General features: G+C 60.2%; 92 protein-coding genes and 5 tRNA genes (1 of these 97 running past the window's edge). 28 read left to right on the forward strand and 69 right to left on the reverse strand.

Annotation, left to right across the window (positions count from 1 at the left end):
• Positions 1–144 precede the first annotated feature (144 nt).
• Entirely contained in the window at positions 145–2,640 is a 2,496-nt protein-coding gene (locus tag ACTHUY_RS02465) for an MMPL family transporter (protein WP_441675738.1), read from the forward strand.
• Between the two features lie 181 nt (positions 2,641–2,821).
• Here the strand turns inward: ACTHUY_RS02465 and ACTHUY_RS02470 are convergent, their stop codons facing one another.
• From ACTHUY_RS02470 to aspS, 9 genes are all read right to left on the reverse strand, one after another.
• On the reverse strand, positions 2,822–4,288 hold the full coding sequence (locus tag ACTHUY_RS02470; RefSeq protein WP_441677534.1) for a multicopper oxidase domain-containing protein: 1,467 nt from the start codon (positions 4,286–4,288) through the stop codon (positions 2,822–2,824).
• The gene (locus ACTHUY_RS02475; protein ID WP_441675740.1) at positions 4,281–5,741 is read right to left on the reverse strand and encodes a hypothetical protein; all 1,461 of its coding nucleotides are present in this window, start codon (positions 5,739–5,741) and stop codon (positions 4,281–4,283) included. The genes ACTHUY_RS02470 and ACTHUY_RS02475 overlap by 8 nt, the downstream gene beginning before the upstream one ends.
• Positions 5,738–6,943 (reverse strand): hypothetical protein, encoded by a 1,206-nt coding sequence (locus ACTHUY_RS02480; protein WP_441675741.1) that lies wholly within the window; start codon positions 6,941–6,943, stop codon positions 5,738–5,740. Before ACTHUY_RS02480 ends, ACTHUY_RS02475 begins: the two co-directional genes overlap by 4 nt.
• A 210-nt stretch (positions 6,944–7,153) precedes the next feature.
• Positions 7,154–7,447 (reverse strand): DUF2249 domain-containing protein, encoded by a 294-nt coding sequence (locus tag ACTHUY_RS02485; RefSeq protein WP_126703288.1) that lies wholly within the window; start codon positions 7,445–7,447, stop codon positions 7,154–7,156.
• 359 nt (positions 7,448–7,806) lie between these two features.
• Complete coding sequence (locus ACTHUY_RS02490) at positions 7,807–8,268, reverse strand: hypothetical protein (RefSeq protein WP_441654848.1); 462 nt, start codon at positions 8,266–8,268, stop codon at positions 7,807–7,809.
• Positions 8,265–8,693 (reverse strand): DUF7718 family protein, encoded by a 429-nt coding sequence (locus tag ACTHUY_RS02495; RefSeq protein WP_441654847.1) that lies wholly within the window; start codon positions 8,691–8,693, stop codon positions 8,265–8,267. The genes ACTHUY_RS02490 and ACTHUY_RS02495 overlap by 4 nt, the downstream gene beginning before the upstream one ends.
• 430 nt (positions 8,694–9,123) lie before the next feature.
• A complete protein-coding gene (locus ACTHUY_RS02500; RefSeq protein WP_441654846.1) occupies positions 9,124–9,498 on the reverse strand; it encodes a thiol-disulfide oxidoreductase DCC family protein in 375 nt (124 codons plus the stop codon).
• Positions 9,499–9,648: 150 nt separating this feature from the next.
• The gene (locus ACTHUY_RS02505; RefSeq protein WP_441677537.1) at positions 9,649–10,488 is read right to left on the reverse strand and encodes a GNAT family N-acetyltransferase; all 840 of its coding nucleotides are present in this window, start codon (positions 10,486–10,488) and stop codon (positions 9,649–9,651) included.
• A 2-nt stretch (positions 10,489–10,490) separates the two neighbouring features.
• Positions 10,491–12,311: an aspartate--tRNA ligase gene (gene aspS, locus ACTHUY_RS02510; RefSeq protein ID WP_441654844.1), complete on the reverse strand. Its 1,821-nt coding sequence runs from the start codon at positions 12,309–12,311 to the stop codon at positions 10,491–10,493.
• A 144-nt stretch (positions 12,312–12,455) separates the two neighbouring features.
• Here aspS and ACTHUY_RS02515 point away from each other — a divergent pair, with 144 nt between their 5' ends.
• Positions 12,456–13,865 carry an MFS transporter gene (locus ACTHUY_RS02515; RefSeq protein WP_441675742.1) on the forward strand — a complete coding sequence of 470 codons (1,410 nt, stop codon included), beginning with the start codon at positions 12,456–12,458 and terminating at the stop codon, positions 13,863–13,865.
• 129 nt (positions 13,866–13,994) lie between these two features.
• On the forward strand, positions 13,995–15,866 hold the full coding sequence (locus ACTHUY_RS02520) for a DEAD/DEAH box helicase (RefSeq protein WP_441677539.1): 1,872 nt from the start codon (positions 13,995–13,997) through the stop codon (positions 15,864–15,866).
• A 390-nt stretch (positions 15,867–16,256) separates the two neighbouring features.
• Here ACTHUY_RS02520 and ACTHUY_RS02525 read toward each other — a convergent pair whose 3' ends face one another.
• The 5 genes from ACTHUY_RS02525 to ACTHUY_RS02545 all read right to left on the reverse strand — a co-directional run bounded on the left by ACTHUY_RS02525 (position 16,257) and on the right by ACTHUY_RS02545 (position 22,349).
• Positions 16,257–16,475: a hypothetical protein gene (locus tag ACTHUY_RS02525; RefSeq protein WP_441675745.1), complete on the reverse strand. Its 219-nt coding sequence runs from the start codon at positions 16,473–16,475 to the stop codon at positions 16,257–16,259.
• 400 nt (positions 16,476–16,875) lie between these two features.
• Positions 16,876–18,453, reverse strand: a complete 1,578-nt coding sequence (locus ACTHUY_RS02530) for a GTPase (protein ID WP_441677541.1) — start codon at positions 18,451–18,453, stop codon at positions 16,876–16,878.
• The gene (locus tag ACTHUY_RS02535) at positions 18,450–20,183 is read right to left on the reverse strand and encodes a dynamin family protein (RefSeq protein ID WP_441675747.1); all 1,734 of its coding nucleotides are present in this window, start codon (positions 20,181–20,183) and stop codon (positions 18,450–18,452) included. Before ACTHUY_RS02535 ends, ACTHUY_RS02530 begins: the two co-directional genes overlap by 4 nt.
• Positions 20,180–21,499 (reverse strand): histidine--tRNA ligase, encoded by a 1,320-nt coding sequence (hisS, locus tag ACTHUY_RS02540; RefSeq protein ID WP_441677542.1) that lies wholly within the window; start codon positions 21,497–21,499, stop codon positions 20,180–20,182. Before hisS ends, ACTHUY_RS02535 begins: the two co-directional genes overlap by 4 nt.
• 64 nt (positions 21,500–21,563) lie before the next feature.
• Positions 21,564–22,349 carry an MBL fold metallo-hydrolase gene (locus ACTHUY_RS02545; protein ID WP_441677544.1) on the reverse strand — a complete coding sequence of 262 codons (786 nt, stop codon included), beginning with the start codon at positions 22,347–22,349 and terminating at the stop codon, positions 21,564–21,566.
• Positions 22,350–22,498: 149 nt separating this feature from the next.
• Between ACTHUY_RS02545 and ACTHUY_RS02550 the strand changes: the two genes are divergently transcribed.
• The gene (locus ACTHUY_RS02550; RefSeq protein ID WP_441677546.1) at positions 22,499–24,346 is read left to right on the forward strand and encodes a DUF349 domain-containing protein; all 1,848 of its coding nucleotides are present in this window, start codon (positions 22,499–22,501) and stop codon (positions 24,344–24,346) included.
• Between the two features lie 352 nt (positions 24,347–24,698).
• Positions 24,699–25,139 carry a hypothetical protein gene (locus ACTHUY_RS02555; protein WP_441677548.1) on the forward strand — a complete coding sequence of 147 codons (441 nt, stop codon included), beginning with the start codon at positions 24,699–24,701 and terminating at the stop codon, positions 25,137–25,139.
• On the opposite strand, the gene ACTHUY_RS02560 is transcribed toward ACTHUY_RS02555, so the two are convergent.
• The 17 genes from ACTHUY_RS02560 to thrS all read right to left on the reverse strand — a co-directional run bounded on the left by ACTHUY_RS02560 (position 25,081) and on the right by thrS (position 43,531).
• Positions 25,081–27,390 (reverse strand): RelA/SpoT family protein, encoded by a 2,310-nt coding sequence (locus tag ACTHUY_RS02560; protein WP_441677550.1) that lies wholly within the window; start codon positions 27,388–27,390, stop codon positions 25,081–25,083. The two genes, ACTHUY_RS02555 and ACTHUY_RS02560, sit on opposite strands and share 59 nt — an antisense overlap.
• Before the next feature lie 831 nt (positions 27,391–28,221).
• Complete coding sequence (locus ACTHUY_RS02565; protein WP_126703276.1) at positions 28,222–28,764, reverse strand: adenine phosphoribosyltransferase; 543 nt, start codon at positions 28,762–28,764, stop codon at positions 28,222–28,224.
• Complete coding sequence (gene secF, locus ACTHUY_RS02570) at positions 28,761–29,768, reverse strand: protein translocase subunit SecF (RefSeq protein WP_441654833.1); 1,008 nt, start codon at positions 29,766–29,768, stop codon at positions 28,761–28,763. The genes ACTHUY_RS02565 and secF overlap by 4 nt, the downstream gene beginning before the upstream one ends.
• Positions 29,768–31,804 carry a protein translocase subunit SecD gene (secD, locus tag ACTHUY_RS02575; protein WP_441677552.1) on the reverse strand — a complete coding sequence of 679 codons (2,037 nt, stop codon included), beginning with the start codon at positions 31,802–31,804 and terminating at the stop codon, positions 29,768–29,770. The genes secF and secD overlap by 1 nt, the downstream gene beginning before the upstream one ends.
• Positions 31,805–32,164, reverse strand: a complete 360-nt coding sequence (yajC, locus tag ACTHUY_RS02580) for a preprotein translocase subunit YajC (RefSeq protein ID WP_441654831.1) — start codon at positions 32,162–32,164, stop codon at positions 31,805–31,807.
• Between the two features lie 49 nt (positions 32,165–32,213).
• Positions 32,214–33,236 (reverse strand): Holliday junction branch migration DNA helicase RuvB, encoded by a 1,023-nt coding sequence (ruvB, locus tag ACTHUY_RS02585; RefSeq protein WP_441654830.1) that lies wholly within the window; start codon positions 33,234–33,236, stop codon positions 32,214–32,216.
• Positions 33,233–33,820 carry a Holliday junction branch migration protein RuvA gene (ruvA, locus tag ACTHUY_RS02590; RefSeq protein WP_126703271.1) on the reverse strand — a complete coding sequence of 196 codons (588 nt, stop codon included), beginning with the start codon at positions 33,818–33,820 and terminating at the stop codon, positions 33,233–33,235. The genes ruvB and ruvA overlap by 4 nt, the downstream gene beginning before the upstream one ends.
• A gap of 37 nt (positions 33,821–33,857) precedes the next feature.
• Positions 33,858–34,511: a crossover junction endodeoxyribonuclease RuvC gene (gene ruvC, locus ACTHUY_RS02595; RefSeq protein ID WP_441654829.1), complete on the reverse strand. Its 654-nt coding sequence runs from the start codon at positions 34,509–34,511 to the stop codon at positions 33,858–33,860.
• Positions 34,512–34,524: 13 nt separating this feature from the next.
• Complete coding sequence (locus tag ACTHUY_RS02600; RefSeq protein ID WP_126703269.1) at positions 34,525–35,286, reverse strand: sulfite exporter TauE/SafE family protein; 762 nt, start codon at positions 35,284–35,286, stop codon at positions 34,525–34,527.
• Positions 35,286–36,044, reverse strand: a complete 759-nt coding sequence (locus tag ACTHUY_RS02605; RefSeq protein WP_441677554.1) for a YebC/PmpR family DNA-binding transcriptional regulator — start codon at positions 36,042–36,044, stop codon at positions 35,286–35,288. Before ACTHUY_RS02605 ends, ACTHUY_RS02600 begins: the two co-directional genes overlap by 1 nt.
• A gap of 57 nt (positions 36,045–36,101) precedes the next feature.
• Positions 36,102–36,647 carry an NUDIX hydrolase gene (locus tag ACTHUY_RS02610; RefSeq protein WP_441654827.1) on the reverse strand — a complete coding sequence of 182 codons (546 nt, stop codon included), beginning with the start codon at positions 36,645–36,647 and terminating at the stop codon, positions 36,102–36,104.
• A 22-nt stretch (positions 36,648–36,669) separates the two neighbouring features.
• A complete protein-coding gene (locus ACTHUY_RS02615) occupies positions 36,670–37,953 on the reverse strand; it encodes a PrsW family glutamic-type intramembrane protease (protein ID WP_441654826.1) in 1,284 nt (427 codons plus the stop codon).
• A gap of 248 nt (positions 37,954–38,201) precedes the next feature.
• Positions 38,202–38,780, reverse strand: a complete 579-nt coding sequence (locus tag ACTHUY_RS02620; protein WP_441654825.1) for a hypothetical protein — start codon at positions 38,778–38,780, stop codon at positions 38,202–38,204.
• Positions 38,777–39,913: a glycosyltransferase family 4 protein gene (locus ACTHUY_RS02625; RefSeq protein WP_441654824.1), complete on the reverse strand. Its 1,137-nt coding sequence runs from the start codon at positions 39,911–39,913 to the stop codon at positions 38,777–38,779. The genes ACTHUY_RS02620 and ACTHUY_RS02625 overlap by 4 nt, the downstream gene beginning before the upstream one ends.
• Positions 39,910–40,869: a phosphatidylinositol mannoside acyltransferase gene (locus tag ACTHUY_RS02630; protein WP_441654823.1), complete on the reverse strand. Its 960-nt coding sequence runs from the start codon at positions 40,867–40,869 to the stop codon at positions 39,910–39,912. Before ACTHUY_RS02630 ends, ACTHUY_RS02625 begins: the two co-directional genes overlap by 4 nt.
• Positions 40,869–41,513, reverse strand: a complete 645-nt coding sequence (pgsA, locus tag ACTHUY_RS02635; protein WP_441654822.1) for a phosphatidylinositol phosphate synthase — start codon at positions 41,511–41,513, stop codon at positions 40,869–40,871. The genes ACTHUY_RS02630 and pgsA overlap by 1 nt, the downstream gene beginning before the upstream one ends.
• An 8-nt stretch (positions 41,514–41,521) precedes the next feature.
• Positions 41,522–43,531, reverse strand: coding sequence for a threonine--tRNA ligase (thrS, locus tag ACTHUY_RS02640; RefSeq protein ID WP_441654821.1), 2,010 nt, complete (start codon positions 43,529–43,531; stop codon positions 41,522–41,524).
• A 473-nt stretch (positions 43,532–44,004) separates the two neighbouring features.
• Between thrS and acs the strand changes: the two genes are divergently transcribed.
• Positions 44,005–45,897 carry an acetate--CoA ligase gene (gene acs / locus ACTHUY_RS02645; RefSeq protein WP_441677557.1) on the forward strand — a complete coding sequence of 631 codons (1,893 nt, stop codon included), beginning with the start codon at positions 44,005–44,007 and terminating at the stop codon, positions 45,895–45,897.
• 210 nt (positions 45,898–46,107) lie between these two features.
• Here acs and ACTHUY_RS02650 read toward each other — a convergent pair.
• From ACTHUY_RS02650 to ACTHUY_RS02660, 3 genes are all read right to left on the reverse strand, one after another.
• Positions 46,108–46,182, reverse strand: a tRNA-Val gene (locus ACTHUY_RS02650).
• A 9-nt stretch (positions 46,183–46,191) separates the two neighbouring features.
• Positions 46,192–46,262: transfer RNA gene (locus ACTHUY_RS02655), tRNA-Cys, on the reverse strand.
• Positions 46,263–46,288: 26 nt separating this feature from the next.
• Positions 46,289–46,361: transfer RNA gene (locus ACTHUY_RS02660), tRNA-Gly, on the reverse strand.
• Positions 46,362–46,537: 176 nt separating this feature from the next.
• Here ACTHUY_RS02660 and ACTHUY_RS02665 point away from each other — a divergent pair.
• From ACTHUY_RS02665 to ACTHUY_RS02695, 7 genes are all read left to right on the forward strand, one after another.
• A tRNA-Val gene (locus ACTHUY_RS02665) sits at positions 46,538–46,609 on the forward strand.
• A 185-nt stretch (positions 46,610–46,794) separates the two neighbouring features.
• The gene (locus ACTHUY_RS02670) at positions 46,795–47,904 is read left to right on the forward strand and encodes a Swt1 family HEPN domain-containing protein (protein ID WP_441655780.1); all 1,110 of its coding nucleotides are present in this window, start codon (positions 46,795–46,797) and stop codon (positions 47,902–47,904) included.
• A 356-nt stretch (positions 47,905–48,260) separates the two neighbouring features.
• A complete protein-coding gene (locus ACTHUY_RS02675; protein ID WP_441655781.1) occupies positions 48,261–48,617 on the forward strand; it encodes a SemiSWEET family sugar transporter in 357 nt (118 codons plus the stop codon).
• A 437-nt stretch (positions 48,618–49,054) separates the two neighbouring features.
• Positions 49,055–51,436 carry a glycogen debranching protein GlgX gene (gene glgX / locus ACTHUY_RS02680; RefSeq protein ID WP_441677559.1) on the forward strand — a complete coding sequence of 794 codons (2,382 nt, stop codon included), beginning with the start codon at positions 49,055–49,057 and terminating at the stop codon, positions 51,434–51,436.
• On the forward strand, positions 51,436–53,973 hold the full coding sequence (treY, locus tag ACTHUY_RS02685; RefSeq protein WP_441677560.1) for a malto-oligosyltrehalose synthase: 2,538 nt from the start codon (positions 51,436–51,438) through the stop codon (positions 53,971–53,973). The genes glgX and treY overlap by 1 nt, the downstream gene beginning before the upstream one ends.
• 2 nt (positions 53,974–53,975) lie before the next feature.
• Positions 53,976–55,694, forward strand: a complete 1,719-nt coding sequence (gene treZ / locus ACTHUY_RS02690; protein ID WP_441677562.1) for a malto-oligosyltrehalose trehalohydrolase — start codon at positions 53,976–53,978, stop codon at positions 55,692–55,694.
• 186 nt (positions 55,695–55,880) lie between these two features.
• Entirely contained in the window at positions 55,881–56,285 is a 405-nt protein-coding gene (locus tag ACTHUY_RS02695) for a DUF4870 domain-containing protein (RefSeq protein ID WP_206501772.1), read from the forward strand.
• A gap of 209 nt (positions 56,286–56,494) precedes the next feature.
• On the opposite strand, the gene ACTHUY_RS02700 is transcribed toward ACTHUY_RS02695, so the two are convergent.
• Together ACTHUY_RS02700 and ACTHUY_RS02705 are read right to left on the reverse strand one after the other, a co-directional pair.
• On the reverse strand, positions 56,495–57,772 hold the full coding sequence (locus ACTHUY_RS02700; protein WP_441677564.1) for an MFS transporter: 1,278 nt from the start codon (positions 57,770–57,772) through the stop codon (positions 56,495–56,497).
• Between the two features lie 200 nt (positions 57,773–57,972).
• Positions 57,973–59,028, reverse strand: coding sequence for a lipid II:glycine glycyltransferase FemX (locus ACTHUY_RS02705; RefSeq protein ID WP_441677566.1), 1,056 nt, complete (start codon positions 59,026–59,028; stop codon positions 57,973–57,975).
• A gap of 87 nt (positions 59,029–59,115) precedes the next feature.
• Between ACTHUY_RS02705 and ACTHUY_RS02710 the strand changes: the two genes are divergently transcribed.
• Together ACTHUY_RS02710 and ACTHUY_RS02715 are read left to right on the forward strand one after the other, a co-directional pair.
• Positions 59,116–59,685 carry a DUF3000 domain-containing protein gene (locus ACTHUY_RS02710; protein ID WP_126703252.1) on the forward strand — a complete coding sequence of 190 codons (570 nt, stop codon included), beginning with the start codon at positions 59,116–59,118 and terminating at the stop codon, positions 59,683–59,685.
• Positions 59,682–60,863: an HRDC domain-containing protein gene (locus ACTHUY_RS02715; RefSeq protein WP_441677567.1), complete on the forward strand. Its 1,182-nt coding sequence runs from the start codon at positions 59,682–59,684 to the stop codon at positions 60,861–60,863. Before ACTHUY_RS02710 ends, ACTHUY_RS02715 begins: the two co-directional genes overlap by 4 nt.
• A 166-nt stretch (positions 60,864–61,029) precedes the next feature.
• Here the strand turns inward: ACTHUY_RS02715 and dxs are convergent, their stop codons facing one another.
• From dxs to ACTHUY_RS02760, 9 genes are all read right to left on the reverse strand, one after another.
• Entirely contained in the window at positions 61,030–62,904 is a 1,875-nt protein-coding gene (gene dxs, locus ACTHUY_RS02720) for a 1-deoxy-D-xylulose-5-phosphate synthase (RefSeq protein ID WP_441677569.1), read from the reverse strand.
• A gap of 219 nt (positions 62,905–63,123) precedes the next feature.
• Complete coding sequence (locus ACTHUY_RS02725; RefSeq protein ID WP_407644338.1) at positions 63,124–63,507, reverse strand: metal-sulfur cluster assembly factor; 384 nt, start codon at positions 63,505–63,507, stop codon at positions 63,124–63,126.
• Positions 63,432–63,893 carry a Fe-S cluster assembly sulfur transfer protein SufU gene (gene sufU, locus ACTHUY_RS02730; protein ID WP_126703250.1) on the reverse strand — a complete coding sequence of 154 codons (462 nt, stop codon included), beginning with the start codon at positions 63,891–63,893 and terminating at the stop codon, positions 63,432–63,434. The genes ACTHUY_RS02725 and sufU overlap by 76 nt, the downstream gene beginning before the upstream one ends.
• Positions 63,890–65,164, reverse strand: coding sequence for a SufS family cysteine desulfurase (locus ACTHUY_RS02735; RefSeq protein WP_441677571.1), 1,275 nt, complete (start codon positions 65,162–65,164; stop codon positions 63,890–63,892). The genes sufU and ACTHUY_RS02735 overlap by 4 nt, the downstream gene beginning before the upstream one ends.
• An 11-nt stretch (positions 65,165–65,175) precedes the next feature.
• Complete coding sequence (sufC, locus tag ACTHUY_RS02740; RefSeq protein ID WP_441677573.1) at positions 65,176–65,922, reverse strand: Fe-S cluster assembly ATPase SufC; 747 nt, start codon at positions 65,920–65,922, stop codon at positions 65,176–65,178.
• 37 nt (positions 65,923–65,959) lie between these two features.
• A complete protein-coding gene (locus ACTHUY_RS02745) occupies positions 65,960–66,283 on the reverse strand; it encodes a non-heme iron oxygenase ferredoxin subunit (protein WP_441677575.1) in 324 nt (107 codons plus the stop codon).
• On the reverse strand, positions 66,280–67,464 hold the full coding sequence (gene sufD / locus ACTHUY_RS02750) for a Fe-S cluster assembly protein SufD (protein ID WP_441677577.1): 1,185 nt from the start codon (positions 67,462–67,464) through the stop codon (positions 66,280–66,282). The genes ACTHUY_RS02745 and sufD overlap by 4 nt, the downstream gene beginning before the upstream one ends.
• A 1-nt stretch (position 67,465) precedes the next feature.
• Positions 67,466–68,911, reverse strand: a complete 1,446-nt coding sequence (gene sufB, locus ACTHUY_RS02755; protein WP_441677578.1) for a Fe-S cluster assembly protein SufB — start codon at positions 68,909–68,911, stop codon at positions 67,466–67,468.
• The gene (locus ACTHUY_RS02760) at positions 68,908–69,624 is read right to left on the reverse strand and encodes a helix-turn-helix transcriptional regulator (RefSeq protein ID WP_126703245.1); all 717 of its coding nucleotides are present in this window, start codon (positions 69,622–69,624) and stop codon (positions 68,908–68,910) included. Before ACTHUY_RS02760 ends, sufB begins: the two co-directional genes overlap by 4 nt.
• A 181-nt stretch (positions 69,625–69,805) precedes the next feature.
• Between ACTHUY_RS02760 and ACTHUY_RS02765 the strand changes: the two genes are divergently transcribed.
• The 4 genes from ACTHUY_RS02765 to ACTHUY_RS02780 all read left to right on the forward strand — a co-directional run bounded on the left by ACTHUY_RS02765 (position 69,806) and on the right by ACTHUY_RS02780 (position 73,487).
• Positions 69,806–70,714: an ATP-binding cassette domain-containing protein gene (locus ACTHUY_RS02765; protein WP_441677580.1), complete on the forward strand. Its 909-nt coding sequence runs from the start codon at positions 69,806–69,808 to the stop codon at positions 70,712–70,714.
• Positions 70,711–71,430 carry an ABC transporter permease gene (locus ACTHUY_RS02770; RefSeq protein ID WP_441677582.1) on the forward strand — a complete coding sequence of 240 codons (720 nt, stop codon included), beginning with the start codon at positions 70,711–70,713 and terminating at the stop codon, positions 71,428–71,430. Before ACTHUY_RS02765 ends, ACTHUY_RS02770 begins: the two co-directional genes overlap by 4 nt.
• 6 nt (positions 71,431–71,436) lie before the next feature.
• Entirely contained in the window at positions 71,437–72,366 is a 930-nt protein-coding gene (locus ACTHUY_RS02775; RefSeq protein WP_441677584.1) for a COX15/CtaA family protein, read from the forward strand.
• Positions 72,367–73,058: 692 nt separating this feature from the next.
• Positions 73,059–73,487, forward strand: coding sequence for a hypothetical protein (locus ACTHUY_RS02780; RefSeq protein ID WP_441677586.1), 429 nt, complete (start codon positions 73,059–73,061; stop codon positions 73,485–73,487).
• 51 nt (positions 73,488–73,538) lie between these two features.
• On the opposite strand, the gene ACTHUY_RS02785 is transcribed toward ACTHUY_RS02780, so the two are convergent.
• The 6 genes from ACTHUY_RS02785 to ACTHUY_RS02810 form a co-directional block, all read right to left on the reverse strand.
• On the reverse strand, positions 73,539–74,405 hold the full coding sequence (locus ACTHUY_RS02785) for an FKBP-type peptidyl-prolyl cis-trans isomerase (RefSeq protein ID WP_441677588.1): 867 nt from the start codon (positions 74,403–74,405) through the stop codon (positions 73,539–73,541).
• A complete protein-coding gene (pafA, locus tag ACTHUY_RS02790) occupies positions 74,402–75,784 on the reverse strand; it encodes a Pup--protein ligase (protein ID WP_441677590.1) in 1,383 nt (460 codons plus the stop codon). The genes ACTHUY_RS02785 and pafA overlap by 4 nt, the downstream gene beginning before the upstream one ends.
• Positions 75,781–75,954, reverse strand: coding sequence for a ubiquitin-like protein Pup (locus ACTHUY_RS02795; RefSeq protein ID WP_126703241.1), 174 nt, complete (start codon positions 75,952–75,954; stop codon positions 75,781–75,783). Before ACTHUY_RS02795 ends, pafA begins: the two co-directional genes overlap by 4 nt.
• Before the next feature lie 2 nt (positions 75,955–75,956).
• Positions 75,957–77,516 carry a depupylase/deamidase Dop gene (dop, locus tag ACTHUY_RS02800; protein WP_441677592.1) on the reverse strand — a complete coding sequence of 520 codons (1,560 nt, stop codon included), beginning with the start codon at positions 77,514–77,516 and terminating at the stop codon, positions 75,957–75,959.
• On the reverse strand, positions 77,513–79,165 hold the full coding sequence (gene arc / locus ACTHUY_RS02805; RefSeq protein ID WP_441677594.1) for a proteasome ATPase: 1,653 nt from the start codon (positions 79,163–79,165) through the stop codon (positions 77,513–77,515). Before arc ends, dop begins: the two co-directional genes overlap by 4 nt.
• Positions 79,166–79,436: 271 nt before the next feature.
• Complete coding sequence (locus ACTHUY_RS02810; RefSeq protein ID WP_441677596.1) at positions 79,437–80,558, reverse strand: tRNA (adenine-N1)-methyltransferase; 1,122 nt, start codon at positions 80,556–80,558, stop codon at positions 79,437–79,439.
• A 52-nt stretch (positions 80,559–80,610) separates the two neighbouring features.
• On the opposite strand from ACTHUY_RS02810, the gene ACTHUY_RS02815 reads away from it, so the two are divergent.
• Positions 80,611–81,435, forward strand: coding sequence for a RecB family exonuclease (locus ACTHUY_RS02815; protein WP_126703237.1), 825 nt, complete (start codon positions 80,611–80,613; stop codon positions 81,433–81,435).
• Between the two features lie 148 nt (positions 81,436–81,583).
• On the opposite strand, the gene ACTHUY_RS02820 is transcribed toward ACTHUY_RS02815, so the two are convergent.
• Genes ACTHUY_RS02820 through ACTHUY_RS02830 form a run of 3 tightly spaced genes read right to left on the reverse strand, consistent with a single transcriptional unit; the run spans position 81,584 to position 84,143 of the window.
• Positions 81,584–82,060, reverse strand: coding sequence for a MauE/DoxX family redox-associated membrane protein (locus tag ACTHUY_RS02820; protein ID WP_441654238.1), 477 nt, complete (start codon positions 82,058–82,060; stop codon positions 81,584–81,586).
• A complete protein-coding gene (locus ACTHUY_RS02825) occupies positions 82,060–83,283 on the reverse strand; it encodes a hypothetical protein (protein ID WP_441677598.1) in 1,224 nt (407 codons plus the stop codon). Before ACTHUY_RS02825 ends, ACTHUY_RS02820 begins: the two co-directional genes overlap by 1 nt.
• A gap of 17 nt (positions 83,284–83,300) precedes the next feature.
• The gene (locus tag ACTHUY_RS02830) at positions 83,301–84,143 is read right to left on the reverse strand and encodes an undecaprenyl-diphosphate phosphatase (protein ID WP_126703234.1); all 843 of its coding nucleotides are present in this window, start codon (positions 84,141–84,143) and stop codon (positions 83,301–83,303) included.
• Between the two features lie 47 nt (positions 84,144–84,190).
• On the opposite strand from ACTHUY_RS02830, the gene ACTHUY_RS02835 reads away from it, so the two are divergent.
• Positions 84,191–85,144: an aldo/keto reductase gene (locus tag ACTHUY_RS02835; protein WP_441654236.1), complete on the forward strand. Its 954-nt coding sequence runs from the start codon at positions 84,191–84,193 to the stop codon at positions 85,142–85,144.
• 496 nt (positions 85,145–85,640) lie between these two features.
• Positions 85,641–87,194, forward strand: coding sequence for an SLC13 family permease (locus ACTHUY_RS02840; protein WP_441654235.1), 1,554 nt, complete (start codon positions 85,641–85,643; stop codon positions 87,192–87,194).
• A 235-nt stretch (positions 87,195–87,429) separates the two neighbouring features.
• Here the strand turns inward: ACTHUY_RS02840 and ACTHUY_RS02845 are convergent, their stop codons facing one another.
• The 7 genes from ACTHUY_RS02845 to ACTHUY_RS02875 form a co-directional block, all read right to left on the reverse strand.
• Entirely contained in the window at positions 87,430–87,726 is a 297-nt protein-coding gene (locus ACTHUY_RS02845) for a DNA primase (RefSeq protein ID WP_126703231.1), read from the reverse strand.
• 364 nt (positions 87,727–88,090) lie between these two features.
• Positions 88,091–88,840, reverse strand: coding sequence for an SDR family NAD(P)-dependent oxidoreductase (locus ACTHUY_RS02850; RefSeq protein WP_441677600.1), 750 nt, complete (start codon positions 88,838–88,840; stop codon positions 88,091–88,093).
• Between the two features lie 4 nt (positions 88,841–88,844).
• Complete coding sequence (locus tag ACTHUY_RS02855) at positions 88,845–89,855, reverse strand: 2-hydroxyacid dehydrogenase (protein WP_441677601.1); 1,011 nt, start codon at positions 89,853–89,855, stop codon at positions 88,845–88,847.
• Positions 89,856–91,388 (reverse strand): FGGY-family carbohydrate kinase, encoded by a 1,533-nt coding sequence (locus tag ACTHUY_RS02860; RefSeq protein ID WP_441677603.1) that lies wholly within the window; start codon positions 91,386–91,388, stop codon positions 89,856–89,858.
• Between the two features lie 26 nt (positions 91,389–91,414).
• Positions 91,415–91,978: a glycerol-3-phosphate responsive antiterminator gene (locus ACTHUY_RS02865; protein ID WP_126703228.1), complete on the reverse strand. Its 564-nt coding sequence runs from the start codon at positions 91,976–91,978 to the stop codon at positions 91,415–91,417.
• Complete coding sequence (locus tag ACTHUY_RS02870) at positions 91,971–92,768, reverse strand: class I fructose-bisphosphate aldolase (protein ID WP_441654232.1); 798 nt, start codon at positions 92,766–92,768, stop codon at positions 91,971–91,973. Before ACTHUY_RS02870 ends, ACTHUY_RS02865 begins: the two co-directional genes overlap by 8 nt.
• A 285-nt stretch (positions 92,769–93,053) precedes the next feature.
• Positions 93,054–94,376, reverse strand: coding sequence for a M20/M25/M40 family metallo-hydrolase (locus ACTHUY_RS02875; RefSeq protein ID WP_441654231.1), 1,323 nt, complete (start codon positions 94,374–94,376; stop codon positions 93,054–93,056).
• A gap of 752 nt (positions 94,377–95,128) precedes the next feature.
• Here ACTHUY_RS02875 and ACTHUY_RS02880 point away from each other — a divergent pair.
• The 3 genes from ACTHUY_RS02880 to ACTHUY_RS02890 all read left to right on the forward strand — a co-directional run bounded on the left by ACTHUY_RS02880 (position 95,129) and on the right by ACTHUY_RS02890 (position 101,149).
• Positions 95,129–98,668: a S8 family serine peptidase gene (locus ACTHUY_RS02880; RefSeq protein ID WP_441677605.1), complete on the forward strand. Its 3,540-nt coding sequence runs from the start codon at positions 95,129–95,131 to the stop codon at positions 98,666–98,668.
• Positions 98,669–99,144: 476 nt separating this feature from the next.
• Entirely contained in the window at positions 99,145–100,527 is a 1,383-nt protein-coding gene (locus ACTHUY_RS02885; RefSeq protein WP_441677607.1) for a gamma-glutamylcyclotransferase, read from the forward strand.
• Positions 100,528–100,531: 4 nt separating this feature from the next.
• Positions 100,532–101,149 (forward strand): hypothetical protein, encoded by a 618-nt coding sequence (locus ACTHUY_RS02890; RefSeq protein WP_441677609.1) that lies wholly within the window; start codon positions 100,532–100,534, stop codon positions 101,147–101,149.
• Between the two features lie 123 nt (positions 101,150–101,272).
• On the opposite strand, the gene ACTHUY_RS02895 is transcribed toward ACTHUY_RS02890, so the two are convergent.
• Positions 101,273–102,310 carry a GNAT family N-acetyltransferase gene (locus tag ACTHUY_RS02895; protein WP_441677611.1) on the reverse strand — a complete coding sequence of 346 codons (1,038 nt, stop codon included), beginning with the start codon at positions 102,308–102,310 and terminating at the stop codon, positions 101,273–101,275.
• A 198-nt stretch (positions 102,311–102,508) separates the two neighbouring features.
• Between ACTHUY_RS02895 and ACTHUY_RS02900 the strand changes: the two genes are divergently transcribed.
• Positions 102,509–102,593 (forward strand) — tRNA-Leu (locus tag ACTHUY_RS02900).
• Positions 102,594–102,794: 201 nt separating this feature from the next.
• Here ACTHUY_RS02900 and ACTHUY_RS02905 read toward each other — a convergent pair.
• The 6 genes from ACTHUY_RS02905 to ACTHUY_RS02930 form a co-directional block, all read right to left on the reverse strand.
• On the reverse strand, positions 102,795–104,087 hold the full coding sequence (locus ACTHUY_RS02905) for a UTP--glucose-1-phosphate uridylyltransferase (RefSeq protein ID WP_441654256.1): 1,293 nt from the start codon (positions 104,085–104,087) through the stop codon (positions 102,795–102,797).
• Positions 104,088–104,116: 29 nt separating this feature from the next.
• Complete coding sequence (locus tag ACTHUY_RS02910) at positions 104,117–105,058, reverse strand: hypothetical protein (protein ID WP_441654226.1); 942 nt, start codon at positions 105,056–105,058, stop codon at positions 104,117–104,119.
• Positions 105,055–105,510 (reverse strand): hypothetical protein, encoded by a 456-nt coding sequence (locus ACTHUY_RS02915; protein WP_126703218.1) that lies wholly within the window; start codon positions 105,508–105,510, stop codon positions 105,055–105,057. The genes ACTHUY_RS02910 and ACTHUY_RS02915 overlap by 4 nt, the downstream gene beginning before the upstream one ends.
• An 81-nt stretch (positions 105,511–105,591) precedes the next feature.
• On the reverse strand, positions 105,592–108,864 hold the full coding sequence (locus tag ACTHUY_RS02920) for an error-prone DNA polymerase (protein ID WP_441677613.1): 3,273 nt from the start codon (positions 108,862–108,864) through the stop codon (positions 105,592–105,594).
• Positions 108,864–110,480 carry a DNA polymerase Y family protein gene (locus tag ACTHUY_RS02925; RefSeq protein ID WP_441654224.1) on the reverse strand — a complete coding sequence of 539 codons (1,617 nt, stop codon included), beginning with the start codon at positions 110,478–110,480 and terminating at the stop codon, positions 108,864–108,866. Before ACTHUY_RS02925 ends, ACTHUY_RS02920 begins: the two co-directional genes overlap by 1 nt.
• Positions 110,477–111,106, reverse strand: a complete 630-nt coding sequence (locus ACTHUY_RS02930) for a hypothetical protein (protein ID WP_441677615.1) — start codon at positions 111,104–111,106, stop codon at positions 110,477–110,479. The genes ACTHUY_RS02925 and ACTHUY_RS02930 overlap by 4 nt, the downstream gene beginning before the upstream one ends.
• A 134-nt stretch (positions 111,107–111,240) precedes the next feature.
• On the opposite strand from ACTHUY_RS02930, the gene ACTHUY_RS02935 reads away from it, so the two are divergent.
• Complete coding sequence (locus ACTHUY_RS02935; protein ID WP_126703215.1) at positions 111,241–111,771, forward strand: YbhB/YbcL family Raf kinase inhibitor-like protein; 531 nt, start codon at positions 111,241–111,243, stop codon at positions 111,769–111,771.
• Positions 111,772–111,784: 13 nt separating this feature from the next.
• The gene (locus tag ACTHUY_RS02940) at positions 111,785–112,252 is read left to right on the forward strand and encodes a tRNA (cytidine(34)-2'-O)-methyltransferase (RefSeq protein ID WP_126703214.1); all 468 of its coding nucleotides are present in this window, start codon (positions 111,785–111,787) and stop codon (positions 112,250–112,252) included.
• A 61-nt stretch (positions 112,253–112,313) separates the two neighbouring features.
• Here the strand turns inward: ACTHUY_RS02940 and ACTHUY_RS02945 are convergent, their stop codons facing one another.
• Positions 112,314–115,343 carry the 3' portion of a hypothetical protein gene (locus ACTHUY_RS02945; protein ID WP_441677617.1) on the reverse strand. Its footprint extends 1,227 nt past the window's final position, so the window shows 3,030 of its 4,257 coding nt (coding positions 1,228–4,257); its start codon lies off the right edge, out of view — the gene reads right to left on this strand; the stop codon is at positions 112,314–112,316.

Here is a 115,343-nt window from a genome sequence, read left to right on the forward strand (position 1 = left end):
CTCCTCAACAGCGGCAGATTCCAAAACAAACTACACCCCCAATTATGAAGAGCCCCTTAATCGACCCGAGATCGTTGCTCCGCTTCGGTCGTGATCTTGATAATAGGATCCCACCCATCTGGGGTACTGCGAGACAATGAAGGCGTGTTCTCGAAGCTCGGTCGTTTGATATCTCATCACCCTCTTGCCACCGTTGTGAGCTGGGTGTTGCTCATGGCGCTCGCGGTTGCTGCGACGTTCACCGGTTTCGGTGGAAAGGCCCTTTTCGACAATCTGGGTTCGGGGAATCCGGTCCTTCCGAACACGGGATCGGCTGCGGTCTACGAGGAAACCGAGGACGATGGAGCAAGCCTGCTCTACATCCTTGACGGGGTTCCCGAAGAACAGCTGGCACAGGACACCGCGGTTTCTCAGGCCCTCACGGACCTGAGCAGGGCGCTGGAAGATCAACCGGGAGTGGCGAGCGTCCTCTCCTATCAGGGCGTGGCTTCCGAGATTGCCTCAACGGTTGAGGAGGAACGAAGCGCTGCACTCGCCGAGGTCGAGGCAGGCTTTGAAGAACCTCAGGCCGAGATCGACATGCTCGCCCAGCTCGACCCCGAGGCAGCTGCCGCCGCACAGGCCGAGCTCGACGCTCAGAAGCAAGCCGCGCTCGACGAGGTCAACGAAAAAGTCGATAGCCAGCTCCAATCCGTTCTTGCCGGAACAGCCGAAACCGAGGGCGATGAGGCGATCGACATAACCTCCTTCCTGTCGACCGAAGGCGATGGACAGATCATTGTCGTTCAACTCGCGGAGGGCCTAACCGAAGAACAGGCAAACACGGCCCACGAGGAGGTCATGGCCGAGTTCGATGCGACGACGGAGCAACTCCAGGCCATCGATTCGGGTATCGAGGGCTACAAGCAGTCGATGACGCTGGCGATGGATGCCGTAATCGGTCAGGTCCAGCAAGATCTCATCACGGGTGAATCAATCGGCCTGCCCATTGCTCTGTTCATCATGATCATTGTCTTCGGCGGTCTCTTGGCTGCTGGCCTCCCCCTCATTGGTGCACTCTCGACGATCGCGCTCGGCATGGGAGGCATTTGGGTTCTCTCTCAGTTCACCGCGGTCGACTCCTTCGTCATCAACATCATCTCGATCATTGGCCTGGGCCTGTCTATTGACTACGGCCTCCTCATCGTGTCGAGATATCGAGAAGAAATCCAGATCCTCCTGCCCACCATTGGCTACGAGGCCGACGGCAGCAACATTCCTCACGGGCTCTCTGCCGAAGAGCAAAAGAAGCTCTCCGATATGCGCCACGAGGCAATCGAGACCACGATCGGCACAGCCGGGCGTACGGTCTTCTTCTCCGCGCTCACGATTGCGATTTCCATTGGCGCTCTACTCGTCATGGATGCTCAAATCCTCCACATGATCGCCCTCGGCGGCGTCATCACGGTTCTGTTCGCAGTGGCCGCCGCCATCTCACTCGTCCCAGCAATCATCGTTCTGCTCGGCAACAAGCTGCTGCGTCCCTCCGTTCTCGTCAGGCTTCCCGGCGTTCGCCGAATCACCAAGACGGTAGGCGATTCAGCCTCTGATCACGGCTTCTTCTCAAAGCTCGCACGTTTCGTTCACGACCGCCCCTGGCCCATCCTGATCCTGCTGGGCGCCCTGCTCGTTGCCATGACGATTCCCGTATGGTCGATGCACCTACGTTCCTCCTACGACGAGTACGTGCCTGCCCACACGGAAACGGGCCAGGCTATCGAGATTCTCGGCAACGAGTACCCTGCCTTCCGCACCTCCGAGATTCAGATCCTCACCGGCACCTCGGAGGAAGAAGCTGCTGGTTCCGCCTTCGTGGCAGAGCTTCGGGAACAGTACCCGGATGCTCGTATCAGCTACACGGACACGGGTGACAACAATAGAGCTCTCATCAATCTGGATCTCGAGACCGACGATCCCCTGAGCGTCGAGGTGGAACAGATCGTTCTCGACATTAGGGACATGGATGCTGGCTTCGAGTTCTGGGTGGGCGGATCGGCGGCCCTTCAGCTCGACTTTAATGACTCGTTGGCTGATGGTCTCCCGCTCGCCCTCGTTATCATCGTTGTCGCGGTCTTCGTGCTCCTGTTCCTCATGACCGGGTCCCTCATGGTCCCCCTCAAGGCCATCCTCCTCAACGGACTATCCCTCCTTGCCTCCCTTGGCCTCACCATCTGGATTTTCCAGAACGGCTTCTTCGGGCTGGAAGTGGCCAAGGGGCTCGAAGCCTACGTCGTTGCCATCGCCCTAGCCTTCGGCTTCGGTCTCGCCATGGACTATGAAGTCTTCCTCCTGGCCAGGATTAAGGAATATTGGGACGCTGGCTACTCGAACGACGAGTCCGTCGAACGTGGCCTCCAGCGGTCCGGGCGTATCATTACGTCCGCAGCGGCAATCATCATCGCTGTCTTCATCGGCTTCGTGTTTGGCGAGCTCATAATGGTCAAACAGGTCGGCGTTGCCCTTGCCATCATTGTTGGCCTAGACGCCACCCTTGTTCGCCTCCTGCTGGTCCCGGCAACCATGACCTTGCTGGGCAAATGGAACTGGTGGGCACCCAAGCCCCTGGTCAAGATTTACAACAAGTTCGGGATCCACCACTAGGACGTCCGAACCAGCCACGCCACGGGCGGCGAGATGAGGAACTTCCGACCTTTCCGTCAATGATCGTCAATTTGACCCCGCCTGCTACCACGCCGAGAGCGTCGGCCCCGGACTAATCCGGGGCCGACACATTCGATGATTTTGCCTGACCACACTCTTGCATGGGGGCAGGGACCATTCTCTAGTCGGTAACGTGCACGTAACCGTGGGCGCCGCGTTCGGCTTCACTCATGATGTGGTTGACGACCGAGTAGTTGCCGGCCTCCGGGAACTCGAGTTCAACGAATCCGCCCTCTGCCGGGAGGAGCGAGAGCACCTGGGAGCCACCGTCGGTTGCGCCGGACGAGGACACTCCTTGGCGAAGGTGGTAGGCACCTTCAATCCAATAGGTATCGAACTGTCCGCCAACAATGTGGAAGGCGAACGGCACGTTCGGCCCGGCGTCCAGCACCCAGAATCTGACTCGTTCACCGGTCTTTACTTCGAAGCGTTCCTGATCGTACTGATTCGCGATGCCATTGAAAACAACGCGGTCCGGGGTGCCGTTCACGATCTTGTCCGCGTTGACCTCTTCGGCCTCTTCCGGGCTGTGGGCTTCGTTTGCGAGGTAGACCTCGGACTGAACGATGACGAACTCATGGTCGACGGGATCAATGTCGGCAGGCTCGATAATGACAGCGCCGTGCATGCCAGCCGCAATGTGCGTGGACATGGGAGCGGTCGAGCAGTGGTACATCCAGATCCCGGCACGTTCAGCCGTGTACTCATATACGAGACTTTCACCCGGGGCAATCGTTCTCATTGGCACATCCGGGGCGAGCGCACCGGCATGGAAGTCGATCGAGTGGCCAATCGTTCCATCGTTCACAAGGGTGATGATGAACTTGTCACCAACCTTGCCGTGCAGAGTTGGCCCCATGGAACTGCCATTGAATGTCCACCTGGTCTGCCACAGGCCGGGAGCAACCTCTAACGGAACCTCGGTCACCGTGAAGGTTAGCTCGTGCGTGACGGGCTCGTCGGTGTCTGCCAGGGGCTCGAGCTTAGCCGGGTAGACCTCCGAGATCTCCGCATCGACAACATCGGGAATTGCGGCAGGCGCCGCATGCCCGGCATGGCCTCCTGCATCAACTGCCGATGACGAACCTCCGGTAACAACGACGTCGAGAGTCATCCCCATCTGCTTGTGGCCCGCCACGGAGCAGTAACCCTCCTGGGAGTAGCTTTGCACGCCGAAGTTCACAGTCTCCGATTTGCCGGGCTGGATACGAGAAGACTCGACGTCGCCAATGACAAGGTCGTGACCGTTCTTGTCGTCCTCGTTGATCAGGGTGACGACCAGTTCATCGCCGGCCGGGACCTCAATGACACTCGGTTCATAGGTCATGTCCGCCGTCATCGTCACCTCAACCTCGGTGGTTTCCCCCGTCGGTTCAACTGCGGCGCCCGCTTGAGCAGTACCGCCGCTCGCAAAGTTCGGGTTGGCTGGAAGGGACGTGCCGGACGGATTGGCGGCAACCCCAAAAGTCACGGCCAGGAGGATCGCAACAACGGAAGCAACGATTCCCGCTGCAGACCAGACCGAGGACACGCCGGAGTTTGACTGGCTCCCCCTCATGCCCGCACTCTTCTTCGTTGTCTCAGACATCATTCTCCTTGTCGGACGTGCCGTTAGTTGTCCTGGTAGAGCCAGCACGATTCATGTCGCTTCCTGACTCAGAGTTCTTATCGCTAACTGGCTGTTGGTGACGTTCGTTCAGTTGGGCCTTTTCGTCTTCCTGCTTGGCAACCGCCTCGGCGGCCTTCTCAGCAGCCTTTACCTCTCGCTCGGCTTCTAGGGCCTTCTTGTGCTTGAGGCCCAGGAAGACGGCACGGAACATGATCGGGATAAACGACATGATGGTTCCGATACCGAGAATGGCAACGATCAGACGGATTGAGGACGGCACGGGAAGTAGCCAGATCACAAGACAAACGTTAGGAACGGCAATGCGGAAGGTTGCTCCGACGTTGAGAGCATCCTGGTACACCGCGAGGTTAGCTGGGCTCTTGCCCATCAAAACGGGTAGCAGGTAGGAAAGGGTACCGAGGAGGATCTGCAGGGCAAAGCCGAAGGCGAGGAGCGGCGCCATCGACACCAGGCGGTCCGTGACCTCGGGCCAGCTATCCGAAAGAGCAAGCAGTACGCCGATCCAGACCAGGCCGACAACCGCCCAGGTGCCCGCGGCACCAACCGAAGCCGGTGCGAACTCGCGGATGCCCTTGAGAGAAACGGGCTTCCACAAGGTTCTGCCCCACCAGACGATGCTCAGCGCATAGACGGCTACGCCAATGATGGAGATGAGCTTAATGCCCGCAACTGCTCCCCCGGCGACGATGACGATACCTGCCAGCAGCGGCCAGAGGACCTGGCGGGTCATCCGTTCGGACCTCTCGTCCATGCGGGCCCGCACCATCGTGGGCCAGAAAGTCACCAGGGTGCCGATCACCGTGAGACCGATCCAGCCGAGCAGGTTGAACGTCATGTGGGCAATCATGAGCCGGCCCCGCCACTCATCACCGAACCCAAAGGCAAGGAGAACACCGAAAGCGGCTCCGACGGGGAGCATGCAGGCAGCGGTGATGTAGTAGCGGATAACGATCCGGAACCTGCCGGGCAGGGCCCTCTTCATCTTCCGGGCCAGGTATACCGCGTGCCACAGCACGGAGACCGTGACAAAAGTGGCGCCAATGAGAACGAGGACCCAGACATCCATGGGGAACCCAACGAACACAAACAGGGCGCCCAGCGCCATGAGCAAGCTGCGGCGGTCCTGGATCTTCCCTTCGTTCGCAGTTGGGCGAGTCTTCAAGAGCGTGTTCGCAAAGTACTCGGACCATACAAGAGCCGAGTGCGAAAGGGCACCAAGGAAGGTGACGTGAATGGCGAGCCAGTCCGAGGACAAGATTTGCTCGTGGAACATTACGACGAAGATAAGGACGATTAGCCAGATCACCGCAACCATGTCGCGGATTGGGCTCACGCCCCTGCCCTTCTTCGCGGGAGTTATGGGCTTCGGAGCGGCCTGCCTATTGCCTGAACCGGGGGAACCGATCTTCATACGCCCTCCCCACCCGAAACAGTTGCAGGAGCAGGCTTAGTTCTGCGCTTTGTTTTCTTCTTCGGTTCTCCCACAATCACCGTTCCAATAACGGTGATGAGGAAGAGCAAAACGGCAATGACGTTGATTTGACCGCCAAGTACCCAGAGCGATCCCTGTCCAACGATCAGCTCAGCACCCACTCGAAGTGCGAGCCCCACATTCAGCAGGGTGAGAGGGATGTACATGATCCTGCGGTACGGAACCGGGATACCCATGACAGCCGGGAAAATTACCGGTGCGTGCGCCATGATCATCGTGAAAGCGAATCCGATAAAGATCGTGTGAATGACGATGTCGTAGTAGGGAGTGCCCACTGCACCCGCCGTCGCGATCCAGACAATTCCGCCAACAATCAACCAAAAGTAGCCGGCAAGCAGTGCGTAGGCCGAGTACCTCGGCAAGCCCTTCGACTTGATCAGCCTGCGCGGGGCATCATCCTTGATCAGCCACAGCGCAATAACGATCTGCACAACGCCAAAGGCACGAGAAGCCGGATCCGGCCAAATAAGAGATGCGGTGACTGCAAGAATCAGCAGGAGAGACAGCGTCAGCAATGTCGGCACCGCACGCGGTCCCATCGAAAGCTGGGCAAGCTCAGCGCGCTCGGAGGCAATAGTAATAATCAGGAAAGAGCCAAGCAGCGGGATCAGCGCAGAGACGTCAAAGCGCAGTACCAGGATTGTTGCGACAAGGAGAGGTACCGCCGACAGGATCTGCGTTGCTAGTAGCGGGAGTGGGGCTCTGCGCCACAGCCACAGGTAAACGAGCGTGAAAGCGAGGGCCCCCTGGATCATGAGGAGGTGACCGACCAGGCCCCAGAAGGATGCTGTGCCGCCGATAGCCAGCAGAATGCCACCGGCACCGAGGAGCGTTGGCGCAAGAAATGCCCAGCTGTTCTTCGGCTCATTGTGAGCGAGTGCCTGACCACGTTCGAGAGAAATCAGAGTGCCGAGGAAGCCCGCTGTCATGACGAACCCATGAACCGAATCATCCTGCGCTTCGGCAGGTGCCCAGGACCCAAGATTGAGAAGCCCGGCATTCATTCCCATCAGAAGCGACAGCCCACCAAGGACAAGAAAAATGACGCGCCACGAGATTCGGCGTCGCTTACCGCCACTGCCCGTTGGTCCGGGGGCCTGAAGCGAACTGGTAACTGTCATGTCTCCTCAAGATTTAGTGGCGAAACAGCTTATTCATCGAAGGTAACTATCCGAAACAGATATGTACCAATAGTTTTGGGGCCAGTGTTTGCTTTCCCCAGCCTACCGAGCAGACAGCGCTGGCTCGAACACGGAGGGCCGGATACTCGCGGCTGTCACCGCGGACCCGACCCTCCGTGAGACTAAGTTCTTTGTGGCCTCGTCAAGAGGCTACTTGCGCTTCAGCGCGATGGTCCACGGTTCCTCGGAAACATAGGAGATCTCGATGGCGTCCGCACCGTTGAGATCGACGAGCTGCTGCAGAAGCGGCTTCGGGTTGTGCGGAGCAATGATGTGCATGGTCATGCCCGGGCGTAGCTGAGAGAAGGCACCAATGACGGAGCCATGACGAATTGCGTGCGGAATGATCCGAACGTCAAGGACCGGAACGTCCTCATCGTGCCCGCCGCAGCCGCAGCCGCCGCCACCGTGAGCAGAAACATCTTTGATCGAAAGCTCAGACATTATGTCCTCCATTGAGTATGAACGCTTACCTAATTATTACACGTTAAACCGGTTTAATTAAATGGCGGGCGAGGATCACACTGAGTAGAGGACTTGCTGCACAGATCACCAAGTCCTCTACGACAGGACGGTCGCTTCCATAACAAAACCTAGCCCACCTTCGCTGAGCGAGCGTCGCTCTTCGGTGCAAAGTTTCAGAAATTAATTATCGGCTCGTAAGCTTCCTTAAGCTGATCTCAACGACGCGATCTCACTTCAACCAAGGAGCGCACGGGGACCATAATTTTGAGGTGGGCGCCCAAATCGCGTTTTGGGCGCCCACCTCATTCAATAGATCTCAGCGATATTCTCGTACGTGATTAACTCACCATAGAATAAACACGTGGCTCTTCAAACGGCAGTTCGAGCGAATCGTTCCTTGAAATTGTTGGCTGGGTAAAGCGAACCTCAAAATTTCTTCGAATCGAATCGCACAGCATGCCAACCGTCGACAACTCCCCATTCCTATCGCGACCAACTACGACCGAGTCATCTTCGCTGGTATCGCCTGACAGATCCAACTCTAGATCGCCAAATTCCAAGAACTCGAATCGTTCGTCCTCGGCGCGTTTCGGGTAGTACACTGCTACGACTGCTGCTCCATTCACCCTTAGGTTACGGAACAGAATATCGAGACTCTCGCTTTCCAGCATCGGAACAATTCGACGAGACGAGTCGTAACCATTATGGCGAAGGGTCGCACGACCGGTCGGAGAGCCTAGGAACCGTCCTAGGGCGCGGTTCGTATCCCGAAGCAACCTCATCGTTTCCTTCTCACTCACGCTTTCCACCTCTCCATTATCATCTCAATATTGTCTAGAAGATAGTCATAAATATCGTGGTACTGATGATTAACATAATTCCAGCCTGTCTTCAAAGGAATTGTCGAAAGCACTTCTTTCTTTTCAGCACCGGAGTTGCGGTTGTACTGATGCCAATGGACAGTTCCATGACTGGTGTCGACCCGACATATTCGATACCACGGACCATCAAGTTCTTCCCTCCAATGTAGTTCAATGCTGAAATCGACGATCATTTTCCTATAGATGGCCTGACGCACTCGAAGCTCTAGGTGAGGGTAGTCCTCATACCAGCGGAGGTCAAGGCGAAATACAGAATCTGGATCTCGGGCACTTTGGGGCGGCGGTTTATAGCTTTGAACCGTAGCCCCGCTCATATCGGCGAGCTTGGAATTCTTCCTCACCATCAAACATCCGCTCCGTCAGTTACGGACAACTACTTTGGCTGTCATGCCAATCCTTACGGAACCAATTATATCTGGCACAACAGGCAGCATTCCCTGAGAAAAGTTACTGTGAATAACCAATACCCTTTACAGGTTTCGCACTTTTGGAGCTTCAATCTTGCCCTCCATCAAAACTATGGAATAAGTAATCCGAACCAAACCGGAAGATGCAATTGGGCCACATACAACAGTCCAAGTTCATAAATCGACGCATATATCCTATAGATTCGGATCTTCAATCATCAGTGGATATTGCACTCGTGAGAGCCGGTTGTGGTGCGGGTGGGAACTGGTGGCCGTTTAGGCCGAATAATTCGTGTGCCGATTCAGGTAATGCTAGGTCGTGACACAACCGTCATTTCAACTAGGAATCCTTGCTCCTAGTCCCAAACTACTTCTTGATAGAGCAGGCTCCATTACCCAGTGCCGAGCACGACCTGTTCCTCGCCACCCATGCGTACGCTCTTCGGGCTATTGGATCAATAGGTCTGAGGTCGATGATTCTCCCGACCCATGTCCAGGGTCTGCCCATTGTTGCGAGCACTGCAGCCACTGCACGGTGTCCGCGCTCAACGGTCTCTCCTGCGTAGACAACATGCTGGGAGTATTCGGCAGGGTTCACTCCCCTGCTTGTGAGGTCGGCGAATCCCGTGAACTCAACGTGGGTTCGCTTGCTCGCAAACTTTGCCATGCGCGCGCACATCTTGCATCCGCGGTCGTAGACACAGATTGGCACCGAGGGGCCAGTATTTCCCAAGTGATTCATGCCGTCTCCTCCGTTCCTCTTCCGCGCGTTCATCGGTTTTCGGTCAAGACTCGGTTTTCACAAGGCTTCGGCTTGAACGTTCACGCGTCGCTTCTACGCCGGTATTTTGCCCAGGGTACGCAGAATTACCAGCCAGGTGAAAGGGGTCGCCTACTGTTCAGGCAGGGGCTCTCGCGAATGGGTGACGTAAGAATAGCCTTCGGTAATGCCGAGACGGCGGTAGAGCTTGCGGGCACGGTCGTTCCAGGACCACATACCGAAGGAAACGATCTCAACCTCGTTGAGCTCTCGATTGATTGTGCCAGCCATAACGGCACCGCCTATGCCGTTGCCCTGGAGTTCGGGATCGGTTCCCAGTCCGGCGAAGTGGGACCCATTGGTGCCATCGGCGTTGGGGAGCCGTTCAACTCCCATGGCTCCGCCAAGCAGGTTGCCATCGATGTACCCGTACCAGGTGAGGTCATCGAGATCGCGTAGTGCCGACGTAGTTGGATTCGAAGCCGAGATGACGCGTTCAATCTCTGCCCGCCACGTGGGTAGGTCTAGGCGGGCGACAAATTCATCGCCCTTCGGTGTGGGTAGAGGCGAGTCACTGTAGAAGAAGTCCCACCGGTTGCCGATATGGGGGCCGAGCCAGTCGCGGTGACGGTCAGCTAAACCGTCATGAGTGTTGGACTGGAGCATGGCCCGCGAGGGTGCGGGCAGGGTACCCCGGCCCGGGAGGGCGGCGAGGTTACCCTCCGCCGCCTGCTCCCGTACCCGGTCGAGTGAGGTGTTCACCGCATCGGGTTCGCCGATTGCGAGCATTCGTACGAACTCGTGTTCCTTCTCGCGGACGAGAAGGTCGTCGAAGTCCTTAAGTGGCCTGGCTGCGGTCAGCACAACGGCATGCTCGGGGCCTACGTCGCTGAAGAGGTTGTGTCCCTCTTCAGCCATGGTCTGCCATCGCAAAGCCCCTGTCCTCCAGAACACCTCGGTTGACTGGTCCATGGTCAGTTAGTTGAATCCTCTGCCTCGGACTTCTCGGCGTCGGACTCTTCATCCTTGGCCTTGAGCTTGGCATCCACGCCAGCTTCCTTACGCTGTTCGGGCGTGATGGGTGCCGGGGCGTCGGTCAGCGGATCGTATCCGCCACCCGACTTCGGGAAGGCGATAACGTCGCGGATCGACGGAGCATCGATGAGGAGTGCGACGATGCGGTCCCAGCCGAAGGCGATGCCGCCGTGGGGCGGTGCACCGTACTTGAAGGCGTCAAGGAGGAAGCCGAACTTCTCCTGCGCCTCTTCCTGCGACAGTCCCATGGTCTTGAAGACGCGCTCCTGAACATCAGAGCGGTGGATACGGATCGATCCGCCACCGATCTCGTTGCCGTTACAGACAATGTCGTAGGCATTGGACAGTGCGCTACCGGGGTCGGTGTCGAACGTGTCAAGATGCTCGGGCTTCGGTGCGGTGAACGCGTGGTGCACTGCGGTCCAGGCTCCCCCACCGACAGCAACGTCGCCCTCTGCCTTGGCCTCGGAGGCCGGCTTGAACATGGGGGCGTCGACAACCCAGACGAACGACCATTCCTTGTTGTCGATGAGGCCACAACGCTCACCGATCTCGAGGCGGGCCGCCCCGAGCAGTGCGCGAGACGACGTGATGTCGCCGGCAGCAAAGAAGATGCAGTCGCCGGGCTGAGCACCGGTGGCGGCGGCAAGGCCGTCGCGCTCGGCTTCCGAAATGTTCTTGGCAACCGGGCCGCCGAGCGTGCCATCTTCCGCGAGGGTGACGTAGGCAAGGCCCTTGGCACCGCGGGCCTTCGCCCACTCCTGCCACTTGTCGAAGGTACGGCGCGGCTGAGAGCCACCGCCTGGCATGACAACAGCGCCAACATATTCGTTCTGGAATACGCGGAAGGGCGTGTCCTTGAAGTAGTCGGTGAGGTCGACAAGTTCCTGTCCGAAGCGCAGGTCCGGCTTGTCGGTACCGTATTTGGCCATCGCATCAGCGAAGGTCATGCGCGGGATCGGGGTCTTGAGCTCGTAGCCGATGAGCTTCCAGATCTCGGCAAGAACGTTCTCCGCAATCGCAATGACGTCATCCTGCTCGACGAACGACATCTCGACGTCCAGCTGGGTGAACTCGGGCTGACGGTCTGCGCGGAAGTCTTCATCGCGGTAGCAGCGTGCGATCTGGTAGTAGCGTTCCATGCCGGCCACCATGAGGAGCTGCTTGAACAGCTGCGGTGACTGCGGGAGTGCATACCAGGAACCGGGGGCAAGACGGGCCGGGACGAGGAAGTCGCGGGCACCCTCCGGGGTGGAACGAGTCAGCGTCGGGGTTTCAATCTCTACGAAGTCAGCATCATCAAGGACGGTGCGGGCGGCACGGTTAACCTTCGCGCGGAGACGAATAGCGTTCTGCTCGTACTTGCGACGCAGGTCAAGGTAGCGGTACTTGAGACGGGTTTCCTCACCAACCTTCCCGGAGTCTTCGGCATGCTCGGAGACCTGGAACGGAAGTGGTGCGGCGGAGTTGAGAACTTCGACGTCGTCGGCAACAACTTCAATATCGCCGGTGGGGATGCCGGCGTTGGCGTTGCCCTCGGGGCGTTCGCGAACGGTCCCGGTCACCTGAATGACGTACTCGGAGCGGAGCTCGTGGGCAACCTCTTCGCGAATAACAACCTGGGCGATACCGGAGGCGTCACGAAGATCGATGAAGGCAATGCCGCCGTGGTCGCGGCGACGGTCAACCCAGCCGACGAGTGTAACGGTTTCTCCAATGTGGGAGGCCCGCAGGCTTCCAGTGTGGTGCGTACGAAGCACGATTCCTCAATTCTGTTTTGGTTCTAGCCCGCGAGACGAGCGGACCCGGGCGGAGGCGAGACGAGCCGGCGCCAGGAACCAGTCTAGGATACGCATCACCCATGTCCAGTTCTTGGCTTCGAAGACATGGGTGAGACAATGCCCATGATGGCTAAGATTTCCCGCAAACAACGCACCGCATCCGAATCGGCTCAGCGGTGGCTTCTGTGGACGGCTACCGCCATCATCACCTGCATCGCGTTCGAAACTCTCGCAGTGACGACGGCTATGCCAACGGTGACGACGCAACTGCAGGGCGAGCACCTGTTTGCACTCGCCAATGGAATCGCGCTCGCCGCTCAGCTCATCACGACAGCTATCGCGGGCCAGTGGATCGACGCGAAGGGCGTGAAGCCAGCTCTATTTATCGGGCTGTCGATGTTCGCCCTAGGCCTTTTCATCTGCACTGCATCACCGACAATCGAAATCTTCACGATCGGGCGCCTGGTGCAGGGGCTCGGTGGCGGACTCTGCATTGTCCCCCTCTACGTGCTGGTCGGGCGCCTCGTACCGTCCGACACGCAACCGAAGTTCTTCGCGTTCTTCTCTGCGGCCTGGGTCGTCCCTTCGCTCGTGGGCCCCGCCATCTCCGGTTTCCTTGTCGAGCAGGCGCACTGGCGCTGGGTGTTCGCCATCGTTCCCATCGCGCTGGTAGTCATCATGCCGGTCATCGGCAAGGTGCTGAACATGCTTCCGCCGATGGAGTTCACCGGCAGCCTGAAGCGCATAAACAAGACGATCGGTGTCGCACTTGGTACCGGCGGTGCAGCCATCATTCTTCAAGTTCTTTCCGGCACGGAGTCCGCGGACTTCACGCCCCTGACATTCATCATCATTGCGGTCGCGATGATCGCGGCGCTCGCGTTCGTCCGCCCCCTTATTCCCCCTCGGACGATCACGCTTGGTCGCGGACTGCCGGCAACGATCGCTTTCCGAACCTTCCTGAACGGCACTTTCGTGGGGATTGAGATCTACCTGCCGCTCATGCTGCAATGGATCCACGGCTGGGATCCGTTCGAAGCCGGCCTAACCCTCACGGTTGGCTCCGCCACCTGGGCCGTCGGTTCGTTCATCCAGGCCCGCATCGTCGACCCCAAGAACAGAAAGTACATCGCCAACTGGGGTGCGTTCTTCATGTTGCTGGGCTGCCTCGGCACGATCCCCGTGGCCTTCGTATCCGTCTCACCGGGCTTCCTCGTTGCTGCCTGGGCTGTCGCGGGTCTCGGCATCGGTTTGGCACACCCGGCCATGTCCACGCATGCTCTCGGTCTCACCCCCGTCGAGAAGCAGGGCGGCACATCATCGTCGTTGCAGATGGCTGACAATCTTGGCTCTGCGCTCGCCATCGCCATCGCAGGCATCGCCTTCGCCCTCATCGCAGGCCAGGGCACAGCAGCTTTCGTTCTCCTCCTGTCCGTCATGAGTGGCCTCGCCCTGTGCACCCTGCTCATCTCATTCCGGGTTGAGCCGAAGGTCACCACTTCGCCACTGCCCAACGAGGCCGATCCCCGGTAAGGTAGACAAGGCGCTAAAGAGCGCTGTAGAGGCGTCATAAGGCGCCGGGAATGCGCCCACGAGGCGCTGGAACAGGCTGACGCTGCCACTCTTGTGTGATTCGGGCAGGTTGGCAGATTGAGGAACACAATGGCGGATACGCCCGCATCAGACACCCCCGAAACACCTGAAGTAGAAGAAAACACCACCACTTTTGCCGATCTTGGACTGCCGTCCGACCTGCTTGAAGCGGTAGAAACTCTCGGCTTTACGACGCCCACCGCAATCCAGGAACAGACGATCCCGACCCTGCTCGGCGGCCGCGACGTTGTTGGCGTCGCACAGACCGGAACCGGCAAGACCGCCGCCTTCGGTCTTCCCCTTCTCGCACAGATCGACCCCGATAAGCGACGCGTCCAGGCGCTTGTCCTGGCACCCACCCGCGAGCTGGCGATGCAGGTTGCGGACGCTATCTCTGACTTCGCTCAGGTCAACCACGACATCAAGGTCCTTTCCGTTTACGGCGGCTCCTCATACGTACCCCAGATCCGCGGGCTTGAGCGAGGCGCCCAGGTCGTTGTCGGAACCCCCGGCCGCGTCATGGACCTCATCGACAAGGGCGCTCTCAAGCTCAACAACGTTTCGTACTTCGTCCTCGACGAGGCCGACGAAATGCTCCGCATGGGATTTGCCGAAGACGTTGAAACGATCGCCGGATCGCTCCCCAGCGAAGGTAGGATCACGGCCCTCTTCTCGGCCACAATGCCTCCCCAGATCCGCAGGGTCGCCGACCAGCACATGAACGACCCGGAGCACATCTCCGTATCGAACCCCCGCTCCACCGTTTCCACGGTCAAGCAGACCTACGCGGTCGTGCCTTCCCGCCACAAGATCGGCGGACTCGCCCGCGTGCTGGCAACAACGGATGCTGACGCAGCAATTGTCTTCGTTCGCACCCGCGCCTCCGCGGAGGAGCTCGCCCTCGAACTCAATGCACGCGGAGTGCAGGCCGCCGCCATTTCCGGCGACGTTGCCCAGCGTGACCGCGAGAAGCTCATCGAGCGTCTCCGCTCCGGCTTCCTCGATGTTCTCGTCGCCACCGACGTGGCGGCCCGTGGCCTTGACGTCGAGCGCATCGGACTCGTCATCAACTTCGACATCCCGAAGGAAATCGACACCTACGTGCACCGCATCGGCCGTACCGGCCGTGCCGGACGCGAAGGCGTTGCCCTTTCCTTCGTTACCCCGCGCGAGCGGGCCCGCCTCCGCAAGATCGAGCAGGCCACGAAGGCCAATATGGAAGAGGTCGACCTGCCGACCCCGGCAGAGGTCTCGAAGCTTCGCGCGAACCGCCTCATCAAGGAAGCCACCGAACGTTACTCCGTTGGCCGCCTCTCCGTATACCGCGAGGCCCTCGACTCGTTTAAGGCAGCCCAGGAGGCCGAGGAAACCGACATGTCAGTCGACGACCTGGTCTACGCGCTCCTCGCCATTGGCGTTCGCGATCCCGGCCCCCAGGCGAACGACGAACCGGACCGTCTTAACGTTCGCGACCGCGATCGTGACCGTGATCGCGATGATCGTGGCCCGCGTAAGGGACGCGACCGTGCACCGCTCCACGGATCACGCCGCTACCGCGTCGAGGTCGGCCACCGCGACGGCGTTAAGCCGGGTGCAATCGTCGGTGCTATCACCGGCGAAGGCGGCCTCCGCGGATCCGACCTGGGCAAGATCGACATTTATCCGTCGTTTTCCCTCGTCGAGATCGCCGGTGAGCTTTCGAGCGACGCCACCAACCGCATCTACGACGCCGAGGTATCCGGCAGGGCGCTCAAGATCCGTCCCGATGAAGGACCTCGTGGCGGTGGCGGACGCAAGTACGACCGCGGAGACCGTAAGTTTGATCGCGGTGAACGCGGCGGAGACCGCTTCAAGCGCGGCGGAGACAGATTTGATAAGCGTGGAGGTGACCGTTTCGACAAGCGTCGCAGCGGTGGCCCCAAGCGTCGCCGAGACTACTAGAGACAGCGGAGCGACACGTCACTTTTGAGTGACACCAGTGAGGCCCCTCTTCGGAGGGGCCTCACGCATGCATCTTTGCCGCCACCATGCTTGCCCGAAAACAGTAAAAGAAGACCGGCCCTGGACTTCCACAATGTGGAGAGCAGAACCGGTCGTGTTGCTAACTATAATATCAACGGCGCTGAGACATTCTCTATGATTCGTACTAACAGTTCACCAAAGCAGCCCTGAGAAATCACATGCCCCGCGCAACTGGGCCCCACGGCTCACCCTGAGGATTCGGTTGCTAGCGAGATCCCTCAATCGGCTGGAAACTCCCAGGAGAACCTATGGGATGTCGATGCTTTCTCGATATTCAATCTGAGCACAATCAACCAAGTTCAGGAGATTTCACGGGGCGAGTGCACCGTCTTTCTTGACGAGATCACCGGCGGCAAGTGCAATGGCAATGGTGTTGGCGGCACGCCGGACAACGCGAACTCGTTCCCGTAAAACTCCGTCTATTACCGGGTCCGTATCCCACCAGTGGATGGATGCGTCATCGAGCTTAGTGTCACCAGGGGTCTGGATGATACCGAGCTCACGGTCTCCCAGCTCGGTATCATCCAATCCCTAAACCATCAACACCATCGCTCGCACGCTCAGATAGATTTCGCCCCCAGCATTCACTGGACCTCGATCATCGTTGCTGTCATTGTGGCCATCGCAGTCTCCATCGCGTGGAAGTCCACCCCCAACACAATCGATACGCCAGCCCAAGACCGCTGAACAACAGCACGTGAACTAACACATTGAATTAGCACTGAGGTCCGCCCTTCAATTGGGTCGGACCTCAGCTCTGTTATTCATGTTGTAATCTGCGGAGTTGGCTTGCTCCAGAAAAATAACGTCCGGATGTTGGTCTTGAATACAGCTTCATCGTTGCGGAACTATGTCGACTCCTGGCCCGCTCTAGCGAGCTCCAGATATAGTCAGAACCCCAAATGAGGATGTGTAGTCTCGCCCCCTACTACTTCCGCCCGACCCTTGTTAGGCGGTTCGAGATCTCTCCGAGTTCGCGAGAGTCTTCCAGTACCTTGTCGATACCGGAGAGCATGTGCTCCTCGGTTACGGGGGCAATCTCCTTGATGAGCTTCTTCTTCACCCTACGGCCAACGGCCTTTGATCCGCTGTTCAGGAATAGCCTGCCCAGCAGGGAGAGAATTAATCCGACAGCCAGTCCCCCGATAAAGAGTAGCGGCGGTAGTGGAGTCTCCCCAATCATCGGAGGATCGGGTAGCGGAAGAACCATCGCGTTAGCTAGCCAGATTGCTCCGAGCCAGAGAAGACCAACGACGGCGACAACAAAGAAGAGCCACTGGAGGAAGTTCATGATCGACCACCACGCAGGCTTCTTTGCGTAACCTAAATCTGCCTTGGCGATGATGCGGTCAGCCTGATCGAGAACATTACCCGTCCGGTACTCGGCGGCCTCGGCGGCATCCCGCTGCCAGGCTGCGGGCAAACCTTCGGCAGCGTTCGTGACGACGGTGCGCACGAGTCCGCGGACCTGCGACTCTTTCGCGGGCGTTGCACGAACGCCCGTCAGGGTTGGAATCTCGCCCTTCTCCGGCACGAGATGAAGTCCCTTGAGCGGATCGACGCGAACACCGCGGAGCCAGCGCAGCGCCGGCCATCCCACACTCTTCTTGCCGCGGTACATGTACGAACCGGACGCTGCCTTTGCGACCTGGTCCACGCCCGCTGCGTTTGCAACGGCACTGGCAATTTCCTGCCGGTCCTTCTTCGTGATTCCGGCGGGGGCGCTACCGACCTGCTTACCGAGCTCACGACCGACCGATCGCACATCCGCGCTCATGCGGTCGTAAGCGGCTTGCTGGGAGCCCGCAACCCGCTCAATGGTGGTACGGAGCGTTTCAACACCTTCACCGGTCCGTGCGGAGGTCGCAATGATCTCGGCTTCCAGTCCGTCTTCTCGAATGATCTTCTGCGCATCAGAGATCATCCCGGGGCGTTCATCAGCATCGACCGTATCAATTTGGTTGAGAACGACAAGCGTGACATCCGAATGCTCGGACATGACGCGCAGATAGTCTTCGTGGACGACAGCATCCGCGTACTTCTGGGGGTCGAGAACCCAAACAAGAACGTCAACAACACCGGCGAGCCGCGAGGCGATCTCCCGGTTAGCTTCCTCCGTCGAATCAATATCGGGCATGTCCAACAGGACGATCCGATCCCCGTGGGAGGAGAACATCCCGGGCTTCACGTGACGGTCTCTGACATCGAGCCAGTCAAGCACCTCGGCGGCGGGCTGTTCCGACACGGACATCGGCGCATTCGTCGTTGGCCTGCGTGCGGCCACCCTTGCAAAATCTGAGCCCGTCAACGCATTGAAGAGCGAGGACTTCCCCGAACCGGTCGCACCAAAAAGGGCGACAACGGTCGTCTCGAGACCGGCGGCCTGCCTTTCGACAACCGCTTCTTTGAGTTCGAAAGCTCGCGAAAGCAGGTCCGGATCAACTCTTCCCTCCGCGATTTCAAGCGCCCTCGACAGGTCATGCAAGCCTTCGTTCAGAGTGGTCACTGGCCGTTCTCCTCTCGTCGGGCTGCGGACAGGAGTGCGAGAACCTCGGCAAGATCATCTCCCGCAGAAGCATCAACGCCAAGTGTTGCCAGTTCGGAGCGGAACGGCTCAGCGTCGGTAACCATGAAAGCTCCTGCCCTCTCGTGGAGGTCCTTCAGTGCCGACTGCGCCATGCGACGCACCGCCTCATCTCCGAAGATGGCTTCGAGGAGCTTCTGCGCCACGACGGCAGTGCCGCCCGCGACAACCACCTCACCACCGGACAGTCCGGCGGTGGAGGCAAAGATAACGATCATGAGGGCGATGGCAACAGTGTTGAGGCCCAGGGACAGGACTCGCGCGGAAGCGCGCTTGTCCTTCCCCTCTTCCTGAATGAGGGCGGAAAGGGTTGCTTGCCACTGGCGAACAAGTTCGGTGGCCGCCTCGCGGCGGTCTTCAGGGGTGCGCAGGCGTGCTGCGGCGTTGGCAACGAGTCGTTCTCCGCCCAGGCCGCGGGCCCAGGCCCGTTCCACGGTGGCAATAGCGGACTCGGTTTCGCCAACCAGCATGTGGGCGATTCCGTCTTCAATGGCGACCTCGACCTGCTCGGCCTGTGCCTTACCATCGCCCCCAAACCAGGAACTGATCTTGTCCCTGATCTTGCCGACCCCTGCCTCCACCTGGCGGAGGATCTCTCCCGTGCCAACAAAATCCTGCCAGCGGGCGAGCACCTCACCGCGAAGAACGGAGCCGTCGTCGACGGCTGACACAACCTTGCTGTGTGCCGAAGCAAAAGCATCATCGACCTGGGAGGCGAGAGTCACGAGCGCGGAACGCTGCTCATCAAGTGCCGGAAGGAGCCCGCGGCCGCGGATGGCGACAGCGTCGACCGCTCCCCCAAGCGTCTGTCGTGCGACAGCGGTTCTCGCAGCGGAATCGTGGGCAAGGCCTTCGAGCCAGGCCCGCACGTGCGAAACATCGGCCTCGGGGATAAAGCCATCTTCACCAAGATCCGTCTCGCCGATAACGAACAGAGGTGCGTGGGAAAGACCCCGCTCCTCGAGCCGGCGGGAAAGATCGGCACGAACCTCCACCCCAACACCGGAAGGCACGCGGTTCAGAACAATCGCGATCACAATATTGCGGGAAGCGGCCTCGTCCAGCAGGGCCCACGGAATAGCGTCCGCGTACCTCGCTGCCGTTGTCACAAACAGCCAGAGATCCGCGGCGGACAGAAGCTGGGCCGCGAGGCGCCTGTTCTCCTCGACAATGGAGTCGATGTCGGGAGAATCAAGCAGGGCAAGTCCCTCGGGAAGGGTGTCGACCGATGCGAGTTCGAGCTCGGTATGCGTACCACCGGCAGATCCGCGCACGCGGGCCAGCTCGGGAAGAATCCGGTCGCCCTCGAACCACGCCCTATCGGCCGTGTTGTGAACGAGAAGGGGGGTACGCGTCGTCGGCCTGATGGCACTCGAATGAGCAACGTTCCGTTGGGTGAGGGCGTTGACGAGTGCGGACTTGCCGGACCCGGTGGAACCGCCGACAACGGTGAGGAGCGGAGCATCGAGGGACGCGTAGCGGGGCAGAATGTAGTCATCGAGCTGATGACGCAGGTCCACCGTCTCTTCGCGGGCGTCCTCGGACTGCGGCAGGTCGAGCGGGAAGCCCAACCTGTCGAGTGTCTGTCGTAGATCCTCCAGCAGGCTGGCTACCTCGGCGGCCGACCTGCCGATGCCGGCGGGCGCTCTCACGAAAGCATCCGGACGGTCGGGTGCAGATCCTCTACGGGCGGGGCCCACTGGGCCGCGTCAGCGTCCACCTGTTCACCGGAGCGAATATCCTTGACCGAATCGGGATCGCCGGGGAACCAAACGAAGGGGATTCCGCGCCGATCGGCGTAGCGGATCTGCTTACCGAACTTCGCGGCCGACGGGGAGACCTCGGTCGGGATCCCGCGGTCGCGAAGCTGAACGGCAATGCGCTCAGAAGCACGCCGGTGTTCCTCATCCATAACGGCAACCACAACGGCCGTGGGAACCGACCGGGAGGCTTCAATCAGCGGAGTGCCCAGCACGCGTGCAAGAACGCGAGAAACGCCGATAGAAAGTCCGACACCCGGGTACGTCTTCTTGCCGTCCGTGGCGAGCGAATCGTAGCGTCCACCCGAGCAGACTGAACCAAGATCCTCGTGACCGACCATGGTGGACTCGTACACGGTACCCGTGTAGTAGTCGAGACCGCGGGCGATCTTCAGGTCGGCAACGATCGAGCCAGGCATGAGCTCATTAGCGCCCTCAACAAGATCGACGAGCTCGTTCAGGCCCGTATCGAGTAGCTCGGAGCGCGCGCCGAGCGCGAGTACCTGATCGGCGATCGAGCCGTCCGAACCGGTGATTGCCGCAAGTGCGAGTGCCTGAGATGCCTGCTCTTCAGTGGCTCCGTCTGCCATAAGCATTTCGGCCACAGCCTTCTCTCCGATCTTGTCAAGCTTGTCGATGGCGCGAAGAGCGCCCTCAATATCTGCCAGGCCGATGGCCTCGTAGAAGCCCTGGGCGACTTTGCGGTTCGAGGCGCGGACAACAACCTTGGGAATGGGGAGTTTGGAGAGCGCATCGACCATGACGAGCGGCAGCTCCATGTCGTGGTGCTGGGACAGAGTGTCCTGCCCGACAACGTCGACGTCGGCCTGGACGAACTCGCGGAAGCGGCCGTCTTGGGGGCGCTCGCCGCGCCAGACCTTTTGGATCTGGTAGCGCTTGAACGGGAACATAAGGCGTCCCGCGTTCTCCACAACGTAGCGGGCCAGCGGCACCGTCAGGTCAAAATGGAGTCCCAGCTCGGCATCGTCAGTGGCCTGGTCCGCCTGAAGGCGGGAAAGCAGGTAGATTTCCTTGGACGTCTCGCCCTTGGAGAGAAGCTGAGAAACGGGCTCCACTGCCCGGGTTTCGATTCCCGAGAACCCGTGCAGCTCAAACGTCCTCTGCAATGTGCTGAGGACATGCTGCTCGACGAGCCTCTGCTCGGGAAGCCATTCCGGGAAGCCGGAGAGTGAGAAATGACGTGCCATGGTCGCTATTCTCTCACGCCGACAAATTCAACGGCGTGAAGTAACCGGCAGTGTGGGGAAGTAATCAAGCATCGGCCATGGCAGCCCCGCGAAGGAACTGATTGGCCTGAAGCTGGTAACCCAGAGTTGAGAGCTGGCCGTGGCCCGTTGCAATCACCGTATCGGGATTGATAGCGACGGAAAGCATGCGCAACGTCGCCTTCATCTCACGCTCGTCGCCACCTGGAAGATCCGTGCGGCCAATCGAGTCACCGAGGATGACATCACCGAGGAACATGAATGCCACGGGCTCCGGTTCTCCATTTCCACCTGCGCCGCAGTCGCAACCGTCGCACCCGCCACCGCCGCAACCATCCTGCGATACGGTGATCGCTCCTTCACCTTCTTCAAGGATTCCTGCGCTGAGGTATCCAACCGAGCCCTCGGTGTGCCCGGGGACCATCACGGCGCGTACCGGGAAACCAGGCATAATCTGCGCACCAGATCCCTGAAGGCACAGCTCTGGAATGACCTCAATGTTCGTGGGCTTGACCCATTCGGATCCCATAGCTTCAGCGGCACCAACAAGGCCCGGGACCTGGTCCAGGGGGTTGTCGAGCCGGTACAGGTCCGGCCTAGAGATAAAGACGGGCTTGTCCCCCGCTACCGCGGCAGCATCCCACACGTGGTCGGGATGTCCATGAGTGAGAAGAACACCGGCGAGTTTAAGGCCCTCCTTGGTGAGTCTGTCAGCTACCCAGCCGGCACTACCCGCACCCGGGTCCACGACCATAGCCTGCTTAGTTTCGGTGTTTTCCCAGACATAGCAATTCGCATTGAGTGCTGTCTGGGTGTAGATGAACAAACGCATGACACTACGTTATCCCGGTTCACGAATCTCACCAACACCGTGCAATTTTGTTTCATTGCCACGATGTGAGGCAGAACATCGTACACTGGATGACGTCCCGAATACGAGAACGGTCACGCTGACGCCGACCCCGTCCCCAAGGAGCAGAAATGACGCAGCCAACACCGGGTCAAGAACCCACCACCAACGATTCCACCGAGCAGGCGGAATCCCCCATCGAGCAGGCGAATGCCAATAAGGACACTGCGTCGCAGGCACCTGCCGAAACCGAGCAGAACACTGCCGCCGAGGCACCCGCCCCGGAAGCACCCGTAGAAGCCCCAGCAGAAGCGCCCGCACCTGACTCCGAGACGCCGGTCGAAGAGGCACCGGCAGAACCCGTCGCCCCGGGGCAGGCCGCTTCCAGCGGAGGAACTGCCGCCGAAGCGCCGTCAGAGCAGGTCTCCACCAGCGAAGAACCTGCTGCCGAAGCACCGGCAGGGCCCACTGCGACCGAGGCGAAGCCAGCGGCACCGGTCGCCGAGAAGGCCGACGAGGCAGCCGAAAGCCCTGCGGAGAAGCCAGCGGAGCCTGCCGCCCATGCGGGACCCCCTGCAGTTCCGCATGGCGTGGCTGGCAAGCCCCGTCCGACTCCCTCGCCCGCGCCGGGACGTCCGACGCCGAAGCCCCCGAAGAGCGGTCCGAAGCCTCCCCCGGTTCCGCACAAGCCGGCCAGCAAGCCCGCAGTTGTACCACCGACACCTCCGATTGATCCCAAGGCCGCTTCCGAGGCCGCCGCGTGGGGCCGCGTTGATGACGAGGGGAACGTGTACCTCCGAGCATCCGGCGACGGTGGCGAGAGGCTCGTTGGACAGTACGCGATTGGCGACTCGAAGGACGATGCCCTGTCGGTCTACGTTCGCCGGTACCTGGACCTTGTTGCTCAGGCTTCGCTCCTGGAGTCCCGTCTCGAGATCGTCAACCCACAAGAGATTATCCCGGGTCTCAAGACGCTCGATGAGGCGCTTGTTGAGCCCGCGGTTGTCGGCGATGTCGATGCTCTTCGTGCCCGCGTCGAGGCAATCCGCGAACGACTGAAGGTTCGTCAGGCGGAGTTCGATGAGGAACGCAAGGTCGCGAAGCTGCAGGCTCTCGCCGATCGCACCTCGATCATTGAACGTGCCGAAGCAATCGCCGCACAGGATCCCGATAAGACTCACTGGCGCGACTCCCGCAATGAGCTGTCCTCCCTGCTTGAGCAGTGGAAGCGTGCTCAGAAGGCCGGTCCGAGGATCGACCGAACCGCTGAAGAGGGACTGTGGAAGCGGTTCTCTCGTGCACGCACGGAGTTCGACCGTCACCGTCGTCAGCACTTCTCGAAGGTTGAAGCCAACCGCAACGAGGTAACGGCCCGCAAGGAAGCACTCATCAAGCGCGCCGAGGAGATGTCGTCGTCGACCGACTGGGGTGCAACCTCCGCCGCCTACCGCGACCTGCTCGAAGAGTGGAAGGCCGCAGGCCGGATCACCCGCAAGGAAGATGACAAGCTGTGGGCCCGTTTCCGCGCCGCACAGCAGGTCTTCTTCGATGCTCGCCAGGCCGACCGCGACTCGATCAACTCCGAGCAGAACGAGAATCTTGCCGCAAAGCTGGAACTCATCAAGGAAGCCGAAGCGATCCTCCCGATCAAGGACATCCAGGTAGCAAAGAACAAGCTCCACGATATCCAGGATCGCTGGGAACAGATCGGATTCGTCCCCCGCAAGGACATTTCCCGCACCGAGGGCAGGCTCCGCGACGTTGAGTCCGCTGTCCGCGCGGCAGAGGACGAGCAGTGGCGCAAGTCCGATCCGTCAAAGATCGAGCGCGCCACCGGCTTTGCCGCGCAGCTTGAGGACGCCATTGCCAAGCACGAGCAGGAGCTCGCCGACGCACAGGCAAAGGGTGACGAGAAGGCCGCGCAACGCGCCCAGGAAGCACTTGACGCACGCCGCGCCTGGCTCCAGCAGCTGAAGTAGCGCTCGCCCGGTAATACACCGAAACAGAAGGGGGATCGGAACTATATCCGGTCCCCCTCTTGGCATCCATTCGCCCACTTCGACGTTGTTGTGCCAAGGTGCACACTCCGAGCTCGTTGTGTCCATTTGCCACATCCGGGCAATCTGATTCTTTCCGCAGTCGGGCATCAGATCATCCACACGACTATTTATTCACAGCTTTCCAAAGTTGCGATCATGGGGATCTTCTATGTGGTGTGGTGGATGGGTGACCAGTCTTATGCCTACATATCGTGTCGGGGATCCGTTCTATGGAGATCCGAGATCACCTGACCTGTGCATGGTGGGAACGGATCTAGTTGTTCCTGCCGATATGTGTTCCACACCTGCGCTTCGGGCAAGCGCCGTTGCCTCCAGCCTGTCCGGTGACGCAGTCCAGGTTGATGAGACCGCAGTCTTTGTCTATACGGGCGTGTGGGCGATCAATCCTCGGGTGCTCCGAATGATTCCGACCGCTCCCCTGCCCGGCAAGTCCACCCGGTGGACGAGCGACAGGAGGCTTCTCAAGGAGCACCACATCGAGAAGATTGGGCACGGCTACGTGACAACACGAGAGCGGACGGCCGCGGATCTACTTCACTTACCGTACGAACGGGGTGTAACAGCTCTGATACCGCTTGTGCGGGATGAGCTTGATTTAGATCTCGTCCAAGAGATCCTGGGTGACCGCTTCCGCGGTGTGTCGAGCAGGCGCGCTAGTCAGATGATGGAGCAGATTGCACATGCTCTGGCATCGTGTCCCGAGTCCCCGTGACACGATACGCGTCGTAGACGCCCTCGATGTCCCGGAGTGCGCGGAGCACCTGCTGGAGGTGCCTCGCGTCCGCCATCTCAAACGTAAAGCGCGACTTCGCGACCCTCTCGCGGTTGGTATTCATGTTGCCGGAGATCATATTGACCCCGTGCTCGGAAAGAACGCGCGCAATGTCCGCGAGGAGTCCAGCCCTGTCGAGTGCCTCGATGGCGACCTGAACAAGGTAGACGGACGACGTACCCTCGTCCGACCAAGATACGGGCAGGAAACGCTCGGGCTCCCTCTCCAGGTTCTTCACATTCGGGCAGTCAGCCCGGTGCACCGACAGGCCGTTACCGCGTGTCACGAACCCAACGATCTTGTCCGGCGGTAGCGGGGTGCAGCACTTGGCGAGCTTGACGAGAACGTCCGAGTCGTCCAGATTCTCCACCGCGACGCCCGAAGACGTCCCAGATCGTGTCGCCCGGATCCTTGTCGGCGTAACCGCCTCGGCGAGGGTCTCCTCAACACCGGCCTGACCACCCTGGGAGGCGATGAGCCGGCGCACTGCCGTCTCCGCCGAGACGTGACCTTCTCCGATCGCCGCGTAAAGATCGGACACGTCGGTGCGGTTCAGATCGTCAGCGACGCCCTTGAGCGTGTCGTGAGACATGAGGCGCTGGACAGGTTGGTTCTTCCTGCGGATTGCCTTTGCGAGCCGTTCCTTACCGACCTCGATGGCCTCGTCGCGGCGGTTCCTCGTGAACCACGACTTGATCTTGGCGCGGGCGCGGGGAGAGGCAACGAATTCGAGCCAGCCCTGGCTCGGCCCAGCATCCGTCCCCTTTGCGGTAATGATCTCGACCGTGTCGCCCGACTCCAGCTTGTGATCGAGGGTAACGAGGCGGTCGTTAACCTTCGCGCCAACGGTGCGCTGGCCAACCTCGGTATGGACTGCGTAGGCGAAGTCGACGGGAGTCGAGCCTGCGGGGAGATCCATGACTTCCCCCATCGGGGTAAAGACATAGACCCGGTTCCCGGACATCTCGTAACGGAGCGAGTCGAGGAACTCGGCGGGATCGGCTGTTTCGCGTTGCCAGTCAACGAGCTGACGGAGCCAGTTAAGCTGGGTTTCCTGCTCGTTTGGAGCATCCTTGCCGGACTTCGTAGCGTTCGGATTCTCCTTGTACCGCCAGTGCGCAGCCACGCCATACTCGGCCCGCTTGTGCATGTCGTACGTACGGATCTGCACTTCCATCGTGTTCTGGTCGGGACCAATAACTGTCGTGTGGATCGACTGGTACAGGTTGAACTTCGGGGTCGTGATGTAATCCTTAATACGACCCTGGATTGGGGTGAAAAGCGTATTGACCACGCCGAGGGCCGCATAGCAGTCGCGGACCGACTCGACGAGCACGCGCACCCCAATGAGGTCGTAGATGTCCTCGAAGTCGCGGCCGCGGAGAATCATCTTCTGGTAAATCGAGAAGTAGTGTTTCGGGCGGCCCGTGATCGTGCAACGGATTCTCGCGGCCTTAAGCTCCTTGCTCAGCTGCTCCTTGACGGACTCCAGGTAGGCCTCGCGTCCCGAGCTACGCTCGGAGACCAGACGCTCGATCTCCCGGTACACATCAGGGTAGAGCGTCTTAAAAGACAGGTCTTCGAGCTCCCACTTGATCGAATTCATGCCCAGGCGGTGCGCGAGCGGGGCATAGATCTCGAGTGTCTCGCGCGCCTTGGACTGAGCCGAAGCAGACGGGACATACTTCCACGTACGCGCGTTGTGGAGACGGTCGCCAAGCTTGATGAGAAGAACGCGAATGTCCTTCGACATCGCAATCACCATCTTGCGGACGGTCTCCGCCTGTGCGGCCTCGCCGTACTCGACCTTGTCGAGCTTCGTCACACCGTCGACAAGGACGGCAACGTCGTTCCCGAATTCGGTACGTACTTCGTCAAGGGAATAGCCGGTGTCTTCAACGGTGTCGTGGAGCAGGGCGGCCGCCAGCGTATCCGTGTCCATGCCGAGCTCGGCTAGTATCGTTGCGACCGCAATTGGGTGCGTGATGTAAGGCTCGCCGGACTTGCGCATCTGCCCCTGGTGGCAACGCTCGGCCACCTGGTAGGCGCGGATGACCTTCTGGCGGTCAACATTGCGGCCTTCGATCGCCGCCATGAGCGGCTCCAGGGCCGTCGGGACATGCTGATTTCGCCCGCTCAGCCAAGCAAGTCTCGACCGGATGCGGGGAACATCACTTTCCGGTTCCGCCATGTCCATCATTGTACGGCTGTTTGCAACTGAGATGAAAAACACCGCCGATCCTTGAGATGCAGCCACACTCCCACCATCAGAACTAGCAGGCACTATGAGACATGCGAGAACTATCGATGTAGCAACAAGCGATTTCTCCTTTATCGTCAATGCTTCTTAAGAGGCGACGTCGATCATGGTGGAGAATTCCGAGGACAGGCGGATCATGGCTTGACCATTTCCACCGGAGCGCAACGATATTGCACCGGAGCAGCTTCGCGACGGTCGAAGCACCCTCTCCTGACAGCAGTGCGACCCGAGACCACGCCCGAATGCTCGATGACCATGTCACGTGTCAGATCTCATTGGCGCTTGGGGATAATCTCCCCCAAAGGTACCGGCCCGTGAGAGTTCTTCAGTTTAGATCCGCTCGGGTCATATGTCGCGTCGCCGCCCTCGTCTCCATTAAATCCGTTCCCGGCACTCAGAGTGCACAGACCTCGCCCGTTGAACCAACTGCGAGTGCCGGCATGTTTTCTCCTCAGATCTACTGGAACATGTGCGTGCAGTGCTGGAACGCGGACACATTGATCTTCTCCACCTCAGTTCCGGTACATCCGATGCTCTCACCGGGGACCAGGACAAAGACACGTCCGACCCGCTTCCCGCTACCCGCCCGCGATGGCAGGGCACACTGGGATTCACCCCTGTCCTTCTGGCATGGGAATTCCCTGAACGAGGGCAAGCCATGCGAGCGCTCCAATACCCGTATCACCTTGTTCAAGAAACGCTTGATCCCCGTTCGCAGTGAACAGGGATCAAGCTGAGGAAAGTTCTTGAATAGCTGCGCTATTAGTACGTCAGGACAGCATCCACGGTGCGGCCAGCAAGCCTCTCGCGACCGCCAAGGGCACCGATCTCCATGAGAACGCAAAGGGTATCAGCGTGGCCGCCGGCGGCCTCGATAAGCTCGAAGGCAGCATTGGCGGTGCCGCCCGTTGCAAGGACGTCATCAATGACAAGCACGCGGTCACCATCATTGACCGTGAACGGCTGGAGCTCCATGCGGGCCGAGCCGTACTCGAGGTCGTAGTCGATTCCGACAACCGGTCCGGGCAGGCGACCCGCCTTGCGCACGGTCAGCATGCCAACACCGAGCGCCACGGCCAGCGGAGCGCCGAGGATGAATCCGCGAGACTCGAGGCCGGCTACCGCATCGACCTTGCCGCGGTAGCGGTCGGCGAGGATGTCGATAAGGGCCTTGAAGGCAACCGGATCTGCGATCAGCGGCGTGACATCCTGGAAAAGGACGCCCGGCGCCGGGAAGTCGTTGACCTCGCGGATATGGGACTGGACGAGCTCCACGATGTCCTGGGGGAACGGGTTATCTGTCATGCCTTCTTCTCTTTTACTTCGTTCACTACGGCGGCCTTCTCGCGAGCCGCCAGAACACTCTCGGTGTGCTCCTTGATGTCCGCCTGGCGCTCTCCGAGCGTCACCGCAAGCGGTGACGCAATGAAGATTGACGAAATTGCCGAAACTAGCATACCGACAAATAGCGCGAGTGACAGGTCCCGGAGCGTTCCTGCTCCCTGGAATAGGACGCCAATGACAAGAATCGAGCCCACGGGCAAGAGTCCGGTCACGGATGTGTTGATGGAACGGATCAGGGTCTGGTTAACGGCCAGGTTCGCTGCTTCCGCATACGTGTAGTCGGTCTGCTCCGCAAAGCCCTTCGTGTTCTCGCGAACCTTGTCGAACACGACAACGGTGTCATAGAGGGAATAGCCAAGAATCGTGAGCAGGCCAATAACGGTAGCTGGAGTGACCTCGAAACCAGAAGCCACATAGACGCCCACGGTGATCGCAAGGTCGTGGAGCAGTGCTCCGATCGCGCCAATCGCGATTGTCCACGTTCGGAAGTAGATCCACAGGACCAGGCTCACGAGAACAATGAAGACAACGAGCGACTGAAGCGCCTGCTGGGAAACGTCGGCGCCCCAGGTGGGGCCAATAAAGGTTGACGCAACATCCTCAGGCGGGACTCCGTAAGCCTCAGCCAGACCGTCACGAACATCCTGGGTTTCCTCGCTCGACAGTTCGGCTGTCTGCACGCGGATAGAGTTGGAACCCACCTCGGAAACTCGAACGTTGACGTCTCCGGTGTACTCGGCGACCACGTCGATCGCATCCTGCTGGGAGGAATTCGCGGTCCCCGAGATCGTGAACTGCGAGCCACCCCGGAAGTCGATGCCGAAGTTAATCGGCTTGACGATCAAAAGCAGGGCGGTGAGAGCAATGAAAACAAGGGCGATCGAGTACCAGATCTTCCTTTTCCCGATGATGTTGAAGCTCTTCGCACCGGAGTAGAGATTGTTGCCAAGGGAGTACATGGACATTAGTTATCCTCCCGTTTCGCGGCGCGTCGTTCAGCCGCTCTCCGCTGGGCGAGTGTCATCGGCTTACCGGAGCCAGAATCCCCTGCCGCCGTTGCCGAACCAGCATCGCTGGCCCCGTTGGATACTGCCGCATCCGGTGATCCTGCCGAATCAGTGGTCACGTCCGAGGCCGATGCCGTACCTTGAGCGGCCGACTGCCTCGAAGCCTCGGTTGCGGTCTTCCGCGATGCCTTTGTGGAGGATTTGCCCGCTCGCTTGTTCACAGACTTCTCGGGCCGGTCGAGAACGGACACGACAGTCTCGTCCTCGGTTGATCCCTTTGATGCTACTTTGGCCTTGCGTGCCGCGCGGGCTTCCTTCTTGGAAACACCGGAGTCACGGACGCGCCCGCGTCCTGCGTACACCGGGTCGGCCTCGAGCGACGCGGCTGACATGCCGGACCAGCGGTGGCCGTTGCCGAAGAAGTTCGTACGGACCAGGAGCTGCATCATCGGGTAGGTGAACAGCATGACGACGATAACATCGATAACCGTCGTGAGGCCGAGCGTGAACGCGAACCCGCGGACACCGCCAACGGCCAGGAAGTACAGGACGACAGCCGCAATGACGTTGACCGCGTCCGACACGAGGATCGTTTGCCGGGCCCTCGACCAGCCGTACTCCACCGCGCCCTTGAGGGTGCGGCCCTCGCGGATCTCGTCTCGCATTCTCTCGAAATAGACGATAAACGAGTCGGCGGAAATACCGATGGAAATGATGAGTCCGACGACGCCAGCGAGCGACAGCCTGTACCCCATCGTCCACGACAAAAGCGAGATGAGGAGATAGGACGTGCCGGTCACCATGATGATCGACGTGACCGCCAAAACGCCCAGCCCGTGGTACTGCCAGAGCAGGTAAAGGACGATAAGGACCGCACCGATCGCACCCGCGATCAGCGAATTAACGAGCTGCTCGGAGCCGAGGGTTGCGGAGATCTGCTCCTCGGAGAGCACCTCGAACGTCAGCGGCAGCGAGCCGAACGACAGCTGGTTGGCCAGCGACTCTGCCTGGTCGGCGTTGAATGTTCCGGAGATCGAGGCCGATCCACCGAGGATCGGTTTCTGGAGCGAAGCCACGGAAATAATCGAGCCGTCGAGAACGATGGCGAAGCGGTTCTTCGCAGTCCCGTACTGGTAGCCAGCAAGACGCGTGGTGACATCACCGAACTTGTCACCGCCCTCGCTCGTGAACTCGAGGTTGACCTGGAAGCCGCCGACGGCGACACCCTGTTCGTTAACGCGGGGACCGGAGTTAGCATCCGAGAGATCCTGACCGTCCAGCTCGGTGGGACCCAGAATGTAGGAAGAACCTGTCTCGGGATCGCATGCCACCACCGGCATATCGGCCTCGGAGTAGGTGTTCTGCAGGCGCGAGTCCACTGCCTGACAGTTGATTGTCAGTCCCTGGTAGAGGATGTCTTCCGTAATCCACGCATCGGAAGACGGGGATTCCGGCTCCGAGGCCGGCTCGGTTGAGATCTCGCCGTCGGCATTGAGGTCGGCGATAGCTTTCGCCCTGGCGATCTGGTCGTCGGTTAGCGGGGAACCGTCGGTCGAGTAAACGGGAGTCAGTCCCTGGTTTGCCATGACCTGGCCCGTGTAGTCAATAACGGGACGCAGGCGCAGAACGGCCGAGGTACGGACCAGGTCAAGGGTCTCTTCACTCGGGTTACCGGGGAGGCCAACAACGATGTTGGAACCGCCCTGCGAGGTGATCTCGGCTTCGGCAACGCCGGAGGCATCGACGCGCTGACGAATGATCTCAATTGCCTGCGCGATGTCCTCGGAGGTTATCTCGTAGCCGGGTTCCACGACCGGGGACAGAATGATCTGGGTGCCGCCCTCAAGGTCGAGGGCGAGGTCCGGAGACCAGCGGGACTCCTTTGTCGTCACCGTTCCGGCAACAAGCGATGCCACGAGGGTGAGAACAAGGAGGAAGAAAACGACTAAACGCGTTCGAGGCGACCGTTCGGTCGCCTCTTCAGTGGAACTCATCTACCGATCAGAGGGCCGGTCGAGATCCGAGTCGCGCGGGCTCAGCCCGTCAAAGCCGGAGTCGGCCTCCTCATCATCGGAGTCGTCCTCAGCGTACGTGTGCTCGTACGGGGGCTCGATGACGGAGTTGATGGCGTTCGAGAGCCACTGGGTTTCGTCGCCCGATGCAGACTCGAGGGTGACAACGCCACCGTCGATATCGACGATCTGACCGATCATGCCCGTCTGGGTAACGACGGTGTTGCCGACAACGAGTGCGGACTCGCGCTGCTCAGCTGCCTTGGCCTGCATCTTCTTGCTCGAACGGCTCATGAGGATCATGAAGCCGCCGAATACGACCAGGAGAATAATAAATTCCACGGGGACTCTCTTTCACGTGACGATCAGACCAGAGTATACGGCAGAAAGCTTAGGGATCGAAGAGAGTGCTTTCCGGTGGCTGCAGTCCCAGGTGCTTGAAAGCGGCGGGGGTCGCGGCCCTCCCCCGAGGTGTACGAACCAGCAGTCCCTCGCGGACTAGGAAGGGCTCGGCAACCGACTCAACGGTCTCCGGTTCCTCTCCCACAGAGATCGCCAGGGTGGTCAATCCCACAGGTCCGCCGCCGAATCTCGTGCACACCAGCTCCAGAACGGCTCGGTCGAGGCGGTCCAAACCGAGATCATCGACCTCGAAAACCTCGAGTGCCGCCTTCGCGGCCGATAGGTCGAGAACACCGGTGCCTTTAATCTGAGCCCAGTCCTGGACGCGGCGGAGCAGACGGTTAGCAATACGTGGCGTGCCGCGCGAACGGCTCGCCAACTCGTGCGCCGCATCCTGCGTTAGATCGGCTTCGAGCAGTAGCGCCGATCGAGTAACAACCTGGGCCAGCTCATCCGCCGAGTAGAACTCGAGGTGCCCTGTAAAACCAAAGCGATCCCGCAGCGGAGCCGGGAGGAGGCCCGCTCGGGTGGTCGCACCGACGACCGTGAACGGCGGCAGGGGAAGCGGAATCGACGTCGCACCCGGACCTTTACCGACCATGACGTCAACGCGAAAGTCTTCCATGGCCAGGTAGAGCATCTCCTCCGCGGGCCGGGCCAGACGGTGGATCTCGTCGATGAAGAGAACATCGCCCTCCTGGAGGGAGGACAGCACGGCCGCCAGATCGCCAGCGTGCTGAATCGCGGGGCCCGAGGTCAGCCGGAGAGCTCCACCAACCTCGGCGGCAATGATCATTGCGAGTGTTGTCTTACCAAGGCCGGGCGGACCCGACAGCAAAACGTGGTCGGGAGTTGCCCCGCGGGCAATGGCGGCTTGAAGGACGAGCGACAGCTGGGTGCGGACAACTTCCTGGCCAACAAACTCGTCAAGAACTTTGGGGCGCAGAGCCACCTCTGCGGCACGTTCGGTGGCAGGTGCTTCGGCGTCGGTGATCGAGTAGTCCTCGCTCATCGCTTACCGCCCAGCTTCTGCAACGCAACGCGAAGCGTCTGCGACACCGGCATCGCGCCATGCTCAGCTTCCACATCCGAAACCGTGCGCGCGGCCACATCCTCGTTCCAGCCCAGACCAACGAGAGCTGCGACCACGTCGGCGGAAGCCGACGCCGGGGCTACGGCCTCCACCTGGGAGGTGGCGGGCCCAAGCTTGTTACCCAGTTCAAGAAGAATGCGCTGAGCACCCTTCTGACCAATGCCGGGAACCTGGGTCAACCCGGGGATATCTTTCCGCTCGACGATTGAACGAAGTATGTCGGGAGTGTGGACCGAAAGCACGGCCAAACCAATCTTCGGGCCAATGCCGGAGACCGTGGTGAGAATCTCGAAGGTGTTCCGCTCGTCCTCATCCGCAAAGCCGTAGAGAGTCATCGATTCTTCGCGGACGACGAAGGACGTATAGATGGTGCCCTCTTGCCCCACCCTCAGCTCCGACAGTGTTGTTGGGGTCGCAATGACCGAGAAGCCAATGCCCCCGACATCGATGATCGCGGTACTTGCCGTGGTCTTCAGGACCGTACCCCTGACGAGCGAGATCATGTAACCTCCCTGGAATCGAACAATTGTTCCAATACTATCAGCGGCCGCGCTTTTCGCGTGCACGCCCCGCCATCTGTTGTGCAACGATGCCGGACATGCGTCGTGAACGCTCACCTTCGGCCCAGGCACGCTGGGCGGCCGTCATGCCCTCACCGGGGACCCCCGGCATCATCGCTCCACCGTGCTGAGCGCCCTCGGCCGTTTCACTCCGCGATATCGCTCCCCCACGCCATGCGTGGGTGATGGCAAGGGCAAGGGCGTCCGCAGCATCGGCGGGCTTCGGTGGTGCGTTAAGCCGGAGGATGCGCTGCACCATGAGCTGAACGGCCTTCTTCTCAGCCCTGCCATCTCCCGTCACGGCGGCCTTGACCTCGGAAGGCGAGTGAAGGGCGAGGGGAAGCTTCGCGCGAGAGGCGGCAAGCATGGCGACGCCGGCGACCTGGGCGGTGCCGATGATCGAACGAACGTTGTCCTCGGCGAACATGCGCTCAACAGCAACAACGTCGGGGCCGTGCTTTTTCATCATCTCGTCGATGCCGTCGGCGATGATTTCGAGCCTGCGGTGCGGCGCTGTGTCGGCGGTTGACCGAACAACGGCGACGTCAACGTAGCTGACCTGCCGGGCTCCCGATGCATCGATGACTCCGATACCGCAGCGGGTGAGGCCGGGGTCTACTCCCAAGATTCTCATGGTTCCTCCGGAACTAACCTAGCGCACCGATGAGCCCGCGGATGAGGGCCGACACGGCTCCGGCACCGGCGACGAGGATGGCAGCGGCACGGGCCTTCTGTGGACTCACACGCTTCGAGAGTTGCCCTCCGATCGCGATTGCGACCAGGACTCCCGCAAGAATCACGAGAAGAATCCAGGGGTCCGGTAGGACGCTGAGCGGGGTGGCTCCGATGAGGACTTTGACGGCGACAGACAGCGCACCGAACAGCAGGAAGACGGGTTGGAGCGTGGCCTGGAAAGAACGCTGGTCCCAGCGCGACAGGAGCGCGTAGATGACCAGGGCCGGTGCGGCGACTCCGGAGACCGTGTTTAAAAATGCGCCAAGGGCCGCAAAGGGAACAAGCCAGGCAGGATTGGTGAGGTGCGGAAGGCCCCTGAGTTTGCCCGCACCGACGGTGACGAGCAGGGCAAGGAGAAGAAGTGCACCGACCATAACTGATAGCCAGTTGCCGTCGAGTTCGCGAACGAGCTGCCCTCCGGGGATTGCTCCCAGGAGGGCAGAGGGCGCGATGATGCCGAACCGTTTCCAGTCGATTCCGGCCCTGAGCACAAATCCTATGAGTAGGGCGCTCATGACGGTCGTCATGTTTGTCACCGTGACGCCGGTGGCTGGGCCAAGCAGGAGGGCGAGCACCGGGGATAGGACGAGTCCCATTCCCATGCCCGATACCCGCTGCAGGGTCCCGCCGAGAATCACCGCGGCGACGAGCACGCAGAGTGCTCCTGCGGACATCAGTCCTCGTTCATCTGAGCCAGAACATCATCTGGGATATCAACGTTCGAGTAAACGTTCTGAACGTCGTCAAGGTCTTCCACGGCGTCGATGACCTTCATGACCTTCTCGGCGTCTTCCTTGTTGACCTCAACCTTCATCGAGGGCACAAACTGGACTTCCGCGGAATCGTAGTCGTATCCGGCCTCCTGAAGGGCAGTGCGGACGGCAACCACGTCATTCGGTTCGGACACAATCTCGTAGGTTTCGCCCTCGTCGTTGACCTCGTCAGCGCCTGCATCCAGCACCGCCATAAGAATGTCGTCCTCGGTGACGTCATCGGTCTTCGAGACCTCGACGACTCCCTTGCGAGCAAACAGGTAGGCAACGGAGCCCGGGTCGGCGAGCGTGCCGCCGTTGCGGGTGAGGGCAACGCGGAGCTCGGAGGCTGCGCGGTTGCGGTTGTCGGTCAGGCACTCGATGAGGATGGCAACGCCACCGGAGGCGTAGCCCTCGTACATGATCGACTCGTACTGGACGCCGTCTTCGCCCTCACCGGAGGCGCGCTTAAGTGCGCGGTCAATGTTGTCGGCCGGAACGGAGTTCTTCTTGGCCTTCTGGATTGCGTCGTAGAGCGTCGGGTTACCGGCGGGATCGGGGCCACCGGTCCTCCCGGCCACCTCGATGTTCTTGATGAGGCGCGCAAAGAGCTTGCCACGCTTAGCGTCGAGCGCGGCCTTCTTGTGCTTGGTGGTTGCCCACTTTGAATGTCCCGACACGGTTGATAACTCCTAACAGATTGGATTACCGACCCAGTGTATCCCTTTACCTGACTCTCAGGCGTCCTCGATGACCGTAAGCGAGCCGTCCCAGCCCTCGAACCATCCCTTGGCAAGCTGAGCAATGCCTTCCGGATAGATGGCAACACCGTTTTGCCGGGCGTTCTCGATCTCGTCGACTCGCCACCAGGCAACCTCGTCGAGAACTTCCTTCTCAAGCTCGGTTAAGTAGTCCTGGTTCCATAGCGAGATGCTCTCAGCCTCGCTGTTGCTCACATGGAGAAGATAGAATCTCTCGTATTGCCTGCGCAGGTGGAACGTGAAACGAAAGACGGCGCTCCTTTGAAGAACCGGGCCGACAAGGCGGTCGGGATCGACCGCCAATCCGGTCTCCTCATACAGCTCGCGGGCCGCGCCGTCGACAGGATCCTCCCCGGGATCAATCCCACCGCCAACCGTGAACCACCACGAATGATTGGGATCTTCGGTGTCGTGCCCGCGAATGAGGAAGATGCGGCCCTCTTCATCGATCAGGACAACCCGGGCCGCGTTCCGCTCAAGGATCCCATCAGGGCCGGGCGTCCACTCGTCTTCCCCGCTCATCGAATCCCCATCCTTGTCTGCCTCAACGTACTCCCGCCATGAACATCTCGCGTGCTCTTCCGATCGAGTTGAGAGTGCGGGCTTCCTCCCGCTGCGCTCTGGGCACGGTCATGGTTTGCAGGGCGGCGCGCTGCCGGTTGAGCGCCAGGTGCGCGGTTTCTTCCTGGAACCGCTTCATCCCGTTGACCGCGAGTGGGCCTCGGGACTTGGCCCAGGCACGGGCCTTCCGCCTGCCCTCGAGGCTTCCCATCATGTCCACCTCGTGCACTGCCAGCCAGCCCGCCCGCTGGTACTCCCCCAGGCGTTCTCGGATAATCATTTCTTCTTCCTTCCGGAACCAGAGAACCAATATCAGGGCAGCTATGTAGGACGGTATTTGCACGGCGAAGTAGTTGAAGCCCATGGAGCCCTCGCCGGTCAGGACCACGTTGACGTCGGTGATGGTCGCCCACCCGTTGTGCATGAAGTGGATGGAGGCGCCGATAAGGAAACCGGGAACGAGTAGCGGCAACGCCATCCATCTCGACTTCGCGTAGACCGCGAAGCCAAGGAACATTCCGATGCAGGCGGTGCACAGCGGGTGCAGGAGTGGGGAGGAGAAGCGCAACAGAGCGATCTCGCCCAGGTCGTCGTAGAACCGAGTGAAGTAGAGAATGTTCTCGGTGAAGGCAAAACCCAGTCCCGACATGGCGCCGTAGCAAATGCCATCAATGGGGCCGTTGAAGTTCTTCTTAAAGAACACGAAGAGCAGGACGACGCCGAGCCCCTTGGCGGCTTCCTCAACGATCGGAGCAGAGACGATCGCCGACCAGATCTCGCCCTTGATCGGGCTACCTGACGACCGCCACATGGCCTCACCCCATGCAGTGTTGAGCCATGCGGAAATTGCGACTGCCACGCCGCCACCCCAGAGGAACATTGCCACCATGAGCCATTTCGGCTCCGGCTCCCAGGAGTCGATCCACCACACCAGCGCGCTGACGACAACGACCGGAATGAGAGCGACAATCCCCGCGGATATCGCACCGGCGTTTCCAGCGCTCTCCGTGAGCATGGGCAGAACCATGATGAATCCCAGGACGCCGAGGAAGGCAAGTGCGGCCACCATGACGTAGAAAACGGGCGAATGCCGGGGCGGCAGCTTCCACGGCATATAGGTGGGAACCTGTTGCGGGTTCTGGGACGGGACCCAGGGCCGCTCGTGCGATCGAGAGTAGGGCTGACCCTGTGGCGGATAGTACCGCTGCTGATTGGGAGCCTGCTGATATCGCTGGTTAGGCGGATACTGCTGGTAGGGCTGCGACATGCCTCAAGAGTAACCAAAACGGACGCCTCCGTACGCAACCGACAGGGGAAGTCTTCCCCTGGGCAACACTCACCAGATCACTCCGACACGACCAACGTGGGAATCGCTGCAGCATGCAGCCCCAGGACCGGGAATAAGCCTGACCGCCCGCCTAACGTTAACGAGCACCACGTCAGCTTCTGCACCCCTTAAGCTGGTTCGCTGAACGTCAACGAGCCAACGGTGAGGGATGGGGGGAAACCGGGATCCTAAACGTCGTCCATGTCGACCGGCATGGGCATGGGTGCCCCGCCAGCGCTACGAGTGACGCGGACGGAAGCGTTGGAGCGCAGGCGGCGCGCCTGGTCAACGAAGGCGTTGTGGAATCTTCTGGCAAGGCGGACATTCTCGCGGGCCTCGGTGAGCTCATCGAGGAGTCTCTTCTGTTCCTCGGTCAGTTCGCCCTCTTCCAGGCCGTCGAGGACAAGCCGGAGCGTGCGGGAAAGATTCGATTCTGTCGTGAGACGATCCTCATCTGCTTGCCGGGTGGGACGGCGGTGTCCGGGACCGTCTTCCAAACCATCGTCCGAGAGCGGCACGTGGGCCTGGGAGATCGACTGCTGCGAGGCGTCCGCCAGCAGGATCGCTCCCGCAACGTCGAGCGCACCCGACGATGAGAAGTCGGAGGCTGCCGCGGCGCGGTGCGTGAGTGCCTCGTTGAGGGTGAGACGGGACTGGATGACGGTGCGGTGCAGGCGGTCGAGTCGGCGGGCGTTAATGATCCAGATAAGGCCGAGAATCACGAGGATCACGGCGACGAGGACGATGAAGAAAACGGGCCAGTTCACTTGCCCCACCCCGCTACTCTCTTGCCGGCGGTGTTCACCGCGATGGAATAGACGGAAAGAATCTGAGAGGCAACGGTCGACCAGTCGTATCGCCACGCGGCTTGCTTGGCAGACTCGATCGTGGCTGCTCGCCTTTCGGGCTCGCCCAGGGCCTTGATGATGACGCGGGCCAGGTCCTCGGGATGTTCGCTACGGAAATGGTCTCCATAGGTGCCGTGGTCGAGGACCGCCTGGAAGGCAGGGATATCGGAGGAGACAACGAAGGAACCGGAACTCATTGCCTCGATGAGAACGATTCCGAACGATTCACCGCCGGTCTGGGGTGCCACATAGATGTCGACAGACGATAGCAGGGCCGCCTTGTCTTCCTCGGAGACAGACCCAAGGAAGGTGACCGCTGCAGCGTTGTCACCCAGGATTTCGAGCGCCTTCGAATTGTCGCCGCGTCCGGCCACGAAGAACCGGGCCTTCGGATAGGCCGCGAGAACCTCGGCAACGGCGCCTGAAAGGATTGGCAGTCCCTTGCGTGGCTCGTCGATCCTGCCCAGGAAACCAATCGTCGGGCTGTCCGGGGTTCCCGTGAAGCGGGGATCCTTACCGGACACCGTGAAGTTTTTGACGCTGACGCCGTTCGGAATCACGTACGCATCGCCACCCAGGTGCTCGACGGCCGTCCTGCGTGCCTCTTCCGAGACGGCGATCCGGGCCCGAGTCTTCTCCAGTACCGGAACGAGGAGCGGGGAAGCGATCGACAGGAACTTCGAGCGGTCCATCGCCGTATGGGATGTAGAAACAACGGGACATTCCGCGCTCATAAGAGCCAACATCGCCAGCGAGGGAACAAAGGGCTCGTGTACGTGCAGCACATCAAACTGATTGGTCTGCAGCCACTTGCGAACCTGCCAGCTGACGCGGGGGCCGAAGGCGAGGCGTGCAACGGAGCCGTTGTACGGGATCGGGATCGCGGCGCCCGTGGGCACAACAAAGTCGGGGAGTTCCGTGCCCTCCGTGGCGGGCGCAATGACGGACACGGTATGTCCGCGGCTAATCAGTTCTTCCGCAAGGTCACGGATATGAAACTGGACGCCGCCAGGAACATCCCACGAATATGGGCATGCGATGCCAATCTTCACTCTGTCTCCGCTCGTCGTGCTCTCAATCGTGCCATGTCCAGGTCATCCACGTAGACCTTCTGGAGCATGTGCCAATGCACGTAGTGTTCTTTCATCCAGTCCGAAATGGAGTCCATCCATTCCTGGCACATCCGTGCCACATCTGCTTCCCGCTCTTCGCGGGACGCATCGGGGCCGGCAGTGGGAGCAATCGGAGGGAAAACATCAATGTGGGTAACCCACTTCGTTCCGCCCGGGCGCTTCGCGGCCTTCCGATCTTTGGTGTGCCTCATCATGAGAGGCACGAACGGACGCCCTGTTTTGACCGCCAGGAGGGCGGGCCCGGGAGCCAGCATGAGGTTGTGGCCAAGCAACGTGGTCTCCATGCCGGATGCCGTGAGGTCCCTGTCAGCAAGTAGTGGCAGGAGAACCGGCTCGGATGCTTCCTCCACGAGGCTTTCGAAAACGTTTGTGCCGGGCACGGCAAGATAGATCGTCATGCCTAGCCCCGTGCGGTAGTCGATGAAGCCCTGCGCCATGCGGGGATCCCCGAGGTTCTCCGCGACCGTGACAACGTGAGCGAGGTGCTTTTCCGCCCACGCACCGGCCAGATCCCAGTTGCCCGTGTGCATGAGAGCCGCGGGAACCGAGTTGCCGCCCGCGAACTCAGCCCGAAGGTAGCCATCCGGCTCAAGAACGACCCGGTGGTTTAGTTCTTCCCCGGACATTTGGGTGGCGCGGAACATCTCGTAGTAGTAGCGCATATAGTTCCGCATACCTGCGATAGCCGCACCTGTGAGCTTCAGGCCGGACAGGCCCGGGTCGATTCGCCGATAGTTCTTCTTCAGCTGCTTGACGCCCTTGATGTTTGCGAGCGCTGCGGCTACCCCGACAGCATCGAAAAGTCCCCTACCGACCGGCTCGGGTGCCTTTGCGACGAACGCCTCGGCCCTCTTAAAAAGCGCGTACACGTCCATTAGGCGATCTCCGCCTGCGACTCGCCCGGCTCGGCCTTCGCCTGCTTGTACACCGTTACCATGCGCTGGATAACGGTGAAGAAGGAGGCGGCGACAAGTAGCCAGGTCGCTACCGTGAGCCACCAGTCGCCCCATTCGAGCCCAACGAAGAACACACCGACGAGGATCACGGTCAGTCGGTCAGCACGCTCGGCGAGGCCAATATTGGCGGTGAAGCCAAGGGACTCGGCTCGCGCCTTCGCGTAGGGAACGACAGCTCCCATGAGAAGGGCAACAACGGCACCAAGCGCCGTCCAGTTGGCTAGCGACTCGTCGGCGTGGAGGATCGACCAGATGGCGACAGCGAGGAAGATCGCACCATCGGCAAACCTGTCCATTGTCGAGTCGAGGAACGCACCCCACTTCGAGGAGGTTCCCGTGAGCCTCGCGATTTGACCGTCAAGATTGTCAAAAACGACAACCGCAAAGATCGTCCACGCCGCCACCGTCAGGTGGTCGGTAGGGATGAGCCAGAGGGCCACCGTGCAAGAGGCGATCGTGCCCGCAATCGTCACGGCATCGGCGCTGATCCCCAGGCGCACGAACAGCCGTGCGACCGGGCCGAACAGCATCTGGAAGAGCGGGCGTCCCGACCTGCTGAGCATCGCTTCTCCTACTGGTTGACGCGTTCGTTGACCTGGCGGACAATCTCCGCCACGGCCTCGTCGATCGGCACCCCGTTGTTCTGGGAACCGTCACGGTAGCGGAACGAAACGGCCCCGCTTTCCGCGTCCTCGCCACCTGCGATGACGACGAAGGGCACCTTCTCCTTCGCGGCATTGCGGATCTTCTTACCGAACCGATCGTCGCTCCGGTCAATCTCGACGCGGATACCTTCGGCGCGCAGCTTGTCGGCAACGCCTTCAAGGTAGCCTTCGAAGGCCTCAGCAACCGGGATACAGGTGACCTGGACGGGTGCCAGCCAGGCCGGGAAAGCTCCGGCATAGTGCTCAACGAGAACGCCGAAGAAGCGTTCGATTGAGCCGAACAGAGCGCGGTGGATCATGACGGGGCGCTGGCGAGAGCCGTCGGGGGCCGTGTATTCAAGCTCGAACAGGTCCGGCTCGAAGAAGTCCAGCTGGATCGTCGACAGCTGCCAGGTGCGCCCGAGAGCGTCCTTTGCCTGGACTGAGATCTTCGGGCCGTAGAAGGCCGCACCGCCCGGATCGTCAACGAGCTGGAGGCCGGTGTCGTGGGCAACCTCCGCGAGGGTGCGGGTTGCTTCCTCCCAGGTCTGCTCATCACCCACCGACTTCTCGGGATCGCGGGTGGACAGCTCCAGGTAGAAGTCGTCCATGCCGTAATCCTTCAGCAGGTCAAGAACGAAGGTGAGCAGGCGGGCCAGCTCCTCCTTCATCTGCTCACGAGTCGTGTAGATATGAGCATCGTCCTGGGTAAATCCGCGAGCGCGGGTCAGGCCGTGGACGACGCCGGACTTTTCGTAGCGGTAGACGGTTCCGAACTCGAAGAGGCGGAGCGGGAGTTCGCGGTAGGAGCGTCCGCGGGAGCGGAAGATCAGGTTGTGCATGGGGCAGTTCATGGGCTTGAGGTAGTAGTCCTGGCCCTGCTTGGTGATGTTGCCGTCCGCGTCTACTTCTTCGTCCATGTGCATCGGGGGGTACATGCCGTCGGCATACCATTCTAGGTGCTTGGAGGTTTCGAAGAGGTTCTTCTTGGTGATGTGCGGGGTGTGGACGAAGGAGTATCCGGCTTCGAGGTGGCGTTTGCGGGAGTAGTCTTCCATGACCATGCGGACCATTTCGCCCTTGGGGTGGAAGACAGGCAGGCCGGAGCCGATTTCGTCGGGGAAGGAGAACAGGTCGAGTTCGGCGCCAAGTTTGCGGTGGTCGCGTTTCTGGGCTTCTTCGATACGCGTCTGGTAGGCAACGAGTTCGTCCTTGGTCGGCCATGCGGTGCCGTAGATGCGCTGGAGGCCGTCGTTGTTTTGGTCGCCGCGCCAGTAGGCTGCTGAGGACCTGGTGAGGGCGAAGGCGTTGCCGAGGATCTTGGTGGTGGGCACGTGGGGGCCGCGGCAGAGGTCTTTCCAGGCGATGTCGCCGTTGCGGCGGACGTTGTCGTAGATGGTGAGTTCGTCGCCGCCGACCTCGACGGAGGCGCCTTCTGCGGTGTCTTCCGCGTCGGTGCCGCCCTTGATGCCGAGCAGTTCGAGTTTGTAGGGCTGGTCTGCGAGTTCTTCGCGGGCTTCGTCTTCGGTGACGACGCGGCGTTTGAAGGACTGGCCTTCCTTGACGATCTGCTTCATGATCTTTTCGATCGCCTTCAGATCTTCGGGGGTGACGGGTTCGATGTTGCCGAAGTCGTAGTAGAAGCCGTCGGTAATGAAGGGGCCAATGCCGAGGTTGACGTCCGGGTTGATCTGCTGGACGGCTTGGGCGAGCACGTGGGTGGCGGAGTGGCGGAGGATGTTGAGCCCGTCCTCTTCAGAGATATCAACGCCTTCGACCGTGGCTCCTTCGGGGAGCGTAGTCAGGTCCGTGTCGAGATCCTTAAGATCTCCGTTGACACGCAGGGCGATGATGTTCCTCTGCTTGCTGAAGTGGGTGAGGCCGGTCGTCGGTTCTGAGATGTCGATCTGCGAGCCGTCGATCACGAGGTTGGGCACGGTTCTACTCCATTCGGTTCTGTGCGCACATACGACGGTGCGCACGCAGACATCATACCCATCTGCCCAGGTTTCGCTCAGCCGGGGGCGCCGATAGCTCGGTTGTGCACGTGTTCCAGGTAGCGGTGGTCATGGTATCGGTGGTCCTGTCCCCACTCGCTGTTCGAACCGACGTCGATGCCTAACCGCGGCCTAGCCGGGCATGATGTCGCAGGCAGTACTTCGATGACTGGTTGTTGCTATTGAGCGGTCAATATGGGGCGCCCGTTACGCGGGAGCTTGTTGCTGTCTGTAAGCACAGTCTTGTCCCTACCTAGCCCCCTCAATCTTCCGCTCAATGCTGGCTTTTTTTGTCGCGGGCTATGGGCTTGTGGCGGATGGACGTTCACCCACTCATCAGACAAGTTTGGGATTCGTTGAGACATGGCTCACGGTTTCTGGCATCCTGGTGCACAACTAGGGAAGGGAAATATATGTCGACTTCATCCGAGCGCTCTATCTTTGAGCCGTCACCCGAGGCTTCTGCTGGTTCGTGGGCAGAGGACTGGCAAGAGATAGAGAACCGGGCTGCCGCGGATCCTCTGGCCTATTGGGAAGAGCAGGCTTCCGAACTGGAGTGGTCGCAGCCGTGGGAGACGGTTCTCGACGATTCGAATGCGCCGTTCTACAAGTGGTTTGTTGGCGGCAAGACCAACATTGTGACGAACGCTGTCGACCGTCATATCACCGGGCCGCATAAGAACAAGCTTGCTCTAATCTGGGAGTCTGAGGACGGTAAGGAAGTTCGCACCTTCTCGTACTTCTCTCTCAACCGCGATGTTGAGAAGATGGCGAATATTTTGAAGGCCATGGGTGTACGTAAGGACGATCGGGTGACGATCTACCTGCCCCGAATTCCCGAAGTGTTCTTCGCGATGTTGGCCTGTGCAAAGCTCGGTGCCGTGCACTCGGTCGTGTTCGCCGGTTTCTCCTCGGATGCTCTGTCCTCCCGCATTGATGACTCCGAATCTAAGCTCGTCATTACGGCCGACGGTTCGTGGATTAACGGGAACGTGTTCCCCCTCAAGGACATTGTCGACGAGGCCGTTAAGTTCTCCCCCACGGTCGAGAACGTCATTGTCGTGAAGCGCACGGGCACCGAGGTGCACATGGATCCGACGAGGGATCACTGGTATCACGATCTGGAGAACCTACCGATCGCGCGCGGGCGATGCGAGACCGTGCAGGTGGATGCTGAAGATCCGCTCTACATTCTCTACACGTCTGGCTCCACCGGTAAGCCCAAGGCTATCCTGCACACGCATGGCGGGTACATGGTCGGCACCTACACGACACTGAAGAACACATTCGATATCCAAGAGGACGACAGGTTCTGGTGCACGGCCGATGCTGGGTGGGTAACCGGGCACTCCTACCTCGTGTACGGCCCATTATTGAATGGCGCCACGACCTTCATGTACGAGGGCGGCCCCACCTTCCCGCACCCGGACCGCTGGTGGAAACTTATCGAGCACTACGGCATCACGACCTTCTATACGGCACCCACCGCCATCCGTTCCCTCATGCGCTTCGGTGACGCTTGGGCAACCCGCCACGACCTGTCATCGCTTCGTCTCATTGGTTCCGTTGGCGAACCCATCAACCCGGCAGCCTGGCACTGGTTCCACAGCGTAGTTGGCGGCGGCAAAGCACCCCTCATGGATACCTGGTGGCAGACAGAAACCGGGATGTTCCAGATCACCGGCGTCCCCTCCATGCCGCAAAAGCCCGGTTCCGCAGGCCGGGCAGTCTTCGGACAGGTTGCTGAGATCCTTGACGAACACGGCAACCCCGTAGCGGACGGGCAGGAAGGCTTCCTTACCCTCAAGAATCCCTGGCCCGCCATGGCACGGACCCTGTACAACGACGATCAGCGCTTCGTCGACACCTACTGGTCCACCTACCCGGGCCGGTACATGACAGGGGACGCTGCCAAACGTGACGAGGACGGATACTTCTGGGTCATTGGCCGCACCGACGACGTCATTAAAGTCTCAGGACACCGTCTCGGCACCGCAGAGGTCGAAGCCGCCATCAACTCCCACTCCGCAGTCTCCGAATCAGCCGCCATCGGCCTCCCCCACGAAGTCAAAGGCAACGCCATCCATTCCTTCGTTGTCCTCAATCAGGGGTATGCGGGAAGCAGGGAACTCACCGAGGAGCTACGAGCACACGTCTCCAGCCACCTCTCCCCCATCGCTAAACCCGATGAAATCGAGTTCGTCGACAAGCTCCCCAAGACCCGTTCCGGCAAGATCATGCGGCGTGTCCTTCGAGCACGCGCACTCGGCCAAGACGAAGGCGACCTCTCAACCCTCGAAGAGTAGGACCCCAGTGCTTCTCTTAGTCGCCAGTCACCTGCCCTAAGAGAAAACAACGGTGCGGTGGAACAGCCTTACGTCACCTGTTCCGCCGCACCGTATGTCACTGTTGTCTAACAATCGGATGTCGGCTGTCCCCTTGTTAAGAACTAACCCTGAACGCCCACAAAGCTTCCGGAAACACTTCAGGGCCCGAGATTACTCTCGGGCCCTATCTGGTGGGCGATACTGGGTTCGAACCAGTGACCTCTTCCGTGTCAGGGAAGCGCGCTACCGCTGCGCCAATCGCCCTCGCTTGCGAGGTGGGTACGGGATTCGAACCCGTGTACACGGCTTTGCAGGCCGTTGCCTCGCCTCTCGGCCAACCCACCGTGTGAAACCTTTTCAGGCTTCCCGGAGCGGACGACGGGATTCGAACCCGCGACCCTCACCTTGGCAAGGTGATGCTCTACCAACTGAGCTACGTCCGCGTTACCTTTCCGGCTTCCCGGCGGTGCTCAATAAATATAGCCAGGATCCTGTCCGAATGTCCAACTGGCAAAGTGTAGGAAGCATCACGAAGTTTTCAGCCACTTTACCGAGTGTTTACTTGGCGCGGACAAACTAAGTTCGATAAGGTTCAAATCGCGAACCCGAAGAGGTTCACGGGCGATTAGCTCAGTGGTAGAGCGCCTCGTTCACACCGAGGAGGTCACTGGTTCGAACCCTGTATCGCCCACTAAAGCCCCGACGACGTCGGGGCTTTAGTTTTTGCTATGACGGCAGCGCCAGGACCTGAAACAGGACTTTTGGCGAGTTTTAGCCAGCGTTCATAACTAGAATAAAAGCCATACAAAGAAGCGCTAGGGATCGATAATGCTCGACTCTCAGCAGAACCAATATAGAAGCCATGGTTATTCAACGATGAATTTCAAGCCCTCACTGTCCGTCAAAGAAACACTCGATCACCTTTCCGTACGCCTGGACCCGATCATTGCCGCCAAGCTAAAGCCATATCTCGGGGGCCTTCCGTGGACAAAGATCCTTGAGATCCTCGATGGGAAAAAGGGGAGCGAACGGTCGCACCGATATCGGACAAACGATCTACAAGCGCAGCTAAGAGTTTTGTCGCAACGACTTGGCGACTTGGGGTATCCCTTTGATAATGGCGCACGGTTCGTTAGCTCGACCGCCAATAAGCTAAAGATCTATCGCAACGCTAGCGCACACAATGAGGTTCTTACCGTCCGGGATGCCTACCGTGCCGCCGATGCGTCGGTTGAACTGCTCCTGTACTTCAATGATGACGAGGGCCTAACCGAGTTACGCCGGATTCGGCGCGAAGCTCTTGTCGCGCTCGCCGAGCAAGAGGGTGTTTCCGAGGATTCAGCTGAGAAGGCCGCGGTACTGGAACCAACAACTGACTACGATGACGATCCTTCCGACGGAAACGAAAAGGGCAAGATTGAGCCCGACCCTGAGGTACTCGAGCAAGCACCGGAGGATCCCGATGATCAGATACTCGGGCTCAAGCGACTCCCGTACGAGCCCTGGGAAGTTGTTCCAGTAGGAGAAAAGGACGTTCTTTACGATCTTCGCTCAACTGGTTCAAAGGAAAGCGTGCGTTCGGTCGTGAACGAGATCGCCTCGTTCGAAGGTCCGGTGCATGTCGAGCGGCTTGCGCGGCTAACGGCCCGTTCATTCGACCTCAAGAAGCTAAGTAAGAGCCGTGCAAAAGCACTTGTTCGGCAGTTCCGTAGCGCAGGTCTGTACATCGACGAAGACAACTTTGTATGGCCGCGCGACCTGGACCCCAACACGTGGTCGGAATTCCGTCCCAACGACAACACGGTTAGGCGCTTTTTCCTTTACATCAGTCCCATTGAGATTCTTAATGCCGCAAAATTCATTAAAGCCAAACATCCGGAAATGAGCGATCGCGAACTTGAGGCTGCGGTTCTGCGCACGTTTGGTAAGAAGCGTCGAACGAAGGCTGTCCGAGAGCACCTCGTCAAAGTTAAAGAACTGATGTAGACCCGCCGGGGTTCCCCCGCAATGCCCAGCTAAAGCCCAGAGTTTCTAGGCGCTATAGCTGGGCTGTTTATTCGTCACTTCAAACAGCTGGATTCTCCCCCACGCATCACCGGAAACCACTTCCTCGCCGCAAAGCCCACTCCGGCCAGTTCGTGCTGGACATCGTGGAAATTGCCGACCTATCACGAAGACGACTTAGCCTGTTGCTGACGCTTTCTCCCGCAACTTTGCGCCAGAAACTTGTTGTTCACGTGCCGCTCATCTCACCAACAAAGCAGCTACTTCCCATTTGTGAATACATGGCTCATACAGGTGCTTGATTCTCCCCCTATTCCCTACATTTCTTAGAAGGATCTGTGTCTACTTTCCTTACGGTCGCAACCACCGTCTGGGGTCTCGTCATGGCTCTTGCACCGGTCCTCCAGATCAGGTTGATCCTCCGGACTCGAGATTCCTCGCAAGTGTCGCTCAGCTGGATGTTTATTCTCCTCATTGGCTACATCCTGTGGTTCGCGTACGGGATTGTGTTCGATACAACTCCGCTCATCATTGCGAACTCAGTGTCCGCAATCGTGGGCCTCACCCTCGTTGTTCTGGTGTTCAAGTACCGCACGCCTGAGCTCGCGAAGGTTGCTCAAGAAGACGATGGAATGTCGGCCAGCACCTCGGCCCCGCTTCCACGGCCCCAGGCATCCTCGCCTGATTCACTGTAAGCGGGCACGTCTCCTTTTCATGGTGAGCTCGCTGACGGGGCGGCATGCGCTCAGCGCGGTCCGCCCCTACACACATCCGCTGGGTAAGGAAGCATGACCACGAGCAACCCAGACCGTATCAATCCTGTCAGTAGCCCGGCTCGGTGCTGCATTCTCGTCCCTCCGGTCACGACCAGGAGCCCGCTGATGGGGACACCTGACCGGCTACTTTCGGTGCCGCGTGTTCCACAAGACTCACCGACAAGATCTCCCTTATTGCAACAGGCTCCACACTCCTCGCTACGGTGCGCCGTAGTCCTTGTTGTCATAGTGCGCCACATGTCCGGTCATGGTCCGGCGGTGCGCGGGGCGCCGTGCGTGGCTCACACATGAGTCAAGTTCTACGCCGACAACACAACCTGTCTGCACTGGAGCCAAGTTCATGACATTCTAGGAACATGGAACTTTGGCCTGGTAAACCGTACCCGCTTGGTGCTACTTTTGATGGCGCGGGAACGAACTTCGCTATCTACTCATCTATTGCTGAGCGGGTAGAACTCTGCTTACTTGACGACGACAAGAATGAAGAGCGCTACGAGCTCACCGAGGTGGATGCCTTCGTCTGGCACTGCTACATTCCCGGTGTACGACCCGGACAGCTCTATGGATATCGCGTGCACGGACCCTACGATCCCGACAACGGTCACCGCTGCGATCCCACGAAGCTTCTTCTCGACCCCTACGCGAAGGCGATCGACGGGCACGTCGAAAACACCTCCGCCATCTTCTCCTACGATTTCAACAACCCAAAGAAGCGGAACAAGGAAGATTCCCTCGGCCACACGATGGTCTCCGTTGTCATCAACCCGTTCTTTGACTGGGGTCACGACAGGCCGCCCGGACACGAGTACCACAACTCGATTATCTACGAGGCGCACGTCAAGGGAATGACAATGCAGCACCCAGACATCCCGGATGAGATGAGAGGAACCTACCAGGGGCTGGCGCATCCCGCGATCATCGAGCACCTGACAGAACTGGGCGTGACCGCGATTGAGCTGATGCCGGTGCACCAGTTCGTGAACGACACCCACCTCCAAGAGCGCGGACTGTCGAACTACTGGGGCTACAACACGATTGGTTACTTCGCGCCCGAGAACACCTACTCGTCAGCCGGCACTCGCGGCGAACAGGTAGACGAGTTCCGTGCCATGGTAAAGGCTTTCCACGAAGCAGACATCGAGGTCATCCTCGACGTGGTCTACAATCACACGGCAGAGGGCAACCACATGGGCCCCACCCTGTCCTTCCGCGGCCTCGATAACGCCTCCTACTACCGGCTCGTTCCCGGCGATGAAGAGCACTACTTCGACACGACCGGGACCGGCAACTCCCTCAACATGTCCTCCCCGCACTCCCTGCAACTCATCATGGATTCGCTCCGCTACTGGGTGACGGAAATGCACGTGGACGGGTTCCGCTTCGACCTGGCCTCCACGCTCGCGCGTGAACTGCATGCGGTCGATAGGCTTTCAGCCTTTTTCGACATTATTCAGCAGGACCCGGTGATCTCACAGGTCAAGCTGATCGCCGAGCCCTGGGACATTGGGGAAGGCGGATACAACGTCGGCGGGTTCCCACCCCTATGGACCGAATGGAACGGACAGTACCGTGACACGGTTCGCGACTTCTGGCGGGGTGAACCCTCGGTTCTTTCGGAGCTGGCTTCCCGCCTGACGGGCTCATCCGATCTTTACGAGCACTCGGGCCGCCGCCCCATGGCCTCCATTAACTTCGTGACCGCACATGACGGGTTCACGATGAGGGACCTGGTCTCCTACAACGAGAAACACAACGAGGCCAACGGCGAGGGCGGTAACGACGGCGAATCCCACAACCGTTCCTGGAACTGTGGCACCGAGGGACCCACCGATGATCCCAAGATTCAGCAGCTTCGGCTCCGCCAGGTCCGCAACTTCATCACGACCCTCCTGATCTCCCAGGGCGTCCCCATGATCTCGCACGGAGACGAACTGGGACGCACCCAGAAGGGCAACAACAACACGTACTGTCAAGATAACGAACTGGCCTGGGTTAACTGGGATCTCAGCGAAAACCAGGAAGACCTGCTCGAGTTCACGAAAAAGATGATCGAGTTTCGCGCCGACCATCCGGTGCTTCGTCGTCGCAGGTTCTTCTCGGGCGGTTCCGAGCATGGCGGCGAGTCCCATCTGGGCGAGATCGAGTGGCTCGTGCCAAGCGGTGACCGCATGCAGGACGAAGACTGGAACACCTGGTTCGCGAAGTCCGTCATGATCTACCTCAACGGTGCCGCGATCCCCGAACCCAACTACCGCGGTCAAAAGATCGAAGATGACGACCTGCTCCTCCTGATCTCGGCCGATGCGAGCGAAATCGATTTCACGCTGCCCGGCGCCAACTACGGCATGACCTGGCACGAAGCTATCAACACCGCAGACCCCGGTGCCGATCCTCACGTGTTCGAAGCCGGTGAGACCGTCACCGTTGAGGGCCGCTCGATCATCATTCTGGTACGCACCCAGGAGGAGCGCGAGGAAGAGATCTCCGCACGCACCGCGGCCTCCGCAGAGGAGATCGCTGAGACAGAATCCGACTCGGCAAATGGAACCGAGAATAAGGCCAAGAGCGCCGCTGATTCAGAGCAGGCTGATACTGACAAAGACGATGACGACACTGTTACCGCCGAGGATCGCGGTGCAGGCAGCGGGGCGGAGCCCCTTGCTGACGGCAACCTCGAGGATGCACCGGTAACCAATACCCGGCCCGCCAAGGCAAAAGCTACGACGGAGGACAAGTAATGAGCGAGAAGCCCAGCCAAACATACGCTCCAAGCCATACTCATACGCCCGGTGAGGGACGCCGGGCACCGGTATCAACCTACCGCCTTCAACTCGGCCCCGATCTGACGTTCTCTCAGGCACGTGAGCTCCTCCCGTATCTGTCTGATCTGGGGATCACGGACGTTTACTGTTCGCCGATCCTTCAGGCGGCGCCGGGCTCCACGCACGGCTATGACGTCACGGACCATTCGACGATCTCGCAACCGATGGGTGGAGAAGCCGCATTCCGGAAGTTCACGGACAAAGCGCACGAGCTCGGCATGGGAATCATCGTCGACGTGGTCCCGAACCACATGGCGGTGCCAACCCCTCTGTATCTGAACAAGGCGCTCTGGTCCGTACTTAAGTACGGGCCGAACTCTGAATACCACGACTGGTTCGACATCGAACTCGAAGAGGACGGCGAGGGCCTGCTCATGCCGATGCTGGGCTCCCGCATCGGTGCTGTTCTCGCCAACGGCGAGCTCAATCTCGAAACCATGGTTGTTCCGGGCCTCGAGGACGAGGGCGAACAGCACGTCCTCACCTACTACGATTATGTTTTCCCGGTTCGGGATCAGACCGAATCGCTTCCCCTAGCTGAGCTTGTCGACCGACAGTTCTACCGGCTGGCCTACTGGAAGGTCGCAAACGAGGAACTGAACTACCGGCGGTTCTTCGACGTCGACACGCTCGCCGCTGTCCGCGTTGAGGACAAGTCGGTCTTCGACGCCACCCACGAACTGCTCCTTCAGCTTTTTGACGAAGGGCACATTGATGGCTTCCGAATCGACCACCCGGACGGCCTAGCCGATCCGCGCGGCTACTTCCGTCAACTTTCCGAAGCCACCGGCGGAGCCTGGGTCGCTGCCGAGAAGATCCTTGACGGCGACGAGGAGCTTCCCGATGACTGGCCGATTGCAGGCACGACGGGCTACGACACAGCCTGGCGCATCCAGGCCCTCCAAACCGATCCCGCCGGTCTCGTCACTCTCGGTTCGGTTCTCACCGACATCGCCGGTGACTCCCCCGGCGACCTGCCGGACATCATCATGGAGGGTAAGGAGGAGATCATTCGTGACTCGCTCTTCACCGAGGTCGACCGTCTCGCACACATCCTGTCCGAGCTCTGCCAGGAAGACGTCAGGCTCCGCGACCACACGTTCCGGGCCCTGCGCGATTCCGTCGTCGCTCTTCTGTTGGAGATGGACAGGTACCGAGCTTACGTCGTTCCCGGTGAACGGCCCTCGCAGGTCGCAGAGAAAGCGCTGCGGGACGCTGCCGAGCGTGCCAAGAAACGCCTAGCCGAGGATCGGCACGAAACCCTCGAGATCGTTGTTGAGCTCCTCCTCGGAGCCGAGATCGGTTCCGCCGGCCGCACCCATGAGGCGCAGCGCGCCGAGCTCATCATCCGGTTCCAGCAGACGTGTGGCCCGGTCATGGCAAAGGGCATGGAGGACACCGCCTGGTACCGGTGGACCCTCCTCACCTCGAGCTGCGAGGTCGGCTCCTACGCTGTCATGCCGACCTACTCGGCCGACCAGTTCCATGCCTGGGTTCAGAAGATCCTGCCGTCGTGGCCGATGACGATGACGGCGGGAACAACGCACGACACGAAGCGCGGCGAGGATGTGCGTGCACGGATCTCGGTTCTCTCCCAGTATTCGACAGAATGGTCGCACCTCCTCGAGGATCTGCGTGGGCACGCGAAGAAACAGCGTCCTGCGAACCTTGACGGTCGTACTGAGAATCTCCTCTGGCAGACCATCTTTGGCACCTGGACTGCGGACGGACCGATCGAGCACGAGCGGCTCGTCCAGTACCTGGAGAAGGCCTCCCGCGAGCAGAAGACCTGGACAACGTGGACAGAGCCCGACGAGGATGCCGAGAAGGCACTATTCCTCTATGCCCGCTACCTCATCACCGATCCGTACACCACGGAGAAGCTCACAGAGTTCGTGGAACTCACTGCCCCCGCAGTCCGGTCCGCTCTGCTTGCCGCCAAGACGATCCAGCTGACCGTCCTGGGCGTTGCTGACAACTATCAGGGCGAAGAGGTACTCCAGAACTCGCTCGTTGACCCTGACAACCGCAGGCCCGTCGACTACAGGTACATCGTTCCCCTCCTGGCCAAGCTCGACGAGCAAGGCAGGCCGAGCCACTCCACGCTCGACAAGGAAAAGCTCTGGGTCGTATCCCGGATCCTTCGCCTGCGGAAGGAGACCCCGGGTGCTTTTATCGGCGCAGGCTCCGGCTATGCGCCCCTTCCCGTCACGACGGGACATGCCTTCGCCTACATTCGTACCGAACTGGACGAACCAAAGGTCGCCGTCATTACCGAACGGCACTATTCAGGCGCTGCTGCGACCGGCGGCTACGGCGAGCACACGGTCGTGATCCCCGAGGGGACGTGGACCGATGTGCTGACCGGCACGGTCTACGAAGGCGGAGCTGTTCTTCTCCTCGACATGCTGTCCTCCTTCCCCGTTGCCGTTCTTCGAAAGGAAAACGACTAACCATGTGGGCACCCAAGGCGACAACACTCGACCTGCTCCTCGGCACCAAGGACTGGAAGCCGGGCGACGACCTGGAGAGAATCCCGCTCACCGGCTCCGACGGTATCTGGGAGCTACCCGAGATCGAGCACGGCACGGCCTATGGTTTCTCAATCGACGGTGGGCCGCTACGTCCCGATCCGCGTAGCGCAGAGCAACCGTGGGGCGTTCACGGCCCTTCCCGTGCCTTCGACACCGAAACTCTGAACTGGACCGATGACCTCTATGAGGGAGTCGACGTCCGCGGTGCCGTGGTTTACGAGATGCACGTGGGGACATTCACCGAGGACGGCACCTTCGCCTCCGCAATCCCGGCACTTGATCATCTTGTCGAACTCGGTGTTGACATGGTGGAACTCATGCCCGTTGCGCCCTTCCCGGGGTCTCGGGGCTGGGGCTATGACGGGGTCTCGTGGACTGCCGTGCACGAAGCTTACGGAGGTCCCAAAGGTCTCGCGGAGTTCGTCAATGCCTGCCACACCAGGGGACTCGGCGTCTGCCTTGACGTTGTGTACAACCACCTGGGCCCCGATGGTAACTACCTGGCAGAGTTCGGCCCCTACTTCACCGGCAAGCACGAAACACCGTGGGGAACTGCCCTCAACTTTGACGATGAAGGTAACGAAGGAGTACGCGAGCACCTGCTGTACTCCGCACTTCGCTGGTTCTCCGACTTCCACATCGATGCTCTTCGTCTCGATGCGATCCACGCGATGATCGACGACTCTCACGTCCACATACTCGCCGAGCTAGCCGACGCAACAAAGTCGCTCTCCGGCGAGGTCGGACGGCCGCTCCGCCTTATCGCCGAGTCCGACCTGAACGATCCCCTGGTCGTCACCCCGACAGACCTGGGTGGCTGGGGTATGGACATGCAGTGGGCGGACGACGTTCACCACGCCATCCACGCCTTCTTCACCGGTGAGGGACACGGCTACTATGTTGACTTTGACGATCCGGAGGCACTCGCCAAGGTTTTCAGCGGAGTCTTCTACCACGACGGCATTACCTCCACCTTCCGTGGGAAGGAATGGGGAGCCCCCGTTCCGGACGACATCAACGGTCACACCTTCGTCGTTTACGACCAGGACCACGACCAGGTGGGCAACAGAGCCATCGGCGACAGGCCCTCGGAGCATCTGAGCGAAACCGAGGCCCTCGCATCCACCTGCCTGGTTCTGCTCTCCCCCTTCACCCCCATGCTCTTCCAGGGCCAAGAGTGGAACACAAAGAACCGTTTCGCGTTCTTCACGGACCACAACGATGAACTTGGCCCGCTCGTTTCGGAAGGCAGGGTCAAAGAGTTCTCCTCCCACGGCTGGGAAGCAATCTACGGTGAAACGATCGAGGTCCCCGATCCGCAGGATCCTCAGACCTTCACGTCTTCGAAGCTTGACTGGTCCGAAGTCGAAGAGAACCGCGAGTTCCTTGACTTCATTAAGCAGGCCATCTCGATTCGAAAGTCCGTCCCCGACTTCGCATCCCCCGAGAGGTCGACAACTCGTCTTGAGAAGATTTCCGATCGTCAGCTCATCCTCCACCGAAACGCCGCACGCCTGGTCATCAACCTCGCGGACGAGTCGCTACCCGTTCCGTCCGGTAACGTGCTGGCCACCTGGGGCACGGTCCACGAGGGTAACGAGATCACCCTCGAACCCGATTCCATTGCGATCCTCGATTAATCCCCAAGACATGATTAAGAAACAAAGCAGCTAGGAGTGGTGCCCCGTTCATTTGCGAGCGGGGCACTGCCGTACGTACCACCCGGGCCTCCTCCCGCCACTCGGTGGCGGAGACTTAACGTTCAGTATGTGCGTTAATAACCAAGATTCTCCCCACCGTGCAGGCTAATAGCGCATAATCGAAACATGGAAAACAGCCAGTACAACTCGTACGACAACAACGATCGCTCAATGGGCTCCGATGACACGCGGACGTGGGCGATTCTTGCTCACCTGTCAGCGCCCGCCTCCATGATCTTCTCCGCCGGCTGGCTCGGGTTCCTCGGACCGTTTATCATCTGGCTTGTCTTCAAGGATCGAAGCACGCTCGTCCGAGCAGCATCAGCCCGTTCGTTCAACTACTCGGTGGCCCTGCTTGTCCTGTCGATTGTGGCATGGATTTGCTTCTTCACGCTCATTCTTATCCCCGTTGCGATCGTCCTCTGGGTCGTCGCCTTTATCCTCGTCCTCTGGCACCCGATTAAGGCCGCGTTCGCAGCCAGCCGCGGAGAGATCTACAAGTACCCGTTCCAGATCGGCATCCTCCGCTGATCCGCAGGCCCACCTTGGCCAATGAAGCTATCTGATCGTCCCTCACAGCATCACTGTGGGGGACGATCCTTCGTTTCACAAAAAGATTTCCCTCGTCAGGGCGTTAGCAAGGGTACGACTGGCCCTCAGAGATGCGAGACTTCAACAACTGATCTCGTTCCGGTTATCCATACGGTCACCGGCCTGATCTGCTGAGCTTCGCACCGCAGTCAGTCCGGGGTTACCTCCACCCGGTAGCGGGTAAACGCAGGGACGAGTAGCGCACAGAGAAGCATGAGAAGCACAACAAGGATTCCGCCACCACCCGTGGCAACCGCCGTCCCGACATAGACGGCCGCGGCACCGTGGGCAATATCGGCGATTCGAGGACCGCCGGAAACAACAACAAAGAAGACACCCTGGAGGCGTGCCCTCACGTTGTCGCTGGCCGCGGTCAGCAGCATGGTTTGGCGGAAAGCAGCCGACGCCATGTCAGCTGCTCCACCCAAGACGAGGAAGAAGGCGCCGATCCACAACCAGTGGTCGGGAGCTCCCGTCGCAAAGTAGACGGCTATGCCAAAGCCTGTCATCGACAGGCCCCACGCAACGATCGCGAGGATCACGGCGCGGCCTTGACGCTGTATGCGGGAGACCCAACCGGAGAACACGCCGCCCAGGGCCGCTCCAAAAGGTATGGCGGCGTAAAGAATGCCGAAGGCCAGCCCACCATCCATTTCTGACCCGAAGGACTCGTGGGCGATCTGTGGGAAAAGTGCCCGCGGGAGCCCAAAGATCATGGCGACCAGATCCACGAGGAAGCTGGCGAGCAGAATCTTGTGGCCAGCCAGGTAAACAAGTCCTTCCACAACCGAGCGCCACCCGACGACCTTGCCCTTCTCGACGCCTTCCGGCTCCAGCGACGGTAGGCCAATGAACGCTAGCAGGGTTGGGAGAAGGAAGAAAACATCAGCGAAGTACAGCCACTGGAAGCCGAGCACGGGGATCAGCGCGCCGCCGACGAGCGGACCTGCGATGCCGCCGGCGGATACCACTGTCATATTCAAAGCGTTGGCGGCCGGCAGCTGATTGTTTGGCAGGAGTTCGGGCAGGATCGCTATGCGTGCCGGCTGATTGGCTGCGAAGAAGGCCTGCTGCGCAGAGAAAGTTATGAGAACGATCCAGACATTCGTGTTGCCCATGGCCGTCCATACAAAGAACAGGCCCGAGGTCACGATAATGCCGATCACGGTGCCAATGAGGAGCTTTCGTCGGTCAAACGCATCGGCAAGGGCACCGCCCCACAGTCCAAAGATCAGGAGCGGCACAAGGCCGAACACGCCTGACAGTCCAACGTACGCGGAACTTCCCGTCATGGAATACAGCTGGGCGGGGACCGCCACCAGTGTCATCTGGGCACCGATAACGGTGATGATGTTCGCTGACCACAGTCTGCGGAAGTGCGGGTTACGCAGTGGGCGAGTATCCGCAAGGAGGCTCCGTAAAGCCATTGTCCTGCCGCAGCCTCCGTTTCATCTCAGGAACCGGTAGCCCGGTCATGTGACGTTATACCACGCGGCTCGTCAGACCGGCGTTCTGTCCCAACGTGTGCGACAGCACCTATTCGGGGCAAGATAAATGACCGAGGTGTGTCGGCGCGTGCTCCGGCGTACCGAGAATGCACGTGACTCAGAGCGTGCTACGAGTCTTCTTAGGCCTTCTCGGAGTCCGCGTGGTCCTTTGGCTGACGAAGCTCCTTCAGCTTCTGCACGGCCATGCGCTTGCCCTTGAGAGCGGCGGTGAGCGAGGCGTACCAGAGCCGGTTGAGCGGCAGGTCCCAGGCACCGGGCACTTCGGTGATCTCCTCGGAGAACTTTGTTTTAAAGCCGCGGACACCAGCAAGTTGGGGTGCACGCTCGGAGTCAATACCCATGAGGTCGAAAGTTCTGACTCCGGATTCGCGAAGAGTTTCGGTCATGAACCAGACGAGGAGGTCGGGTGCTCCCTCCTTGCGCCCGGCCGCATTCGACGCCGCATAGTAGTAGGTGGCAAGGGGGCCGTTGACAGTCACGATCCCCCAGCACAGCACACTGTTCTCTTGGCGGACCGTGAAGAGCCGGGCATGCTCTGGGCCAAGCGAAGACAGCATGGTCGTGTACGACGACTTGGGGGCAATGCCGAAGCCGTCTCGATCGCCTGTTTCTTTCAGAAGCTCATAGAGTTCGTCGAAGATCTCGAGGGCGCGTCCGGTCTCTTCCTGCGGAACAAGGGATTCGTTCCTGAGGGACTTACGCACATCGCGACGCCCGCGCTTCTTCATGCTTGCCATGAGAGCATCGGAATCCATTGTCAGGTCAAGAATGACGGTTCTGTCAAACGGAATCGACTGAAGCACCTCATGGAGGCGGGAAGACGTGTGGTGGGCATGAAGCCGCACAAAGGCGAAAGACTTGTTGGGCTTGAGGATCTTTTTGAGATCCTTGTGGAAATACTCTTCCTCACGAGCGCTCGGTGCCCCAGTCCATACCGGACCTTCCTTGGCCCACAGATATTTAAATCCGCGGCCCGTCAGGGCGGTCAGAGACAGGAAGGCCCGGTCCTCGCCGTCGACCTGCCACACATAGCGACCGAAGGGGCTCCTACCGTCGACCGCTTCGTCATAGCGATCCCACGCTTGTGACTGCTCGAGTGGCAGATCAACGCGTGCCGCGGCCGCACGGGCCGTAAACTCTGTCGGATGAAGCGGGATGATACGGGAGAAGGGCATATTTCCTCGAAACGTGTGGATCTCGTCAGGGACAGTCTACCGGCGCGCCTGGCATGCCGGTAACGGTGGAATAGCTAGTGTAATTGTGTGCCAGACGTACCGCCGCTATTCCTCGCGAGCCTGGACTCCCTGCGCGATCATACGTTCCGTCGCGAGTTCCGCCTCCAGGAGATTCCCGCGCCCAAGAAGATCGCTCCCTGGGCCGCGGCCCTCGCCGCGGAAGTCAACACGAGTGGCGATGCCCTCGATCCCGATGGATACCGCGCTGAAGCCCGGTTTGTCCTCCTCCACGATCCTGCCGGCCAGCCCGCGTGGGATTCCACATTCCGAATCGTGTGCCACGTGTCAGCACCCGTCGAAGCTGAGCTTGGCGATGACCCGCTACTCGGTGAGGTTGCCTGGTCCTGGCTCACCGAGGCCCTCGAAGCACACGGTGCTCCGTACCATTCGCTTAACGGCACAGTGACACGACAAATCGATGAATCGTTCCGTGGTCTACACTTGGACGGTACCCGCGTCACGGTCGAGGTCAGGGCCTCCTGGTCCCCCGCGTCCGAGAACGTCGCGGATCATCTCGATGCCTGGGCCGAATTCGCCTGCACCGCAGGCGGCCTCGACCCTGATACTCCGTCAATTACCCCACTGGATCGCTTGTGAAGCTTGATGAACCGCGCGGTGGAATCCCACCGCTCATTTCCACGCCCGAGGGCATGGCCACAGCCATTGCCGCCCTGAAGAAGGGCACCGGCCCGTTCGCGGTCGACACCGAAAGGGCTCAGGGGATCCGATATTCGGGCCGCGCCTACCTTATTCAGATTAAGCGCGAAGGCTCCGGGATCTTCCTCATTGACCCGCCGCCACTGTCGGACATGATGCCACAGCTCGCTGAAGTCCTTGCCGAAGACGAGTGGATTCTGCACGCCGCCGATCAGGACCTGCCGTCACTAACCGGCGAGGGACTGCAGGCACCATCCCTGTGGGACACGGAGGTGGCCGCGCTCCTCCTTGGCGATGAGAGGGTTTCCCTTCAGGCCGTGATCTCTAACGACCAGGACATTCAGTTAGCCAAGGAGCACTCCAACTCCGACTGGTCGGCCCGTCCCCTGGCCCCGGCTCTCCTGTCCTACGCGGCACTGGACGTCGAGCTCCTCATCGAGGAACGCAAGATTCAGATGGAGCGACTGGAGAAGATCGGCCGCATGGAGTGGATGGTTCAAGAGTGCAATCATCTGCTGACCGCTCCCCCAAAGAAGGTCAATCCTGAGCCCTGGCGCAAGATCGCCTCATCTCAGCGGATCAGGGACCCGCGCGGCCTCTCCATCCTGCGTGAACTCTGGTGGGAACGCGACGAGATTGCAAAGGCACGCGACGTGGGCCCGGAGAAGGTCCTACCGGCACGAGCCCTTGGCGCACTTGCGGCATCCATGCCCAAGAGCGTCGAGGAAGTGCGTTCGTCTTCGGCGGTCCGTTCCAGGTCCCGCCAGGTTCTCATTGAGCGCTGGTGGGAGGCTATTGAGCGGGGCTGGGAAAGCGAGGATCTTCCCGGCCGCCACGCGGCCACGAAGGACGGCCTGCCGAACGTGCGTAACTGGAAGAACCAGAACCCCGAGGCTGCGCGCCGCTGGGACATTGTTCGCCCCACCGTTCTCGCACGCGCTGAGGAAATCGGTATCCGCCAGGAAGTCCTGCTCAAGCCCGCTATCCAGCGTGACCTGGCGTGGACAGGATGGAACACCGTGGATCAGATGGTCGAGGTCCTCTACCGATCGGGAGCTCGACCCTGGCAGATAGAAGAGGTCGCAATCAGGCTTCCTCGAAGTGGTGAAGACGAATAGTTCACTAACACTGAGCTCAACGAACACTGCTGAATTAACTCTCGTCAGCAAGTAGCTGGCGGGTAGCGGGTTGAGGCTGTCATGACAGGGTTGGGCATACGCCCGGCCCTGTCGCTTCTTCCATTACCGGAGAGATCCAGGATGCTGGGCGTGGGGATGCAGATGCTTAGGCGTCCTGAGCGAGGCTAAGAGCGGGTCCCTGGCCAGCGGCTGCACGCACGGCCGTCACAACATCGTCGCCAGTCATGTTCTCCCGAATGAGAATGTCTCCACGTGCGGCATGAGCAATAAAGTGGCGAGAGATCCCCAGAACGGTGACGGGACAATCTATGTGATCGGCTAGTTGCTGTCCGACGCCACCGTCGCGCAAACCATCCTCAATGGTGACGACGGCATCGAACTCTTCCGCCATCTCCACCAGCTCGCGGGAGATCGGGAGAACCCAGCGCGGATCCACCACTGTCACATCCGCCGTATCGACGGTTGTTGCCGCCATGGCCGCCGGGGCCATAGCTCCAACGGAGACAACAAGGATCTTTGCTCCGGTGCCGTTGGACCGACCGATGATATCGATCGTGTCCCGGCGCTCGAGCGCGGGGATTTCGGCGGGGATGGAGCCCTTCGGGTAGCGGAGTAGTGTCGGCCCGTCGTCGGCTGCGAGGGCCTCCCCCAGTTGATCACGCAGGGTTGCTTCATCGCGCGGGGCCGCAACTCTGAGGCCGGGGACCATGGCGGCGAGGGACAGGTCCCACATACCGTTGTGAGAGGCCCCGTCGTTGCCCGTGACACCCGCGCGGTCGAGAACGACGGTGCAGGGAGCCTTGTGAAGCGCCACGTCCATGAGCAACTGGTCGAAGGCCCGGTTGAGGAACGTGGCGTAGAGGGCAACCACCGGGTGATACCCGGCATACCCCAACCCCGCTGCCGTTGTCAGGGCATGCTGTTCAGCGATACCGGTGTCAATAACCCGGTCCGGGAATTTGTCTCTCATGGGACCAAGGCCGACGGGACGAAGCATGGCAGCAGTCAGGGCAATGACCTTGTCGTTCTTCTCCGCAAGCTTGACGATCTCGTCCGCAAACACCGCGGTCCAACCGAAGCCACCCGGAACGATGGGCAGACCAGTTTCCGGGTGAATCTGGCCAACTGCATGGAACCTGTCTGCTACGTCATCAAGTGCCGGTTGGTATCCGCGCCCCTTTTCGGTGATGGCGTGGACGACAACCGGACCGCCGTACTCCTTCGCGATAGTCAGTGCCGCATCCAGGTCCTCAATGTCGTGACCGTCTATCGGGCCAAGGTATTTCAGGCCCAGCGAATCGAAGATACCCGCATCAACGAAGATGTCTTTAACACCTTTTTTGAAGCCGTGCATCGCGTCGTAGGCGAGACGTCCGGGAGGGCCCGAGGCTCGCAGGGTCTTCTTGCCCCAGTTGAGCAGGTTCTCGTAGTTGCGTGAGACGCGCACCTGGTCGAAACGGCGTGCCATGCCGCCAATGGTTGGCTCGTACGAGCGGCCATTGTCATTGAGGACGATAACGATCGGAAGGGAATCATCCTCGGCAATATTGTTGAGTGCCTCCCAGGCCATTCCGCCGGTCAATGCACCATCTCCAATGACCGCAACGACGGTGCGGTCCTCCCCCGACATGTGATATCCCCGAGCCACTCCGAGTGCCCAGGACAGTGCCGTTGAAGCATGGGAATTCTCAATGACATCATGGGGAGATTCTTCGCGGGATGGATAACCCGACAGGCCGCCCTCGGAGCGTAGCTTGGAGAAGTCCTTACGGCCCGTAAGGACTTTGTGCACGTATGACTGGTGGCCAGTATCGAACAGGAGGGTATCGCGCGGGGAGTCGAAGACGCGGTGGAGGGAGAGTGTCAGCTCGACAACGCCCAGATTGGGTCCCAGGTGTCCACCGGTTGCGGATACTGACTCGACCAGGAACGTACGGATCTCGCCACTGAGCTGTGCAAGTTTCTTACTGTTCAACCGGCCAACGTCGGCCGGTGAATGGATCGTCGAGAGTATGCTCACCTGTTCTCCTCCTAGCTATGGCTAATGAGCCTACCACCGACGCATCCGCACTTTGCGTACAATCGTCCCGGAATATCCCCTATTCACGTCCAGAGCACGGCTGGTGACAGAGCAAACGGCTGGTGACAGAGCAAAAGGGCGGAATAGTCTCCTATCCCGCCCTTTGCCGTCACGGCAGTATGAATGCCAGAAGATATCGTCCGGCCCGTGCCAGTTACTTTAAACGTTGAAGCCCAGTGCCCGGAGCTGCTCACGGCCCGATGCCGTGATCTTGTCCGGACCCCACGGCGGCAGCCACACCCAGTTGAGTCGGACTTCGGAAACAAGTCCCTCAAGAGCCTGGATAGCCTGGTCCTCGATGACATCGGTCAGCGGGCACGCTGCCGAGGTCAGGGTCATGTCGATGATGGCGGAGTTGCCATCAAGGGTCACTCCGTACAGGAGTCCAAGGTCAACAACATTGATCCCGAGCTCGGGGTCGATGACGTCGCGCAGGGCCTCTTCGACTTCGGCCACGGTGAGATCACTCATTGGCCTTCTCCTTTCATTGAGCTGGCCTTGATTGTTGCATCGCGCATAGCCATCCAGCCAAGCAGTGCGCATTTAATTCGTGCCGGGAACTGGGCGACGCCCACGAATGCCGACGCATCCTCCAGTCGGTCCAGCTTTTCGTCCTCAATGCCCTTGCCCCGGGAGTTCATCAGTTCGGTAAACAGATCGAGAAGTTCATTCGCTTCCGCGACACTCTTACCTTCAACGAGTCCGGTCATAACCGAGATCGACGCCTGGGAAATCGAGCATCCCTTGCCGTCCCAAACGAGTTCCCTAATCGTGTCGCCATCCATATTGAGCTGCACGGTGACCTGGTCGCCGCAGGTCGGGTTGACCTGGAAGGACTCGCCGTCCGGGTTCTCGAGGAGTCCGTGACCGTGGCGAAGTTTCGCGTGGTCGAGGATAATTTCCCGGTACATTTGGTCTAGTTCGCTCATGACACTCCAAAGTAGGCTCGGACGCCGGAAAGCGCGTCAAGGAACGCGTCAACGTCTGCCTCTGTATTGTACGGCCCGATCGAGGCGCGCGACGAAGCGAAGGTATCGAACACCTGGTGGATCGGCTGGGCGCAGTGGTGCCCGACGCGGACCTCCACGCCCTTCGAGTCGAGGACCTGTCCGACGTCGTGAGGGTGAACGTCCTCGACAACGAATGCGACGGCACCCACTCGGTCGTGGGAAGATGTCGGCCCGACGACGCGGACACCATCAATCTTGGCGATCCCGGCCAGCATACGTTCTGTCAGCGCAACCTCGTGAGCGTGGATGTTCTCCATACCAACGTGGTTCAGATAGTCAACCGCTGCTCCGAGGCCAACCGCCTGGGACACCATCTGCGTGCCGGCCTCGAACTTCGCCGGGGCCTTGAGGTACGTTGTCGACTCCATGGTGACAACCTCGACCATGGAACCACCGGTCATGAACACCGGAAGAGCGTCGAGTAGTTCGGCCTTTGCCCAGAGGGCGCCGATGCCGGTGGGTCCAAGCATCTTGTGGCCGGAGAAAACTGCCACATCGACCCCAAGCGACGGGAAGTCGACGGGGAAATGGGGAACGGACTGGCAGGCGTCAAGAACGACAAGGGCCCCAACCGCCTTGGCAGCGGCAACGATCTCCGCGACGGGAGCGACTGCTCCGGTCACGTTGGAGACGTGTGCGAAGGCGACAACCTTCGTCCGTTCGGTCATGACGTCAAGGGTCGCCATGTCGAGGCGTCCCTGGTCGGGTGTTCCCATGGGGAGGACGTCAAGCCACTTGAGGGTGGCTCCCGTTCGTGCACACAGCTCCTGCCAGGGCACGAGGTTCGCGTGATGCTCGGCGCGGGTCACGACGATTTCATCGCCGGGTCCGATGGCGAGCCGCGAGGCGGCCTCGCCGCCCCTCCCTGCCGATGCGTTCGACAGGGAGTAGGCGACAAGGTTCAGTGCCTCTGTGGAGTTCTTCGTCCAGACCACCTCGTCCGTCTGACCGCCGACAAAGGCCGCAACCTTTTCGCGGGCGGCCTCGTAGGCCTCGGTGGCTTCCTCCGCCAGGAGGTGGCTTCCGCGCTTCACCGCGCCGTTCCTGGTCGTGAGGAATTCGCGTTCCGCTTCGATGACCTGGATAGGGCGCTGCGCGGTCGCTGCCGAGTCGAGGTAGACGAGCCGGTTCCCTCCCCGAGCTGGGCGAGCCAGGATCGGGAAGTCAGTAACCGGAGCAGGGGTGGTCATGGAGTCTACTTTCACAGGAAGCGGTCGTATCCTTCGTTCTCGAGCTGAGTGGCGAGCTCTGCACCGCCCGACTCAGCAACCTTGCCATCAACGAACACGTGGACGTGATCCGGCTTGATGTACTGGAGGATACGGGTGTAGTGGGTGATGAGAGCAATGCCGACGTTGGTCTCGCCGTGGACCGAGTTAACTCCCTCGGAAACAACGCGGAGCGCGTCGACGTCCAGGCCGGAGTCGGTTTCGTCGAGAACAGCGAACTTCGGCTTGAGGAGCTTCATCTGAAGGATCTCGTTACGCTTCTTCTCGCCACCGGAGAAACCGGTGTTGAGATCACGCTGCGCGAAGTCGTCATCCATGCGGAGCGCCTTCATCGAGTCCTTGAGGTCGCTGACCCAGGTGCGGAGCGCGGGAGCTTCGCCGTCGATCGCGGTCTTCGCGGTGCGGAGGAAGTTCGAGACGGTGACACCGGGAACCTCGACCGGGTACTGCATAGCAAGGAACAGTCCTGCGCGTGCACGCTCATCGGCCGGCATCTCGACGATATTCTCGCCCTCGAGGAGAACCTCGCCTTCGGTGATGGTGTACTTCGGGTGACCTGCGAGTGCGTATGCGAGGGTCGACTTGCCGGAGCCGTTCGGGCCCATGATGGCGTGGATCTCGCCGGGGTTGATGGTGAGGTCGACGCCGTGAAGGATCGGCTTGTCGCCTTCGTTCGTCTCGACCGAGACGTGGAGGTTCTTAATTACCAGGTTGGACACGTGGGTCCCTTTCTAAATTTCTAAGGTGTGAAAAGTACTAGTTGAGTGGACTGTCGACATCGACCCAGACGGAGCCGTCTTCCAGCTTCAGGGCGTATACCGACACAGATTGGATGGCGGGCAGCTGACGGGGTTTGCCCGTCCGCAGGTCGAAGACGGAGCCGTGCTTCCAGCATTCAATGCCGCCGTCTTCCACGTCACCGTCCGAGAGCGACACGTTGCCGTGCGTGCACAGATCGGAGATGGCGTGCCAGGAGCCGTCAGAGTCTCGAGCGATCGCCAGGTCAACCCCATCAAGGGTCACCTGCATAACGTCCGCAGGATCTACATCTGCTTCCTGGCACGCAACCTGAAATGTCATGCCTCGACGCCAGCCATTGTCTGGTCGAGCTCGACCTCGATCGCGGCCATGAGCTTCTCCTGAATCGACGGAACGCCGATCTGGTTGATGAGCGAGGAGAAGAAGCCACGAACGACGAGGCGGCGCGCCACGTCCTCCGGGATTCCGCGGGCCTGGAGGTAGAACAGCTGCTCGTCATCGAAACGACCGGTCGCGGATGCGTGTCCTGCACCCTCGATCTCGCCCGTCTTGATCTCGAGGTTCGGGACCGAGTCGGCCTTCGCACCTTCGGTCAGAACAAGGTTGCGGTTCAGCTCGTACGTGTCGGTTCCGGTGGCCTCGACCTCGATGAGGACGTCGCCAATCCACACTGCGTGTGCGTCGTCGCCCTGAAGGGCACCCTTGTAGGTGGCGTTCGAACGGCAGTCCGGCACTCCGTGCTTGACGAAGAGACGGTGCTCCTGGTGCTGGCCAGCGTCCGTGTAGTAGGCGCCAAGCAGCTCCATGTCGCCGCCCGTGCCAGCGTATTCGCCGTCGGTGGTGACGCGAACGATCTTGCCGCCGAGCGTAACCACGATGTGGCGGATCGAAGCGTCCTTACCGAGACGGATGCGGTTGTTGGAAAGGTGGATCGAATCCTCTTCCCATTCCTGGACCGTCACGAAGGTCAGGTGCGCGCCGTCCTTGACGTCAATCTCGATGGCCTCGGACAGCATTGCGTCACCGTCGTGGGCAACCACGATCGTGGAGTTCGAGTTTGTCTCGGCCACGAAGTGGAAGTGGAGGGAGGACGGGTCGCCACCCTGGCCCTTCACCTTCACGATGCCCTCGGTCTCGGCGCCTTCGGCAACCGTGACAACATAGGCCTTTTCGAAGGAGTTCCAGGCTACAACCGCGGAACGGTCGCCCGGTGCCTGAATGGTGCCGATGCGCTCATCGTCGCGATCAACAACCTCGAGCTCAACGCCCTCGGCCGTTACTTCGGGGAGGGTTCCCTCGAGCTTGTCAGCGAAGAAGGGAGCAAGCTCCTTGATCGGGGTGAAGCGCCAATCCTCTTCGGTTCCGTTCGGAACGGGGAAGTCGGCGAGATCGAACGAGGACTCGCGATCTCCGCGGGATGTGCCAACGACCTGCTGGTTGAGCGCGGGGTCGTCGGTGGCCAGCTTGGCCTGCGAATGATCGGTAGACAGATTCGTCGTCATATCAGCCGACGGCTCCTTCCATTTGAAGCTCAATGAGGCGGTTAAGTTCGAGGGCGTATTCCATGGGCAGCTCGCGGGCGATCGGCTCAACGAAGCCACGAACGATCATGGCCATGGCCTCAGCCTCGGGCATGCCGCGCGACATGAGGTAGAACAGCTGGTCCTCGGAAACCTTCGAGACGGTGGCCTCGTGGCCCATCTCGACGTCGTCAACGCGAACGTCAACGTAGGGGTACGTGTCGGAACGGGACTCCGTATCGACAAGGAGCGCGTCACACAGAACTGTGGACTTCGAGTGCTCGGCCTCGGGCATCACCTGGACGAGACCTCGGTAGGAGGCGCGTCCACCACCCCTGGCAACCGACTTCGAGACGATCGACGAGGAGGTGTAGGGAGCCATGTGGACCATCTTCGAGCCCGTGTCCTGGTGCTGATCGGCACCGGCGAACGCGATCGACAGGGTCTCACCGCGGGCGTGCTCGCCCATGAGGTAGACGGCCGGGTACTTCATGGTGACCTTGGAGCCGATGTTGCCATCGATCCACTCCATGGTGCCGCCCTCTTCAACCGTCGTGCGCTTGGTGACGAGGTTGTAGACGTTGTTCGACCAGTTCTGGATCGTCGTGTAACGGACGCGAGCGTCCTTCTTCACGATGATCTCAACAACTGCCGAGTGCAGGGAGTCCGACTTGTAGATCGGGGCCGTGCAACCCTCGACGTAGTGAACGTAGGAGCCCTCATCGGCGATAATGAGCGTGCGCTCGAACTGACCCATGTTTTCCGTGTTGATACGGAAGTAGGCCTGGAGCGGGATGTCGACGTGAACGCCCGGGGGAACGTAGACGAACGAGCCACCCGACCACACAGCCGTGTTCAGCGAAGCGAACTTGTTGTCGCCCGCGGGGATAACGGTGCCGAAGTACTCTTCGAACAGCTCGGGGTGCTCCTTCAGAGCGGTGTCGGTGTCAAGGAAGATGACACCCTGCTGCTCAAGGTCCTCACGGATCTGGTGGTAGACAACCTCTGACTCGTACTGAGCTGCGACACCCGCAACGAGACGCTGCTTCTCAGCCTCGGGAATACCGAGACGATCGTAGGTCTCCTTGATGTCCTCGGGAAGGTCTTCCCAGGAGGTAGCCTGCTTCTCCGTCGAGCGGACGAAGTACTTGATCTGATCGAAATCAATATCGGTCAGGTCAGCACCCCACATGGGGAGCGGCTTCTTGTCGAACAGCTTGAGTGCCTTGAGACGGCGCTCAAGCATCCACTCGGGCTCGTCCTTCATCTCGGAGATGCTCCGAACGACATCCTCGTTCAGACCGCGGCGTGCATTAGCACCCGCTTCATCAGAGTCATGCCAGCCGAACTTGTAGTTACCAATCGAAGCGATGGTCTCTTCCTGTGTCATCGACTCGCCGACACCGGCTTCTGGCCGTGTCTGTGTCATTGATTTCCTTCCGTTGCGCTTTCACGCGATGGTGTTCCCGCGGAGCGGGATGGGATCAGCAGTGGTATATGGGTGGTACAAACGTGGTCCCCGCCCGCTAGGGTAGCGAGTCTTTGGACGTGAACGCCAAGCAGTCTCGAGAAAGCCTGCGTCTCAGCCTCGCAGAGCTCCGGGAATTGACCGGCAACTTCCTGCACCGGGCAGTGACCCTGGCATAGCTGAAGCGCATATCCCCTCGGTCCCACCGCCCTCAGTGAAGCCGCGTAGCCATCATCTGACAGCTTCTTGACGAGCGCCTTCGCACGCGTCGCGGGGTCATCCCCCGCCTTCTCTAGTTCGGCGGCGTAGCGTTCCTCAAGGTCGTCCGTACGCCGGCTAGCAAAAGCCTCGATCTTCTCCTCGCCCATCTCCTGGCGAATGAAATCCAGGGCTTCGGACGCTAGATCGGAATAGGCGTTATCGAGCTTCGAGTGACCGTCGGATGTTGCCACATAGTGGCGCGCCGGCCGTCCTCGCCGCGCTTTCGTCGAGGCCGCAATCTCGTGGACCTCAATAAGGTGATCTTCTTCCAGGACGCCAATGTGGCGTCGCACCGCAGCCGGTGTAAGATAAAGGATCTTCGCCAGGCTCGCGGCCGTTATCGGGCCCCGCTCGACAATGAGCTGAAGGATGGTTTCCCGCGTTCCGGATTCTGGTTCCTGCGCTTCCGCCATGGCCTCCTCCTTTCCGCTCGATATCTTTACACAACAGTTTCCTTGCTTATTTGGCTAAATGCAAGCATTTCGGACGTGGCCCAAGTCTCGAACGCACGTTCTAGCACGTAGTTTCGCGGATTTACGCAACCGACGTGGGCGCGTCGCCGAAGGCCAGGGTCTCTCGGCCTACAATGGGGCAATGATCGAGTCCGCGCTCGAGGTCCAGAACCTCACGATGTCCTATGGAGACAAGACCGTCGTCGATGATGTTTCGTTCTCCGTTGCCCGCGGGACGATAGCGGCAATACTCGGACCGAACGGAGCCGGCAAGACCACCACGATCGAGAGTTGCGAGGGTTTGCGCACCCCCGTCTCGGGCACCATCTCTCTGCTTGGGCTGGATCGCGTCGCAGGCGGTGCTGAGATCCGGAGGCGCGTCGGGGTCATGCTTCAGGACGGCGGCCTACCCCAGGCTCCCACCGCCGCTGCCGTGCTTTCCCACATCTCCAAACTTCATCGAAACCCCAGGGACGTCCGCGAGCTCTTAGACCTGCTTGAACTCACCGAGCATTCCAAAACAAAGGTCCGGCACCTGTCCGGCGGGCAGCGCCAACGCCTGTCGCTCGCATGTGCCCTGGTGGGAAATCCGGATTTGGTATTCCTCGATGAGCCCTCTGCCGGCATGGACCCGGCCTCCCGCCGCACCCTCCACGGCATGATCAGAAACCTCGCCGCATCGGGTACCACGGTGGTTCTCACCACCCACCTCATGGACGAGGCGGAGACCCTTGCCGATCAGGTGATCGTCATGAGGGACGGAACGATCATTGCCGATGGTCCCGCAAGCGAACTCCTCGGTGGTCGTTCCATGTGGATCGAGGGAGCTCATGCGGAAACGCTGCGGCAGATCCTCTCCCCCGATCTGCCGGGCTACGAGTTCCTCGGCAGGGGCGACCAGCTGGAGATCTTCGGTAAGAACCCCGCAACCCCTGGCGATCTTGCGAAGGTTGCGGCCGCTCTCGATCGTCATGCCATCAACACGGTGAGTGTTTCCCTGCGTCCCCGGTCGCTCGAGGACCTGTACTTCGATCTCGTGGAGGTCCAGTGACCGTCCTAGCCCAGACCCGCTTTGAAACGGCGACGATACTCCGGAACGGCGAGCAGGCACTGCTCAACATCATCATTCCCGTCGCGGCACTCATCGTTCTCACGAACGTGTCGTTCAGCCCGTCGGGAGCCATGGATGTTGACATGGCGTTCGCATCCTCGCTGGCCCTCGCCTGGGCATCAACCGGTTTCACCTCGCAAGCCATTGCCGTCGCCTTCGACCGCAGGTGGGGCGTGCTCCGCATGCTGGCAACCACGCCACTCGGCCCGATAGGTCTCTTCGCAGGCAAGCTCGGTGCCATCGCCATCGTTGCTCTCATCCAGGCCGCCGTGCTCGCGATTGTCGGAGCATTCCTGGGCCTTGGCTTCACTGTCGGCGTACTTCTGCCCGGACTCGCATTCATGGTGCTGGGCCTCGCCGCATTCCTCGGGCTCGGCCTCCTCATCGGGGGCACCCTCAAGCCCGAAGCCGTTCTCGCCCTTGCGAACACCCTGTGGATCGTCATGGCGGGTCTTGGCGCAATCATCATCCCAGCATCCGAGTACCCGTCCTGGTGGGGTGCGATCGTTGAGTTCACTCCGCCCGGCGCCCTTGGTGAGGGACTTCGCAACCTCGGTTCGGGCGAACCCATTATTAAACACATACTTGTTCTGGGAGGATGGGCAGTGGGCGGGGGCCTACTTGCTGCCTCCCGCTTCCGCTGGGACACGAAGTAGGAAAGCATGCACGTCGACAGAACCACCCGCAACCTTGCGATCGCGAACCTCATCGCACAGATCGGCATCATAGTCACCGGCGGGCTTGTCCGCCTGACAGGATCGGGGCTGGGCTGCTCCCAATGGCCGCTGTGCGAGCCCGGCCAGTTCACACCCCAGTTCCAGGAAGAGTCCTCGATTCACCCCTACATCGAGTTCGGCAACCGGACCCTGACAGGCGTTCTTACCGTCATTGCCGTTCTGCTGTTGATCGCTGTCTACAAGCGCCAGCCCACGGCCTCGCGTCCCCCGATCAAGAAGCTCGCCTGGCTCCCTCTTATCGGCATAGCCATCCAGGCAGTCGTCGGTGGCATCACCGTCTTGGTTGACCTACATCCCGCTGTCGTTGGTAGCCACATGCTGATCTCGCTGGGACTCGTCGCCATATCCGCCTACCTCGTGTGGCGAATCGATCACCCCGACACCGCACCCAGCCTCCCGTTCCCGGGGGCAAAAATCCTCACGGCAGCTATCGGACTTACCTCTGCTGTCCTCGTTATCCTCGGCGTTATCGTCACCGGCGCTGGCCCGCACTCGGGCGATGATGAAGCACCCTACCGGTGGGCCATGGACACGGTAGCGATCACCCGCCTCCATTCCCTATCCGCCTGGCTCTTCACCCTCGTCGCCATCATTGGGCTCGTTCTCGTCATCCGTCACGCAAAGACCAGCCCCAGCCCCGAGTCGGCAACCGCGGTGAAAGCCTGGGGGCTCATCATGGCGATCACTATCGCAGAGGGCGTTGTCGGTTACGTCCAGCACCTTACAAACCTGCCCGAGGCGCTCGTCCTCACCCACATGTTCCTCGCCTCCCTGCTGGTCATGGCAGTGGCTTGGGGAGCAAGCGCCCTTCACCCGCGAGTCGAAGCTGAGGTCAAGGAGACTGTCACCGCGTAGTTCAAGGCGTTACTTCAACCCACTAAATTTTAGATCCACGGAGAAGGTCGGGAGCGCACATTCACGCTCCCGACCTTCTTGGATCATCCTAGAAATCGCGACATCCTGCCAAACGTATTAAAGGTCGATATAAACAAAATAGTTTCCAGGGATAACCACTAAGCCTAAGAGTTGCCTCACTACCACCGACAATAGTCCTCTCAATCTGTCCGATTCTGAAGATACCCTCAATTACACAGAGGGACACTTTGGAGGAATGAATCTCGAAACGATTATTTGCGGCCCTGTCGGTTATCACCCTTGCGCTCACGGGATGTGCGGCAGATGACGAGGACGCAGCATCCGGCACTGTCGACCTTCAGACAGAATCTGAAACTGCCACAGAGCAGGTCGACACAGGAGGTGAAACTGTCGAGGTCATAGACGGTGCGGCTTCGGATACGATTAAGACCGGGCTCCAGGGCGCGGGACAGCAAAACGGAAACGAAGAAATAGCGAGCGACGAGCCAGCTATCACCGCTGACGAAGCTACACCTACCACCGCCGAGGAATCTGCGCAGCAACCTAGCGAAGGCGAGATCGATACCGGGACCACCCAAGCCACCGAGTCTCCCGACGAGGGAGACTCAAACGGTGGGGACGATCTTGACGACAAGTTTGGCGAGAAGATTATTAGCGATCGCGGAAATCTCGTGAAGACGATTGGGCAACCCGCTGGTCTCGCTGACGAGTATGGAGAAAATGAAACAATCGTCGAGCTCAAAGTGACGGAGATCGAACCGCAGTTCGAGTGCACGAGTTCTTTCGCTGAGCCACCCGCCAACGGAAACTATATCGCCATCACATTTGATATCCAGACGCATCCGGCCCTCGCGGACGCCAGCTGGCCAGAGTGGTACATGAGCGCCTATGACATGCACATCATTTCTCCCGATGGCGTTCGAGAAAATGACTCGATCGGAAATAGCTACTCCTGTCTCTCCGCTGCGGGCTCACTCCCGAGCACACTCGGTCCAAACGAACGCGCAACGGGAAAGATTGTGCTGGATAGCGCGCACGAGTCGGGTATTCTCATTGTCGCCCTCGGTGGGGCAGTTAATGGATGGGAATGGGAGTTCTAAAGCGGACTCCATAGATGTTCATCAGTTCGCAGGCACGAACATCGGGGGCCGCTAACGGTCCGCAGACGACAGCTCTGTCGGCTCCGATGTGCTCGTCGGTTCACTCTCCATGTCGTCGTCGACGTCTTCGTCCTCGTGGACAGCAAGGATGTCGACGATAGCGATGAGGTCGTCGGTTCCCTGGGCTTGGTGAGCCGGAATCTGAATGAGCAGGCGTGAGCCAACCGGGGCTTCAGCGATACCGGTTTGCAAGCCTTCCATAGTCCCCTCAAGCTCCAGCAGGATTGGGCTGGCGGGCCAGGTCGTGTCGATGAGTTCGCCTGTCTCCGCCTCGTATAGCGAGTACTGGAGATAGATGTGGTCATCAGCGGCAACCTGGGCACCGGCGCCGCGAATGGCTATCGAAGTCGAAAGCTGTTCGACCGGTTCAGATGAACCAAGGGTTGGGACACCGTCGTCACCGACGGTCATGGAAGCTGTTCCCGCTATCTCGCGTTCCTCGCCCTGCGCTGTTGTGTGGTGGATGTCGATGACGACGATCTCTGCGCCGGTCTCTTGGGGATTAATCTGCAGGACTCTGGAGCCCTCCGTTATTCCCACAACGTCGATTGGAGCGTCTTCGGCTTTGCCCAGGACGGGGCCGGTGGGTTCAACGAGAACCTGTCCCCGGTCCGTGAAGGAGGCGGCGGTGTAGAGGATGGTTGCATCGGGTGCTACTTCCCGACCTTCGCCCTCAACATCTATGCTCTCCTCCCGATTATCAGGGATATCTCCTTCGAAGGAACGAAAGTGGGGGTTGCCAAGCTCTCCAAAGAAGCTCACCGAGTACGGAGTCTCCTCCCCCGTGTCAGCTTCCTCCGGAGCCTGCGAGCAGGCCCCGAGGGTGATCAGGAGAAAGACAGCGAGGGTTTTCCTCACACCTGCTCCAGGAGCTCATCCACTCGTTCATCGACGGGCGAGAACGGATCCTTAAGAATCACGGTGCGGGCACCATCAGCTTCAAGAAGTCGCAGATTCATCCAGTCGACCATGAAGTCTCGGCGCGCCTCGGAAGCCGCCTTGACGAAGCGTCCGCGTAGAGCAGCTCGCGTGGTTGCCGGCGGATTATCGATCGCGTGGTGTACCGCTTCCTCGGTGACAACGCTTTCAAGTAGCCCCTGCTTTTCCATCGACGTTGCCAGGCCCGCTGCGGGTGACAGGTCGTGGTAGGCAAACTCGAGGCGGGTGAGCCGAGGATCGTCCCACGACAGGCCGCCCTTGGTCCGGTAGCGCTCGAGAATGTTGTGCTTCGCGATCCAGTCGAGCTTGGTCGACAGGCTGTCAAGATCGCCCTCTTCCAGGCGGTCAAGTGCTTCGATCCAGAGCGTCACCATCGCTGAGCGAGTGTCATCCAGGTCCGCGAAGTAGCCCTGCCTGTCGTAGTGGTTGTGCGCTGCTTCCGCGAATTCCCGCTGAATCTGCAGTGCCGTCCGCATGCGACCGTTCTCCAGCTCGACCGTGGTTTTGAGGCTCACATCGTGGGAGATTTCCCTGATTGAGCGCATCGGGTCTTGGAGTTTGAGGTCCGGCATGATGACCCCGTCTTCGATCATGACGAGCAGCATCTCGGTGGTTGCAAACTTCAGCGCCGTTGAGGTTTGGGACATGTTGGAGTCGCCCACAATGACGTGCATGCGCCGGTACTTCTCGATGTCACCGTGCGGCTCGTCGCGCGTGTTCACGATCGGGCGGGACCTCGTCGATGCTGACGATATGGCGTCCCACATTTGGTCCGCACGCTGGGAGATCTCATAGACCGCTCCCCCGGGTTGCTTGCGAATGTGACCGGCTCCGGTGAGGGCCTGACGGGTGATGAAGAACGGGACAAGGGAATCAACGCGGGCACGGAAGTCCCTGCGCCGGCGAATCAGATAGTTCTCGTGGCATCCGAACGAGTTACCGGCCGAGTCCACGTTGTTCTTGATGAGGTGGATTCGCTCGGGCATGTCCTCCGCCTCGAGCCTCCGGTTAGCTTCGTCCACCATTGACTGGAAGATCAGGTCGCCTGCCCGGTCCATTGCCACCAGGTCCGCAATCGAATCGCATTCGGCCGATGCGAACTCGGGGTGTGCTCCAACGTCAAGATAGAGGCGCGAACCGTTCGTCAGGAAGGTGTTTGTCGACCTGCCCCACTCCACGATCCTCTTGAAGAGCCGCTGGGCAGCATCCTCGGGCGTGAGCGAGGACGGAGCCCCGGTCGTCGTGGCGGTCGTGAGACCGTACTCGGTCTCCACTCCCATGACGCGCTTCGGGATCACTGTCCGCCCTTTTGGACGAAGCCTTGAACAAAGGCCTCGGCATTGGTTTCAAGAACGGTGTCGATCTCATCGAGAAGGGAGTCGATACCCTGGTGCTGGAGCTGCTTCGCCTCAACCTCCTGCGGTGCATTTACCTGCTTCTGGCTCTGCTTGCTGATGCGTTCCTGCATAGCTATCCTCTCAATCTTTCAAGAAAATCATTGATGGTTGGGGCCGCAACGGCTTCTCCAACCAGTTCTTTGGTCCCTGCCAGCGGGTTGAGCGTCGGGATCCGCAGGAGCGACTCTTCGCCGTTGTCGACGGTCACCGAGTCCCATGCGGCGGCATGGACCTTGCCGGGGAAGTTCGCAATCAACGTGCCGCGCACAAAGGCCCGCGTATTTTCCGGTGGGACGGTGGCAGCCCGTTCCACCTGATCGGGGGTGAACAGCCTATCGATCCGCCCTGCCTGGTCAAGCCGGTCAACAATGGATCGTCCAGCCCTCAGGTCGTGCCACTGGAGATCGAAGGCAACAAGTTTCGGATCGTCCCAGGCCAAATCTCCGCGAGACTTCAGTGCCTGCAGCATCTGATACTTCGCAACCCACTCAACCTTGCTTGCGGCGGAGAAAATATCGTTGCGCAGGAGCTCAATGACCTCGTCCCAGGTGTCGAGGAGAAGAAGTGTTTCCTCGTCGACTACACCGGCTTTTTCCATCGCGGTGCGGCACATCCGTGCGTAGTGAGCCTGGATGTCGAGGGCCGTGGCGGAACTACCGTCCCGGAGGGCAATCTGGTGTGTCAGCGACAGGTCCCAGGAAACCTCCGTTGTTTCAAAGACGGGATCGGCGATCGCAAGCGAATCCATTTCAAGATCTGCTCCCCCGTTCTCAATCAGCCAGAGGACGGCGGATGTCGTTCCAAACTTGAGGAAGTTCGAATAGTCGAACAGGTTCGCATCCCCGCCGATCACGTGCAGGCGCCGCCACTGCGACGCAGCATGCGGCTCATCGCGGGTGTTGATGATCGGGCGGTTAAAGGTTGTTTCCAGGCCAATGTCGTTTTCGACATAGTCGGCGCGCTGGGAAATCTGGTAGCCCGGTTCCTCGGAGCGCTGACCGAGGCCGACCCTGCCGGCACCGCACAGGACCGGGCGGGTCACGAAGAATGGAATAAGGGCGCCAACAAGGTCATCGAAGTCAACTGAACGATCGACAAGATAGTTCTCGTGGGCGCCGTAGGTGGCACCCTTCCCATCGACGTTGTTCTTGTAGACGATGTAGTCGTTGCCGTCCTGGCTGGCCAACTGCATCGCATCCCTCGCGATATGCTCGCCGGCCCTGTCGTACAGAACAGCATCGAGTGGACCGAGGGTTTCCGGCCCCGAGTATTCCGGGTGAGCATGGTCCACGTAGAACCTGGCACCGTTCGTGAGAACCGTGTTCGACGCCCGCGGCATGGCGAGCTCAACGTCGCTGGGGCGTCTCACCGACACCGGACCAGACGGTGCCAGTGAATCGGGATTGTCGGTGAGCTGAGAGGGATCGGCAGCGGCCCGGTCGATCCTAAAACCGCGAGCATCGTTCAGCGGGTCCTCGCCGCGGTAGTCCCAGCGAATAGGACCGGACGGGCTAGCCGCGCCAGCTGCCGCATAAGCGTCAACGAGCTGTGCTGAGAACCGGATCGGATTGAACGGTGTTGACGACAGGATCCCGAACTCGGTCTCCGTGCCAATAACGCGCTTAACTGTCACAGTTTCCCTCCCAGGTCGAAGCCCTCATAGGTGTTGCCACCGTCGGCGATGTCGGGGTTTGTTGAGGCTGCAGCGGGTGCCGGAGTGGAGTTCGTCTTCCCAGCCTGTTTGCGAGAATCAGCCTGGCCCGCGAGCGAACGAACGTAGGTGATGCGGCGGTTGGTGGCGCGTCCGTTGATACGAGCCCAATCGTCTGGGTTCGTCACTCCCGCAATATCCTCGTTCATCCGGATCTCCTGGTCGAGAGCCTCAAGCAGGTGATCGGTGGTGATGCCGCGCTCGCCCGTATTGAGCAGGTCCTTAATGGCGAATGTCTTAGCACGGTCAACGAGGCCGGCAATCATGGCGCCGGAGGCGAAGTCGGACAGGTACAGGGTCTCCATCGCGCCATCGGCGTACGTGATCTCCACGTATTCGGTGCGAGCGTCACGGCTAAAGAGGGCATCGATAGCGGCCTTCGTCATGGCCTTGACGGCTGACTCCTTCGAGCCGTGGGCATCGATCTCATCCGCGTGGATCGGCAGTTCCGGCGTCAGGTACTTCGCCATGATGTCCACGGCGCCGTTCCGGTCGGGGCGCTCGATTCTGATCTTTACGTCGAGTCGGCCCGGGCGGAGGATCGCGGGATCGATCATGTCCTCGCGGTTGGAAGCGCCGATAACGATAACGTTATCGAGGGTTTCCACGCCGTCGATTTCAGCCAGAAGCTGGGGAACGATCGTGGTTTCAGCATCCGAAGAAACGCCCGACCCACGCGTGCGGAACAACGCCTCCATCTCGTCAAAGAACACAATGACCGGATATCCGCCGGAGGCACGTTCGCGGGCGCGCTCGAAGATCTCGCGGATCTGCCGTTCGGTTTCCCCCACGTATTTGTCGAGAAGCTCGGGGCCCTTGACGTTCAGGAAGTAGGCGCGATCATCCCCCGAGGTCTCGGCAAGCGAGGTGGCCACGGCCTTGGCGATCAGTGTCTTTCCACATCCGGGAGGCCCGTAGAGCAACACGCCCTTGGGCGGTTTCAGGCCGTGATCGCGATAAAGTTCGGGGTGCTCAAAGGGCAGCTCAACCGTGTCGCGGATCTGTTCGATCTGGGAGCCCAGGCCACCAATGTCGGAGTAGGAAACGTCCGGGATTTCTTCGAGCAGAAGCTCCTCAACGTCGGGACGCTCGAGAAGCTCGTAGGCAAATCCATAGGTCAGGTCGGCGCGCAGGGAGTCGCCGGGACGCACACCGGCAGAAACCAGCGGATCGGCGATTCTGACAACGTGCTCAACCTGATTGGAGGTGATGAGGACCCGGTTGCCATCGATAACGAGCTTCGCGGTGACAACGTCACCGGTTTCGGGAAAGCCCAGTCCCTCGAGGACGACAAGCTGCTCCGACATGCGAAGGATCTGGCCCGGACGCAGTGCGCCCGCTCCCCTGTCCACCGTCACGTTCATGGGGCGGCCGCCGATCAGAACATCGGCGGTGCCATTCGTGCCAGCCTGGAGGAAGATGGCGTAGGGGCTCGGAGGGGATGCTAGCTGCTCGAGCCTCTCATCCATTTTCCCCAGTTCCTCACGCGCACGCGTGAGCGCGGCAGAGAGCTTCTCGTTCTGCTTGGCCAGCAGTGCCACCTGCTCGGTCAGGCTGCTTGCAGAGCTCATCAACTTCCTCTCGTGATTTCTTCCCAGTATCTCGCAGGCAGGGCGGGCTGTCGAAGTGCGGTCGCACACGCCTGCCGGGAAATGCGTAACAACGACCATACTCCGATCCGACTATCGGCTACTTTCCGACCGCAGAGCGGAACAGCAAGGACGTCATTTGCACGTGCGGCCGGAATTCGAACGTGCAACCCCAAATCACGTGCGGATAGCTCGCCCGCGGGGGATATTGAGAGGCCCCGCGGGATTACAGCACACCGAATAGGCCACTGGTTCAGTTCTCATTTTGTTTGTCCTGTGACTTCTCGTCCTCGGACCGCTTGTCCTCGCGCGACTGACCTTCTGGTGTTTCCTCAACATCAGGGACACCTCCACCCGGATCGGTCGGAGCTATCCCGTGGGAGGAGCCCGTCTTTTCCACGAGGGCACGGTGGCGAACATCGCGTAGCACCCTGCGAAGCTTCTTCGGTGCCATCTCATGCTCCACGATGGGAGCAAGGGTTGGATCCTCCCAGGGCATGGTGTCCGAGTAGGCGAGTTTCGCGGGTCGGCGCTTTTCCAGGAGCGGTTCGGTGTCGGGAGCGAGCCGGCGGGCGACAACGAGGAAACCGGTGTGGGCAACCATGCGGTGATCGGGACGCACGGCGAGGCCCTCGAGATGCCAGGTACGGACGAGGGTTTCGGTGGCTTCAACCTCGGTGAAGGAGAAGGTTTGCCGTACTTCTTCCACGAACCGGGATAGCTGGGTGGTTGTTGCCACGTAGGCAAGGATGACACCGCCCGGCCGCAGGATTCGCATGGCGCCGTCGAGGTTTTCCCACGGGGCAAGCATGTCGAGAAGAACGTGGTCGACACTGTCTGCTTCCAAGCCGTCCATGACCTCTGCGAGATCACCGATTTCTACCTTCCAGGGAAGCTCTGTGTCCCCGTACCAGCTCTCAACATTCGCGACAGCAATTTCTGCGAAGTCTTCCCTGCGCTCAACCGAATGTAGGTAGCCCTCCGGCCCGATTGCGGCCAGCAGCGAAAGTGAGAGAGCGCCCGAACCGACCCCCGCCTCGATGACTCGTGCACCGGGGAAGATATCGGCAATGGAGACGATCTGGGCCGCGTCCTTGGGATAAATGGGGGTGGCGCCCCTCGGCATCGAGAGGACGTAGTCGCCGATTAGAGGACGCAGCGCAAGGAGACGGTAGCCGTCATGAGTGTCGAGAACGGAGCCTTCCGGCTTGCCGATAATCTCGCTGTGGCGGATCCTGCCACGTGTCGACTGGAAATAGCCATCGACGGTCAGCATAGTCGTGTACTTACGGCCCTTAACGTCGGTGAGCTGAACGCGTTCGCCTGCGCGGAACGGTCCCCGTCGCCGATTGGCACCTGTGGGATGAATGGTCACAGTCGAAGAGTCTACCGGCCGCTGAGCCCTCTCCCTTCGATAGGCTTGCGTCATGCGTTACCTCCCAGCCCTGTCCGTGTCCCGGCTCAACGACTTCAAGCAGTGTCCTCTGAAGTTCCGATACCGGGTGATCGACAGGGTGCCAGAGCCCCCGTCATCGGCCGCCACCAAGGGCACCCTGGTCCACTCGGTCCTCGAACACCTCTACGACCTGCCCGCACAGGAGCGAACGATCGGTCGCGCAACGGATCTTCTGGAACCCCGGTGGGCAGCGATGGTCGAGAGGGATCCTGAGGTTCAGAAGCTCTTCGAAGAAGAATCATTCGACACGTGGCTCGACTCGGCTCGCTCTCTCGTCCGCACGTACTTCAATCGCGAGAACCCGGTCATGCTGAGCCCCGCCAGGTCCAACCGGGAAAGAATGCTGACCGTTGAGCTTTCCTCGGGTATCCGCTTCCGCGGAGTCATCGACCGCATCGACGTAGCCCCGTCGGGAGATCTTCGTGTCGTCGACTACAAGACGGGGAAGATGCCAAACCCGAACTACCAGAGCGAGGCACTTTTTCAGATCAGGGCCTACGGACTGCTCCTCAAGGAAGCGGATGGCAAGGAGCCTCTCCAGTCCCAGATCATCTACCTGGGTTCGGATTCCACGCTGACCTACTGGACGGACGATAAGGACAATGCGCTCGTGGAAGACACCATCGTGTCGGTGTGGAACCAGATCCTCGACTGCCTCGACACCGGCGTATTCCCGCCCCGCAAATCCAAGCTGTGCAACTGGTGCTCGTTCCAGTCCATCTGTCCCGAGTTCGGCGGCGAGGTACTCCCTATCAACGAGGCCGGGGTAGAGAAGCTACGCAAGGTCCAGGTCTAAGAACCGGGACCCTGATCACTATCCTCACGGTGAAGCAGCCCCGCGACTCGGCAGCAGTGACCGAAGCTTAGCGTTAAATCTTGCCGGTGTTCGAGCGTGAGCTGTGCGTTCAGACTTCGATCAAGCCCAATCCGGATACGGTCTGAGCTCACGCTCTACGAACGCTACGGGAAGCGGCTTCGCAGGCAATGACTCCAGCGAGGGGGATGAGTGCGGGCCACTGGCTCCAAGACACTCCGGTCATACCGTCCGCTCCGATGGAAAGGATGGCCAGAGCCAGCACGAATACGTTGCGCAGAACCGTGATGTTCGTGATCGGTTGCGGCTTGGTCGATAGGCACCTGCATTCACTTCCCCGTGCCCGCGCAACGAGGACAAGGTAGGTGAAGGCAAGAAGCACTCCGATCGCTCCCGAGAACCAGCTGACGGGTCGGCTGGCGAAGATCAGGAGGCCGATCAGGATGATCTGAAGAACCAGATGAGCCCACGCGGCGGCTGGCCGCATGAGACCGCTTGGGAGAAACAGGTCCCGCATGGCGCGGAGCATCGACGCCGGCATGCCCCTCAGGGAGGCGAGGACCGATTGTAGGAGGACCGCCGCCCACAGCAGGGCCGCGAGGCTCACTAGAAGTGCACTCCCAGGAGCGCCTGGCACATGTCCTTAAACAGGGTAGCGCCCTCGCGGTCGTCCGAGTATTCGTTTTCTTCCGCCCAGGCATCGATCACGTCGAGAGCGCCGGGGGTATCGAGATTATCGGCAAGGCGTACGCGTACATCTTCGAGGAGCTGACGGGCACCGGCACCGCCCGTGTGGTGAGCTCTGCGCCAGCGAGTCAGCCTGCGCTCGGCACGACCCAGGTCCTCATCGGTGTACTCCCAATCGGAGTGCCAGGCGTGGCCGAGGAGAGCCAGGCGAATAACCATGGGTTCGAAGCCGCGCTGGAGAAGCTTGGAGACGAGAACAAGGTTGCCAAGAGACTTGCTCATCTTGTGCCCCTCATACGCCACCATGCCGGTGTTCATCTGACCGCGGACCTGCACCTGGGGATGGAAGTCGTCCATGTGCATGAGGGACATTTCCTGATGCGGGAATACCAGGTCGGCGCCGCCGCCCTGGATATCAATGGTGTCACCCAGGTAGTCGCGGCCAATGAGTGCACATTCAATGTGCCAGCCCGGCCGCCATGCGCCCGCCTTCGCGCCTTCCGCACGGAAGTCATCGCCAACGGCGCCCTTCCACACGATCGGGTCGAGAGGATGCTTCTTGCCTGGACGGTCCGGGTCTCCGCCGTTTTCCCGGAATACGTTGATGAGGTCGAAGCGCGACAGGTGCTCGGAGGCGTAGTCGGCGTCGGTGGTCTCAAGGTAGTAGTCGGTACGTCCGTCTTCGCCCGTCAGGCCGTAGGCGCGACCCTCGTCAAGGAGCTCGCGAACACTCTTCTCAAGTGGATCGAGAATGTCGGAGACCGGCACCCAGGAGTCGGGCGGCAGAACCGACAGAGTGTCCATGTCGGTGCGGAATAGTTCGATCTGAGAATCGGCAAGTTCCCGCCAGTTCACACCGGTCTCTTCGGCGCGCTCGAACAGCGGATCGTCGATGTCCGTGATGTTCTGGGCGTAGTTAACGTTAAGTCCCGCGTCCTTCCAGGTCCGCACCAGCATGTCGAATACGACATAGGTGAAAGCATGACCGAGATGAGTGGCGTCGTACGGCGTGATCCCGCATACGTATAGCCGAGCATCCGCTCCCTGAACCGACACCCGCTCTCCGGTGCGAGTATCGATGACGCTAAGCGCGGGCGCACGGCCCGGAAGCTCGGGAATATGCGGCTGAGGCCACGAACGCATAGGAACCTTTCTGAGAATCACTGTGCTGACAGTACGCCCGCCAGAAGCAGGCCAACGACAGCAGCGGCGAGAAGCAACCGGTAAATAACGAACGGCAGATAAGACTTGGTAGAGATCAGCTTAAGGAACCAGACGATCACTATGTAACCAACAATGAAGGACACCACAGTCGCAACAAGTGTGGGCATTGCCCCAGCTTGAGGGCCAGTTCCGTCGTCCGTGATCAGCCGGTAGAAGCCGGAACCAAGAACCGCGGGGATCGCGAGGAGGAAGGAAACTCGGGCAGCTGCCTCGCGGGTGTAGCCGAGAAGCAGACCGATCGTGATTGTGCCACCGGAGCGGGAAACACCCGGAACCAGTGCCATTGCCTGGGCGAACCCGAGGGTCAAACCATCCTTGAAGGTGAGGTTCTCAAGCGACTTCCGCTGCTTGCCAAAGCGGTCAGCGAGGCCAAGGAACACAGCAAACAGGGCCAGCATGAGAGCGGTCAGGTAGAGATTGCGGAACACCGAATCGATCGCATCTTCCAGGAAGAGTCCAAGAACAACAATCGGAAGTGTGCCGATTATCACGATCCAACCCATGCGAGCATCCTGCGGATCCTCGGGGCTTCGATCCTTCCACGGTCCAAACGGCAACGCGTTAAACCACGCCTTCAAAATCCGCCAAATGTCATGTCGGAAGTAGGCAATGACCGCCAACTCGGTTCCGATTTGGACAACGGCAGTAAACGTAACGCCAGGATCCCCAAGTGACGGGAAAAGCTCACCGACGATACGCAGGTGAGCAGAGGATGAAATCGGAAGGAACTCGGTGAGTCCTTGAACGAGGCCAAGGATGACCGCTTCGAAAATTCCCATAGCGCCACCTTAGGCCCACAAACAGGGCAATGCAGTAGGCTCTCAGTGTGAGAAAACGCAAGCTTGGCACGATCGGCACATCCGTTTCCGCCGTCGGACTTGGAACCCTAACGTGGGGACGCGACACGTCCCCCGAGGAGGCAGAGAAGCAGATTGGCCTGTTTCTCGATGCTGATGGATCGCTGATCGACTCCTCACCCTACTTCGGTGGAGGGGCCGCCGAGTCAGTTCTTGGTGAGCTACTTCGCACCGCCATTGACCGGTCCGCCCTCCATATCGTGTCCCGCGCCGGCCTCGGAGCGGACGGGGTCGACGCCTCCCGCTCCTCCCTCGAACGCAACGTCCGTTCCAGCCTCCAAAATCTTGGCACCGAATGGATCGACACCCTCGTTCTCGCAGCACCGGACCCTGTCACCAGCCCCGAAGAGACCGCGGATGCTTTGTCCGCTTTAACGTCTCGCGGGCTGATCAACGGCGTGGGCCTTGGCAACTGCCCCGGCTGGTACGCCGGAGTCATGAGCGAACTCTTGCGCGAGCGCGGCGTTCGGCTTTCCGCCGTTCATACCGAGTACAGCCTGTTGCAACGCGGCATCGAACGAGAAATCGTACCCTTTGCAGAGCATGCTGGGGCTGGCATTATCGCCTGGTCATCGCTCGGACGCGGAGTCCTCGCCGGCCGCTACCGTCACTCCATTCCCCCGGACTCCCGTGCCGCATCCCCGCACTTTGCTGGATTCGTCGAGCCCTATCTCGACGACAAGTCACGGCAGACCGTCGAAGCTATCGCGACGGCGGCCGATGGCCTTGGCGTCGACATCGCAACGGTGTCCCTCGCCTGGGTCCTATCCCGGCCGGGAGTGTCCGCAACTCTCATTGGTCCCCGCACCACGGCGCAGCTCAGCGCCATCCTCACCGACTTGGACGAGGACATTCCAAATGCTGTTCTCGAGGCGCTAACCGACGTCACCGAACCCGCCTGGGGCTACCCCGAACGCTTCTAAATCACCACTCGAAACGCTTCTGCGAGTTAACTCACGGCGCGCCAGGAGCGCAGCCTTGTCCCCGAGGAACCCTTGGTGAGTCGCAACCTCAAGCATGCAACATCCCAGCATTCGCGCCCGGTCGGCACCTGTCGCGTGGCACCAACACCACGGCACGCTCTCGCAACGCAAAAACAGTGGCGATAACACATTCCCCACAAGACACGCCGGTGTGCGTCAAATAGTTATGACGGAATAATCTTCGTCAATTCACGTATCAATACCCAACCGGTCACCAGGAGGGTGCTCAAATAGCGTAAACGCGCGGGATGCTCTAATTAAGCACTAAAAAATCGCATTTATTCCATGTCCGTTATGTGCGTTTTCGCTGGTCAGGCCCAAAAATTGCCTTCACAATTTCCAAGACACGTCCACTTTGTTGAGTTATGCTCCCAGCAAAACACAAGTAAATGATATGTGTCACAGCACGCGCTGTGACAATTTGATCGGAGGCGACGTGAGCACCCCAGAAATTCACGAAGTGTCGGCTCAGTCCGAAGGCAGTAAGGAGGCCCCGGTACCATCCCGCACGCGAAATATTCGGTTGATCGGTATGGCAGCGGGTGTGCTCGCTGCCATTCTCATATACAACATCTTCCCTTCAAGCTTGTCTGCCGAGTTCCAGTCAGCACTGACCGAGGGCGGCATCGAGACAGACCGCAACACGATTGCTTACGTCGCCGCGATTGCGGTTCTCATGGGTGTCTGGTGGATGACGGAGGCGATTCCCCTTGCCGCCACCGCTCTGGTTCCACTCGTTGCCTTCCCGGTCATGGAGATTTCAACAATGGGGACGGTGGGTTCCTCATACGGTAGCCCCACCATCTTCCTGTTCATGGGCGGGTTCTTCCTAGCTCTCACAATGCAGAGATGGAATCTCCACATACGCATCGCCCTTCGCACAGTTCTTCTCATCGGAACCAAGCCGAAGCGGCTCGTCCTTGGCTTCATGGTGGCAACCGGGTTCCTTTCCATGTGGATCTCAAACACCGCGACCGCCGTCATGATGCTTCCAATCGGCATGTCCGTCCTTGCTCTCGTCGGCAGAATCGACACTCGTGTCGGTACGGATTCCAGGTTCGGTGCCGCGCTCATGCTTGGCATCGCCTACGCTGCCTCGATCGCCTCGCTGTCGACCCTCATTGGCACTCCCCCGAACACCCTGCTGCGCGGTTATTTGCAGGACAACCACGAGATCACGCTGAACTTTGGCAAGTGGATGTTATTCGGCACGCCGCTCGCCTGGGGCTTCCTCCTCATCGCCTGGTGGCTGCTTATGACGCTCTACAAGCCGGAGATCGATGAGATCCCGGGTGGCAGAGAGCTCATAGCCGAACACCATGCCAAGCTGGGGCCGATGTCGCTCCAGGAAAAGATGACGATGACGATCTTCCTTCTTGCCGCGCTCTCGTGGATCATCGTCCCGACAGTCTTCCCGGACTCCCCCGTCGGTGACGAAACAATCGCCATGATCGTCGCCCTTGTCCTGTTCCTGGTTCCCGCGAAACCCAAGGAAGGCATTGGGCTACTCAACTGGGAGACGGCCAAGGGCGTCCCGTGGGATGTCTTGCTCCTTTTCGGCGGCGGTCTCGCGCTGTCGGCGGCCTTCGGTTACTCCGGGCTCTCACTCTGGATTGGCGACCAGGCGGCCGGTCTTGACGGTCTCCCGGTGATCGTCATTGTCATTGCGGTGGCCGCGCTCGTCGTCTTCCTGACGGAAATGACCTCCAATACCGCAACCGCGGCGGCATTCCTTCCGATCATTGGCGGCGTTGCTCTCGGTATGGGAGTGGATGTCGAGCTCCTGGTCATCCCAGTGGCTCTCGCAGCAACCTGTGCATTCATGCTCCCGGTAGCAACACCACCAAATGCCATCGCTTACGGCTCCGGCTATATCAAGATCAGCCAGATGGTCAAGGTCGGTATTTGGCTGAACCTCATGGGAATCGTCCTGATCACGCTGTTCACGATGTACGTGGGCCCGGCAATCCTCGGATACTCCGTGGGATAGCTCGAGTCGAACAATCAGTCATTGGCTCCCCGTGTGCCAACGGCAGGTGGTTGGGACAGGAACTCCCTGCCCAACCACCTGCCACTTAACGGTCGCCGCCACGAGTATCGACACGAGAATCCACATGGCGCATGTCAGATCGGCGTCGACTCCGTCCAGAATGGCGTTATGCTTCTCGCACCTGTGGGCAAGCAAAAGGGCCGGGCAGATTGCCCGGCCCTTACTCTACATCCGCTCAATCATCGAGAGGTTCAAGATCGTCCTCGTCGAAGTCGAAATCATCATCGTCATCGTCGTCGAGGTAGTCGTCATCGTCATCATCATCGTCGTCATCGTCGCCGTAGACATCGAGGGGTAGTTCGATTCCGTAGCTTGTATAGACGGCATCGTCGTAAAGCACATACGCATCTGCCAGATTGTCTGTCGCTTCAAGTACCGAGTCAGCATCGGGGTCCTGAGTATGTGCGGCAGTGTCGTGGAACGCCTCTAGAGCCCCGATAAGGCGGTCAAGTGCTGTACGCGGTTCAATCATGGCACGAGCTTATCGCGAAAATGCCTCCGAGGCACACGACGTTTGGCCCCTCGAGAGGCCGAGAACTTTGCCCCTACTCTATTCTTCGAATTGCTGCCACAATGGTGTCCATAAGTGAACAAGAGTCCTATGACCTCTCACATCTGATGAGAACAAGACAATTCTCTAAAAAAGATCCCAGTAGTCCGCTACACTTGCACCATAGAAAAACTTCGAAGCCGATTACCGCGGGTTTCCTGCACAATTGCGCTTCGGCGAACCTCTCTCCTTGAGAGGTACCGCGGCGGGCGGGCTGTAGGTGTGGCCCCGGCTCCCGCCCGCCGCGATTTCTTCCGAGCCGACTGTGATGCAGTCGGCTCGGGTTTTAGTGGAGCAGCTGTCCGCCACTCACATCCACGGTAGCGCCCGTCATGTAGGACGACTTCTCGGAAACGAGGAAAGTCGCAACCGACGCGATCTGATCGGCTGTCGCAACATATCCGATGGGGATACGGGCTTCGTAGAATTCGCGCTTCTGCTCGAGAGCGTCAGCAATCATCGGGGATTCCATCGTGCCAATCGCAAGAGCATTAACGGTGACGCCGTTCCCTCCCATTTCGCGGGCAAGGGATCTCGTCATCGTCACAATTGCGCCCTTCGCGGCGGCATAAGGAACGTGGCCGGTTGACGAGCCACGGAAGGCTGCCTGAGACGTGATGTTGAGGATCCTGCCCTTCCGGCCCTCCCCCGTGCAGTGCGCAATGAACAGCTGGGAGAGCAACATCGGGGCCCCGAGATTGACCTCCAGGGACCGATCCCACAGGTCATCATCAAAGACGCCGACCTCGGTGGTTAGCCACAGGCCAGCATTGTTGACCAGAATGTCGAGACCGCCCAGGGCATCCACGGCCTGTTCGAAGAGCCCCCGCGTCTGAGAACGGTCGGAAAGATCGGCATGGATGGGGACGACTTCGCCGTCAATCGACTCCGCCATCGCCCTTGCATCGTCCTCCCGGCTACGGAAGTTCAATGCCACGCGTGCACCTTCGGCGGCAAGGGACCGAACGAGTTCGGCCCCGAGGCCGGAGGCCCCTCCGGTGACGAGGACGCGCTTGCCCTCCAGTTGCAGATCCATGACGTTACCTTTCCAGCAGTCCGAGAAGCTTCTCGCTCAGCATCTTCGGGGTCTTGACGAACGCATCCCGGGTGGTTCCCGCGAGGTGGGATGTGATCGTTACGTTGTCGAGCCTCTTCCATTCCGAATCGTCGGGAAGTGGTTCAATATCGAAAGTATCAATAGCCGCTCCCATGATCCGTCCCTCCCGGAGCACCTCCAAGAGAGCCGCCTCGTCGACGAGCCCCGAACGGGCCGTGTTGACGAGGATGGAACTCGGCTTCATGCGGGCCAGCAGGTCGCTATTGATGAGGTGGTGGTTCTCGGGAGTGAGTCGGGAGTGCAGGGACACAATGTCGCTTGCCTCAATGAGGTCCTCAAGGTTGTTGACTTTCGTGCCGTATTCGCTTGACTCCAGGTAGGGGTCGTAGAACATGCACGTCATGTCCATTCCGGAGAGGAACTTCATGACGAGCTGACCAATGTTGCCTGCACCGACAAGACCGACGGTACGTCCCTCGAGCTCGGGGATGACACCCTCGTTCGGGAAGTCCTTGAGCCACACGCCGTTTCTCATGGCGGCGTGGGTGCGGGCAATGTTTCTGGTTTCGCTAAGGATAAGTCCAACGGTGAACTCGGCAACGGCGCGAGCGTTCCTGCCGCCGGTGTTCACCACCTCGATGCCGGCCATTTTGGCGGCTTCCCCATCAACGTTTTCCGTTCCGCCTCGCATGACACCGACGATCTTCAGATCGGGACTGGACGAGAGGAGATCCGCACCGATCGGTGCGAACTGGGTGATAACAACCTGGCTTCGACGGACCTGTGCGGCGATCTCGTCGGGCAGATCAACGCCGTTCGGACCGTTCTGCTCAACTTGCAGATTCACTTCCTGGAGTTGCTCGATCGAGGATGTCTGCCATTCCGCATACGTGACCTCATGGCCAGCATCCACCAGCGCTTGGGTGCCGTCAACGAGCATGTCGAGAGGGATGAAGGCGTCGGCGATCGCGAGGATCTTCAGTTGTTGCGTCATTTACTTTTCTCCCTGGAGTTGCTCGAGGTGGCCAATGAAGCGCTCGAAGCGCTGAGCAAAAAGTTCCGTGAACTCCGGGTTCGGCTCGATCCTTGCCCGCGGCGGCGAGGTCATGGCACGAACAGCCGAGGGGACGTCCGGGTAGAGTCCCGCTGCGACGGCAGAGCAGATAGCGGTGCCGAGGGTTCCGGATTCCGTTGCGTCGACAATGTCGAGTGGCTTACCGATTCCGTCGGCAAACATCTGCAGCCAAATGGTGGAGTTGGCCGCCCCTCCCGTGAAACGGACGTTTCCGGTAAGGAGCTCGTCGTGAGCTCGAAGCTTTTCAATGTGGTAAAGGTGCGAGAAAATCACACCCTCGTACACGGCGCGCACCTGGTGGCGAATGTCGTGGTAGTTCGTCATCCCAACGAAGCCTGCTCGGCCTTCCGGGAACACGTCTGTGCCGTTGATGTAGGGCAGGAAGAACGGGTCCTCAACGTCGGGAGTGAAGTCGTGGATCATCTTCTCGCAGGCCGCAAACACCTCGGCATCCGATACGTCCTCGTGCCCGAAGGCCGACAGGGCCTTGCGGATTACGGAGTTGATGTACCAGTCGAGGTTCGAGACGCCGTTCGGGCTCGCGTCGAGGAACAGGTAGGTGTTCTCGACCGGGTACGGCATCGTCAGCCACACCTCTTCATCGGAGTCGATGTTGGCGTCACGCGACAACACCTCGTTGATCGACCACGTTCCGGTGATCACCGTCAGCTCGTGCTCATCGACAAGACCTGCGGCCAGTGCACCCGCAGCCACGTCCATGACGCCACCGGCAACGGGAGTACCCGCCTTGAGGCCGGTCAGTGCCGCTGTTTCTTCGGTGATATAACCGGCGATCTCGGCCGATTCGCAAAACGGCGGGACCTTGTCGGCCCAGCGGGAGATTCCATAGAAATCAAACACGTCCCGGTCGAGCTCTTTCGTGACGACATTGGATAGGCCAACGCCGCAGGAGTCGGTGACCTCCAGCTTGGCTTCGCCCGTCAGACGGAACCGAATGAAGTCTTTTGCGGACAGAACGTAGTCCGTTTCGTCAAACATGTGGGGTTCGTGCTCATCGAACCAGGCGAGGAGGGCCGGGGGCTGTCCCGCCCACACGGTTGAGCCGGTCTTGGAGCGGACCCGATCGTTGTAGCTCGGGTCGGCCAGCCACCTATCAACATAGGACTGTGCCCGACCATCGGTCGATACGACGCCGGGGCGGGGTGCGGTCCCGTCCTTACGTGCCAGGTAGATGCCGTTGCCGTGTCCCGTCACGGCGAGTGCCGCAATGTCGGCCGGGTCGATTTTCGACTCGTCGAGCACACGGCGGATTGCGGTCACGTTTGCATCCCAGAATTGGTCGATGTCGCGCTCGGTGAAGAGCGGACGGGGAAACTGGGTCTCAAGGTGGGCTTGGGCAATTGCGTGTACCTTGCCCGCCACATCGTAAATTGCGGCCTTCGTGACCGTTCCACCATTGTCTATTCCCAGGACATACTTGTTCGTCATCATTGACTCCATATTTCGTTGTGCGCGGGCTAGCGCGTGAGATTCCACAGACCGGGGCTACTGGCCGTCATCGCCCGATAGCCCCGATCAAACAGGTGGTCTCGTTCCTTCTCAGTCACGATCATTCCGCCCGCAATAAGTGTTGTTTTCTCTTCAAAAGGCTCAAACAGGTCCCAGTAGCGGTCCGCCAATGCACCGGGAAGGACCTCGATACCATCCGGGCGCGCCTCCTGCAGGATCTGAATGCCTTTTTCAAGCGATCGCGAATCCATGATGAAGACTCGCAGGATTCCAAACATCCCTGCCTTCTGCGCATAGGACACGACCTGTGCGCTCTGGGTGAGGACCCCGCTGACGCCGAACATGTTCTTCAGCAGCCGGATCCCCTCCCTGTCCGGCTTGAAACCACCAATAAGGTCGCAGTGCACGAGAACCTTATGGCCGGAATCAATGCACTTCTTTGCAAGCGCTTCAAGGTTGCCGATGTGGACGTTCGTGAGAAGAACGTACGGGGATGTGCTCGTCAGTGCGGTCTCCAGCTCCTTGAGGTGCCGGACGGAAGGAATGACGGTGCGCTCGGGAATATCAATCATTGATCTCGTTGTAGATGGTCATGGCCTGAGCCGCGGTCGCATCCTCGTGAACGAGGGCTCCGAGAGCGGAAACCATCGCGAACGGCTTCGGGTCCTGGGTGATGTTACGACCAACCGCGACGCCCTTCGCTCCACACGCAATAACGTGCTGGACGAATCCAAAATAGGTTTCGTGGTCGGACTTCGGGCCGCCGAGCGCCAGCACCGGAACGGTGCAGTTTTCGACGATAAGGCGATCTCGGTCAGTTCCCGAGAAACGCGTCTTGATGATGTCGGCACCGAGCTCCTCCGAGAAGCGCGCAGCCGTTGCGATCTTCTCCGGATCGGCCGACTCGGGGGTGGTTACGGGGTATCCGTACGGAAGTGCCTCGCACATGAACGGGACGTTCCAGTCAGCCGACTGGCGGACCAGGCGGGCCGCAAACTCATTCGTCGCGCGCTCATTGTGGGCACCGGGGAAGTTCATGATGACAACGCCATCAGCACCGAACTTCAGAGCATCGGTCACGTCGAAGGCCGGCATGTTGTCCGGAACGGATCCGTCGTAGACGGCCGTTGTCGTATCCACGCGCAGCGTGAGCCCCACGTTCGTGAAGTATTCGGCAAAGTTTCGGGCCTGACCGTAGGTGACCAGCACGTTGTCCAGGCCGTGCTCTGCCATGAGCGGGACCTTCCGTGCAGCATCGTCAACACCGGCTGTCTTCTCCGAGAAACCAAAGCCGTCAAGTGCCAGCGACACCGAACGACCGTCGCTGGCGAAGATCCTGTTCATTCTGCGTGTCTTAGACATATGTGTATCTCCTCTAGGATTCCTGCGCTGGCCGGACATCAAAAAGGCCCGCGCAATATAACTATGCGGCGAGCCTTCGATACCATCCCGATGAGCTATTTTGTTTCCGCCAGCATAGCACCATCATGTCCGTTTTGTGAACGGAATCGCATGAGTACCATGTCAGCACATGAGATGACAGGCAAATAGGCTTCTGCCCTGCCGCGCATTGCGTGACAGGGCAGAAGGGGTGAACGGAATGGAATGGCTAGTCAGAACCGGTCGGTCAGGACTGGCTGGGTCCGGTTAGCTCGCGAGAAAGCGCGCGAGTGCTCGGGTGCCGAACTCGAGGGACGCAACCGGGATGCGCTCGTCGTTGCCGTGGAACATCGCCGAGAAATTGAAGTCGGCGGGAAGTGCCATGGGTACAAAGCCGTAGCCATTAATGCCGAGGCTCTTGAGCGGCTTGTTGTCGGTTCCTCCCGACATGAGATACGGAACGATGATTGCCGCGGGATCCTCGGCAAGGAGTGCCTGCGACATGCGCTCCACGATCTCTGTTTCAAACGATACTTCGAAGCCGGTCGTGCGCACGATCGAGGAAACATCCACGCCTTCTCCGGCGAGGTCCTCGATAATGGCGTGGGCCTCGTCTTCGGTTCCCGGCAGGGGCCTCATGTCCACCGCACCGGTGGCACTTCCGGGGATCACGTTCTCCTTGTATCCGCCACCGAGCCGCGTCGGGTTGGCCTGGGTGCTGAGAGTGGCACCAACAAACGGTGCGGCGGGGCCGAGTTCAGCGACGAGGGCAGCAAGGTCCTTCGGGTCCTCCGAGAACGGAACTCCCGTGATCTCTGAAACCTTTAGCAGGAGCGTCCGGACGGTGTCCGTCAGCTGAATCGGCCAATCCCATTCACCGATTCGGGTGATCGCCGAAGCCAGCTTCGTAATTGCGTTCTCATTGTTGACCTGCGAGCCGTGGCCGGGCCGACCGTGCGCCGTCAGGGTCAACCAATCCATGCCCTTCTCACCGGTCTGGATAAGGTACACGGTTTCGTCTCCCACGCGGACGGAGTAGCCACCCACCTCGGAGATCGCCTCCGTAGCGCCCTCAAACAGCTCCGGATGATGGTCGACGAGCCACTGCGCGCCCCACACGCCTCCCGCTTCCTCATCTGCGAAGAAAGCCACGATGAGTTCCCGCTCCGGCTGCCAACCACGGATCTTCATGTCGGCCAGGACGACGAGGATCATGGCATCCATGTTCTTCATGTCAACTGCGCCGCGGCCCCAGACGTAACCGTCCTTAACCTCTCCCGCAAACGGGTCGACAGTCCAGTCCTCCCGGATCGCGGGAACAACGTCAAGGTGCCCGTGAACAACGAGAGCCGGAAGCTCGGGATCGGATCCCGGGACCCGCAAAATAACGTTGGCACGGCCCGGCTTCGACTCGATAATGACCGGGTCGTAGCCGTACCGCTTCAGGTATTCGACAACGTAGTCAGCCGCCGGGCGTTCCGGCATGGTCTTCGGGTCGTCACCGAAGTTCTGGGTATCGATACGGATAAGGTCTGCGCACACGTCGACAACGGTCGACACATCGATGGCTGCGGGGTCAACGGAGTTCATACGTGAACCGTAACTGGGATTGTCACCCCACGCCATAAGGTCCATGCTCGTGACCACATGTTTCTCATCCGCCTGCAACGTCCGTCGGACGCAGATACTTTCCATTCGCAACCGCGTAGACCGCACATCGGCAGAACAATTCTCTTTCCAAGCCTGTCCACGCGGGCCTTCCCTATGCTCTTAGGACCCGGTCAACTTCCGTCACCACGCACCACAGTCAGAATCCAGAAATCCACCATCGAGGGCCCCTCGGGTGCCGGTTTCGAAAACGAGGACTGCCTTTGCCTATCCACGAACAGATTTCGATAGCAGCTCTGCCCGGCCCGCAACCACCGTCATCAACAGACAGGGATCCCTACAAGGTACGTGGGGCGAAACGCGAGCAGAAGACGGGAAAATAAATTACAAAACGCGTCGGATCATGGTAACTCCCGGGCCAATCTGGCAGAGTATCTAGAGCTAACCGGCAAAGTGCCGCTAGCTAAGACGCTTTCCTGACGAGATCTTGACTGGACCAGTGCCCCAAAAGAACGGGCACGCCGTGCCGTATATCACACGCCTGACTAAAGCGTCCAGCGTTCACATCAATTAGAGCCATTATGCCATCTGAATACGGTTTTTTGCTGTATTTAATCTGAAAACTGTCTCAAAAACGCCTAAAAGGATGCAAAAAAATATGAGGTCCAGCATAATCGAGGGACCTTCGTCGCAGCGAAGAGTCGAAAGACACAATTAATTACTGAGGAGACCACATGACCAGTCATGTTCCTGGTTCTCGGAGGACGCTCCGCGCCTGCATCGCCACACTTGGTGCAGGTGCGCTTGGTTTAGGGGCATTCATTGTTCCTGCCGCAGCAACTCCGAGCGCTGATCCCATCTACGAATCTGATCCGTCGGTCCTCGTCGGCTCGTCCGCAAACCAGGCATCCGTTGCCGGTTCCGCGTACGGCTCGCGAGCAACCGGCGAATGGTTCGTTTCATTCAGTTCCGCTCCCCTCGTCAATGGTGGAACCCAGGCCCGAGTCAATGCTGACCTCAACGAGCTTGAGTCTGCGATCGCCGACCTCGACGTCGAGGTTAAGGCATCGCACAGCGAGCTGTGGGCCGGCGCGGTTGTCACCGCTGACGATGCCGAACTCGCAAAGGTTCTCGACCGCGTTGATGTTGCCGGGGTCTTCCCCGTCCTTCTCATCGACGCTCCGGAGCAGCGCGATCTTGGTGCCGAGCCCGAGATGCGATTTGCTGCCGGCATGACCGGCGCCGACTTCGCACAGGATCTCGGCGTCTCCGGCTATGGCCAGACGATTTCGATCATTGACACCGGTGTCGACATCGACCACGTCGCCTTCGGCGGAACCGGCGTCGCTGATACGACCCCCTGGTCCGAGATCAACGGCAACGGCTCCCGCATCATCGGCGGCTACGACTTCGTTGGCGATGATTACAACGCGAACCCCGCAGCGGACAACTACAACCCTGTCCCGGCCCCGGACTCCAACCCGGATGACTGCCAAGGCCACGGCACGCACGTTGCCGGTATTGCGGCAGGCTCCGACGATGTTACCGGCGTCTACGGCGTAGCCCCCGACGCGAACGTCCTCGCTTACCGCGTCTTCGGTTGTGAAGGTTCGACCGACTCCGCCATCATGCTTCAGGCCATGGAGGCCTCGGCACGCGATGGTGCCGACATCGTTAACATGTCGATCGGTGCAGGCTTCATGACCTGGCCGAACTACCCGACCGCTGTCGCTGCAGACAACCTTGTTGACGCTGGCGTCGTCGTCGCCGTCTCGCAGGGCAACGAGGGCGAGTCCGGCGTCTTCTCCGGTGGCGCACCGGCCGTTGCTTCGAAGGTCATTTCTGTTGGTTCCGTCGACAACGTTGCCTCCGAGGCACCGGTGTTCGTCGTCAACGACCAGAACATTGCCTACTCGCCCTCGACGGGTGCTCCGAACCCGCCGACCGACAACTCCGAATACGAGATCATTGCCTACCCGGCAGGTTCCGAGACGGGCGCTGTCCCGATCGAGGATGCAGAGGGCAAGGTTGTTATTGTTCGCCGTGGCAACTCGACATTCCATGAGAAGGCTGCTGCCGCTCAGGAATCCGGTGCAGCCGGTGTCATCATCGACAACAACGTCGCCGGTGCCATCAACGCAACCGTTGAGGGCGATCCCGCGATCACGATCCCGACCGTGACCATCTCGATGGCTGACGGCGACGCAATCCGCGCTGATCTCGCCGCCGCCGAAGAGCCCGTCACCCTCACCTGGTCGGACCAGACCGAAGTTTCGGAGATCGCCACCGGCGGTCTTGTTTCCGACTTCTCGTCCTACGGCCTGTCGGCTGACCTCACGGTCAAGCCCCAGGTTGTTGCACCGGGTGGTTTCATCAACTCGGCATACCCGCTTGAGGCTGGCCCCTCCGGTTACGCAACGCTGTCGGGCACGTCGATGGCAGCTCCGCACGTTGCTGGTGCGGCCGCTCTCATCCTTGAGGTCAACCCCGCGCTCAACCCGAGCCAGGTCCTCACGAGTCTTCAGAACACCGCTGATCCGCTCCTCTGGTCCGGTAACCCGGATCTTGAATTCCCGGAACCGGTTCACCGCCAGGGCGCCGGTATGATCAACATTCCGAACGCCATCTTCGCGAACCTCTGGGGCACCCAGGTGACGCCGTCGCAGATCAACCTCTACGACAACGACACCGGCGCTTCCGAGACGCACACCCTCACGATCCACAACCGTGACGAAGTCGAGTTCACCTACTCGTTCGTGAACCTCGCAGGCATCGCCACGGCTGGCATCAACCAGCTCCCGAACTACTACGGAGCAGCCGCGACCACCGAGTTCTCGGCTGAGACCGTGACCGTTCCGGCTGGCGGCACTGCAACTGTTGACGTCACCATCACCGAGCCCGAGGGCTTCGCGGGTGGCATCTACGGCGGCCAGATCGTCGTCCTCGGTGAGGATGCATCCGGTTACACGACCCGGTCGATCGTTTCGTACGGCGGCCTCGCTGGCGACTACGAGACGGACCTGGCCTTCATGGAGCAGTGGACCTACCGCGACTACGGCTACACCGAGGAAGAGGTCGGCGAGCTCATTGACGAGCCGATCTACTCGACCCCGGGCCTCGGCGTCCTCGAAGACTGCACGAAGCTCGTTGACGGCGAATGCGTGAGCGACGGCGACTACAGCTGGGGCCACGACGAGTACGTGTACTCCATGGAAGACGGCGACACCCCGTACGCTGTTCTCCACATCGAGAACCCGGTCTCCTACATGAAGATCGAGGCTTTCCACGCCAACGCTGATGGCACGAAGGGTGATCCGGTCAGCCCGGACTACAACGTCGTTTACGAGTCCGATGGCGAGGGCGCAGTCCCCGGCATCCAGGTCTACCAGTGGGACGGCACCTACGTGAAGTCCGCTGATTCCGAGCAGTACCTCAAGGCACTCGACGGCGATTACGTCATCGAGGTCACCGCGGTCAAGGGCCTCGGCTCGATCGACAACCCCGACCACGTCGAGGTCTGGACCTCCCCGGCCTTCACTATCGACCGTGACGGCGTACCGGGCGAGGGCCCGGGCGACGGCTCCATCGATGAGGAAGCCGACAAGGGCTTCTTCCTCTACAACGACTTCGAGTCGGCTGCTGACCACTACTTCATGTACGGTCGCGACGGCGATGAGGTCTTCGTCGGTGACTGGGACGGCGACGGCGTTGACACCATTGGTGTTCGCCGCGGCCACACCTTCTACGTCCAGAACCAGCTCATCGGTGGCAACGCCGAGGTTGAGTTCAAGTTCGGCCGTGACGGCGACGAGATCCTCGTCGGCGACTGGAACGCTGATGGCTACGACACCTTCGCGGTCCGCCGCGGTGTCACCATCTACGCCCAGAACCAGCTCATCGGTGGCAACGCCGAGGTTGAGTTCAAGTACGGCCGCGAGCGCGATGACCTGTTCGCTGGCGACTGGGACGGCGATGGCTACGATACCTTCGCGGTACGTCGTGGCAACTCGTTCTACGTCCAGAACTCGCTCGTCGGTGGCAACGCCGAAGATACGTTCCACTTCGGCCACGAGTCTGACACGGTTCTCGTTGGCGACTGGGATGGCGACCTGAAGGACACCGTTGCACTGCGTCGCGGTGACACCTTCTACGTCTCCAACTCCCTGTCCTCCGGCTCGGCTGATCGCTCGTTCGTCCTTGGACGTGACAGCGATGAGGTCCTCGTCGGTGACTGGAACGGCGACGGCATCGACTCTGTTGGTCTGCGCCGCTAAGGAGCACTCCAGCGAGTAACTCTCCGCTAACCCGGCCCCGGCTGTTCACATGAACGGCCGGGGCCGGCCTCTTTCCAGCAAGCAGGTCCGCTCATGGCAGCACGCTCCCCTGCGCTCGCTACGCAGCCGGATCACCCATCTGACGTTCACCCGTGCCTCACAGGTAAGGCATCTGTCGCACGTGGCTGGTGACTGTACCTCACAATGTGGCATATGCACGTTCGGCGATCGCTGGCGAACCAACGTGCACGCCAAAGCAATAATCATCAACACTGAACACTTTGCGGTGCCATGACGGCACTATTCGCGATGCCCCGACGTCAACTCTCAACTACCATGATCTCAGCACGGCCCTCGCCGGTCGCGAGCCGGTGGCATTGCCACTAGCATCTGTTACATGAAACACACCAACGGTCCCGGATGATCCCGGGACCGGGTGAGCAACCCTGCCAGAGGCACAACCCACGAGGAATGGCATGCCAGGAATACGACGATATCCCCGCATTCGACGAGCACCGCTGATGGCGCTCACAGCCGCAACGGTCTCGGCCATCATGATCGCCGGCCCCATAACCGTCGCGGACGACGGCGATGACGCCGAAGCTCCCGACAGCTACGCTCGGCCCTACAATGAGGCGCGAGATGCTGTCCCTGTCGACGACACTGCCGCGCCGCTTACGTCACTCCTCGCGGACGATAACCACAACTTCTTCCTCAATAACTCGTGGGAGGGTGGCAATGCCGACATTGAGTTCACGTACGGAAAGCCGACCGACCATCCGGTTGTCGGCGACTGGGACGGCGACGGTGTCGACACCGTTGGCGTCCGCCGCGATCAGCACTTCTACCTCCGCAACACCAACTCCGGTGGCAACCGCGATATCTGGCTCATGTTCGGCCACAGGGACGATGAGTTCCTCATTGGGGATTGGGATGGCGACAGTATCGACACGGTCGGTGCGCGTCGGGGCCACGAATTCTTCCTACGCAACTCCCTGACGTCCGGCGATCCCGACGTCACCTTCAAGTACGGCCGCACCGATGACGACGTGTTCGTTGGCGACTGGGATGGCGACGGTGTCGACACCCTTGCTGTCCGCCGGGGGCACACCTTCTTTGTGAAGAACGAGATCTCGGGTGGCATTGCCGACCACGAGTTCAAGTACGGTCGCGATGGTGACGAGATCCAGGTTGGCGACTGGGATGGGGACGGACAAGACACATTTACTGTCCGTCGCGGCATCGAATGGCACATCAGGAACGACTTCGAGTCGGGGCCCGCTCAGACCGTCATTAAGTACGGTCGGGAGCAGGACTCCGCGATTGTCGGTGACTGGGACGGGGATGCCACGGACACGCCCGGTGTGCACCGCAGGCCCGTTGAGCCCGATCCCCCGGAGGAACCCGAAGAGCCGGAGCCGCCCAAGGAGCCACCGCTTCCCCGCCAGGTACCGGTCATGGTTTACGGAACGCTCCGCACCGGTCAACCCGCACATCACGTTGTCCAGGGACGATTCAATCTCAACGTCCTCAGCCGTGCCGGGTTGCTCGAACTGTGGGTAACCGACCACCCCTACCCGTCCTATCCGGTGTGGCCCTGGGCGGTGCCGGGCAAGACCGGGCTAACCGGTGAAATGCTGTTCTTCCCGCAAGAGACCTATACCGCCGAAGTGCGGCGCATGGATGACTGGGAGGGCTACACCCCGGGAGGGGATCCCAACAAAATGAACTACATCAGACAAAAGGAACGCACGGCCCACGACAAGAACGCCTGGGTCTACGTCGCCACGCCGTGGCGTGAAAGCTACGCAAAGAACTACGGAACGAAGGTGATTTCCGGTGATATCACGCGCTTCTAAACTTATGGGTGGAGCCGCGGCACTCGCACTTATCGCAGCCTGCTCCAGCGAGGCTGATGCTGACCGGGATCCATCCGTTGACCCCATCCCGGTTGCCACGAACAAGCCGGAGACCGGCGGCAACGATATTCAAACGGAGGAGACCCCGGAAGTCACCGACACCGGCGACGTCCAGGGAGAGCTTGGCGAACCTATCGGGCTGGCCGGCGGCGGCGACGAAGCAATCTTCACCCTCACGGTGAACTCAATCGAACACGCTGACACATGCCCCTCACGTATCGATCCCGTTGACGTAGAGCCCGAGGGCGAGGACTTCCTTGTCTTCGATATCTCGGCCGAAATGTCAGAAGACTACTCGGAGTACTTGGACGACGGGGAGGAACCGTTCCTGACAATTGCTCCCGACGCCTTCTACCTGACAGACCTGAACGGAGTCATTCAGGCCGACGTCATCACCGTCGCCTCCTACGAGTGCTTTGCCCTCGAAGACCAGCCGGCCCCATTCATCAACCCCGGTGAGACAGCATCCGGGCTCATTGCGCTCGACACGAGCCTCGACCACGGTTACCTCGTCTACAACCCGTGGGGAGTCGACGGGTCGGGATGGACGTGGGAATTCTAGCCCGCAAGCTTTCGCCGTAGCGAACACATAAATAAGTGGACCCCGGTCGCGTGAGCTACCGGGGTCCGTGGCGTTCAGTTGCTGCTCGTCAGCAGTCGTTCCTGATTCACTTTTCGAGAGAACCTACTTTTCGAGGCCTAGAACCCTGTCGATCCGGGGACGGAAATAGTCGGGCCCCTTCAGGACCTTGCCGTCCTCACGATAGATCGGCTTGCCGTCCGCGCCCAGCTTCGACAAATTAGCGGCCTGTACCTCACGGAGCACGTCTTCGAGCGGGATACCCGACTCGAGTGCCATCCCGTAGATCACGTAGACCAGGTCTGCGAGAGCGTCCGCAGTCTCCACGGTGTCGCGAGTGCCATCGTCCGCCTCAACTGCAGTCTCGTAGGCTTCAGCGACAATCTGACCGGAGGACTTGCCGTAAACGGCCGTAACGAGCTCGTGGAACTCCTCGGCAATCAGGGCCATGCGCATGTGGGTGCGTTCCCGATCAACGTTCGGTCCATCGGTTGCGATCGGCATCGCATACGTCTCGTGGAACTCCCGGACAAGTGCCTCCGGGTCACGTGAGTTCATGACGGCGCGGCGGCCCTTGGAGGGACCAATCCAGGGCCCCTGGGGCTCCATGGGATCCTCAGCAGTCAGCGTCCCCACGAGGCAGTCACGAATCTTGCCCTTGTCGTACATGGCGGCACGCCTGATTCCCTCGAACTGGAAGCCAGCCTTCCAGGCCACCTTGGCGCTCGCCCAGTTGATATCGGTTCCATCCACCTCGCACGCCCATCCCACAGCAATACACCCCTGCTCGAAAGCGAACGAACAGACTGCTCGCACAGCCTCGGTCAGATAACCATTGCCACGGTATTCAGGAGCCGCCCAATACCCAACAGCGGTCCTCAGGTTCTGCCCGACCGTCATTTGCAGGTCAATCATGCCAACGAGCTCATTACCCGCGAAGATCGCCCAGATCGGCTTATCGTTCTCCCACAGGGATTGAGCGTTGCCGAGGAACTCGGTCGCATGCTCCTCTGTGTAACCATGCGGGACCGTCGTCCACTTCTGTATCTCGGGATCGTTGCAGATCCTCGTCACCTCGGCGACAAGCTCGGCGGTCGGGATCTTAAGGCGAAGACGATCGGTCGTCAGAGTAACTGGCTGCATGCCTTCCAGATTACTCGTTCACGTCCCTGATCGATATTCCAGGCTCGGCCATCCCATCACCGTCCGAAAGTGACAGCATTCAGTAACAAAAAGTTGTCAGCGAGCGACGTCACACCAAAAAACGTCCGCGAAATTGGCTAACCTCGTCCGGGTCGTGATAAATTCTTATTCGTTGCTTCGGCGAAGGCCGGGCCACCTGCGCGGGTGGCGGAATAGGCAGACGCGCTAGCTTGAGGTGCTAGTCCACGTATAGTGGGTGAGGGTTCAAGTCCCTCTCCGCGCACAGTCGGAAACGGCGAGATACCGAAAGGTTCTCGCCGTTTTCTTTTTCTCAGAAACAAGTTTTCTTCGGGCACCAATCCGGATACGGCCGGAATCGCCGGCGTATCTGCCCTGCTGCGCCTGGTCGCTAGCCTGGCTAGTCACGCTAAGTGTGAGGGCGGGCCGGTCGACCTGCCCGCCGTTGGCCCTAATTCACCGTTGCTTAGCTTTCCTCACCAAACACGGCATCGCCCGTAGCTACGGTTCCTTCTTCGAAGGTGTAGTCGCCATGAACGGTCAGGCTTGTCGCTCCCGCTAAGGAAGGAATATGCTGACAGCGCTTATCAAAATGGTCCATGTGGGCAAAGTAGGCCGGGTCGAGCTTGACCAGGGGTGCCTTATCGACGGTCTTCACGATGTGGCCGCTGTCGTCGATATCGTAAACATCGGAGCGTAGCAGAAGAAGATCATTTGTCGTCTTCACGGGCATGAACCGATCCCGTCCCACCGTGATCGCTACCGAGCCGTCGAAAATCTCGATGGCGGATCCCATACCGGTCTCCAACTGATACACCCCGGTGGAGGTTGGGTCGGTTGGGTCAACGAGTTTGGCGTTTCGGATAACGGGAAGACCAAGGTAACCATTGTTGCGAGCAAGCTCAACAGCGAGTGCTTCAAGATCAAGCCACAGGGTGTTGGTGTTGAAGTAGCGGTGACGGTCAATGTCCTGGAAGGCGTCAACATCGTCCGGCGAGGTTTGCGCTACTTCGCGGAGAATAATCTTGCCGTCCGATATGCGCCGTGCAAGGTGCCCACCCTTGCGGTCGCTCGGCTCGCGCCTACACACTTCCATGGCGAACGGGGCGCCGGAATCCGCGAACCACTGTGCCAGGACCGGGTCCGGATAGGAGCCGAGGTTGTCGGAGTTGGTCACCATGGCGTAGCGGAAGCCGCGGTCAATGAGCGTGGCGAGCATGCCGGAGCCGGGAAGGGCCGTGTAGAGGTCACCGTGACCGGGTGGTGTCCATTCGAGCTCCGGGTTCTTCTCCCACTCGACCGGGCTCAGATCGTCTCGTCGGAGTTTCGGAACGCGATTCTGGATAAAAGAGAGCGGGATTCCGGGGGTTGCCAGATCCTCGTACCGGGACAGGTAGTCGAGAGTGTCCTCATCGGTGCGGAAGGAGTTCATGAAAATAAGCGGAAGCTCAACATTATGTTCCTTGCGGACCGACATGACCTGGCTGACGATGATGTCGAGGAAAGTCTTGTCGGGAGTCACCGGTAAAAGAGACTTCGCGGCCTGGAGCCCCATGGATGTGCCGAGGCCACCGTTGAGCTTAATGACGGCGGTGTGGGCGATGGCGGAGCCTACGGACCCCTCGCCCGTGAATTCGTCAATATTGGTGAGGGGTTCAATGTCGCGTTCGCGGATATAGCCCGCTTCTCCCCTGGCGACCGTTTCAATATTCTGTTCAAAAACCCGGATAGCGAGCTCGTCGAGCCCGGCGGCTCTCATCTTCTCAACCGCTGGTGTCCCGATGTGTGTCACTGTGTTCCTTCCGAGGTGACTGTTCCGCGTGCCAGGCCCAGAATTCCACCAATGAGCAGGCAGCAGGCCGCGAAGATCAGCAGCCAGACTCCCGGTCCAAAGGTTCCGCCCTGTGCGATGACATCCCTATGGTCTGAGTTTGTCACCAAATAGGCCGTAATGGCACCAATTACGAAACCTGCCACTATTCCAGCAATGCCACCGATCGTGGCTTTGCGTTTGCTCTTGAGGGAAAGCAGGAGAAGAACCGCACCGACAATGCCAACGGCAGCGCCCGTGAAAACAATGTAGGAGTTCTCCGAGCCATAGGTGGCTCCCCACAGGCTGATTGCATCGGGCTGGTTGATAAGAGTCGTGAAGGGCGCGATCAGTGCGAGACATGTTCCCAGCAGTGCAAACAGGCCGCCTATTGCGCCAATGGGAGATTCCCGATCCCGGTTCGCTCGATGGCTGACCCTGCCGGGGAAGGCTTGCTGATGCTGGGCGTAATTGGGGTTCGGGCCACCGATACTTGGACCGGAGGTAGCGCTCGGCCCGGAGGCCGCCGTGGGGCCAGACGGTGCGCTTGGGCTGGACCAGTACGGTGCTCCCCCGGTGCGAGGTCCCGTGCCCTGCGCGTACTGCTGCGGCGCCGGGTGGCCCGCAGGGTTGCCGGTAGCCGGTAACCGTTGCCCCTGGGTTCGTTGCGCTCCGGGTTGCCCGGGGTTAGCACCCGGTGAGCGTGCCGGCCGGGCCGGTGTCCATCCCCCACTACTGTATTCGCCGGACGGCGCACTGAACTCGCCGGTGGAACGTTTAATGCCGTGGGGATTGACGCGAGATCCTTCGGGCCGCGGCGGAATAGGGGCCGGGCTCGGGCGAAGATCCCCGGGCTCGTAGTCGGGCTCGGGGGTGTTAGCCGACGGCAGGATCGTCGGGTCGTGCGGGGTGTCCGTCACTGGTCCTCGTCAATAACCTCAGCATCCTGGATATCGTCTTCGACAACGGCGGCCAGGATCTCGTTCGACAGGTCGTCGATACGTTCGTTGATTTCCTTGAGCTTCTTCTTTTGTTCCTTCGCGGACAGGACCTCGATGAGCGGAATCGAGGACTCGATCTTTGCGAGCTGCCCCTTCCAGGCCATGGCCTTCTCGGCAACCTCGGGGGTGTTGGCCGAACCGTACAGGTAGGTGACCTGTTCACGGAGGACCTCAAGGCGTGCGGAAGCACCGGCCACGCCCTTCTTTTCCTTGGCTCCCTGGTAGTCCTTGAGCTTGCCCGTCAGCTTGGATACGGCCTCAGGGTTGGAATCGATGAGCTTCTTGATGACGGGCGCGTAGGTGCGGACCATACGGAGGACCGTAGGCCCCGCGACGATCGCCCAGCGAAGCAGTAAACGGAATCTTCCCATCAGTTTCTCTCCCTTGTTTTCGTCCTTAACTCTATCGTTCAGTGAAGATCCGCGCCGCACAAGACGCGTTGGGCGAACAGATTAACGGAAATCTCTTGAGCGAACTGGAAGTGCCAGCGGAAGGTTCTCAAATCCGTCAGCAACAAAGTTGACGGTACCGTCCGCACGTTCCACCATGCCGCGGATAACGAGGGCTCGCGGTCGCCGTGCGATCTCTCGGTAACGGTTCCAGAGCCCGGAAGAGCAGACGACGTTGAGGAGGCCCGTTTCGTCTTCGATTGAGAGAAAGATTGTCCCGCGTGCCGTGTGGGGGCGTTGGCGGTGGGTGACGATTCCTCCAACGCGGAGCCTGGTTCCGATCGGTGCGGTGGTGATGTCGGCGATGGTGCGGATTCCTTGGGCGGTGAGTCGGTCTCGAATAAGGACGGTTGGGTAGTCGGAGGATATGCCGGTGGTGAGGACGTCGGCGACGATCGTTTCGGCTCTTGTCATGTTAGGGAGTGTCGGGGCGACTGTCCCGACTTCGGTTCCGGGGATGGTGGGTTGGATCCAGCCGTGAGCAACGGTTTCTTCGTGTCCAAGCGGCCCGGCAGCCCACATGCCTTCCCTGCGAGTGGTACCGATCGAGGTGAGAGCCCCGGCCTCTGAGAGGGTTCGTAGGTCCTTCTCCCCCAGCCGCGCCCTCCTGGCGAGGTCAGCCATGGACCGAAAGGATTGCTCCTTTCGGGCTTCGCAGATTCTGTCGGCGGCTTCTCCGAGTCCTTTGACCGAGGTGAGCCCTAACCTGAGGACGAGGTTCTGGTCGGGGTGGACGAGGTTCCGGGGCGGATGCTGGGACTGGCGGTCTTCACCCGGGACCCGGTCCGTGCTTTGTTCGAGGGAGGCTTCAACTTCGGAGTGGTTGATGTCGGGGCGGGCCACTCTCACGCCGTGCCTGCGAGCGTCGGCGACGAGGCTTTGCGGGGAGTAAAAGCCCATCGGTTGGGCCCCCAGGATCCCCATGTAGAACGCTTCGGGGTGGTGCACTTTGAGCCAAGAGCTGGCGTAGACGAGATAGGCGAAGGAGAAGGCATGTGATTCGGGGAAGCCGAAGTCGGAGAAAGCTTTGAGACTGTCGTAAATCTGCTCTGCGGTAACTGCATCGATTCCGTTGGCTCCCATGCCGTCCGTGAGCTTGAGGTGGAGGGCTTCCATGCGCTGGGCGGATCTTTTTGAGCCCATGGCTTTGCGGAGCTGGTCGGCTTCGGCTGCGGTGAAGCCTGCGGCGTCGACGGCGATCTGCATGAGTTGTTCCTGGAAGAGCGGCACCCCAAGGGTTTTCTCGAGGGCGGGTTTGAGGAGCGGGTGGGGATAGGTGACCGGCTCGCGGCCGCGGCGGCGAGCAATGTAGGGGTTGACGGCATTGCCCTGGATAGGTCCGGGGCGGATCAGGGCAACTTCCACGACGATGTCGTAAAAAACCCTGGGGCGAAGCCTTGGGAGGGTACTCATCTGTGCGCGGGACTCCACTTGGAACACTCCGACGGTGTCGGCGGCACACAGCAGGTCGTAGATTTCCGGGTCCTCTTGGGGGACGGTGTGGAGCTCGTAGGGTGCACCAGATTCATCGACCACACCGTGGCGGGCAATCTCGGTGAAAGCAAGGCGGAGGGCTGTCAGCATGCCGAGGCCGAGCAGATCGAATTTGACGAGTCCGGCTTCTGCACAGTCGTCTTTGTCCCATTGGAGGACCGTACGGCCAGGTGCGGTCGCCCAGCCCACCGGGCAAACATCGATGACGGGGCCGTGGCACATGACCATGCCTCCGGAGTGAATACCCAGGTGGCGGGGTAGGCGAAGCATTTGCTGGCCGATGTCTAGAACGAGCGGGTCAATACCGTCAATCGAGTCCGTGGCGGTCTCGGATTCCCTTCCTTCCCCATCGTCGGGTGAGACGAGGGAGCCCCAGCGCTCCACGGATTTCGCCCAGGCATCGACCTGTCCAAGTTCAAATCCGAGGGCGCGTCCCGCATCCCGCACCGCCATCTTCGGTCGGTAGCTGATGACGTTCGCGACCTGGGCCGCATGCCTGCGCCCATACCTTTCGTACACGTGCTGGATGACTTCTTCTCTCCTGCCCGATTCGATGTCGATATCGATATCGGGAGGGCCGCTCCTGCCAGGAGACAGGAACCTTTCGAACAGCATCTTGTGCTTAACAGCATCAACGGCGGTGATACCGAGGGAGAAGCAGACTGCGGAGTTTGCTGCGGAGCCGCGGCCCTGGCAGAAAATGTCGGACTGCCTGCAGAAGTCGACGATCTCGTGGACGATAAGGAAATAGCCGGGGAAGCCAAGGTCCTCGATGATTTCGAGCTCGTGATCGATAAGTTCCCAGGCACCGGGAACTGCCCCCGGGCCACGCTTGCCGTACCTTTTCGCAGCCCCGCGGTACGTGAGCTCCCGCAACCATGTCGCTTCCGTATGCCCGGCGGGGACGGGGAAGGGCGGTAACTGCGGAGCAACCAGCTGAAGGTCGAAAGCCAGTTCGGCCCCCAGCTCCCCCGCAGCATCGACCGCGTACTCGTGGCGGGAATGGATAACTCTCATTTCCCGGTCGGAACGCAGGTAGGCCCCGGAGGAGGGTAGCCAGGCATCCATCTCGTCAAGAGTGGAGCGGCTCCGTATCGCCGCCAGAGTATCTGCGAGCGGACGATCCTCCGCGGTCGCGTAGTGGACTTGGCCGGTAGCAACCGCACGGACCCGATGTTCGCGGGCTAGCTCCGCGAGCGCCCTGTTGCGTTCCCGATCATCCGGGTAGCCGAGATCAACAAGTTCAACGGAGACGCTGTCCCGACCGAAGAGAGCAATGAGACGGTCCAGTTCCCTGCTTGCTCCTTCGATGCCTTCTTCTTCGAGGGCGAGCCGGACGTGTCCTTTCCGGCATCCGGTCAGGATGTTCCAGTGTCCTCCCGAGGATTCCGCGAGTCCTTCGAGGGTGTAGTTGGCTCGTCCCTTCTGTCCTGCAGCGAGTTGCGCCTCGCCGATTGCCGATGACAGTCTGCGATATCCTTCGACTCCGCGCGCTAGAACAAGAAGGTGCGTGCCCTCCGGGTCTTTTTCACCGGCTCGCTTTGCGGCATAGACCTGTCCCGGTAGGGGTAGTGACAGTTCGGATCCGATCACCGTGGACAGGTCCGCGGCTCTCGCGGCGGTCGCAAGCTGGACCACCCCGGGAAGGCCGTCGTGATCGGTCAGTGCCAGGGCGGATAGTTCAAGGTCGACTGCCCGGCCCACGAGATCTTCCGGCAGGGATGCTCCGTCAAGAAAGGAGAAGGCCGAATGTGCGTGGAGCTCGGCGTACCGGGGGGTCATCAGCTGTAGATCCCCTCCAGGAACCAGCTCGAGCCGCTGCGGTAGACAAGGGCCGCTGGCCCTTCAACTCCGAGCTGCAGGTAGGCGCGTCGATATGCGTCGCGTGCCCACCACCGGCCCGACACGTTCCAGGGTCCCGCATGGTTCCACACCTGCACTTTGCTCGAGTAGTAGCAAGCTGCGTGAGCATAGCTTGAGTCGGGTTTCTTTCCGCCTACGAGGGAGAGGCTGACCGGGCGAGGATTTTCGCATCCGAGGCAGGCCAGCTCGATTTCTTCTCCGACATAGAGCGCTCCTCCGCACTTGCAGGACAGCACAACTCGTGGCGGTGTTGGAAAGACGACGGAGGGCCAGGGCTTGGGGATTGCACCCACCCAGGGTTTTTCTGGGCTCTTCTGTTCCGAGGTCGCATGCCAGTTCTCGAATTCAGCCACGGAATCGGGAGAGCGCCCTCCGGTCAGCTTGACCGACTGCACTGATGAATCTCCGAGCATGCCCTGGATCCGCAGGACACTGCGTTGCGCCTGCTCCCGTCCGCGCCTGCGGTCACCCCAGAGGGACGGCTGATGGCTACCTGCCGACGACAGGTCGGTGGCGACAAGTTCCAGGTGGATGAGTTCCCCGAGGGGGTGTTCGCGGCGCTGATCAAGCCAGCCCGAGATCTGCCAGCGAACCCGGTCTGTGATGTCCCGGGCCCGGTGGGCGCCGTCAACGGACCATGTTCTGCTTTTTTCCGCGCCGTTGGAGAAACGTGCCCCGACGGTTAGCTGGCCGCATACTTGCATGCGTTGCCCCAGCTTCTGCGCCAGTTCGTCCGAGAGCGCCTTTGCGAAGAACGTGGCCTGCTCTTCGTTTGCAATTCCCTCGGCGTGTCGGCGTACCGCGATCTCCCCGGCGGGTGCCGTGGTCTGGGGAACCGCATGGTCGGCACCTCGGCAGAGGCGCCACAGGATTGTTCCAATCAGGCCGAAGCGGGACGCCACCTGACCGTGATCCAGATCGGCAAGCTGCCCAACGGTGCGGATTCCCAGGGACTGAAGCGTGTCGATTGTCTCTGTCCAGTCCTTTCGGATTGTCTCGGTTCCCGCCGCTACCAGGACCGCCTCCAGCGGAAACGGGGCAAGGAAAGACTCGGTCTTTTCCGCGGGAACAGTGGCACCTTCCCGGGCCGCCAAAATAGACGTCAGGAGGCCACACCCGTAGCCCACCTGAGATTCTTCCGCCTGCTCCGCAACCGAAGAGATGAGGGCGGAAGCCAGCTCGTCCAGCCCGCCTGCCAGGCGGGCTGGGGCCTGCGCACCGAAGGTCACGAGCCCCGGCCGCAGGATCACGGTTGACGCCACGTGATCGTCGATCGCGTCCAGCACACCAGCGAACACCTTCATGTCCCGCTCGTCATCCCTTGGGACGATCAGGAGGTCCGGGACGAGAGACAGCGCCTTTCTGCGGGTGTCGCCCTGTCTGACCCCAAGCTTTCTAGCGGCGGGACTCGCGGCCCGCACCTTCGTGTCGCATACCGCGACCGGTGATTCGGGTAGGGCCAAGGATGAGGCGATTGCCGCCGCCACCGGCCAGTCGGGAACCCAGAGGGCACCCCGCAAGGTTCCAAGCATCATGACACCGCCTGCAGTATCCGGGGAGCGGGGACCAAACCCTGATCCGTCCACAGGCATTCCACCCGGGGGAAGCCGGACGAGACCGTGAACCGTAGGTCTTTGACATGGCCGATGCCGTCTTCGCATCCGCTCACTCCCCCACCCTCGACGTGAAGGGTTGAGGAGGCAGTGGACCATTCCGAGGCGAGGATACTGGCGCCTCTGCTCCGCACCCGCTGGGCAATGGCACGCTGTTCACGCACGGAAAGGCCCAGTCGGCCCGTCGCAATGACATCGAAGCCATCCGCGAGCGCGGTCAGGACCTCGGCGGAACGGGGGCCGGGTTCGGGGATGTGGGCGGTGCGGCTGAGGTCGAGGCCGTGTTCGGCGGCAGCTCCCCACCCGACCCAGGGAAGTCCGAGGAGCGCAACCCAGGCTCCTTGGCTGGAGGCCTGTCCGGCGATTGACAGGAGGACCGTGGCCGATCCGGTGACGGCAAGGATTCCGGGTTTGAGCGAGGGCAGGACGGGAGTAAGGGCTTCGGGGGTTTGCCAGCCCTCTTTTTCCTCTGTTCGAGTGAGCCCGCTGGCAGTTTCTGCCTGCATAAGGACACTCCTCGCATGCGCGAGTCGCTGCATCTGATTCATGTCCCACCCTTCCAGAATTAGAACGTTTGTTCGATAATCAGTGTAGGGCCGTGTTCGACAAAAATCGACCCGGAATTTCTGGCTCACCACCCCGATGTCCTGGCCTTATGTGATGCGTGGCATACACTGGGGGCATGAATCTTGATCGTCCTGTTGCACCAGATCCCTACGAACTACTTCCTCAGGTTCCGGCTTTTGTTCTCGAGTCGGATGATCTTGTCGCCGGGGAGCAGATGCCTGTTTTGCATGTGAAGCCGCACGATAATGTGTCCCCTCACCTGTCGTGGCGGGACTTCCCGGAGGAGACGAAAGGTTTTGTTGTCACCTGCTTCGATCCGGATGCACCAACTCCGTCGGGTTACTGGCATTGGATCATTCTTGACCTGGATTCAACGGTGACGTATCTCGAGCGTGGCCAGGGCGAGTCTGACCTATTCTTGCCGGGGGCTGCGGCTCACGCCCGGACCGATGGTGGGGTGTGGGGCTGGGAGGGCGCGAATCCGCCCGCCGGTGATCGCCCGCACCGCTACATCTTCGCCGTTCATGCGCTCGATGTGCCGACGCTGGAGCTCGATGCGGAGGAGGTTTCTGCCACCGCGGTCTCTTTCAATGCGCTGTTCCACACGATTGCTCGGGCCACGTTGGAAGTGACGTATCAACAGTAGGTAGTCTTGGCTCGTGTTTGACGTCGTCTTCTACGAGCCCTGCATCCCTTCGAATACCGGTAACGCGATCCGACTGTCGGCGTGCACGGGGATCACCCTTCACCTTGTTGAGCCGCTTGGCTTTAACTTTGATGACGCTCATCTGCGCCGTGCGGGCCTTGACTATCACGATCTGGCCGAGCTGAAGATTCATGCTAACTGGGATGCTCTTCTTGCGGCACTGGGCGAGGACCGAAGGATCTTTGCGTTCACCGGTCACACGACGAATTCCTATGCGGATGTGAAGTATCGTCCGGGCGATGTTCTGCTGTTTGGGCCGGAACCGACCGGCTTGCCCGAGCACGTCATGGACCATGAAGCGGTTACGTCTCGACTGCGCATTCCGATGCAGCCGAGCATTCGGTCTCTTAATCTGGCTAATTCGGCATCGATTGCGATCTATGAGGCGTGGCGCCAGAACGGGTTCGCCGGAGCCGTTTAGCTCGACGAACCCGCCCTGGATTATACTGCTCGGCAGTCTTCACTGCCGCTAGGCCCTTGCGCTATGCTCTCCTTCTTGCAAGGAGGAGTCCCACGCCAAGGCCCAGAAGCCCGAGGCCTCCGACAATAACGGTGACGGCATTGGGGCCGGTGAGCGGTAGTTCACCCGGGTAGGGCGTGGGAGGAACAATCTCGAAGTCCACTTCGTCCCAGCCGTCGATGTCTTCTTCGATGGAATCATTCCGCTGGTTCGAGCCTTCCTCGAACGGGTCGTTCGGGGAGTCTACGAAGGCAACGTTCGTTCCGGACTGGGTTGCGGTTCCCTGCGCGGTGAGGGTCTGGCACTGTCCCGCGGTGAGTTCCCCGAGGAAGAACGTACCGTCCTGGAATCGTTCATCGTCGGAGTCGACCTTCTCGAGATTGACTCCTCCGGGATCTGTGACGGTCACCGATCCGGCCGGTCCCGTTCCAATGTTGCAGACCTCGATTTCGAAGTTGATTGTTCCTCCATTGACGGAGAGAACCCTCTTGTCGAGCCGGAGCTCTGCTCGCGGGATGTCAACAACGACGGTGTCACCCTGGTCGGTATCCGTGTCAAGACTGGGGTTCGGTTCGAAGGTTCCGGGGTGTGGGAACCCCTCGCCGTCTGCTCGCACCTGGTTGGTGACCTCCGAGGCGTCGGGGGCAACAGTCGCGGTGACGGTAACCTTCTCGACCTGACCTGGCTCGAGAGTCCCAACCAGCCAGGACAGTTCGTCGACGGTTCCGGACGTGGGTTCGCTCAACACAACGTTCACGAGATCGGGGTCTGCCACATCGACGACAACAACATCGGAAATGGTTCGGCCACCGAGGTTGCCAACTTCGATGAGAAACTCAATGCTCCCGTCCTGCAGCTGAACGAACTCCTTGTTGACGGCGAGCCTGCCGGGCCTGCTGATGTCGACAACATCGGCCTGGTCCGTATCTTCCTCGACGGTCTCGTTCGGAACCGCATCCGCCGGCTCCGTAAGCTCTCGCGGCAGGACCGGGTTCCTGACCGAGACGGCGTTGACGACCCGCTGAGCATCGGGCAGCAGATCACCGGTGACGGTGGCCGTGACCTTCTCACCTGCCGGCAGGCTACCGATCATCCAGCTTGCACCGTCGTTACTGCCCTGGGACAGGTTTGACCACGCGATGGTCTCAGGGTCAAGTCCGGTGCCCGCAAGGTCGGTTGCAACAACCTCCGTGGCGGTCGTGACAACACCGTCTGTCGGCACAGCATCGTTCAGAACCGTGATCGTGAAGCTGGCTTCGCCGCTTGCCGGAAGCTCACCGTCGAGGGTCTTGTCGACCTTGAGAACCGGTTGCTCCTCAAGAACGACATAGTCGCAGCGGTCGGTGTCCGAATAGACGTCGACATTCGGTTCGCATGCTGGGGGTTCAACGTGGACGCAGTCGTCGTCACAGACGTCGCCCACCAGCATGTTCTCTACGGGTCCTCCGGTGGCGGTTGCCGTCACCGTTGCCGTCACAATCTCATCCTCGGGAAGGTCCCCAATCCGCCACACGGCCCCATCCGCAGTTCCGACGCTAACCTCGGTGAATGTGGCATCTTCCAGACCCGTGATAGGGATATCGGCAACCGTGGCACCGCGCACGGTACCGGGACCGGTTCCCCGCACGGTTATGGCAAACGTCAGTTCCTCACCAGCGGCTAGCGAACTGCCGGAGCCAATAAGCGCCTTGTCGACCTGCAGATCAGCCGGCTCACCAACGGTGGTTGATGAACTGGAATTGATCATCGTCGTCTTCGCACCCGCGGTGCGGGTCTGGGCCGAGTTGACGAGCAGGTCGCCATTCGTCGCCCCATCCACCGTGTAGTCGATCGTGTACGTAGCCTTCTGGCCGGGTCCAACATTCCGGGAGATCCAGCGGACGGCCGTGACATCGTCCTGGCCATACCACTCGTCCCACATCCGTGACGGCCGTCCAATCGAGCCATTCGACCACGCAAGGGGATCCGGGTCAATATCGGCCGGATCAAGCGATGTCACCCACACCTCTCCCCCGGCAAGCTCCGTCACCGCAATATCAGCGGACGTGCGCGTCCCTCGACCATCACCCTCGACTGGAAGAATATCGATCGTGTCAGCCACGTCAACGGATTGAGAATCTCGATTCTCAAGCGTCACCGTCCAACGATTCGAGCCGTCTAGCGCAAACTCATCCGACTCCGTCGACTTCGTCAGGTATGTTCCCGATGATGCCTCCGCGACCACGGTTGCCCGATCGCTGTCTTCGGTCAGATAATCAGCCGTCAGGTTCTCAACGGAGACTTCCGCCTCCAGCGTGCCCGTACCCGTCCGATGGACAGCCACAATCTCGCTCGTCTTCACATCGCCAACGTTGACCGTCGACGACCAGGTAAGCACCTGCCTGCCATGTTCCTCCGCAACGGTCGGATCGACCGGAGAGTCAACATATTCAACACCGGCCGGAAGGACGAGCCGGTGCTCCACCGTGTCCGAACCGCGGTCAGCGAACGGCGCCGCAGAAATCTGCGTATCAACCAGCCACGAAAACTCTTCACCGCGCGACACGCTGTCAGCCGAGGCATCGAGGCGCACCGACGTACGCGACGGCACGACCTCCACCGCATCGCGGAAACTGTTTGTCGCCCCGTACTCGGACCCCGGCAGCTGGGAGATCGACGTGGACGACATGATCCACGGCTTGTTGTCGATGTCGAGAGTGAAACCACCCGACATCCAGGCACGCTCTCCCTCCTTGAGGTCTTCCGACGCCAAGTATCCGGCACCGAGCAGCGGCCGCACCTCGAACGGAGCAGCCTGTTCCGCCGGATCAAACAGGATGCGGATAGCCGTTGGATCGTCGGGCTCAACCTCGGTCCACGAACCCTGCCCGCAGTCCGGTGCCCTAAAGCCACCCGGAATGTTACCGGTCAAGTACTCAACCGTGTACTTATCCAGCTCCTCAACGGCGTACTTGCCGTTGTAGGAAGTCGTCCCACTCTCCCTGTCAAAAATCAGGCAGTACGCGTGAGTCGTTCCCGGCTGATAGTCAGACGGGCTCCGGCCCACGTAGTA

The sequence above is a fragment of the Flaviflexus sp. genome (genome assembly GCF_052087705.1).
GTDB lineage: Bacteria > Actinomycetota > Actinomycetes > Actinomycetales > Actinomycetaceae > Flaviflexus > Flaviflexus ciconiae.

What these genes read in the sequence shown, in the direction of transcription:
- ACTHUY_RS02885 (WP_441677607.1), top strand. Translation starts at nt 99,145, where the DNA reads ATGCCAGGAATACGACGATATCCCCGCATTCGACGAGCACCGCTGATG.
- ACTHUY_RS02500 (WP_441654846.1), bottom strand. Translation starts at nt 9,498, where the DNA reads ATGAATCACTTGGGAAATACTGGCCCCTCGGTGCCAATCTGTGTCTAC.
- ACTHUY_RS02565 (WP_126703276.1), bottom strand. Translation starts at nt 28,764, where the DNA reads ATGACAGATAACCCGTTCCCCCAGGACATCGTGGAGCTCGTCCAGTCC.
- ACTHUY_RS02705 (WP_441677566.1), bottom strand. Translation starts at nt 59,028, where the DNA reads ATGCCCTTCTCCCGTATCATCCCGCTTCATCCGACAGAGTTTACGGCC.
- ACTHUY_RS02505 (WP_441677537.1), bottom strand. Translation starts at nt 10,488, where the DNA reads ATGGACCAGTCAACCGAGGTGTTCTGGAGGACAGGGGCTTTGCGATGG.
- ACTHUY_RS02860 (WP_441677603.1), bottom strand. Translation starts at nt 91,388, where the DNA reads ATGATGACGAACAAGTATGTCCTGGGAATAGACAATGGTGGAACGGTC.
- ACTHUY_RS02480 (WP_441675741.1), bottom strand. Translation starts at nt 6,943, where the DNA reads ATGACAGTTACCAGTTCGCTTCAGGCCCCCGGACCAACGGGCAGTGGC.
- ACTHUY_RS02905 (WP_441654256.1), bottom strand. Translation starts at nt 104,087, where the DNA reads ATGAGAGCCGCCGGGCTCGACGAGCTCGCTATCCGGGTTTTTGAACAG.
- ACTHUY_RS02550 (WP_441677546.1), top strand. Translation starts at nt 22,499, where the DNA reads ATGACGCAGCCAACACCGGGTCAAGAACCCACCACCAACGATTCCACC.
- ACTHUY_RS02545 (WP_441677544.1), bottom strand. Translation starts at nt 22,349, where the DNA reads ATGCGTTTGTTCATCTACACCCAGACAGCACTCAATGCGAATTGCTAT.
- ACTHUY_RS02615 (WP_441654826.1), bottom strand. Translation starts at nt 37,953, where the DNA reads ATGTCGCAGCCCTACCAGCAGTATCCGCCTAACCAGCGATATCAGCAG.
- ACTHUY_RS02470 (WP_441677534.1), bottom strand. Translation starts at nt 4,288, where the DNA reads ATGTCTGAGACAACGAAGAAGAGTGCGGGCATGAGGGGGAGCCAGTCA.
- ACTHUY_RS02845 (WP_126703231.1), bottom strand. Translation starts at nt 87,726, where the DNA reads ATGATTGAACCGCGTACAGCACTTGACCGCCTTATCGGGGCTCTAGAG.
- secF (WP_441654833.1), bottom strand. Translation starts at nt 29,768, where the DNA reads ATGTCCATGTACTCCCTTGGCAACAATCTCTACTCCGGTGCGAAGAGC.
- ACTHUY_RS02765 (WP_441677580.1), top strand. Translation starts at nt 69,806, where the DNA reads ATGATCGAGTCCGCGCTCGAGGTCCAGAACCTCACGATGTCCTATGGA.
- ACTHUY_RS02560 (WP_441677550.1), bottom strand. Translation starts at nt 27,390, where the DNA reads ATGGCGGAACCGGAAAGTGATGTTCCCCGCATCCGGTCGAGACTTGCT.
- ACTHUY_RS02870 (WP_441654232.1), bottom strand. Translation starts at nt 92,768, where the DNA reads ATGTCTAAGACACGCAGAATGAACAGGATCTTCGCCAGCGACGGTCGT.
- hisS (WP_441677542.1), bottom strand. Translation starts at nt 21,499, where the DNA reads ATGGCACGTCATTTCTCACTCTCCGGCTTCCCGGAATGGCTTCCCGAG.
- ACTHUY_RS02485 (WP_126703288.1), bottom strand. Translation starts at nt 7,447, where the DNA reads ATGTCTGAGCTTTCGATCAAAGATGTTTCTGCTCACGGTGGCGGCGGC.
- ACTHUY_RS02850 (WP_441677600.1), bottom strand. Translation starts at nt 88,840, where the DNA reads ATGGATCTGCAACTGGAGGGCAAGCGCGTCCTCGTCACCGGAGGGGCC.
- ACTHUY_RS02880 (WP_441677605.1), top strand. Translation starts at nt 95,129, where the DNA reads ATGACCAGTCATGTTCCTGGTTCTCGGAGGACGCTCCGCGCCTGCATC.
- ACTHUY_RS02815 (WP_126703237.1), top strand. Translation starts at nt 80,611, where the DNA reads ATGCGTTACCTCCCAGCCCTGTCCGTGTCCCGGCTCAACGACTTCAAG.
- ACTHUY_RS02700 (WP_441677564.1), bottom strand. Translation starts at nt 57,772, where the DNA reads ATGGCTTTACGGAGCCTCCTTGCGGATACTCGCCCACTGCGTAACCCG.
- sufD (WP_441677577.1), bottom strand. Translation starts at nt 67,464, where the DNA reads ATGACGACGAATCTGTCTACCGATCATTCGCAGGCCAAGCTGGCCACC.
- ACTHUY_RS02725 (WP_407644338.1), bottom strand. Translation starts at nt 63,507, where the DNA reads ATGCGCACTGCTTGGCTGGATGGCTATGCGCGATGCAACAATCAAGGC.
- glgX (WP_441677559.1), top strand. Translation starts at nt 49,055, where the DNA reads ATGGAACTTTGGCCTGGTAAACCGTACCCGCTTGGTGCTACTTTTGAT.
- secD (WP_441677552.1), bottom strand. Translation starts at nt 31,804, where the DNA reads ATGAGTTCCACTGAAGAGGCGACCGAACGGTCGCCTCGAACGCGTTTA.
- ACTHUY_RS02925 (WP_441654224.1), bottom strand. Translation starts at nt 110,480, where the DNA reads ATGATGCTTGGAACCTTGCGGGGTGCCCTCTGGGTTCCCGACTGGCCG.
- ACTHUY_RS02830 (WP_126703234.1), bottom strand. Translation starts at nt 84,143, where the DNA reads ATGGGAATTTTCGAAGCGGTCATCCTTGGCCTCGTTCAAGGACTCACC.
- ACTHUY_RS02555 (WP_441677548.1), top strand. Translation starts at nt 24,699, where the DNA reads ATGTGTTCCACACCTGCGCTTCGGGCAAGCGCCGTTGCCTCCAGCCTG.
- sufU (WP_126703250.1), bottom strand. Translation starts at nt 63,893, where the DNA reads ATGAGCGAACTAGACCAAATGTACCGGGAAATTATCCTCGACCACGCG.
- ACTHUY_RS02520 (WP_441677539.1), top strand. Translation starts at nt 13,995, where the DNA reads ATGGCGGATACGCCCGCATCAGACACCCCCGAAACACCTGAAGTAGAA.
- treZ (WP_441677562.1), top strand. Translation starts at nt 53,976, where the DNA reads ATGTGGGCACCCAAGGCGACAACACTCGACCTGCTCCTCGGCACCAAG.
- ACTHUY_RS02825 (WP_441677598.1), bottom strand. Translation starts at nt 83,283, where the DNA reads ATGCGTTCGTGGCCTCAGCCGCATATTCCCGAGCTTCCGGGCCGTGCG.
- treY (WP_441677560.1), top strand. Translation starts at nt 51,436, where the DNA reads ATGAGCGAGAAGCCCAGCCAAACATACGCTCCAAGCCATACTCATACG.
- ruvB (WP_441654830.1), bottom strand. Translation starts at nt 33,236, where the DNA reads ATGAGCGAGGACTACTCGATCACCGACGCCGAAGCACCTGCCACCGAA.
- ACTHUY_RS02630 (WP_441654823.1), bottom strand. Translation starts at nt 40,869, where the DNA reads ATGGACGTGTACGCGCTTTTTAAGAGGGCCGAGGCGTTCGTCGCAAAG.
- ACTHUY_RS02775 (WP_441677584.1), top strand. Translation starts at nt 71,437, where the DNA reads ATGCACGTCGACAGAACCACCCGCAACCTTGCGATCGCGAACCTCATC.
- ACTHUY_RS02670 (WP_441655780.1), top strand. Translation starts at nt 46,795, where the DNA reads ATGAATTTCAAGCCCTCACTGTCCGTCAAAGAAACACTCGATCACCTT.
- ACTHUY_RS02920 (WP_441677613.1), bottom strand. Translation starts at nt 108,864, where the DNA reads ATGACCCCCCGGTACGCCGAGCTCCACGCACATTCGGCCTTCTCCTTT.
- ACTHUY_RS02875 (WP_441654231.1), bottom strand. Translation starts at nt 94,376, where the DNA reads ATGAACTCCGTTGACCCCGCAGCCATCGATGTGTCGACCGTTGTCGAC.
- ACTHUY_RS02495 (WP_441654847.1), bottom strand. Translation starts at nt 8,693, where the DNA reads ATGGTGAGGAAGAATTCCAAGCTCGCCGATATGAGCGGGGCTACGGTT.
- ACTHUY_RS02735 (WP_441677571.1), bottom strand. Translation starts at nt 65,164, where the DNA reads ATGACCACCCCTGCTCCGGTTACTGACTTCCCGATCCTGGCTCGCCCA.
- ACTHUY_RS02600 (WP_126703269.1), bottom strand. Translation starts at nt 35,286, where the DNA reads ATGTCCGCAGGAGCACTCTGCGTGCTCGTCGCCGCGGTGATTCTCGGC.
- ACTHUY_RS02935 (WP_126703215.1), top strand. Translation starts at nt 111,241, where the DNA reads ATGAATCTTGATCGTCCTGTTGCACCAGATCCCTACGAACTACTTCCT.
- ACTHUY_RS02855 (WP_441677601.1), bottom strand. Translation starts at nt 89,855, where the DNA reads ATGACGCAACAACTGAAGATCCTCGCGATCGCCGACGCCTTCATCCCT.
- ACTHUY_RS02865 (WP_126703228.1), bottom strand. Translation starts at nt 91,978, where the DNA reads ATGATTGATATTCCCGAGCGCACCGTCATTCCTTCCGTCCGGCACCTC.
- ACTHUY_RS02930 (WP_441677615.1), bottom strand. Translation starts at nt 111,106, where the DNA reads ATGAATCAGATGCAGCGACTCGCGCATGCGAGGAGTGTCCTTATGCAG.
- sufB (WP_441677578.1), bottom strand. Translation starts at nt 68,911, where the DNA reads ATGACACAGACACGGCCAGAAGCCGGTGTCGGCGAGTCGATGACACAG.
- ACTHUY_RS02515 (WP_441675742.1), top strand. Translation starts at nt 12,456, where the DNA reads ATGATGGCTAAGATTTCCCGCAAACAACGCACCGCATCCGAATCGGCT.
- ACTHUY_RS02760 (WP_126703245.1), bottom strand. Translation starts at nt 69,624, where the DNA reads ATGGCGGAAGCGCAGGAACCAGAATCCGGAACGCGGGAAACCATCCTT.
- ACTHUY_RS02915 (WP_126703218.1), bottom strand. Translation starts at nt 105,510, where the DNA reads ATGGGAAGATTCCGTTTACTGCTTCGCTGGGCGATCGTCGCGGGGCCT.
- arc (WP_441677594.1), bottom strand. Translation starts at nt 79,165, where the DNA reads ATGAGCTCTGCAAGCAGCCTGACCGAGCAGGTGGCACTGCTGGCCAAG.
- acs (WP_441677557.1), top strand. Translation starts at nt 44,005, where the DNA reads ATGTCGACTTCATCCGAGCGCTCTATCTTTGAGCCGTCACCCGAGGCT.
- ACTHUY_RS02475 (WP_441675740.1), bottom strand. Translation starts at nt 5,741, where the DNA reads ATGAAGATCGGTTCCCCCGGTTCAGGCAATAGGCAGGCCGCTCCGAAG.
- ACTHUY_RS02695 (WP_206501772.1), top strand. Translation starts at nt 55,881, where the DNA reads ATGGAAAACAGCCAGTACAACTCGTACGACAACAACGATCGCTCAATG.
- ACTHUY_RS02890 (WP_441677609.1), top strand. Translation starts at nt 100,532, where the DNA reads ATGGGTGGAGCCGCGGCACTCGCACTTATCGCAGCCTGCTCCAGCGAG.
- ACTHUY_RS02795 (WP_126703241.1), bottom strand. Translation starts at nt 75,954, where the DNA reads ATGCAGGAACGCATCAGCAAGCAGAGCCAGAAGCAGGTAAATGCACCG.
- ruvA (WP_126703271.1), bottom strand. Translation starts at nt 33,820, where the DNA reads ATGATCTCGCTCGTCAGGGGTACGGTCCTGAAGACCACGGCAAGTACC.
- ACTHUY_RS02610 (WP_441654827.1), bottom strand. Translation starts at nt 36,647, where the DNA reads ATGAGCGGGGAAGACGAGTGGACGCCCGGCCCTGATGGGATCCTTGAG.
- ACTHUY_RS02895 (WP_441677611.1), bottom strand. Translation starts at nt 102,310, where the DNA reads ATGCAGCCAGTTACTCTGACGACCGATCGTCTTCGCCTTAAGATCCCG.
- ruvC (WP_441654829.1), bottom strand. Translation starts at nt 34,511, where the DNA reads ATGAGAATCTTGGGAGTAGACCCCGGCCTCACCCGCTGCGGTATCGGA.
- pgsA (WP_441654822.1), bottom strand. Translation starts at nt 41,513, where the DNA reads ATGCTCAGCAGGTCGGGACGCCCGCTCTTCCAGATGCTGTTCGGCCCG.
- ACTHUY_RS02745 (WP_441677575.1), bottom strand. Translation starts at nt 66,283, where the DNA reads ATGACATTTCAGGTTGCGTGCCAGGAAGCAGATGTAGATCCTGCGGAC.